Source organism: Pseudohaliea rubra DSM 19751 (assembly GCF_000764025.1).
GTDB classification, from domain to species: Bacteria; Pseudomonadota; Gammaproteobacteria; order Pseudomonadales; family Halieaceae; genus Pseudohaliea; species Pseudohaliea rubra.
On record NZ_KN234749.1, the window covers coordinates 1 to 115,343 of the forward strand.

Below are 115,343 nucleotides of genomic sequence, written 5' to 3' on the forward strand. Positions count from 1 at the left end.
CCTCGCAGACGGCTGCCGGTGGGGCGTGCTGCGGCTCGCCCACGGAAAGAGCGATGGGCCGCCTGTCCGCCGGGGGCGCGAGCTCTGCAAACAGCTCGCGCAGGCGCTCAAAAGGATAGGGCTGGAGCCGCTCGAGGTCCGGGTTCATGCCGCCTGCTGTCCGTCCAGCTCGCGGCAGATGGCCTCCTGGATATCCCGGCAGCGCGCCGGGTCCGTGAGCGGACGCTGCGCATCGTCGGTGATGAAGAACACATCCTCGACCCGCTCGCCAAGGGTCTGGATCTTTGCGGCCTGCAGTACGACACCGTAGCGGACGAAGACTTCGCCGATGCGGGCGAGCAGCCCCGGCCGGTCCGGGGACATGACTTCGAGGATCGTGACTCCCTTGGTCTCGTCGGTAGTCATGGAGGTCTCCGTGGGCAGGCTGAAGGAGCGCATCTGCCGGGGCATGTGCCGCTGCACGATGGCTACGCCCCGTGCTTCGTCGGCGAGGGCCCGGCTGAGGTGTTCGCCAATGTGCTTGAGGCGGCCTGCCTCTTCATCGAGGGGCGCGCCGCTCGAGTCCAGCACGTAGAAAGTGTCGAGGCTCATACCGTCGCTGCCGTTGTAGACCCGGGCATCGTGGATGCTCAGGTCGAGCTGCTCAAGCTCGGCGCAGATGCGCGGGAAAGTGCCCTTGTCGCTGCGCGCGTAAATAAAAAGCTGCGTGGTGTTGGCAACGCTCGACTCCACCGTATTGCGCACCAGCACCAGCGGTTGTTCGCGATCGTGGTGTCCGGCAATCGCCTCCGTATGCCAGGCGATATCCTCGGCGCGCTCGCGCAGGAAGTAGTCCTCGCCGCGCTCGGACCACAGGGCGGCGAGCTCGTCCTCGGTGAAGCCGCGGTATTCCAGCAGCTCCATCGCGGCCCGGCGCGTTTCCTCAATCCATTCCCCTTTTTCCACGGGGTTCTCAAGGCCGCGGCGCAGCGCGCGCTTGGCCTCGGCGTAAAGCTGGCGCAGCAGGCTGCCGCGCCAGGCGTTCCAGAGTGTCGGGTTGGTGCCGGTGATATCGGCGACGGTAAGCGTGAACAGGTAGTCGAGGCGCTCCTGGCTGCCCACATGGCGGGCGAACTGCTGGATCACATCCGGATCGGAAATGTCCTTGCGCTGGGACACGGCAGACATGAGCAGGTGATTGCGCACCAGCCAGCTCACCAGCTCCGTATCCCGTCGGCTGAGGCCATGATCGCGGCAGAAGACCTCGGCATCGACGGCGCCGAGCTCCGAGTGATCGCCACCGCGGCCCTTGCCGATGTCGTGGTAGAGGCCGGCGATGTACAGCAGTTCGATCTTCGGCAGGCGGCGCGCCACGCGACCGGTCACCGGGAAGCGCTCGTCGCTCTCCGGGCGCAGGAAGCGGCGCATGTTCTCCACCACCTGCAGCGTATGTGCATCGACCGTGTAGGTGTGAAACAGGTCGTGCTGCATCTGCCCGACGACGCGGCCGAAGGCCGGCAGGTACTTGCCGAGAATGCCGTAGCGGGCCATGCGCCGCAGCTGCCGCGTCATGCGGTGCGGGCTGCGCAGGATGGCGAGGAACCGGGCCCGGTTGGCCGGGTCGGCGCGGAAGTCATCGTCGACCAGATGCCGGTGCTCGCGGATGAGACGGATCGTCGGCGCGGCGATACCCTTGATAGCGGGGTGGCTGCCGGCCAGCAGGAACACCTCGAGGAGGGCGCCCGGGCGCTCGCTGAACAGGGCCGGGCGGCGGGCGGCGATATAGCCGTTGCGGATCTCGAAGTTATCGTCGATAACCTCGACCTCGTCCTCGCTGGCGGTGCGCAGGATGGCCTGATCGAAGGTCTGAAGGACCAGTTCGTTGAGCTGCGCGATGGCCAGGGCCCAGCGGTAGTACACCTGCATGAACTTCTCCACGGCGAGTTTTTCATCATCCGTGAAGCCCCACTGGCGCGCCAGGGCGCGCTGGTGGTCGAAGAGCAGACGGTCTTCCTCGCGGCCGGCCAGCGTGTGCAGGGCATAGCGGACCTGCCAGAGGAACTCGCGGCCGCGGAGCAGGATCTGCGCCTCCTCTTCCGTAAGCAGGCCGTTCTCGGCCAGCTCCTCGACACTGCTCCAGCCGAAGTGGCGCCGCGCCAGCCAGCCAATGAGCTGAAGATCGCGCAGACCGCCGGGGGAACTCTTTACGTTGGGCTCGAGGTTGTATTCCGTATCGGCAAATTTCTCGTGCCTCGACGCCTGCTCCGCGTGCTTTGCTTCGAGGAAGGCCCGGGCGCTCCACATGTGAGCGGTGCCGGTGCGCTCGCGGAGTTCCGCCAGCAAGGCATCCTCCCCGGCGATCAGCCTTGCCTCGAGCAGGTTGGTAAGGATAGTGATGTCTTCACCGGCCCGCCGGGTGCATTCGGCGACGCTGCGGACGCTGTGCCCGAGGGACAGGCCGAGGTCCCAGAGCAGCGTCACAAAACGCTCGACGGCCACCTCCGGCACGGTGGCATCGTCGTCGTGGAGCACCAGCAGGTCGATGTCGGAGTGCGGGTGCAGCTCGCCGCGGCCGTAGCCGCCCACGGCCACCAGGGCAAGGGGTGCCGGGCCCCAGTCGACCCGGGACCAGAGCTCCCGAAGGAGTCCGTCGATGGCCCGGGCCCGGCCGTGGATCAGTTCCCCGGCGGGCTCTCCTGCGCTGAAGGCTGCGTCCAGGGCGGCGTTGCTCTCTGCCAGGGTGCTGCGTCCGGCCGCCACGAGCCCCGCTTCTTCGGCGCGGCTGCGAAAGTGTTCGGTGTTGAACAGCTGAAGGGGTAGTGCTGCCATGGGTGCTTAGAAGGGCTCTTCGCTGCGACGGGTAAGGACCTCGACGCCGTCCCCGGTCACCGCAAGGGTGTGCTCCCACTGGGCCGAGAGGCGGCCATCGCGCGTGGTGACGGTCCAGCCGTCCTTCTGGTTGAGCCGCGTGTGCCGGCGGCCGGCATTGACCATGGGCTCGATGGTGAAGGTCATACCCGGCTCCAGCACCAGGCCCTCGCCACGGCGGCCGTAGTGCAGCACCTGCGGGTCTTCGTGGAAGACGCGGCCAATGCCGTGGCCGCAGTACTCGCGGACCACCGAGTAGTGATTGCCTTCGGCGTGTTCCTGGATGATCGCGCCGATGTCGCCGAGGCTGGTGCCCGGGCGAACGATGTCGATGGCGCGATAGAGGCACTCCTGGGTGATCCGCACCAGGCGCTCGGCGTGGGCCGGTACTTCGCCGACCCCGACCATAATGCTGGTGTCCCCGTGGTAGCCATCCTTTATAACGGTGACGTCGATATTCACGATGTCGCCTTTTTTCAATTTCTTGCCGTCGCTGGGGATGCCATGGCAGACCACATCGTTCACGGAGGTGCAGATGGACCGGGGAAAGCCATGGTAATTCAGCGGCGCCGGGATCGCGTCCTGCGTGCCGGTGATATAGTCGTGGCAGATGCGGTCAAGCTCTCCGGTGGTCACGCCGGGTATGACCTGTGGCCGGATCATTTCGAGGACCTCTGCTGCGAGGCGGCCCGCCACACGCATCTTTTCCAACTCTTCTGCTGACTTGATTGAGACTGCCATGGGTCATCCGTTGCAAGGTGGTGTGCCCCCCGCCGGCGGCCGGGGATTATTGTCAGCCGGTTAGTGTAACGCATGGGCCTGGCACCCGGTAACGACGGCGAGGCCCCCGGCGGCCCGGGTCTGTCCCCGGGCGTGGGCTTTTCTTCCCGGGGGCGCTGTGCTATAAAGCGCGCGCCGCGGAGGTCCGCGGTAAATACGCACACATGCCGCAACCCGCACCAGGGTGCCGTCGCGAACGGTTTGGTGCCGGGGGCCTGTGGAGGACCCAACCCAAGAAAAGGTAACTATCATGTCCCAGGTAAGCATGCGCGACCTGCTGCAAGCTGGTGCGCACTTCGGTCACCAGACCCGTTTCTGGAACCCGAAGATGGATCAGTACATCTTCGGCGCCCGCAACAAGATCCACATCATCAACCTCGAGCACACCGTGCCGGCTCTCAATGAGGCGCTCGGGCTGGTCAAGAACATGGCCGGCAACAAGAACAAGATTCTTTTCGTCGGTACTAAGCGCGCCGCCGGCAAGATTATCAAGGAACAGGCGCAGCGCGCCGGCATGCCCTACGTCAGCCACCGCTGGCTGGGTGGCATGCTCACCAACTACAAGACGATCCGCGCCTCCATCAAGCGTCTGCGTGAGCTTGAGGCCCAGCAGACTGACGGTACCTTCGACAAGCTGACCAAGAAGGAAGCCCTCATGCGCGCCCGGGATATGGAGAAGCTCGAGCGCAGCATCGGCGGCATCAAGGATATGGGCGGCCTGCCGGACGCGCTGTTTGTGGTCGACGTGGACCACGAGCGCATCGCGATCACCGAGGCGAACAAGCTCGGGATCCCGGTTATCGGCATCGTCGATACCAACAGCGACCCGGACGGCGTCGATTACGTGATCCCCGGCAACGACGACGCGATCCGCGCCATCAAGCTCTACGTGGCAACCTTCGCCGATGCCTGCATCGCCGGTCGCGTGGAATCCGGTGAGGCCGTGGCGGCCGCAGACGAGTTCGTGGAAGAGGCGCCTGCCGAAGCCGCGGACGACGCCGGCGCCGCGGAAACCGAGGCTGCCGACGCCAGCTGAGCTTTCCCGCGGCTGCACGCCGCACGGAACAGGGCACGGGCCCGCCGGCAATGCCGGGCGGGCCTTCATCGTTTTGATAGAGGTTTGACCGGCCCGGAAGCGTCGGGTCGATACCGCAGGAGGTACTGCAATGTCTGCAGCATTGGTGAAGGAACTTCGGGAACGGACCGGACTCGGTCTGCTGGAATGCAAACGAGCTCTCGCCGCCGCCGATGGTGACATCGAGAAGGCGATCGAGGAGCTGCGCAAGTCCAGCGGCATGAAAGCCGCTAAAAAGGCTGGCCGCACGGCCGCGGACGGCGTGGTTGCCGCCCGCGTTGCCGAGGACGGCAGCTACGGCGTCCTGGTGGAAGTGAACAGCGAAACCGACTTCGTCGCCCGCGACGGCAGCTTTCTGGGCTTTGTCGACAGCGTTCTGGAGAAGGCCTTCAGTGAGCGCCAGGACGATGTTGCCGCGCTCATGGCCGGCGAGCTTGAGCAGGCCCGGGAAGGGCTGGTGCAGAAGATCGGCGAGAACATCAGCGTGCGCCGCGTGGCTGTGCTGGAAGCCAGCGACGGTGTCGTCGGCTCCTACGTCCACGGCAACAACCGCATTGCGGTGCTGGTTCAGCTCCAGGGTGGCGACCAGGACCTGGCGCGGGACGTGGCGATGCACGTGGCGGCCGTCAATCCGCCGGTAGTGTCCCCGGACGATATGCCGCAGGAGCTGGTCGAGAAGGAGAAAGAAATCTATACGGCGCAGGCCCTTGAGTCCGGCAAGCCGGCGGAGATCGTCGAGAAAATGATCGGCGGGCGCATCAAGAAGTTCCTCGCGGAGAACAGCCTGATCGAGCAGCCCTTCGTCAAGGACCCGGACATGAAGGTCGGCAAGCTTGTTGCCGCAGCCGGTGCCTCGGTGGCGGGTTTCAGCCGTTTCGAGGTCGGCGAGGGCATCGAGAAGGAGACCGTCGACTTCGCCGCCGAGGTCGCCGCGCAGCTGGGTGGCTGAGGTCGCTTCAGCAGACCAAAACGGGGCCTTAGCCCCGTTTTTTTTGGACTACGCACTTTTCAGGGCGATTTCTGATTTCCGGGGCGAGTGTTTGAGGATGCCCCCCGGTCTTGCCCGGCCGGGACGCTCCTTCGTTATTCGCTCGTTGCAGTTTCCCGGTGCGGCTGCGGGAGGGTACCCCCAGTCGCTCCACGATTCGTGGAGCGACTGGGGGCACCTTCCAACCTCCTTCCCGGGAATCCGCGACGAGCTGTTTTTTTCGACGCGAGGGGTTGCCCGGCCCCGCGATAGTCGTAAAACAACCCAGAGCGCTGCCGCCGGGCCGGGTTGTCGGGTAAGATAGCGGCAGTTCCGAGGGAGGTGCGAGAGCGAGTGACAGCGAGCGGCGAAAAGAAGTACAAGCGGATACTCCTGAAGCTCAGCGGGGAGGCCCTGTCGGGCCGGGAGAAGTTTGGCATCGATCCCAAGGTGCTGGACCTCATGGCCCTCGAGATCGGTCAGTTGGTGGGTATCGGCGTGCAGGTCGGGCTGGTGGTCGGCGGCGGCAACCTGTTCCGCGGCGCGGCACTGCAGGCCGCAGGGCTCGACCGGGTCACCGGGGACCACATGGGCATGCTGGCCACGGTCATGAACGCCCTGGCAATGCGCGACGCCCTCGAGCGGTCCAACATCGCCACGCAGGTGCTGTCCTCCATCCCCATGTCCGGGGTTGTAGATCACTACGACCGGCGCAAGGCAATGCGTGCGCTGTCCAATGGCGACGTCGTCATCTTCTGCGCCGGCACCGGCAATCCGCTCTTCACGACCGACTCGTCCGCCTGCCTGCGCGGTATCGAGGTAGAGGCAGACCTGGTGCTCAAGGCCACCAAGGTGGACGGCGTCTATTCCGCCGACCCCATGAAAGAGCCGGACGCGGAGCGTTACGAGCGGCTGAGCTATGACGAAGTCCTCGACAAGAAACTTGAGGTGATGGACCTCACCGCCATCTGCCTCTGCCGGGACCACAACATGCCCGTGCGTGTATTCATGATGGAAAAAGCCGGCGCGCTGCTTAATATCGTTCGCGGCGGCCGCGATGGTACGCTCATCGAGTGATCAACAGGGAGTAACAGCGTGATCGACGACATCAAGCGCGAGGCCGAAGAGCGCATGAAGAACAGCCTCGACGCCCTCGGTACCCACTTCAACAAGATCCGCACCGGGCGGGCGCATCCGAGCATCCTCGACGGTCTCAAGGTGCCCTATTACGGCGCCGATACGCCCCTGAACCAGGTGGCGAACGTCAATGTTGAGGACGCCCGTACCCTGAGCCTCACGGTCTGGGACCGGTCCATGATCCCGGAGGTCGAGCGCGCGATCATGAAGTCCGACCTCGGGCTCAATCCGGCTACGGCCGGCGAGGTCATCCGCATTCCCATGCCGCCGCTGACCGAAGAGACGCGCAAGGGCTATATCAAGCAGGCCCGGAGCGAGGCTGAGTCGGCGCGCGTCTCCGTCCGCAATGCCCGCCGGGATGCCATGGGCATGCTCAAGGATCTGCTCAAGGAAAAAGAAATCAGCGAAGACGACGAGCGCCGCGGCCAGGACGCGGTGCAGAAACTCACGGACGGCTACGTTGCCCGGGTAGATTCGATGCTCGCGGACAAGGAAGCCGACCTGATGGAAATCTGACGACTCGCGATGACCGCGCCGAGCGGCAAACCTCCGGCAGTTGTGCCGCGCCATGTGGCCATCATCATGGACGGCAATAATCGCTGGGCCAAGCGCCGTGGGCTGCCCGGTCCCGCCGGGCACCGGGCCGGGGTGGAGGCCGTGCGCAGCATCATGCGGTCCTGCCGAGATAACGGGGTGGAGGTGCTCACGCTTTTCGCCTTCAGCAGTGAGAACTGGGGCCGCCCCCGGCATGAGGTACGAGCCCTGCTCGCGCTACTTTCCCGTTACCTGCGCACCGAGGTGAAGCAGCTGCGGGAGGACGGGGTGCGCCTGCGCTTCATCGGCGAGCGGACCCGCTTCAGTGTGCGCCTGCAGCGGCTCATGGAGCACGCCGAGCGCAGCACCGCTGCCAATCGGGAGGCGACGGTGGTTATCGCCGTCGATTACGGCGGTCAGTGGGATATCGCCCGCGCCGCGCGGCGTCTGGCGGAGCGTGCGGTCAGCGGCGAGCTCGATCCGGCAGCCATTGACCGGTCCGCCCTGGCGGCGGAGCTCAGCCTGGCCGAACTGCCGCTGCCGGATCTCTGTATCCGTACCGGTGGCGATGCGCGGATCAGCAATTTTCTGCTCTGGCATTTTGCCTACAGTGAACTCTACTTTACCCCGACGCTATGGCCCGACTTCGGCGAACTGGAATTCGCCCGCGCCCTGGCCGACTACTCCCGGCGCGAGCGGCGTTTCGGCCAGCGCGAACCCGATGGTCTCGTCGCCAGCGGCGACCTCGATGCTTAAGCAGCGGGTTATTACGGCCCTCGCCATGGCGGGGTTGTTTCTTGCGGGTATTTTTTTCCTCCCCGTGGCGGCCCTGGCGGCTGCCTTTGCCCTGGTGGTGGCGGCCGGCGCCTGGGAATGGGCGCCGTTGTCGGGTTTTCGCGGTGCGGCACGGCAGGCGCTCTTCGCTCTGCTGGTGCTCGCGGGCTGTGCCGGGGTCTGGTTTCTGCTCCCCCTGGGCGAGACGCCGCGGCGGGCGGATGTGCAGCCGGTGCTCGGTCTTGCCTGCCTCTGGTGGTGCTTTGCGCTGCTCTGGGTGCGCGCTTTTCCCGGTAGCGCCGTGATCTGGAATTCCCGTCCCATGCGCGGCCTTATGGGTCTGTTCGTCCTGGTGCCTGCCTGGGTTGCGGCGGTCTACCTGCTGACCCTGCCCCTGGGGGGAGCGCTCATGGTGGCGTTGGTGCTGCTCGTCGCTGCCTCCGATATCGGCGCCTACTTCACCGGCAAGCGCTTTGGCCGCCATCGGCTGGCGCCGGCCGTCAGTCCCGCCAAGACCTGGGAGGGCTTCTGGGGGGGTGTTGCCTGTAGCGTCGCGGTAGCGGCCCTGCTCTGGATGTTCCTGCCGGTACGGCTGGATCATCTTGGCCTGGCGGCGGTGGTTGCTGTGGCCCTGGTCACGGCGCTGACCTCTGTCCTCGGGGATCTCACCGTGAGCATGGTCAAGCGGGAGAGCGGTGTGAAGGACTCCAGCTCTCTGCTGCCGGGCCACGGCGGCCTGCTCGATCGCCTCGACAGCCTCTGCGGCGCGGCGCCCACCTTCACCCTTGGTCTACTGCTCGCGGGGTACTGATGATGACACCGACCGGAAAGCAACAGGTCACGGTCCTCGGTTCCACCGGATCCATCGGCGTCAACACGCTGGATGTGCTTGCCCGGCACCCGGAGCGTTTTGCCGTCCACGCGCTCACGGCGCAGCGCTCCGTCGCCGCGCTCCGGGACCAGTGCCTGGCCCATGCTCCGCGCTACGCGGTCATGACCGACGAGGGGGCGGCGGAGGAGCTGGCCAGGGAGCTTACCCGCGCCGGCTCGGCTACGACGGTGCTCGGTGGGGCGGCTGCGCTTGATGAGGTCGCCGCGGACCCGGCCGTAGCGGTCGTGATGGCGTCGATTGTCGGTGCCGCCGGGCTTCCCGCCACCCTGGCGGCGGCCCGCGCCGGCAAGCGCGTGCTGCTGGCCAACAAGGAAGCGCTGGTCATGGCCGGAGCCCTGTTCATGTCCGCTGTGCGTGATGCCGGTGCGCTGCTTTTGCCCATCGACAGTGAGCACAACGCTATTTTCCAGTGCCTGCCTGTGGATGCCAGCGCCCGCCCCGGGCTTGCCGGTGTCGAGCGGATTCTGCTGACGGCCTCCGGGGGCCCCTTCCGGACGTGGGACACGGCGCGCATCGCCGCTGCAACGCCGGATCAGGCCTGTGCACATCCCAACTGGTCCATGGGCCGCAAAATCTCCGTGGATTCCGCGACGCTCATGAACAAGGGTCTGGAGCTGGCCGAGGCCTGCTGGCTCTTCGGCGTCGGGCCGGAGCGGGTGACCATCGTGGTCCACCCGCAGAGCGTCATTCATTCCCTGGTGCAGTATCGGGATGGCTCGGTGCTGGCCCAGCTGGGCAATCCGGACATGCGCACGCCCATCGCCTACGGCCTTGGCTGGCCCGAGCGCCTCGCCGCCGGCGTCATGCCCCTGGATCTCTTCGAAACGGCGCGCCTGGATTTTGAGGCCCCGGACGAGGAGCGGTTCCCCTGCCTGCGTATCGCCCGGGAGGCGATCGCTGCCGGCGGCACCACCATGGCCGCCTGCAATGCTGCCAATGAGGTGGCTGTGGCCGGCTTCCTCGATGGTGCCATCGGATTCATGGATATCCCCGCGGTCATCGAGAACACCCTTGCGCGCGTGAAGCGCGTTGAACCCGAGAGCCTCGCTGTTGTCGAAGCTGCGGACGACGAGGCCCGGCTGGTGGCCGCGGAGCTGCTGCGCTCCCGCGGCAGCAGACCGCTCGCACAATCGGAGCCCTGATGGACCTGCTGCAGACCATTTTCATTACCCTCGCAACGCTGGCGATTCTCGTCGCCGTGCACGAGTATGGCCATTTCTGGGTTGCCCGCCGCTGCGGCGTGAAGGTGCTGCGCTTCTCCATCGGCTTCGGCAGACCGCTGGCCCGCTGGCACGACCGGCTGGGTACGGAGTACACCCTTGCGGCGATTCCCCTCGGCGGCTATGTCAAGATGCTCGACGAGCGCGAGGGTGAGGTCCCTACGGCGGAGCTGGGCGGGGCCTTCAACCGCAAGCCGGTGCTGCAGCGCATCGCTGTGGTGGCTGCCGGCCCCCTGGCCAACTTCCTGCTCGCTATCGTCGCCTACTGGGGTCTGTTCCTCGCCGGCGAGAGCGGCTACGCGCCGCTCATCGACAAGGTTGAGGCCGGCTCCGTGGCGGACCTCGCCGGCCTCGAGCCGGGGCAGGAGGTTGTCGCTGTGGACGGGCGCGAGACGCCGACCTGGCAGGCGCTGAGCTTCCGCCTCCTCGAGCGTATCGGTGACACCGGCGAAATCCGCTTCACGGCGCGCTACCCGGACTCCGACATCCGCTACGAATCCAGCGCCCGCCTCGACGCCTGGCTCGCCGGCGAGGAGGAGCCGGACCTCCTCGGGGGCATCGGTCTCAAGCTCTTCACACCGCCGGTCGAACCGCGGGCTGACGAGATCGTGCCCGGCGGCGCTGCGGAGCGCGCGGGCCTTGCCGTCGGCGACCTCGTGCTCAGCGCCGACGGTCGACCCATGCCCTTGTGGGAAGACTGGGTCGCCTTCGTGCGTGAGCGCCCGGGGCAGGCCATTGACCTGCGGGTGCGCCGAGAGAACGGCAGTGAGTTCGAGGCGCGCATCGTTCCCGAGCCCGCGACCAGCGAGGCCGGGGAGCCTATCGGCCGTATCGGCATGGCCGTGGCGGTACCGCCGATGCCCGAACACCTGCGCCGGGACTTTGAGCGTGGCCCCGTAGAGGCGCTGGGCGCGGGAATCCGGCGCACCGGTGAACTGATCTCCTTTACCCTGGAGTCTGTGCGCAAGATGCTCCAGGGGCTCATCTCGCCGAAGAACTTGAGCGGCCCGATCACCATTGCTAAAGTGGCGTCCACCTCAGCCAAGTCCGGCCTTGAATCCTACATCGGTTTTCTTGCCCTGCTCAGCGTGAGCCTGGGTGTGCTCAATCTTTTGCCGATTCCTGTGCTGGATGGCGGTCATCTGCTTTATTACGCGGTAGAATTGGTGGTTGGACGGCCAGTGCCGGAGCGCATCCAGGCGGTGGGTTACCAGGTCGGCCTTTTTCTGGTGATCAGCCTGATGATGCTGGCACTGTATAACGATTTTGCGCGCCTCTAGCTGGAGGGCGCCGGCGCCTGAGGGCGGCCGGTGCAGCGGGCGTGCTGTGTTGATGTTGGGAACGCATTGAAAACGCGACCGTTGACTTGCCGCACCTTGATCCTTGCCCTCTGGCTGCTGGCCCCGCTGGCCTGGGCGCAGGGCTTTGTAATCTCCGACATTCGTGTCGAGGGCCTGCAGCGTATCTCTGCGGGCAGCGTCTTCGCGGCCATGCCTATCGGCGTCGGCGATATTGCCGACACGGCGAGTATCCGGACCGCGGCACGCAATCTGTTTGCTACCGGCAACTTCGACGATATCCGCATTGGCCGCGATGGCAACGTGCTCGTGGTCGTACTCGCGGAGCGGCCGAGCATCAGCGAGATCAATATCGACGGCAACAAGGCTATCGAGACCGAAGCGCTCCTTGGTGGCCTCAAGAGCGCGGGCCTCGCCGTCGGGCAGGTGTTCCAGCGTTCCACCCTGGAGGGCATGCAGCTCGAGCTACAGCGGCAGTATGTGCAGCAGGGCCGCTACGACGCCAACATCGAGACCGAGGTGCTGCCGGAGCCGCGCAACCGGGTTTCTGTGAACATCGAAGTGGACGAAGGCACTGTGGCCTCCATCAAGCACGTCAATGTCGTCGGCAACGCCGTGTTCAGCGATGAGGAGCTGAAGGACATCTTCGCGCTCAAGGAAACCGGCTGGCTGTCTTTCTTCACCAATGACGACAAGTACTCCCGCGAAAAGCTTACCGGCGACCTGGAGGCGCTGAACTCCTACTACCTGGATCGCGGCTACCTTCAGTTCAACATCGACTCCACGCAGGTCTCTGTCTCCCCGAGCAAGGAAGAGGTGTTCATCACTGCGAACGTTACCGAGGGCGAGAAATTCGCTGTCGATTCCGTGGGCCTTTCCGGTGACCTCGTGCTCGATGAAAGCGACCTGCAGCGCTTCATTCTGATTACCGAAGGGCAGACCTACTCCCAGCAGCTGGTCACGGCTACGGAGGAGTACATCACCCGCCGCCTCGGCAATGAGGGCTACAACTTCGCCAAGGTGACCGGCATTCCCGAGATCAACGAAGAAGAGAATACCGTTGGCCTGAAGTTTTTCATCGACCCGGGCAAGCGTACCTACGTGCGCCGGATCAGCTTCAAGGGCAATATGCGTACCGCCGACGATGTGCTGCGCCGGGAGATGCGGCAGATGGAAAGTGCGCCGGCTTCCGCTGCCGCCATCGAGCAGTCCCGTATCCGCCTCCAGCGTCTGGGGTTCTTCAGTGAGGCCACCGTGGAAACGCCGGAGGTGCCCGGTCACGACGACCTTATCGACGTCGAGTTCGAGGTCGAAGAGCAATCCTCCGGCAGCATTGGCGCCAGCCTCGGTTTTGCGCAGGATGCCGGCCTTATCCTCGGCGTGAACCTGCAGCAGAACAACTTCCTCGGCAGCGGCAAGCGCGTTGGCATCGGTATCAATTCCTCGCGCTTCCAGGATCTCTATAATTTCAGCTACACCAATCCCTATTTCACCGAGGACGGGGTGAGCCGCGGTTTCAATGTCTTTTATCGCTCCACGGACCTCAACGAGGTGAACGTGGCCAGCTATACCACCGATACGCTCGGCGCCAGCCTCAACTTCGGCTATCCGATCAAGGAGACCGAGCGTCTCGGCTTCAGCTTCGGTATCGAGAACACGGAGATCACCGCCGGGCGCTTTGCAGTGCAGGAAATCCGCTCCAGTCCGAGGCTCATTGCCGGCATTGAGGATTTTTACGAGAGCACCCGCCAGCCCGACGGCAGCTACCTGGCGCCGGAGGTGCTCCGCCCGGTGAGTGAACTCCCGGAAAGTGCGCTTACCATTCCCTCCGAGCCCGGCTTTCTTGACGAGAACGGCGATGAGTTCCTGAACTGGACCGTTACCAGCAGCTGGACCCAGTCCACGCTCAACCGTGGTCAGCTCGCCACGCGGGGCGCCTCCCAGTCCGTGGCCCTGGAAGTGTCCATGCCGCTGTCGGACCTCGAGTTCTTCAAGCTCACCTATCGCGGTGAGATCTACTTCCCCATCATCAACGACTGGGTGCTGCACTTCCGCACGGAGCTGGGCTACGGCGACGGCTACGGCGACACCACGGATCTGCCGTTCTACGAGCACTTCTTCGCCGGCGGCTTCGGCTCTGTCCGCGGCTATCAGGTCAACACGCTGGGCCCGCGGAGTACGCCGCCGGTCATCTATGACGTCAGCCAGCCGGCCACCGGTATCGACGGCGACGGCAACGCCTCCGAGGTCGGTGGCCCTGACCGCGATCAGTTCGGCTACGTCCTTGACCCGGCGACAGACAAACTTACCTTCCAGGAAGTGCAGAATTTCCGGCGCCCGCCGCCCTTTGGCGGCAATGCGCTGGTTGAGGGCTCTGCGGAACTCCTGTTTCCGCTGCCCTTCATCAAGGACCGCAGGAGCCTGCGTTCGGCGTTCTTCTTCGATATCGGCAACGTCTTCGACACCAAGTGCGGGGGCGAGCAGCTCAACTGCTTCGATATCGATCCCGATGAGCTCCGTTATTCGGCAGGTATCGGCGTGACCTGGATTTCCGGCTTCGGCCCCATGACCTTCAGCCTTGCCAAGCCGCTGAATGCCTCCGATATTGATCGTGAGGAGGTGTTTCAGTTCACCCTTGGCCGCGGCTTCTGACCATCAACCGCAACCCACCCACTGTAGATAAGGGGAGAGTATCGTGAACAGACTCGCCAGTATGACCTTTGCGCTCGCCGCGCTTACCCTGCCGGCGCTTGCCGCCGCCCAGGGTAAAATCGCCGTCGTCAACTTGCAGCAGGCGATCCTGCAGTCGGATCGCGCCCAGCAGGAGCTCGAGACGGTGCGCAACCAGGATGACTACAAGGCTGACAAGAAGGAGTTCGACCAGCTCAAGAAAGAGCTCGATGAGCTGGTGCAGGATTTCCAGAAGGACGCCGCCGTGATGAGCCCGGAGCAGCAGCTGGCCGCCCGCAAGAAGCTCGCTTCCAAGCAGTCCGATCTCGAGCATGTGGCCGGCAAGCTGCAGTCCGCAGAGCAGGAGACCGGCCAGGCGCTGCTGCAGGAGCTGTCGCCCACGGTGCAGGAGGTGCTGCGTGAGCTGATCCAGAATGAAGGCATCGGTCTTCTGCTGCAGCGTGATTCCGTCATTCATGCGGACCCGGGCTACAGCATCACCGCCAAGGTGACTGATAAGCTGAACCAGCTCAACGCCCAGTGAGGGCTCGCGCCCCGGTGCGGCGGCGCGGACACAAGAACAAAGGAGCAAGGCCATGCTGATGGACATCGATGGTATCCGCGAGCACCTGCCGCACCGCTATCCCTTCCTGCTCGTCGACCGCGTCGTCGAGCTGGTGCCCGGTGAGTCCATCGTTGCCTACAAGAACCTCAGCATCAATGAGGAGTTCTTTCAGGGGCATTTTCCCGGCAAGGCCGTCTTCCCCGGTGTCTTGATCCTCGAGGCCATGGCCCAGGCCGCCGGCATCCTCGGTTTCAAGTCCCAGGACAAGACGCCGGCCGATGGCTCGATTTACTATTTCGTCGGTGCCGACGATCTGCGCTTCAAGCGTCCCTGCGTGCCCGGCGATCAAGTGTACCTCCATGCGAAGATTCTCGGTGATCGCCGCGGGATCTGGAAGTTTGCCGTGCGCGCGGAGGTGGGCGGGGAGCTCTGTGCTTCCGCGACCATCCTCTGCGCCGATCGCAAGGCCTGAGGCGCCTTCGGCGCCGGTGCCTGAGTTCCCCGCCAGCCAGCCCGTGGCGCTGCCGCAGAGCGCTGCGCCGGTGGCCGGGGTGGATGAGGTCGGCCGCGGGCCCCTCGCCGGTGACGTTGTGGCGGCTGCCGTCATTCTTGACCCGGCGCGGCCCATCGATGGGCTGGCAGACTCCAAGCGTCTCTCCCCTGGCCGTCGCGAGCAGCTGGCCGGTGCGATCCTCGAACGCGCTCTGGCCTGGGCCGTCGGTCGTGCGAGCGTTGAGGAAATCGATCGCCTGAATATTCTGCAAGCCTCGCTGCTGGCCATGGTGCGCGCCGTTGATGCCCTGGGCACCACCCCGGGCCACGTGCTCGTGGACGGCAACCGTCTGCCGCACTGGCCCTACCGTGCCGAGGCCGTGGTCGGCGGCGATGGCCTGCACGCGGAGATCGCCGCCGCCTCCATCCTGGCCAAGGTGACCCGCGATCGGGAGCTCGCTGCCCTGGCCGATCGCTACCCGGGCTACGGCTTCGATCGCCACAAGGGGTATCCTACCCGGGAGCACCTCGACGCCCTGGCGCGGCTGGGGCCGTCGCCGGTGCACCGGCGAAGCTTCGGCCCGGTGCGTCGGCTGCTAGGGTCCGAAACGGCCTAGCTGCCCGCGCGGCCGGACCCGACCCGGGCGCTACATCAAAGGAGGCAAGCGCGAACTATGAGCGATTTCGTCCACCTTCGGCTCCATAGCGAGTACTCGCTGGTCGACGGCCTGGTCCGGGTCAAGCCGCTGGTGAAGCGGGTAGCGGAGCTTGGCATGGGCGCCGTGGCCCTCACGGACCTGTGCAACTTCTTCGGTCTGGTGAAGTTCAGCAAGGCGGCCTTCGCTGCCGGGGTCAAGCCCATCTTCGGCGCCGACCTCCTGGTCGTCGACCGGGAGGATCAGGATGACACCTCCACCCTGACGCTGCTGGTGATGGACGCCATCGGTTACCGCAACCTTACCGAGCTCATTTCCCGGGCCTATACCCGGGGCCAGCGCCTGGGTGTGCCGCGGGTGACCCGCGCATGGCTGGACCAGTACAGCGAGGGCCTTATCGCCCTGTCGGCCGGCGCGGCGGGCGATGTGGGTCGGGCGCTGGTAGCGGGGCGGCGGCAGCAGGCAGCGGAGCGCCTCGCCGAGTGGATGAACCGCTACCCGGGGCGCTTCTACCTCGAGGTGCACCGGACAGGACGCGAGGGCGATGAAGATCACCTCCACGGGGCGGTGGCCCTGGCGGGCGAGGCCGGCTGCCCGGTGGTCGCCAGCAACGACGTGCGTTTTCTCAGCGCGGAGGAGTTCGAGGCCCACGAGGCGCGTGTCTGTATCGGCGAGGGCCGGACCCTGGATGACAAGCGCCGGGTTCGGCGCTATCGCGCGCAGCAGTACCTGCGCTCGCCGGCGGAAATGGCGGAGCTGTTTTCGGACCTCCCGGAGGCCCTGGAAAATACCGTGGCCATTGCCCAGCGCTGCAACTTCGTCATCGAACTGGGCAAGCCCTGCCTGCCGGACTACCCCGTGCCTGAGGGGCTGAGCATGGATGCCTTTTTCCGCCACCTGTCCTTCGAGGGTCTGGCCATGCGCCTGGCGAAGCTCGGCCTTGCCGGTAACCGCGAGGCCGAGGCGCGCTATCGGCAGCGCCTGGAGCACGAGCTGGACACGATCATTCAGATGGGCTTTCCAGGCTACTTTCTTATTGTCATGGACTTCATTCGCTGGGCCAAGGAGCAGGGTATCCCCGTCGGTCCCGGGCGGGGCTCCGGTGCCGGGTCGCTGGTGGCCTATGCGCTGGAAATCACGGATCTGGACCCCCTGGCCTACGATCTGCTCTTCGAGCGTTTCCTCAACCCCGAGCGGGTATCCATGCCGGACTTCGATGTCGACTTCTGCATGGAGCGCCGCGACGAGGTGATCGACTACGTGGCCCGGCAGTACGGCCGCGAGGCGGTGTCGCAGATCATCACCTTCGGCACCATGGCCGCCAAGGCGGTGGTTCGCGATGTCGCCCGGGTGCAGGGCAAGTCCTACGGCCTGGCCGACAAGCTGTCGAAGATGATTCCCTTCGAGGTGGGCATGACCCTCGAGAAAGCTCTGGAGCAGGAAGAGAGTCTGCGCGACTTCCTTGCCGAAGACGGGGAGGCGCAGGAGATCTGGGACATGGCCGAGCAGCTCGAGGGTGTCACCCGCAATGCCGGCAAGCACGCCGGCGGGGTGGTGATCGCGCCGTCGAAGATCACGGATTTCTCGCCTCTCTACTGCGACGAGGACGGCGGTAGCCTGGTTACCCAATACGACAAGGGCGACGTTGAGGACGCGGGGCTGGTCAAGTTCGACTTCCTGGGCCTGCGTACCCTGACCATCATCGACTGGGCGGTGCACATCATCAATGCCGAGCGGGAAAAGACCGGTGAGCCACCGCTCGACATCGACATGCTGTCCCTCGACGACCGCGCTACCTTCGACCTGCTCAAGTCGGCAGAGACCACCGCCGTCTTTCAGCTGGAGTCCCGGGGCATGAAGGAACTGATCGCGCGGCTGCAGCCGGACTGCTTCGAGGACATCATTGCCCTCGTGGCCCTGTTCCGTCCGGGGCCCCTGCAGTCGGGGATGGTGGACAACTTTATCAACCGCAAGCACGGCCGCGAGGCCATCGCCTACCCGGACCCGCACTACCAGCACGAGCTGCTCAAGCCGATCCTCGAGCCCACCTACGGCATTATCCTTTACCAGGAGCAGGTGATGCAGATTGCCCAGGCGCTGGCGGGCTACACCCTCGGCGGTGCCGACCTGCTGCGCCGCGCCATGGGCAAGAAAAAGCCTGAGGAGATGGCGAAGCAGCGCACCGTGTTCGCCGAGGGTGCCGCGCAGCAGGGCGTTGACGCGGAGCTGGCCACGCATATCTTCGACCTGGTGGAGAAGTTCGCGGGTTACGGCTTTAACAAGTCGCACTCCGCAGCCTACGCGCTGGTCTCCTACCAGACCGCCTGGCTGAAGACTCACCATCCGGCGTCCTTCATGGCCGCGGTGATGAGCTCGGAGCTGACGAACACGGACAAGATCGTGGTGCTTATCGAAGAGGCCCGGCGCATGGGCCTCACCGTAAAGCTGCCGGACGTGAACGAGGGCAGCTATGCGTTCACGGTGAATGGCGATGGACACATTGTCTACGGCCTCGGCGCCATCAAGGGCCTGGGCGAGGGGCCCATCGAGAATCTCCTCTCGGCGCGCCGGGAGGACGGCGACTTCAGCGATCTCTTAGATTTCTGCGACCGTACTGACCCCCGGCGGGTAAACCGTCGTGCCATCGAGGCCCTGGTGCGCGCCGGGGCCTTTGACAGTCTTGGTGTCGACCGCTGGATTCTCACGAGTGCCATCGACGACGCACTGCGTGCCGCCGAGCAGAACGCCGCCAACCTGGAGGCGGGCATGGCGGACCTGTTCGGCGCTGCGGTAGTCACCGCTGCGGCGGCAGGCGGCGACTGCTATGCCGATCACCGCCGCGTGCGCCCCTGGTCCGACCGGGAGCGGCTGGCCGGCGAGAAGGAGACGCTGGGCCTCTACGTCACCGGTCATCCCATCGACGAATATGAAGGTGAGGTAAGACGTATGGCGCCGAGCCGGATTGCCGATCTGCGTCCTGATGGCAGCGCGGTGCAGCGGGTGGCGGGGCTGGTCATCGCCCTGCGCACCACGAAGACGGCCCGGGGCACCATGGCCATCGCTACGGTGGACGATCGCAGCGCGCGCATTGAGATGACCGTCTATGCAGAGTCCTTCCTCGAGTGCCGGGACGTGCTAGTGAAGGATGCCATTATCGTCGCCGAGGGTCGCGTGGCCCAGGACGATTACAGTGGCGGTCTCGTCCTGCGTGCGCAGGCCGTGCACAGCCTGGATCAGGAGCGGCAGCGGCTGGCCCGGCAGCTGACCATCGAGGTGGCCGGGGAGGCCGTGGACGAGGCCTTTACGGAGTTCCTCGCCCGGGCCCTCGGCGCCGCCCCCGGCGCCTGCCCGGTGCGCCTGATCTACTGCGAGGGGGGGGTGCGCGCCCCGGTGCGCCTCGGGGAGCGCTGGCAGGTGAACCCGACGGAAGAGCTTCTGCAGGCGTTGCGCGACCGCATCGGCGGCGCTAACGTAACCCTGGCCTACAGCGGAGACCATTGATCATGGCGGAACAGGACGACACGGCCATCGAGGCCGCGGTGCTGCGGCGACTCCTCGCACACCTCGACGAGCGCAAGGATGTGCAGAATATCGACCTCATGAACCTCGCCGGCTTCTGCCGCAACTGCCTGTCGAAATGGTATGTGGCGGCCGCGGAGGAAAACGGCGTCGAACTCAGCTACGAGGCTGCGCGCGAACGCGTCTACGGCATGCCCTATGAGGATTGGAAAGCGGCCTATCAGGCGCCGGCCACGGCGGAGCAGCAGGCCGCCTTCGACGCCCGGAACAGGCATTGACGCGGCCGCGGTTGCGGCTTTCGGGGAAAACACTGTAAGAAGGAAAAGCCCATGATCACGAAGACGCTTCGACGCCTGAGCCTGGTGTTCGCCACCGTCCTCGTCCTCGCCGCCGGCACGCAGGCGGCCGATAAGCCGAATATCCTTGTCATCTGGGGTGACGACATCGGCATTACCAACATCAGCGCCTACGGTGACGGCATCATGGGTTATGAGACGCCGAACATCGATCGTATTGCCGACGAGGGCATTCGCTTCCTTGATTACTACGGGGATCAGAGCTGTACCGCGGGGCGTTCGAGCTTCATTACCGGTCAGTCACCCCTGCGCACCGGGCTCTCCAAGGTCGGTATGCCCGGCGCGGCTCTGGGTATCCAGAATCGGGACATCACCCTTGCCGAGGTGCTCAAGGAGCACGGCTACGCCACGGGGCAGTTCGGCAAGAACCACCTCGGGGACCGGGACGAGTTCCTGCCGACGGCGCACGGCTTCGATGAGTTTTTCGGCAACCTCTATCACCTGAACGCTGAGGAAGAGCCGGAGGATGAGGATTACCCCGAGGATCCGCGTTTCAAGGAGCTGTTCGGGCCGCGCGGCGTCATTCGCTCCTATGCCGATGGTCGCGTGGAGGACACGGGGCCCCTGACCCGAAGGCGCATGGAGACGGCGGACGAGGAATTCGTCGCCGCGGCGAAAGACTTCATCGGCCGGCAGGTGAAAGCGGACAAGCCTTTCTTCACCTGGGTCAACACCACCGGCATGCACTTCCGCACGCACCGGGCCGACAAGCACAAGGGCAAATCCGGCCAGGGTTTCTATAACGATGTGATGGTCGCTCACGATGAGCTGGTCGGTGATCTTCTCCACCAGCTCGCGGAGCTGGACATTGCCGAGAACACCATCGTCTTCTACTCCACCGACAACGGCGTGCATTACAACACCTGGCCGGATGCCGGGATCACCCCTTTTCGCAGCGAGAAGAACTCGAACTGGGAAGGGGCCTACCGGGTGCCCGCCATGGTGCGCTGGCCGGGGAAAATTGCACCGGGGCAGGTCTCCACGGCGATCATGTCGCACCTGGACTGGATGCCCACGCTTGCGGCGGCGGCCGGCGACCCGCAGCTGAAAGCGAAGTTGCTGGCAGGCACGACCGTGGGCAACAAGGAGTCGCGGTTGCACCTCGATGGCTACAATTTCCTCCCCTACCTGACGGGCGAGGCCGAGGACGGGCCCCGGAAGGAGTTCATCTACCTGAACGATCTTGGTGCGCCGGTGGCTGTGCGCGTGGGCGACTGGAAACTGGTGTACGCCGAAAACCGGGCAAAGACCATGGCCCTTTGGGCCGAGCCCTTCGTGACCCTGCGTCTGCCCAAGCTGTTCCACCTGCGCCGGGATCCGTACGAGCGGGCCGACCACAACTCCAACACCTACTGGGACTGGTACGTGGACAAGGCCGCGCAGATGTACCGCGGTGGTTTTACCATGACCCAGTTTCTCATGACCTTCCGGGAATATCCGCCGAGCCAGAAGCCCGATTCCTGGTCCATCGACAAGATGACCGATATGTTCCTGCCGGAGTGAGCGTTGCCGGGCCCACAACGGCGGGCCCGGTTCCGTTACTCAGGCCTTCCTGCACCCTTTCTTCTGGTTCATCGTAGCTTTCCCGGGGGCAGCCTTACCTGGCCGGGGCGCTGCTCGAGAGTCATGCATCGCCGTATTCCGGGCCCGCTGCGGGAGGGTGCCCCCAGTCGCTCCACGCTATTCGCTTGGTGGGGGCATCCTCCCGCAGCTGGCCTTGACCTTCGTCTTCGTCAGCCGTCCCGGGTCGATGATGACGACGGGAGGGCGCCGATGCGAGGCAGTTTCCCCGACAAGGGGCTGCGAAGTTACCGTCCGTCAGACCAGCGCAGGCTGGCTCCCGGCGATAAAGCAGGCCCCTGCGGCGGATAACTCGCCGCACCCCGGGAGCTATGCTGCTGGTCATGCCCCGATTATTTCATAATGAAATATAATATCATCACGTTGAAATAATTGCGGCGTCACAAGGCCGCGCTGGTGCACAGGCTGCCGGCCAGGCGCCGGGCCCTTGCAGCCCCTGCGTCTTCGTGCGGCCCCGGGGTGCGCTGGCACGTATCATGCATTGAGCCGCAGTACAGTTAAGAAATCTGAGAGTAGACCATGGCAAAACCCCTCGCCGGCGTGCGCATTCTGGACCTTACCCACATGCTTTCCGGTCCTTACGGCGCCATGATTCTCGCCGACCTCGGTGCCGAGACCATCAAGGTCGAACCGCTCCAGGGCGAGGGGACCCGCAAACTCCTGGCGACGGACCCGGCCAATTCCCTGGAGGGCCAGGGCGCCTACTTCATCACGCTTAACCGCAACAAACAGAGCGTCGCCCTGGATCTCAAGAGCGAAGAGGGCCTGCAGGTTTTCTATGACCTTGTGAAAGAGGCCGACGTGGTCATCGAGAACTTCAGCGCCGGCGTCGCCGACAAGTTGAAGATCAGCTACCCGCATCTGCGCGAGCACAACCGCGGCATCATCACCTGCTCTATCAGCGGCTTCGGGTCCGCGGGCCCCAATTTCCAGCGTCCGGCCTTCGACCAGGTGGTGCAGGCCCTCGGTGGCGGGATGTCCATCACAGGCACTGACGCCGAGCATCCGACCCGTGCGGGCATTCCCATCGGCGATCTCGGCGGCGGCATGTTCGGGGTGATGGGTATTCTCTCCGCACTTTATGAGCGCGAGCGCAGTGGCGAGGGCCAGCACGTCGATATCTCCATGCTCGACTGTCAGATCTCCATGCTCAACTACATGGCCACGATGTACTTCCTCTCGGGCCAGGAGCCGACACCTATCGGCAACGCCCATTTTGTGCACGTGCCCTACAACAGTTACCGCACCGCCGACGGTCACATCATCATCGCCGTGATTTTCGACAGCTTCTGGGACAACCTGCTGGAGGTAGTGGATTTCGAGCCCTTCCGCGACGAGAAGTACAAGACGCAGCCTGCGCGACTGGCAGACAAGGATTTCATCGACGGCAAGCTCAACGAGATCCTCGCCACCAACACCTCCGACTACTGGCTCAAGCTGCTCCAGGAAAAGCGTATCCCCTGCGCCAGGGTCAACCGCTTTGGCGAAGCCCTGGCCGATGAGCAGGTAATGTCCCGGAACATGGTGGTGGAACTCGAGCATCCGAGCGGCGCGAAAACCCGCGGCCCGGGCAACCCCATCAAGCTCTCCCGCACCAGTGACGAGAGCTTCTCGCCGGCGCCGCTCCTCGGCCAGCACACGGAAACAGTGCTGACCGGCGTTCTCGGCTACAGCGCCGAGCAGGTTGCGGAGCTGCGCGAGGGAGGCAAGATCGCATGAGCGCAGAGACCATTCGCATCAACGAGGTTGGACTGCGCGATGGTTTGCAGAGCCAGCCCAGGCACCTGACCCTCGACGAGCGCGAGACCATGGCGCGCTCGCTCCTCGCAACGGGTATCCGTCACTTCGAAGTCGGCAGCTTCGTGTCCCCGAAGGCGGTACCGCAAATGGCCGGCACCGATGAGCTGGTGGCGCGGCTGGCGCCGCCGCCCGGTGTCAGCTTCAGCGCGTTGGTGCCGAACATGAAAGGCTACGAACTGGCGCGGGCGGCCGGCGTTGAAACAGTCGCGGTGGTGATCTCGGCCACCGACACCATGAATCGCAAGAACATCAACATGGGCCTCGACGAGACCCTGGCCGTGGCCGAGGCGGTGATCCGCCGGGGCCGGGAGGAGGGCGCTCGGGTTCAGGCCTACCTGGCCGTGGCCTGGGAGTGCCCCTTCGAGGGGCCGACGCCGGCGGCGGTGGTGCGTGATCAGGCGCGCCAGCTTGCGGCCTACGGCGCCGACGAGATCGTCATCGCCGATACCATCGGCGCGGCCAATCCGGCGGCGGTGCGCGCGCTCATGAGCGACCTGGTTGCGGAACACGGCGCCGAGCGCCTTGCCTGCCACTTTCACGATACGCGTGCGCTCGGTCTGGCCAACGTCTACGCCGCTGTTGAGAGCGGCATTCGCAGCTTTGACAGCTCCATCGGTGGTCTCGGCGGTTGCCCCTTTGCGCCGGGGGCCAAGGGCAATGTGGCCACCGAGGATGTCGTCATGCTCTGCGAAGCCATGGGCTTCGTTACGGGCGTCGACATGCCTGCGCTGCTCGCGGCGGTGGCTACCGTCAGCGACCTGATCGGCGCGCCCCAGGGCGGGCGCGCTCACTACTGGCTCAGCAACAACGCGGCCTAGCGGCCCGGGAACGCAGGCCCTGGTGGGTCTGCGCCAGAGAGGAGAAAAGAATGGCATACAGACTCGGCGTCGACGTCGGCGGCACCTTTACCGACTTCCTCCTTATGAACGAGGAGACCGGCGAGACCCATACCGCGAAAGTGCCGTCCACGCCGGAGGATTCTTCCGTCGGTGTGCTCAATGGGGTGGCGCGGGTCTGCGAAGAATCGGGGATCGACCCCAGCGCTATCAAGCTGGTCATGCACGGTACCACGGTCGCTACCAACGCCGTGCTCACGGGCAAGGGTGCCCGGGTGGGCCTGGTCACCACCGCCGGCTTTGAAGATACGCTGCAGGTGGCACGTTCCTACTGCCCGGGCGGCCTCGGTGGCTGGGTCAGCTATAACAAGAGCCCGTTACTGGCACCACTGGAGCTGACCATCGGCGCCAGCGAGCGCATCGGGGCTGATGGCGCCATCGTCACGCCCTTGGATGAAGACAAGCTGCGTGCCGACCTCGCGACGCTCCATGCCACCGGTGAGGTTGAAGCCCTCACCATCTGCTTCGTCAATGCGTATATCAACCACGCCCACGAAGCCCGCGCCCGGGAGATCGCCCGGGAGCTTTTCGGCGACACACCCATATCGATCTCCAGCGAGGTGGTGCCGGAAATGCAGGAGTACGAGCGCACGGAGACGACGGTGGTGAACTCCTACGTGCGTCCCGAGGTGTCCCGCTACGTGAACAACCTGCAGAACGCCCTGGAGGAGCGCCTCGGCAGTGATACGCAGCTGTCGATCCTGCGTTCCGACGGCGGCCTGGCCTCGGCCCGGGCCGCCGCCGCTTCGCCGGTGAACCTGCTCATGTCCGGCCCCGCCGGCGGCGTTGCCGGCGCCATTTATTTTTGCAGCCGCGCCGGCTACGACGACATTCTCACCTTTGATATGGGCGGTACCTCTACGGACGTGGCCCTCATCCAGGCTTCCAAGGCCCGGGTTCGCCGCGAGACCTACGTCGGCGACGTGAACGTGCGTGCGCCTTCGGTGGATGTGCGCACCGTCGGCGCCGGCGGCGGTTCCATCGCCTTTGTGCCCGAGCTGACCAAGGCGCTGCGCGTTGGCCCTGAATCGGCCGGTGCGGTACCGGGGCCTGCCTGCTACATGAAGGGTGGCACGGAGCCCACGGTCTGCGATGCCAACGTGGTGCTTGGTTATCTGCCCTCGGATGTGCAGCTCGGCGGCAAGATGGAAATCAACTACGACGCCTCCGTCGCCGCGGTCCAGAAGGTCGCTGACGGCATCGGCATCAGCCTGATGGAGGCCGCCGAAGGCATCATCAAGATCGTCAACGAGTCCATGTTCGGCGCCCTGCGCCTGGTTTCCGTGGAACAGGGCTACGATCCGCGGGACTTTGCCCTGGTCGGCTTCGGCGGTGCCGGCCCGCTGCACGCCAACGCACTCGGCATCCTCACCAACGCCTGGCCGGTGATCGTGCCGCCGGGGCCGGGCGTGCTCTGCGCCTACGGCGATGCCACCACCCAGGTGCAGGACGAGGCGGCGCGCACCTATCTGCTCATGGCGGAGGACCTCACTGACGACAAGCTGCTGGCTGACCTCAAGGAGCTGCAGGAACGAGCCGGCCAGGCCCTGGTCGCCGACGGCATCCCCGCCGAGCAGCATGAGGTGACCTTCCAGGCAGATCTGCGCTACATGGGCCAGGCCTTCCAGATTACCGTGGACTTCACCGAGGCGGAGCTGCGCGAAAAGGGCGTGGCCCTGCTTACCGATGCCTTCGACGAAGAGCACGAGCAGCTGTTCACCTTCAAGCTCGGTGACGGTCACGAGGTTCTCATGATCCGGGCGGTGGCCAAGGCGGCGACCCGTGCCGTGCTCACCCGCGAGGGCGGCGATACCAGCGCTTCTCTCGACGACTGCGTGATCCACGAGAGCCGCTTCTACTTCGAGGGTGCGTGGCACGACATCCGCCTTTACGACCGGAGCAGGCTGCACGAAGGGCTGAGGGTCCCCGGGCCTGCGATCGTTACGGAAATGGATTCCACCACGGTGGTGCTGCCCGGCTATGAGGCCGGCGTTGATGCCATCGGCAATCTGCTGATCAACCCGGCAGCCTGAGGAGGATAGCGAGATGCCTGCAAGAATTATCCAGGAAAACAGTGCGCCGCTGAACACCGTCGACGTCGACGGCGTGACCGTCGATCTGATCGAAAATGCCCTCAGGAACGCCCGGGAGGAAATGGACGCGGTCCTCTTCCGCACGGCCATGTCTCCGGGCATCCGGGAGCAGGGCGACTGCTTCCCGATGATCGCCAATCGCGACGGCAAGATGGTCGTGGGCCAGTTCGGCTCCTTTATCGGCCCGTTCCTGTCGGCCTATGATGCGGATATCGAGGAAGGGGACATCATCCTCACCAACGACCCCTACATGTGTAACGGCGCGGTGTCCCACCTGCCGGACTGGGTCGTGCTCGTGCCCGTATTCAAGGATGGCCGTCATATCGCCTGGAGTGCCATGTTCGGCCACATGTCCGACAACGGCGGCATGGTGCCGGGGTCGATCCCGATCAAGGCGACGACCATCTACCAGGAAGGCATCCGCATCCCGCCGACCAAGCTGTACAAGAAGGGTGTACTGCAGGAGGACATCCTCGAACTCATTCTGCACAACGTGCGCATGCCGCAGTGGAACCGTTTCGATCTCAATGCGCTCGTCGCCGCCTGCAAGACCGCGGCCCGGCGCTGCGTGGAGATCGCCGAGCGCTTTGGCGACGATGTGCTCGCCACCACCATGGATGTCATGCTCCAGCGCAACTACGACGCCATGAAACACATCATCGAGAACTTCGTACCGGAAGAGCCGCGGGAGTTCGAGGACTACCTCTGCGACGACGGCATGGGCATGGGTCCCTACCGCATCAAGTGCCGGCTCTGGCGCGAGGGCAGCAAAGCGATCTTCGACTTCGCGGGGACGGACCCGCAGGCCCAGAGCTCGGTCAACTTCTTCCTCAACGAGGACATGTTCAAGATGTTCTTCGGTTCCTTCACGATTAACGTGGTGGACCCGCAGATGGTGTTCAACGACGGTTTCTATGATCTCGTTGACGTGCGCATCCCCGAGGGCACGCTGCTCAAGCCGAAGTACCCGGCGGCGCTCTCCGGCCGTACGCACGCCCTGGGCCGCATCTTCGATCTGCTCGGGGCGCTTCTCGGCATGGGTGCACCGGAGCAGATGCTCAACGCCGCTGGCTTCTCCGACTCGCCGCACCTGTTCTACTCCGGGTACCGCGATAACGGCGAGTGGTTCCAGCTCTTCCAGATCGGTTTCGGCGGCATCCCCGGCCGCCCCGTGGGCGACGGCCCTGACGGCCACAGCCTGTGGCCGGGCTTCACCAATGTACCGAACGAGTTCATTGAGTCCTACTTTCCGCTGCGCATCGAGACCTATGCCACGATCCCGGATTCCGGCGGCGCCGGCCTGCACCGCGGCGGCAATGGCCTGACCGTGGCCTATCGCTTCCTCGCTGACGGTGAGATCGGCATCCACGACGACCGCTGGCTTACCTACCCCTGGGGTGTGCTGGGTGGTGAGCCGGGGCTGCGCTCCACCAAGCGCCTGGAGCGTGTCGACGGTAGCGAGGAGTGGCTCGGCGCCAAGGCCGAGGGTATCAAGGTGAAGAAGGGCGACCTGCTCCACTTCAACACCTGGGGTGGCGGTGGCTGGGGGGATCCTTTCGAGCGTGCTCCGGAACTGGTGCGCCAGGATGTTGCCCGTCGCCTTGTCACCCGGGAGGGTGCGCGTCGCTACGGCGTCGTTATCGCCGCCGACGGCAGCGTGGACGCGGACGCGACGGAGAACCTGCGAGAGCAGCTGCGCGCCGAGCGCGGCGAGGTGCCGCTGTTCAACCGCGGCGGTTCCATTGAGGAGCTCAAGGCCCGCTGCCTCGAGGAGACACACCTCGAGCCCCCGGTGGACCCCAGCTTCCAGGGCGCGGCCTGAGGCCGGGGCCATGGCAGATCTCGAGCGCAAGAGCGCGGAGCTGGGTGAACGCCCGGCACTCCTGCTCGTGGACATGATCAATGCCTTCACGGATCCCGCGAGCCCCCTCGGCAGCGATGCCGATGCCGTGGTCGCGGCGAATGCGCGGTTGCTGGCGGCTTTTCGGGAGCGCGGCCTGCCGGTGTTCTACACCACGGTGGTCTATCGCAGCGACGACCAGGCCACGGTCTTCCGCCGGCGCCTGCCGGCCCTGGAAGTGCTCAAGCCCTGCAGCGATGCCGTGCGGGTCGACAAGCGGCTGGCGCCCCGCGCCGGGGAGGGGCTCATTGAAAAATGCCATGCGAGCAGCTTCTTCGGTACCGATCTCGCAAAGCGCCTCCAGGCCGCGGCTGTCGACAGCCTCGTGGTGACCGGTCTCACCACCAGCGGCTGTGTGCGCGCCACGGTGGTCGACGGCCTGCAGCACGACTACCCGGTGTTCGTGCCCGCCGATGCCGTCGGTGACCGCAACGCCGAGGCGCATGCGGCCAACCTCCACGACATGCACGCCAAGTATGCTGATGTGGTCGATTCGCTGACGGTGATCGCGGCCCTGCCGCCCCGGGAGGCCGCGGGATGATCGGTCGCGTCCGCATCCTGGTGGTCGGCTATCGCAAATTCAGCGAGCTGATCAACGTGCTCCTTCCGGAGTTCGAGCAGGATGCGGAAGTGACCATCGTCGAGTCCATCGCGAGCGGCAACACCGATTACTCCGACCTCGTTGAAAAGCACCGGCCGGACGTGATCATCAGCGCGGGGGCCAACGCGGCTTACTTGCGCAGCACGCTCGCGGTGCCCGTGCTGTCGCAGCCGGTCACCGATACGGACGTGCTGGAGGCGCTGGCCAAGGCGCGGAAGTTGTCACGGCGCGTGCACATCTTTACCTATGCGGATAAATCCGGCCCCAGTCATCGGTTTCTGGCCAGCCTGCCGGAGCTTTGCGACCTCGAGCTTTGCCACCACAGCTATAGCACGGCCGACGAGGCCAATGAGAGCTTGCTGCTGGCCATCGCCGACGAGGACCCCAAGGTTATTGTGGGGCCGAGCTATACCTGCGGCCTGGCGGAGCAGCGCGGCATTCCCGCCATTATCATGTATAGCCGTGATTCGGCCCGGGAAATGCTGCGCCGGGCCATCGACGCGGGGCGTTCCGCGCAGTCCGCCCGGGCCGTAGCGCGTGGCGATCGGCCGCAGCGTTTCATTGTGCATTCCTCGCGCATGGAACGTGTCGCCGCCCTTGCCAGAACTTATGCCCGGGGTCGGGCCTCGGTATTGCTCGAAGGGGAGAGCGGTACCGGCAAGGAGCATATTGCGCGCGAGATCCATCGTCTCAGTGACTATGCGGACGGACCACTCGTGGCCGTGAACTGCTCTAGCATCCCCCATGAGCTCTTCGAGAGTGAACTGTTCGGTTATGTCGAGGGTGCCTTCACCAGTTCCCGCCGCGGCGGGCGCATCGGTCTTATGGAGCAGGCCAACGGCGGCGCACTGTTCCTGGACGAGATCGGTGAAATGCCGCCCCAGCAGCAGATCAAGCTGCTCCGCGCCCTGCAGGAGCGCCGTATCCGTCCCGTGGGCGGCAACCGGGAAATTGATGTCGACTTCAAGCTCATTGCTGCGACCAACCGGGATCTGCAGGATGCTGTCGATCAGGGCGAGTTCCGCGATGACCTTTTCTACCGGCTGAATGTCTTCAATCTCCGCCTGCCGCCGCTGCGTCAGCGCAAGGAGGAGGTGCCGGCCATTGCCCGCCACTACGTCGCGCACTACGCGGCGGAATATGACGTCGCTGTGCCGGTGGACGCCGTGCTCGACCTGGTCGAGCCACTTTTTGATGCCTACCACTGGCCGGGCAATATCCGGGAGCTGCAAAACTTCACGGAACGGCTGGTGGTAAATTGCGGTAAAGCGGCGCATGTTTCCCTGAGCCGCAATGAAGTGCTGGACATTCTTCCCGAGCTTACGCGCCAGGATCAGGGCTATGCGTCCGGCGCGCTCAAGGATCTGGAGGCCTCGGCCATCGTGCGCGCCATGGAGAAGTTCGGCGGAGACCGTCAGCAGGTTGCCGCCTACCTGGGAATCAGCCCGACGACGCTGTGGCGCCGGCTGAAGAAGCTCGAAGTCAGTGAAACGAAGCGACTCGCCTGAGGTTCCCCGGGTGTGTCGCCGGTAGCAAGGTTTGAAAGTAAAAAAGGGGCAGGAGAAAGACGATGAAAGCAAAACACAAACACTTGGAGGCAGGCAGCACTGGCCGTTACTTCCCGTTAGCGACAACAAGAGGAAAACTACTGATGAGCATTCCAGGAGTGAACGAGCGGCGGCCGGCGAGCAAGCCACGCCTTCTAACCGCGGCAATCTGCGCGATGGCATCCTCTTCCGGGGCGTTGTTGCTACCGGCGGCGGCTCACGCACAGCTCGAGGAGATTGTGGTGACCGCGCGGGCCCGTACCGAGTCTCTGCAGGATGTTCCCAGCACCGTGACGGCCTTCTCCACCGGCCAGATCGAAGACATGGGCATCGAGCGGGCTGAGGACTTCATCTCGCAGACGCCCGGTGTAAGCATGGTCAACTCGGTGGAAATCGGCGACTCGTCGCTGTCCATCCGCGGCATGAACGGCGCCCGTGACGCCGAGACTAACTTCGCGCTGATCATCGATGGCATCCTCCATGTGAACACCTACGCGTTCAACCGCGAGTATGCCGACCTCGAACAGATTGAGATCCTGAAGGGCCCCCAGGGTGCGCTCTACGGCCGCTCAGCCGCGGCCGGTGCGGTTATTATGTCTACCAAGCGGCCATCGCAGGAGGTGGAAGGCAAGGTGCGGGTCAGCTTTGCCGAGGACAATACCTACACCGGCCTTGCGACCGTCTCAGGACCTCTCAGCGACACGGTCGCCGGTCGCTTGCAGGCGGATTTCCGCAGCAGCGACGGGTTCTACAGCAATAGCTTCCTGAACGATGACGTTGTCGATGCCGCAGAAAACTACGCAGTGGCGGGTCGCCTTGTGTTTGATCCGAGCGACACGCTGTCCTTTGATACCAAGCTGCGCTACAGCAAGGCAGAGGCATCAGCTATTGCGTTCAATGCAGGGTTTGCGATCCCTTCCTTCCAGGCCTTCGGTACGCCCGGGTCGGAAGCCTTTTACCAGGATGTGAACGATCACGATTTCGTGTTTGCGGGCAACGTCGAGCCGATCAGTGAGCAGGAAGTAATCGAGTTCTCCATCAAGATGGATAAGCAGCTGGACTGGGGCGGTACGCTGACTGCCTGGGGTGCCTACAGCGATAGTGAGGATACCTTCATCGCCGACGGGACCTCCGGCGCTTTCGGCTTCTATGCCGGCACTGATTCCTGCATCAATTCTCTCGCCAACCTGGCGCCGTCCTACACGCCCGCTGTGCCTGGTGGCGTGACGCCCCTGCCGGCGCCGACCTTCATCTTCGGCTCCGGCCCTGGCGAGTCGGTGCTGCCGCCCTACAGCCCCACCACCTGTGACGGCTACCAGTGGCAGGAGCGGATCCAGGAAGATTTCAGCTTCCAGGTTCAGCTGACTTCGGCGGAAGATCAGCAGCTGCGCTGGCAGGCCGGGGCCTATTACCTGAACATCGAGCGCCGGCAGGCGGTCGCCCAGGCGCGCGATCCGGGAGCAGAGTGGCCTGCGCGCTCCCAGCTGCCGGAGGCAATTTTCACGCCGCTGACCGATGCCATTGTCGATGACACCTTTGATACTGAAGTGTTCGCGGTATTCGGTTCCGTCAGCTATGACATCACGGATAGGCTGGAGCTGTCCCTGGCCGCCCGCTATGACCGGGAGGAGCGCGAGGTCTCCAACAACGTACCGTCCCCGGCCGACGGCAATCTGACCAGCTTCATTGATTTCTGCGGTGGTAACTGCACCCTGAACGGTGAACCGCTCGCCGGCTCGCCGCTGAACCCCGGTTTCGTCAACTTTGACGATTTCACCGTATCGCCGACCCTGCCGGACCGCAGTGAAACCTTCGACCAGGTCCAGCCCAAGATCAGCCTGCGCTGGGACGCCACCGATGCGACGACCATTTACGGCAGCTGGGGTGTGGGCTTCAAGGCCGGCGGCTTCCTCAACCAGGGTTCGACGGAGACCATTCAGTTCTATCTCGTCGATAACGGCGGGGCGGTAAATGCGCCTCCGGGCCTGTTCCGCGAGGAAACCTCCAGCGCCTTTGAAGTGGGCTTCCGCTCGGACCTCTTCGATAACACGCTGCGACTCAACGGTGCGGTGTTCTACACCGAGGTCGATGACATGCAGTTCTTCGAGTTCTTTGTCGGACCCTTCGGTCTGCTGAGGACCGCATCGAACATCGACGAGGTGACGCTGCAGGGCTTTGAGCTCAGCGCTGCCTGGGCTATGACCGACAACCTGCGCCTTGACCTGGGCTACTCCATGGTGGACGGCGAGATTGACGAGAACGCCCTGCGCCCCTACACCAAAGGGAATGAGGTGCCTAACAACCCTGAGTTCACGGCCAATGCGGCGCTGCAGTACAACCAGCCGATCGGTGAGTTCGAGCTGTTCGGGCGCCTTGAGTACTCCTACCAGGGCGATACGTACTACCACACAGTGCAGGACGATATCGTGCCGGCAACGCTCTTCGGCGGCCCGCCCGCCAACTACGACGTCACGCGGGTCGACGGCTATGGCCTGACCAACCTGCGTCTCGGCGTGCGCACCAACCAGTGGAGCGTGACGGCCTTTGCGAGCAACCTCTTCGAAGAAGAGTTTATCCGCGAGGTCATCCTGGCGCCGGAGTTCGGTGGTGGTTTCATCAGCCCCGGAACGCTGCGGCGCGTGGGCGTGGAGCTTCAGTACAACTTCTGAGCCTGCGGTCCTGAGCAAGGCCGGCCCGGGTGAACCGGGCCGGCCTTTTTTTTCCTCGTAGCTTGCCGGGTTGAAAGCGGCGTCGGCTAAAGGCTTATCGTGGTGCCTCCGTCGACCGCAAGCACCTGGCCGGTCAGATAGCGGGCCTTGTCAGACAGGAGAAAAACGGCGACGTCGGCGATATCTGCGGGGTCACCCACGCGGCCCAGGGGCACCGTGCCTGCGAACGCCTCGAGGCCTGCCTCTCCCAGGGAGTTCACAGGATCCAGGGTCTGCGCACTGCGGATAACGCCCGGAGCGATCCCGTTGACACGCACTTGAAAGGGCGCCAGTTCGAGTGCCGCTGCACGCACCAGCCCCGCCACGCCGCCTTTGCTTGAGGCATAGGGGATGTGCTCGGACCAGCCAAGGAGGGAGCCGACAATGGAGGACAGGCAGACTACCGCGCCCTTCTGCTCGCGCTTCATGCCCGGCGCCGCAGCCCTGAGCACGCGCATCATTCCCTTGAGGTTCACGTCGAGCGTTTCGTCCCATTGCTCGTCGGTCAGCGTTGCCAGGGGCAGGGTCCTGGCAATCCCTGCGTTCAGTACCAGCGCGGAGAGCGCTCCGTAGTCTGCCTCCAGCGCTGCCACCAGGTCGTTGGTAGCGGCGGAGTCGCTGACATCGAGATAGTGGTACTCGGCATCGCCACCATTGCCCCGGATGGCTGCCGCGCAGTCTTCACCCTCGTCGCGGAGCACATCGGTGACAATCACCCGGTAGCCCGCCTCCGCTAGCGCCTCGGCAGAGGCCTTGCCCAGTCCGATGCCTGCACCCGTTACCAGAGCCGTTCTTCTTTCCATGTTTTTGTCCTGTCTTGCCTTGAAGGATTGCCACGGAGCCGCGGCACCTACCGGTGATGATTCGCTACCCGGTGAACGCTAGAGAAATGCATCACCGCCATTGGGGCTCAGACACTGGCCGCGGAAGTGGGCCGCCGCGTCGCTGGCCAGAAACAGGTAGGCACCGACGATATCGTCAACCTCGGCCAGGCGACCGGCGGGTATGCTCCCGCGGATGGCAGAGATCACCTCGTCAGGCACATCCGCCAGCATCGGCGTCATGGTGGCCCCCGGCGCAACGCAGTTCGCCGTGACCTCGCGGTCCCCGATCTCGAGCGCCAGGCTGCGGGTGAAAGAGAGAATCGCGCCCTTTGCGGCCGTGTAGTGCGCGAAGCCCGGCGCGCCGATGTAGGCGAGCTGGGAAGCGGTGTTGATGATGCGCCCGCTGTTTTGCGCATAGAACAGCGGCAGCGCCTTCCGCGTGCAGAGGAAGGTGCCAAGCAGGTGTACATCCATCACCCGCTGGAAATGCTCGACCGTGAGCGCTTCAATCGGTGCGCTGTGGGCAATCCCCGCGTTGTTGACCAGGATATCCAGGCGCTCTTCCCGCTGCGCGATCTGCGCGAACATGGCATCGACCTGGTCTTCTCTGGAGACATCGGCCTCGACGCAGCTGGCACTACCGCCGGTTTCCTCGATCCCGGCGACGACCGCTGCGGCGTCGTCGTAGCACGACGGCCCCGGGTAATTGACGAAAACCCGGGCGCCAGAGGCCGCAAAGGCCCGCGCGACTTCGGCACCGATACCGGAGGTTGCGCCCGTAACCAGAGCGACCTGTCCTGTCAGGTCAACGGATAAACTGCCCATATGAAATCCTTGTCGTCGGGAGATTCAAACGTGTGGTAAAAGCTTTTGCAGTCCGCGCTCAGACTGCAGTGATAAGCTGCATATACAGGTTTTACGTTGCGACAGCCCTGGGTTATAGTCAAGCAGTTGTTCGCTTTAACCGCTTCAGCGCAAGTGAGGAGTTTCCCGATGCCCGCGGCCTACAAAGAACAAATGCGACACAGCGCTCTCCCCGAGACTACCCACGATGAACTGGCACGACAGCATTTCGTGCGCTCTTTCAAGGAGCACCTGGTGCATCAGGTGCACCCCGGTCTCGCGACGGCCTACGAGAAGCGGGCAAAGCCGAGCTTTGAAGCTACGCATCAGCGCGCGCCGGAAACGATCCAGGAGGTCGCTTCGGTGATGAAGCAGGACAGTCATTACCAGGTGTGGAGTTCCCTGCTGCGAACCAGCCAGGAGATGATGTGGTCGTCGGCGCAGCTCCCCGTCGAGCGGTCCCTGTCGTCCTTGATCGCCAGGGCGCGCAAGCGTTGCTCCACCGGGTCACTGACGCTGGATCCTAAGCTACCGATCCCGGCCTACCACACCGCGGTCGATATTCACTGCCAGCCCGGTGGCTACCACACCGAGTACACGGCGGATGACGTTGCCCAGGGTGCGATCTACGATCGGGCCGTCTACCTCTACGCGATGGGGCAGATGGGCGAGAACAACGCTGACATGGGCGACAGCACCATCAATTGGCTGAAGGCCAACTATCCGGATTTCTCGCCGGCGAAAATCCTGGATATGGGCTGCTCCGTCGGGCACAGCACGCTGCCTTATGCCAGCAGTTTTCCCGCAGCGGAGGTGCATGCAATAGACGTTGCTGCACCGATGTTGCGCTACGCGCACGCCCGGGCAGCAGCGATGGGCTTTCCTGTTCACTTCTCTCAGCAGAATGCAGAGGCGACAAGCTACGAGGACAATAGCTTCGACCTGGTGGTGTCCCACATTCTGCTGCACGAAACTTCCTCGGCGGCGATCAAGAACATCATTGCCGAATGCCACCGGGTGCTGAAGCCCGGGGGCCTGATGCTCCATGTCGAGACGCCCCCCTACGAGGGCATGTCCCCCTTTGATACCTTCCTTTTTGACTGGGACAGCGAGAACAACAACGAGCCCTTCTGGCGTAAGAGTCACCAGCTGGATCTCGACGGCCTCGCCCGCGATGCGGGTTTTGATAACCCCGTGATCAAGGTGATGGCACCCAGCGCCTTCCAGGAAACGCAGCGGTCCATGACGTTCCAGGGTGGTGACTTCGGCGGCGGTGGCGTCTGGTTCATCTACGGATGCCAGAAGTGAGCAGCGCCGAGCCGAAGCTCAAGCGCCGGGCCAAGGGAAAGAGGCCGTTTTACTTCTCCGACCCCGATATTGACAGGTTGCTGTCCATGCTTATGGCCCTGGCCGGTGAGCTCTCGGTAACCCGTGACCGGTTGGACACCCTGGAGCGTGTCGCCCAGGCAAAGGGTCTTCTCTCCCAGGCTGATATCGAAGCCTTTGAGCTGGATGAGCAGGCCTTGAGCGACCGCGCCGCGAGACACCAGGTCCTCTTCAAGGAAGTTACGCGCATTATTTCTGCGGAGCTTGAGGGGCTGGATGACAGCGATGCCACCGAATACGCCGAGGTCGTTGCACAGGTCGAGCGGGACGACTGATTTCGCGTTGCGCCTCTTGCCAACCCCTTACCAGCAGAACAGCGGAGCTCGTGCGTCACAGGAAGGTATTCCCGCCCGCGCCGAGTTCCGCGAGTTTCTGTTCGCTGGCTTCAACCCCCTGAAGGAGTCCATCGATGAAGTTCGGGATTTTTCTGCCCAACGGAAGTAACGGTTACATTCCCTCGGCCGGTAGTCCGGTCTATGAGCCCACCTTCGAGCACAACCTTGCCATTTCCCGGGAAGCAGAGCGGCAGGGCCTTGATTTCGTGCTGTCGATGATGAAGTTCCGGGGCTTCGGTGGCGATACCGGCTACTGGGACAGCTGCCTTGAGTCGTTCACGCTGATGGCGGCGCTGGCGGCGGCAACGGATAAGGTCGGCCTCTTTCCGTCCATTTCAATTCTGAGTCAGCACCCTGCCGTCGTGGCGCGGATGATTGCCACCATCGACGACATCTCCGGCGGTCGCTGCGGCCTGAACATCGTGACCGGCTGGAACAAGCCCGAGTACAGCCAGATGGGTATGTGGCCTGGGGATGACTATTACGGGCGGCGCTATGAATATGCCGACGAGTACGTCACTGTCCTCAAGGGGCTCTGGCAGGGCGGCGGCTTCACTCATCACGGGGAGTTTTTCCAGCTCGACGATTGCATCGTCAATCCGACGCCGCGGGACGCCATACCGCTGGTCAGCGCGGGTCAGTCTGACGCCGGCAGAGCTTTTGTGGCCAAGCATGCAGACCATCAGTTTGTGCTGACGGACAAGTCCAGCCTTGCCGCCAGCGTCAAGGACGTGCGGGAAAAGGCAAAAGCCTACGATCGGACCGTGGGGATTTACGCGCTGTTTCACATGATCATCGGCGATAGCGATGCCCAGGCCCAGGAGCAGGTCGATCAGATCGTCGAGCAGGCCGACCGCGGTGCCATTGCCAACATCATCGGCAGCGCGACCCTCGACACCAACAAGGGGGGCACCAGTGATACGCTCAAAGCGGCCCTGGAAAAGAGCGTGGAAGAAGGCAACATGGCTTTTATGGGTATCCCCGTGATTCACGGCAGCGAAGAGACCGTGGCCAGAAAGATCGAGGCTATTGCCGCGGAAACCGATGTCGATGGCTTGCTTTTCAGCTGGCCGGACTTCGTCGATGGCTGCAGCCGTTTCGGGCAGAAGATCAAGCCGCTATTACGTCTTTAAGCCTTTCCCGGCAGCATTATGTTGATGCCCCGGGGTTGAGCCTTAGCTGGAGACTGTTTCATGAGTGACGAGCCGATTGTCTTTATCAATGGTGAATACCTGCCCCTTTCCGCGGCGCGGGTGTCTCCCGTTGACCAGGGGTTTCTGCTGGGTGACGGTGTCTTTGACGTCGTCTCGGCCTGGAAGGGCAGAATCTTCAAGCTGGAGGCGCACCTCGACCGCTTCTTCGATTCAATCCAGGCGGCCCGCCTCAATCATGCCATGGACCGCGATGCCTGGAAGGAAGCCATCATTGAGACCACGCGCCGCAACAGGCTCGCAGACGCGTCAATCCGCTTTATTGTGACCCGAGGCGAGCCCGATGGTGTGGTCGCGGACCCGAGGGTCTTTTCACCAACCTGTATCGTATGGGCCGCGCCTTATGTTTTTCTGGCCGATGAAGAGAAGCGGCGCGGCGGTATCCGACTCATGATCAGCGCTACGCGAGGCTTCCCCGCCGACACCCTGGACCCTCGCTACAAGTGCCTTGACCGGCTCCACTCGCAGCTCATTCGCCTGGAAGCCCTTGAGGCCGGTTACGATGACGCCCTGTGGCTCGATCATTCCGGGCATGTCTCTGAGTCCGCCGCGAGCAACCTGTTCATCGTCAAGAAGGGCGTCCTGTACACGCCCGCCGCCGGAATTCTCCGGGGCATTACCCGCGATACGGTGCTGGAGCTCGCTTCGGAACTTGCCATTCCCTGGCAGGAGCGCAAGCTCAGTGCCTTTGATGTCTATGTGGCGGACGAGGTTTTCACCTGCAGCACTGCCGGTGGAGTCCTCCCGGTAAGGGAAGTCGCGGGGCGGACAATTCAGGGTGCAACGCCGGGCCCGATCACCCGGGCCCTTGATAGCGCCTACTGGGAAATGCGCGAAGCGGGCCGCTACGGTACGGTCCTGTAGCCGGGGGAGGAGGGCACGGTCGAGGTTGCGTGGCAGGGGCGCTCAGCAGGTCTTTGCCAGGCGATCCAGGGCGTAGGAAAAGGCATCCATCGCAACGTCGATTTCGCTCTCGCTTATCGTGAAAGGCGGCGCGCATTTGATGGTATTCGGCACGAAGCCACCGAGGAATACACCCTTTTCAGCGCAGGCACCTGACACTATAGCGTTGGGGTACTGGCTCAGGTCGCCGCTGAAGTTGGTGTAGCGGTCCGCTTCCACGAGGGGTCTGCCATCGCTGCCGACAAGATCGACGGCGTAGTAGAGCCCCGCGCCGGCGATACGGCCGATGACAGTGTGTTTCCTTGCCAGGGCCTCCAGGCGGTCGCGGAGGTAGGCGCCGCGGGCATGTACCGTCGCCAGGATGTCGTTATCCAGCATATAGCTGAGCGTGCCGACGATGCTGGCGCAGACTAGCGGGTGTCCATCCCAGGTGCTGCCGCTCCACCACCGTGCCCCTTCGAGGAAGGCGCCGATAGCCTCGTTGACGACCATGCCCCCGGAGGGAAGGGACGATCCGTTGATGCCCTTGCCGACAATCATGATGTCGGGCTCCACGCCCTCGGTCAGCTGGTACCCGAACCACTTGCCCAGCCTGCCGGCACCGCAAAGCACCTCATCGTCGATCCACAGGATGCCGTAGCGGCGCAGGAGATCGAAGAGGCCGCGATAGTAGTCCGCGTGTGGCATGAGGCCCGCGGCCCCGAACATTGGCTCGGTAATGATTGCCGCGATGTTTTCCGGGCCGCAGGCTCGGATCAGTTGTTCCGTGGCGACCAGGGAAGGTAACTCGCCCTCGGCCGGGAAGTCCGTGGGTTCTGGCGGCGGAATGGGAATGTAGCCAGGCGCCGGCACCCCCGGTATATCCCGCACCTCGGAGAAACCCTGCTGCCCCTGCAGTGTCAAATTACCGCGGTAGCCACGCAGGAAAGTCGATCCGCTGGCCATCCCGTGAAAGGAGTGGGCCTGGGTCATGATCAGCGGTTTTCCGGTGAACAGCCGAGCGGCCTGTACGGCGTTCTCCACGGCCTCGGTGCCGGAGGTGAGAAAGCGTACCCGGGAGGCCCAGGACGCCGGCGCTCCCAGGATGTCTTCTACGAGGAGCTTTGCAGCGCGGGCCCGGTACTCGTTCGCCATGCCGAAGAACACATGACCGTAGCGCTCCATGGCTTCCTTGATCGCGTCATGGGGTGCTGCGTGCCGGTGCCCCAGGGAGTCCGACACCAGCTGGCTCTGGAAATCCAGCAGGCGAGCACCACTGCTCAGGGTGATGTAATTGCCGTCTACGCGCTCGACGCCGGTGAAACTGTGCTCTGCCGCCGCCATGGTGTTGTGCAGGTAGTAGCGGCGATCCCAGTTTTCGATGGCATCCCAATCGGGGGCCTTGTGTTCCTCAGCCATGAAACCTCCAGCGACGGATCCGTCGCGGTCCAGCGTATCATGGATGTTAACGTCCCTGGGGCCTCGGGCACTGTTAACGCAGCGTAGACGGATGCGGGGGCGAACCCCCACCAAGCGAATATCGTTAAGCGCCTGATCGCTTTGGCTTCGTCGGATGTATGGCGAGTATCATCACCGCCGGCCTAGCTCTCCTTCTGCAAGGCTTGATAGGCAGAAAGGACGTGGGCATGCATAAGCGCTCGCGCGAGATCCCCATCGCCGCAGCGCAGAGCGAATACAAGCTGACGGTGGTCCTGGTTGCTGCGATGAAGTTCTTCCCGATCATAGGCTGCCGCAGCGATAAACAGGATTCGCTGTTCAATAAGGCGCTCCAGCGTGGAGGATAGATGTTGGCTGTCAGCCATACTCCGGATGTGTTCGTGGAAGCGTGCATTAGCGGAGACAAATAAATCCAGATCAAGCGAGGGCTGTGCGTTTACGGCCTCATCAATATCCGAGCAGCAGGCCAACAGGATGTTAATGTCCGCTTCGGTGCAACGCGAAGCGGCGCGATAGGCTGCGTAGCCTTCGAGTAGCGCGCCAATATCGAAAAGACTTTGCTGCTCATCTTCAGACCAGCGCGCAACAAACACGCCACGGTTGGGCGCGAACTCCACCAGCCGTTCACTCGCCAGACGGCGAAGTGCGTCGCGAACCGGGGTGCGGCTGACACCACATTCCGCAGCCAGCTGTCGCTCTTTGAGATGTTCACCTTGCGCAAGTTCGCCCTGCAGGATACGCGCACGGATTTTCTGATAGGCGATCTCTGTCGCGCTCTTGCCCTGATGTGCTGTGTGCATGCGATCTTCGGAATTCCGGGAAGTCAGCTTCTGGCCGACAATAGTACGGGACGCGCTGCTGCCGGACCAATGTGCTTCTGAGACGATTTTCCCGTGGAGCTATCGTTCCTCAAGCTCGATGAAGCCGAGCTGCAAGGCAGGTAAACCGGGCAGCGATATCCAGAGACCGTCGTTTTCTTCCGTGTAGGGCATGCGCCTGGCTTCGAGATAGCGTCGATAGCGTTCTAGATCACTGCTTGCCAGAAGCAACCGGTCAACTACCGTGGGTTTGCTGTCTCCTTCGTCGCCCCCCGCCCGCCGGTGCGGAATCAGCGGCGGGGCCTGCCTGTCGACGCCTGCGGCTTTGGCCCAGTTCCCGAACTGCTCCCGGGAAACCAACGGTTCGTCGCAGGACGCAATAACTTCGATAGCGGAGTGAGCCGTCCAGGCAGCTGTGCGGCCCGCGGGATGCAACACAAGTTCCGGCGTTAACTGCTCTACCCAACATGTCAGTGCACTGAGCTCTGGTGCGCCCACGATCGGAAACCAGCGAAAATTCGCGGTTGCCCCACCCCCATGGGCAACGGTGCGACTGGCTTCAAAAAGCTCGCCAAGTTCTAGACCTTGTTTGGAAAGCGCTGCATGGGCGGTTGGGGCGTTACTGCACGTTAAGGCAACGATACGTGTTCCCGGCCCAAAACGCTCGAGGTATGGAACGAGGTGGTTGTCACTTCTGCCTGGGTCGGGCGCAGAAATCTCGATATAAAAGTTAGCCAGCACGATGTGGGCACTGTGCTGACCGAGACTTACGCTTTCGCCATCCCGCATTCCGCAGAGTGGCACCGGCCGGGAAACCCTGAAACCAAGAGCGTTAAAGGCATCAACGAGGGGTTTAAGCTCGCGGGCGACAATGCCTACGTGGTCCACTGAAGGCATCATCGCTTGGGGTTTCGGTGCCGGCGCGTGCGGGGGCATGGCAGGTGGTCTAATAGTTGGGAGGACGGTCATAGGCGGCGGCATACTGCATGAGATCGGCCGGTAGCTGTGGCCGATACTCAGGCTCCCAGGTGAACGGTTTCTTTTCGTCGTCGAAGTGGTTGACCAACGGTCCCCCGATAGTACGCACGAACAAATGGTAACCCGTATCTGTCCCTGCGGGACCATGGTACACATCCTCACGCCACCACGCGTAACCGCCGGGTCCCATACGTCCGCAGTCGCCCCAGACGTACTCGCCTTCAAGGCAGTACAGCTCCTCGACCATCGGGTGCGTCCATTGTGGCTTCGCCATACCCGGCGGTACGCGGTGAGGTGGCGAGCAGTAAAGGAAGGATACCTCGCCGGTTTCGGGGTCCTCACGCAGGGGCTTGATCGCCACGCCGGGCGCTAGCTGCGGGTCAACGAGACCCGCATCCCACTCCATGGAAAGCGGATCGACGAAACGCACCAGGCGATCCTCCCTGAAGCCCCTTTGTGCCGGACCTGTATGGAGGGTCGGGTGTCCGTGGTACATGGCGAGGAGGACGGCGCCGTGAGGGCTACTCGCCCGCTCGCGCGGGAAACCGGCAGGCAGGAAGGCATAGCTGTGCTTGCTGTATTCTTGTCCGCTCACTGTGAAGCTGCCGTCAAGGACGAGGAACTCTTCATCGCAGCCAAGGTGCTCGAGGGCCGTCGCTTCCCAGCCTGCAGGGAATCGCACTATGCAAGTTGCTGCGCCATTTTTATCATCAATACTCAGTTGCTTAACATCGACATCGTCCCGTCCATTACCGTGGAGGCCTTTCCTCCAGGGTAGATGTTGGGCCTGGATGAACATGATGTGCGGTCTGGCCATAATGGGTTTACTCCTTTGGGTCTCTGCATCGGTTATCCTGCTCTACCGCTGATCGCTATTGCGCGTCCCTTCGTGGAAGCGGCATCGCGTCTGCGCGCTCCTGCCTTTCGACGAGGCCTGCGAAGCCTCGGAGGCAAAGCAGCAAGGCGCAAAGCGACAGCGACCCTCCCAGGGCTCCCACTGTTGCCATGGCGTGATGCAGGCGGTCATCGCTTTGATAAACGAAGTCGGTAAACAGTGCGACGGCGGTACCTCCAAAGCCAATCCCGGTGAGATTGACCACGAAAAGGTAGAGGGCAGAAAGCTGTGCGCGCATGTTCGGGGGCGAGATCAGTTGAATCGCCAAAGCGGCCGGGCCGAAAGGAAAACTCGCAAAAAACAGCAAGGGACAGAACATCAGTAGCGTCAGCGGGTAGGAAACAAGTGGTGTAAGCGCGGCGACAGGCAGCAGCACCACCGCGCCCGCGAGACTTGCCCGTAACGGCGCGTCGCGATAGCCACGGCGTGTGAGGAAGTCGCTCAAGAGTCCGCCGGCGATGATACCGCTGCCTCCGAATATGACGGCGATGATGCCGAGAGCTCTACCCGCTTCGGCCCGAGGTACATTGTGGATACGGATAAGATACTCCGGTGCCCAGCTCATAATCGCGTTAAATAGGAGCGTCATCATCGCGAAGCCGGAAAAATGGAACACGAACACCTTCCAATGGCTACCGAAGTACTGGAGGGCCATAGCGAATGATGCCCGCCCCAGGTCGCGGTGCCGGGAGGGGCGGGCAGGCTCACGGAGCGTCATCACGAGAAGCGAAAGCAACAACCCCGGAAGACCAATGCTCAGAAAAACCGCCTGCCAGGGGCGCAGCGTGCCGAGCACCGGCAGCAACAGGCCGCCGCGCAGCTCAAAGAAGGCGAGCAGTTCCGCACCGAGGATAAATGAGAGACCGATACCGATGAAAACCCCGGACGCATAGACACCAAAAGCGCGGCCGAGTCGCTCCCGGGGGAACATATCGGTCAGCATCGAGTAGGCCGCCGGCGATAGGGCAGCCTCCCCGACGCCAACACCGACGCGGGCGAGGAACAGCGTAGGGAAGGTCCGGGTCAAACCGCAAAGCGCCGTAGCCAGGCTCCACACGGAGATACCGACGGCAATCAGATTGCGGCGATTGCCACGGTCGGCGAGCCATGCGATCGGGACGCCCAGTGCGGTGTAGAGCACGGCAAAGGCGAGACCCTGGAGCAGGCTGAACTGTGTGTCGGAGATGCCGAGATCCGCTCGGATGGGGCCGACCATGAGAGACAGGATCTGGCGGTCGATGTATGAGAACGTGTAGGCGACCGTGAGTAGCCCGACCGCATACCAGCGCATGGCATCCTCTCGCTTAGCGATCATGCCTCAGCGCCTTGGCACACGGTGCCGGCACACAGGTGCGAGGAACTCACGGCGGCCCCCTCAGAAGCTGCGCTGGAAGTTCAGCCCCCAGCTGCGACCCGCAGCGGGGTATCCCAGGGCGCTGCCTATGCCGAGCGGATCACGGTCCGCATCGGAGGTGGAAGTGAAGCGTACCCCCGTGTGGAAATAGTCCTCATCGGTCAGGTTGCGGCCAGCAAGCGTGATTTCCCAGAGACCGTTAGCACTTGCCCATGACAGACTTGCGTCGACCAGACCGATGCTGGCTTGGGCCACTTCGTTTTCGTTGAACTGCGAAAAGTAGACGCGCGACTGATACATGTAGCGACCGCTGAGAATCAGCGAGCTTCCATCGCCAAGCTGGTGCAGATAGTTGGCATGAAGTGTCGCCTTCATTTCCGGCGCGTTTGGCATCCGGTTGCCGGAGAGATCGAGCACACGGGGTGTGCCATCCGGATTATTGCCAAGCCTGTCCGAGAATTCGTCGTACTCTGCGTCCAGAAGCGAAAAGGCCAGGCCGACCTCGAGAGCCGGCACCGGCTGCGCGATCAGCTCGCCCTCCATGCCATAGATCGTGGCCTCCGCTGCATTAGTCGTGAGCGTGAGATTGTTGATAAAGGTTGAAACCTGAAGGTCCTGGTAGTCGTAGTGGAACGCGCTGGCGTTGATCCGGAGCCTGTTGTCGAACCAGTCCGACTTGATGCCCGCTTCCCAGGCGGAGAGCTCCTCCGGATCGTAACTCGGATTCGCATCAAGGCTGTTGAAGCCGCCAGACTTGAAGCCTTCGGACCAGCTAAGGTAGAGGAGAAGATCAGCCGTCGCCCGATACTCGAAACCGACCTTGGGCGTTGTATCGGACCAGCTTTCCTTGTCGTCGCGATTGCTGAATACCAGCGGATCCATCGACGAGTTTAATCCTTCCAGATCAAAGACTGCGCCGACCGAACTTGTGTCCTCCTTGGTCTCCTTGCTGTACCGAAGCCCCAGGCTCAGATCGAGACGCTCCGTAATACCGTAGGTCACTTCGGAGAATAGTGCGGAAGCTTCTGTTTCGTTGGTGCTGGGTATAACAAAAGACCCGCGCGATCCGGGCGAGCTGGCAAAGAGTGGACGTCCACCGGCGCGGACGAGCCCTAGTGCCTGTTCCTTGTCCTCTTTGAGGTAGAAGGCACCCACCAGAGCACGGAACCGACCTCCGTCATCAAAGGCCAGGCGAAGCTCGTGGGATTGCTGATCTGTATCGTAGGCATACTGAGTGCGGGTAATATCGATCTCGGTCCCGTCAGTATTGAAGAGGAATTCTCCGTTGAAGTCGCGGTAGCCGCTCACGCCGCTGATAGTCCATGCGTCGTTGAGCTCCCATTCCAGCTCTGCGGTGAGTCCGCTCGTTTCCCACTCGTTGAAAGACTGTAGATCGTTACGAATATTCCCGAAGCTCGGCGGCGGGGCGGCTCCTAGGACCTCGGCAGCGCCCAGGTTGTCGCGCGGCCGGACGGACGTATTGCCGTCCTCGGATTGGGTGCCGTCCGCGATGAGGGTCAGCCGAACCCGGTCGTTAGGTTTGAAAAGGACGCTACCGCGTACCTGCTGAATATCGTTATCGTCCACATCCACGCCGGCTACAGGGTTGATATTCTCCGTGTAACCATCATCCTGCATGTGTCGTGCAGCGATGCGAACGCTGAACTGATCGCTAATCGGGCCACCGGCCGCAGCGCTCAGCTCGCGCCGGTCCCAACTGCCTATGCCCCCGCGCACATATCCCTCCCAGCTGTCACCTGGGCGCCGTGAAAGGATATTGATAGCCCCCGCTGTCGTATTGCGCCCGTACAGCGTTCCCTGGGGTCCCCGCAGCACCTCGACGCGCTCTATGTCGAGAAACTGGTTGAGCGCAAGCTGCGTGCGCCCCTGATATACGCCGTCCATGTGGACGCCCACGGAGGGATCAGCGGCAATGCCGAAGATATTTGTGCCAACGCCCCGTAAGTAGATCTGTGCCTCTCCGGCCGCTTCGCTGTAGGCCATGCTCGGCGTTTGGGCGGTGATCGATTCGATCGTGTCCTGATTGTAGCGGGCGAGAGACTCGCCATCGATTGCCGTGATCGACACAGCGATATCCTGCGCTGATGCCTCGCGCTTCGTTGCTGTGACCACGGTTTCCTCAAGGGCGCCCGGCAGGTCCTGAGCGCCTGCCAGGGTTGAGAGCCCGAGGCCCACGATTCCTGCTGCAGTGTAAGTGACACCCTTCTGATCTCTAAGCATTCTGCTCCCCTCCCGCCCTCGCGTGGCGACACATAAACCTTTGTCACCTTAATGGTATACCAAAATTGCCTTTTATCAACAAAAATACCCCTTATATTTCTTTAATGATCTATTTCGGTATACCGTCACTGGTGTGGGTAACCCATAAAACCTTTGAAAACGGTATTCGTGAAATGATGAAGCTGAGGCTGTGGGGCTCGGCGCGTGCTGTCGAGGGCGTTAATTGGAAGGCGGCATGTTTCATAGCCTGGTGGACAAGTCGGCGCATCGGGAGGCTATGAGAGCGTTTTAGTCCGTAGGACTCACCCCGATAATTTACGGCGAACTAGAAAAAAGGCCCCGGCGACTGGGTCGCCGGGGCCTCTTCTCTGCTCCCGTGAGCGCCGTCGCTGTCAGACGAGGGGGTTGGCACCGCTCATGTAGATATAGACTTCCTGGAACTTGTCTCCGCGGATACGCCAGAAGTTCGTGTTCTCCAGCAGGATCGTGTTGCCGTCGTGGTCCTTCAGCTCCGCCGTGAAGCTGGCGGCGATGCGGCCGTTCTTCTCATCGATCGTGCAGGTGAAGTCGCGGTGGATGATAGTCTCGTAGCTCTCCATGAAGTCCACGAACATCCGCTTGATACCTTCCCGGCCGACATGCGTGGTAAAGGCCGTTTGCACGGTGATCATGGCGTTATCGTGGAAGCAGTCGAGCACCGCATCGAGATTCTTGGCATCGACATTGGCGAAGTACTTGTTGAGCGCGAGGTCTACGAGTTCGTCCCGGCCCAGGGTGGTTTGATATTGCATGGCAGAATTCCTTTGAGTCGGTCGGAGGTTACTTGAGGAGGTTTTCGCCACTCATGTAGACGTAGACGCGAGTGAACTTGCCGTCCTTCAGGTAGAAGCGGTTGCAGTTCTCGTAGCGCAGTTCCTCGTCGGCGCCCTTGGGGGTGACCTCGACCGAGAACTGTGAGCAGATCGCTTCATTGCCCGTGTCGGCCGTATGCACGAAGTTGCCGTGCCAGATGCGGCTGTGCGCATCAAAGAGGCCCTCAAACATCGCTCGGATGCCCTGGTCCCTGCCTTCATGCACTGTCATGGAGGTGACTTCGGTCAGTACCGCGTCCTCGTGGAAGCAATCGAGCACCTGCTCGAGGTTGTAATTGTCGACGCCGTCAAAGTAGCGCTTGGTGACGATGTCGATGTAGTACTCGTAGGGATGTGCACTCATGGGTTAGCTCCGTTGTAACGTTGTCCGGGTTCAGCCGTTGCCGCGGGCGAGGACGCCGGCGTCGTTGGGCATCTCCGGGCTGGCGAAGGCAGTCTTGCTGTGGGTGAGGCCGAGCTTCAGGTACATCTTGCACAGTTCGAAGGAGACCTGGCCGGGGTTCACGACGGGCACCGGCAGAACGCTGGCGAGGTGGGCGTGCGATTGATGCATCGTCGTCGAGCCAAGAACGATGACATCGGCGCCGTCTTCCTCGATGGCTTTCCGGGATTCCTCTTCCAGGGCCTTGAAGACGACTTCCTCCTTGCCCTCAAGGAGTTCCGCGAGGTCAGGCCGCGTGTTGATGGAGCGCAGGGAGGCGCAGCGTGCTTCCAGCTTGTACTCGCCAATGGTCTTCCGGTAGAAGTGGAACCATTGCGGCCACATGGTCACAACGGAGAACTTGTGACCGAGCATGCAGGCCGTGTGCAGCGATGCCTGGCCTGGCCCCACCACCGGGATAGAGAGGCGCGAGCGCAACGCATACATGCCGGAATCGCTTACCGTATCGATGCAGATGGCGTCGAAGCCCTCTTCTTCGGCCCTGATGCCGGCCTCGAAGACGCTCATGTCCATGAGCAGGGCATCGTAGTAGCTGTCGCCGAGCGCTGCCCCCCAGGTGACGGCCTCAAAGGCGACTTCAAAGCCTTCGCCGACCATCTCCGGGGGAATCTGCTCGGCCCGGTTCTGCACACCGGCCTCGTCCATCGGTATAGGGACAATAATCTTGATTCTTTTTGTCATGGTTCTCTCCCTGTTGTCGTGACTGCCTTCGAGGTTGCGCACCGTTCTCGCCGATGCTTCCGTACGAAACGTACTACGCAAGAAAAGTGCCAGTTTTCTCAGGGCAACGCTGCACGTGGTGGTGCGCGATCGTGATGCCCCGGCCGCCGCCCGGCTGTTGCGTTCTGAAAAATGGTTTCAGCTTGAAAACCCGTTTTCAATCTTTACTGTCATAGTCCCAGCCCCGGTCGGCGGCTTCCCCGGCGAATTCGTTGAGCGCCGGTGCCTGCGTTCGAACCCTGCCCGGCTCGCGCTGGAACTTGAGTGGCGTGCCGGGGAGTTCGACGCCCCTGTCGTCCTCGAAGAGCATGCCGCGAGCCCGCGCGTGCGGATGATCGAAGGCCTCAGCCATGTCCAGCACCGGCGCCCAACTCACCTCAACATCGGCCAGGAACGCGCACCATTCCTCAAAGGATTTGCCGGCGAAGATGGTTCGCAGCTCGCTGATCAGCCGCTGCTGTCCCGGACCCGGGTCCTCCCGGGCCAGCTCCAGGAGTTCGCCGCGGCCGAGGGCAGACAGCAGCGCCTCGGCGAATTTCAGCTCCCGTCCGGTCAGGGCGATATGGCGGCCGTCAGCGGTCTCGTAGAGATTGTAGAACGCCGAACCGCCGATGGAGCGGTGCGTGCGCGTGGTCGGTGCGGTGCGGTCGTGAAAAACCGGGCCGGACAGATGGGCCGTCCAGGCCATGAGCGCGTCGTACATGTTGGCGTCGATGATGTCACCGACGCCCGTGGTCTCGCGTCGGTACAGGGCCATCAGGATGGCGCTAAGACCGGTGAGGGCCGAGGCCATATCTGCCGACGGCATGCCGGGCACTACGGGTACACCGTCTCCATTGTCGTTAAGGGCGAGGAAGCCGGTGTAGGCCTGCGCGCCCATATCGTGGCTGGCCTTCACCGAAAGCGGTCCGGCCTGACCGAAGGCCGAGAGAGAGCAGTAAATGAGTCGCGGGTTCAGGGCGCAGAGGGTTTCAGCATCAACCCCCAGCTTCCTGACGACCCCGGCGCGAAATCCCTCGATGAAGATGTCTGCTTCTTTTGCCAGCTCAAGGAGCGTCGCGCGATCGACGTCGGTCTTGAGATCAAGCTCCAGGCTGCGCTTACCGCGATGTGTGTTGCGATACCAGATCGACTCGCCGCTTTCGTCGAAGGGGCCGAAGCTGCGGCTTGGCTCGCCGCCCGGGGGCTCGACGCGGATCACCTGCGCACCGTGGTCGACCATGAGCTGGGTGATCACTGGTCCCGGCAGGAACATGCTGAGATCCAGGACCTTCACGCCATCGAGTTTCATCAATGCTGACTCCTGTTTCGTTCGCCTGCACTGTCCGTCCGGGCCTCAGGTTTTGGCCTTGTGGCCCTGGCGAAGGCTGTCGCCGTGCTCATCAAGTGCCGGCGCCGCACGCTGCGCCGGGCGCTGGCCGTTGATCTTCAGAGGGTTTGCAAAGAAGCGCAGTTCCCGGCCGGAGGGGTGAGAAACAGGCTTGATCATCTCTGCCTCGGCGAGGAAGGGATTGTCCACCGCCTCGTCGAGTGGTCGCACCGGCGCCGCTGGAATCTTGCCCTTGAGGATTTCCATCCACTCGCTGGAGGTCCGGGTGCCAAGCGCCTCGTCGAGGATGGTACCCAGTGTCGACCGGTGCTGCTGTCTCGCCGCCATCGTTGCAAAGCGTGGATCCTCGGCCAGCTCGCCGCGCTCAATCAGCTGTACCAGAAGTTCCCAGAAATTCTGGTTCATGCAGCACAGATAGATCCAGCCGTCAGCTGTCCTGTACAGCTGTACCGGCGTGGAGGAGGGGTGCGCGGCCCGCGGCATCCGTGGGGTGACGATACCCTCGTTGAGGTACCAGGTGCCCTGATAGGCGAGCTGGTGTACGGCGGTATCGAAAAGCGATGCGTCGATATCCATGCCGGTGCCGCTGCGGCTGGCCGAGTGGATGGCGCTCATGACGCCGAAGGCCAGCATCATGCCGGTCATGTAGTCGATCATCGACAGGCCGATACGCGTGGGCTCCGCCTCGGGGTCACCGGTCAGCGCCATGATGCCGGCCTCGGCCTGCATGAGAAAATCGTAGCCCGGCCAGTCTGCCCGGGAACTGTCGCGGCCGTAGGCCGAGATGTGGCCGCAGACAATGGCCGGATTGATGGCCTGCAGCGATGCGTAGTCGATCCCGAGCTTTGCCGGCAGGCTGCCGCGCAGGTTGTTGATGACTGCATCGCAGTCAACGACCAGACTCTCGAAGAGGGCCCGGTCATCCGGGTCTTTGAGGTTCAGGACGAGGCTTTTCTTGTTCAGGTTGAAGCACTGGTAGTAGAGGCTGTCGCCTTCCCCCAGTGTCTGTGGCCCGGTCTGCCGTGCGTAGTCGCCGGCGGCGCTTTCGACCTTGATGACCTCGGCACCGAAATCAGCGAGAAACATCGTGGCGTAAGGCGCGGCACCGAACTGTTCAAAGCTGATGATGCGCAGGCCTTCGAGGGGTTTGATGGCCGTCATGGGGAGTCCTCTTGCGGCGACGTGACCAGATCCTGCAAATCAGTCTGGCCTAAAAGATACGATAAATCTACACCATAGATCGTACTAATTGTCCCGTGCGTACACCGCGGGCCGTTCCGTCAGCGCCAGGCCCTCCTCGATGGCCTGCGCCGCGCGCAGCAGCCGGGCCTCTTCACCCCAGGGGGCGGCCAGCAAGGCGCCCATGGGCAGTCCGTCCCGGTCCAACCCCATGGGTACGGAGACCGATGGCATGCCGCTGGCCCCGAGATCGTAGGTGAAGCGCGACACGAGCCTGGTGGTTTCCACCATATCGTCCGCATCGCGCCAGAGCGGTGCCGTCACTGGCGTTGTGGGCAGGAGCAGCAGGTCGATGCCGCTGTCGAACACGCTTCTGAGCCATTGTTTCAGTGCGAGCAGTGCGCGGATGCTGGCCGCGTACTCCGTGCCGGTCACCTGCTGGCCAAGCGCGATGCGACGGCGTACCTCTGCGCCGATGGCCGCGCGGTGGCCGGCATCCGCCATGAGTGGCCCTCGCGCTTCGGCGACATCCGCGAGGATGAAACGGAAGGCGTGGTGTTCGGACAGGGCATTGTTGTCAGTGGGCTGGACGTCGGCCAGGCGGGCGCCCGCTTTTTCCAGCAGGCGCCCCACCTCTGCCAGGGCGCTCTCGATATCCGGTGCCAGAGCCTCGGCAAAAAAGCCGCGCAACACACCGACAGAGAAGCCGGCGATGCCGTGGTGCAGTGTCGACAGCGTCGATGGCCCGGCGGCGATGGACAGCGGGTCGGCGGCGTCGTAGCCCTGAATGATGTCGTAGACCCAGCAGGCCTCGGCGACGGTGGCCGCCAGCGGCCCGATGGTGTCGCTGATGGTGCTCACCGCGAGGCAGCCGGTGTTCGGTACCCGTCCCACGGTCGGTCGGAGGCCGACGACACCACACAGGGCCGCGGGAATACGTACCGATCCGCCCGTGTCTGTGCCGAGCGCGACACGCACCATGCCACTGGCCACGGCGGCGGCAGAGCCACTGCTGGAGCCGCCGGTGATCCGGTCCGTTGCCCAGGGGTTCAGGCAGTTGCCGAAGTGCTCATTCTCTCCGGTGGCACCGAAGCAGAATTCCGTGAGGTTGGCCTTGCCCACAATGGCGGCATTCTGCGCCTGCAGCCGCGCGACCACCGTAGCCGTCCCCGCCGCGGGGCCGGCCTGTGCGTAGAGCCGGGACCCGCAGGTCGTCGGCAGGCCGCGGACATCCATGCAGTCCTTCACGAGCACCGGCACCGGGTTGGCGCCGGGGTCGGCGGCCGGCACCAGTTGATCGCTGATGACTGCGTTTACCTCGGTGTTCAGCTGCTTGATCGCTGCCTGGGCTGCGGCAACGGCCTGCGGCCGCCTCGGGTAGCTGTGTGTCATCGGGCGTCTCCTTCGTGCCGTAGCCGCTTCAGGGTGCGCCTCCGAGAAGGAAGCGGTGATTCAGGACGAAGTCCCGGGAGCGGTAGATGCTTTGTGATATGAGGTAGATGGCGCCGTTTGCATCGAAGTAGCGCCGGATGACTTCCAGTACCGGTGCCTCGGGCACGTCGCGCAGTTCCTCCGCCTGCTTGACCGCGAGCCGGGTGGCGCGGATGTCCTGGGACACGGCATGGGGCTCGAGGCCGTGTTCCTTTTCCAGCCACTGGTAAACGGGGCTTCGCCCCAGCACCTCGGCTTCCGGCAGGGTGGCGCGTTCCGTGTCGATATAGACGGCCACCAGGGCCAGGGGTTCGCCGTCTTCCTCAAAGCGAACGCCGCGCATGAATTGCCACTGGCGGGCCTCGTCGCAACCGAGGCGTCGGGCGAGCTTGCCGTCGGTGCGGACGATGTCCCGATGGCCCCAGGCCATGAAGGTGGCCGAGGCGTAATTGAGCAGGTCTTCCCGCGAAGAGACCCCGGACTGGAAAATCGCAAGGGGCAGTCGCCGCAGTACCGTCGACCCTGAGCCGCGGCGGCGCCGCACGAGGCCGTCGGCCTCGAGCCGGGCCATAGCCTCGCGGAGTGCGTAGCGACTGGCGCCGAGTTCTGCGCAGAGGGCCTTTTCCGTTGGCAGGAGCTTGCCCACGCCGTAGTGGCCTTCGGCAATCCTTGCTCTGAGTGCCTGGTAAAGCATCTGCGGCGTCGAAGGCTTGGGCTGCTTTGATGACAACGATGTTCTCTCCATTATCACGGGGCAACTGCCACCCCGCCAGGGGGCAGAGGGGTTATATCATACCTATTGGCAAATAGATTCGAATTTATATTGACAGTGAAAATGCCGCCTGCCTACTCTAGATGCTCTTCCGATCATCATGCCGCAGCCGGTGGGGGTGTGTAATGGCTTTTAGTGTTGGAGTCGATGTCGGTGGTACCTTCACCGACGTCTTCGTGCTTGACGATGCCGGTGGGCAGCCCTTGATGGCCAAGGTGCCCTCCACGCCGGAGGACCCGTCCATTGCCGTGATCAACGGCATCGACAAGGTCTGCTCAGAGCATGCTATTGACCCCACGGAGATCCGCGCTGTCATGCACGGCACCACCGTGGCGACCAATGCCGTGCTCACCGGCAACGGCGCCCGGGTGGGCCTCATTGTCACCGACGGGTACCGCCAGATTCTGCACCTCGCGCGGGGCTTCGTGCCCGGGGCACTTTCGGGCTGGATCAACTTCGTCAAGGGTCGCCCCATGGCGGAATTGCGCGACACCGTTGAGGTCTCGGGCCGCATCGGCGCCGATGGCGCCGAGGTGCGCCCCCTGGACGAGGCGCAGGTTCGCGCTGCGGTGGAAAAGCTGCGGACGAAAGACATTCAGTCCGTGACCATCTGCCTCATGAACAGCTACGTCAACAGCGCCCACGAGGAGGCCGTCGAAGCCATCGTCCGGGAGCTGATGCCCGGCGTGGCGATTTCTGTATCATCGCGCACGCTCCCGGAAGTGCAGGAATACGAGCGCGCCATCACCAGCGTGGCCAATGCCTTCGTGAAGCCGGTGGTGTCGCGCTACCTGACCAACCTCAAGGCCGGTCTCGAGGATCGCACCGGCTCCCTGAGCCTGTCGATTCTGCGCTCCGATGGCGGCCTCGCCGCCGCGCAGACCGCCGCTGAGTATCCCGTAAACCTGCTTATGTCGGGCCCTGCCGGTGGTGTTGCGGGGGCAATCTGGGTGGCCCGGCAGTCGGGCTTCGAGAACATCATTACCTTTGACATGGGAGGCACCTCCACGGATGTGTGCCTGGTCGAAGGCGGGGAGGCGCAGGTTCGCCGGGAAACAGTGGTTCACGATGTGATCGTGCGCGCCTCGTCGGTAGATGTGCGCACCGTCGGTGCCGGCGGTGGCTCCATCGCCTATGTGCCGGAGCTGACCAAGGCGTTGCGGGTGGGCCCCGAATCCGCCGGCGCTGTTCCGGGCCCTGCCGCCTACGACAAGGGCGGCGAGAACCCTACGGTGACCGATGCCAATGTTGTCCTCGGCTACCTGCCTTCCGATGCCCGCCTTGGCGGTGACATGAAGATCCGCAAGGATCTTGCGGCCAAGGCACTCGAAAAAGTCAGCGAGCCCCTGGGCATGACCCTCGCGGAGGCCGCCGAGGGTGTGATCCGTATCGTCAACGAAAACATGTTCGGCGCCCTGCGCCTGGTCTCGGTGGAGCAGGGCTACGATCCGCGCAACTTCTCGCTCATGGCCTTTGGCGGCGCAGGTCCCCTTCACGCCAACGCCCTCGGTCGTCTGCTCGGCGCCTGGCCGGTTATTGTTCCGCGGGGGCCGGGTGTGCTCTGTGCCGCCGGTGATGCCACCACGAACCTTCGCGACGAGGCCGCGCGCTCCCTGATCAAGCTGGCGGACGAGACCACCCAGGAAGAGCTCGTGGATGCCTTCGCAGAGCTGGAGCAACGCGCCCGTGCCTCCCTGGATGCGGACGGTGTCGCCCGCGATCGGCAGGAGGTGCGCTACCAGGTTGACCTGCGCTACGCGGGGCAGTCGGCAGACATCAGTGTCACCATGAGCCCCGAGGACTTCCTGGCGGAAGGCCTGGCGCCGGCGACGGGTCGCTTCGACGAGCTTCACGAGCAGATGTTCAACTTCCGCCTGTCCAAGGCCAAGGAAATCGTCAACCTACGGGTGATCGTCCTCGGTCCCGGCGCGGAAGCTGTAGAGCTTCACGTCGATGAGGGCGATGGCGATGCTTCCCGGGCGGCGGTGGCAGCCACGAAGATCTATTCCGATGGCGAGACCCACGACGGCACGATCTATGACCGTTCGAAGCTTCTGGCTGGCGATCGTATTGATGGTCCGGCGATTATCACGGAAGTTGACTCGACCACCCTCGTCCTCCCCGGCAGTCACGCCATGGTGGACTCGGTAGGCAACCTATTGATCAGAGATAACTCCTGAGCGGGAGGAGGCAGCGTAATGGCGACGGTAATTGAAACTAGCACCACGCCCTGGGAAACGGTGGAGGTCGATGCGGTAACGCTCGATGTTATCGAGAACGCCATCCAGAACGCCCGGGTGCAGATGGACGCGATCCTTTTCCGGACGGCGATCTCGACGATCATCCGTGAGCAGCGCGATGGTTTCCCGGTGCTCACGGATCGGGACGGGCAGATGCTGGCGGGGCAGTTCGGCTCGCCGGTGGATGGCTTCATCGACAACTACGACGGCGATGTGCAGGAGGGCGACGTTCTTCTGACCAACGACCCCTATGCCTGCGACGGGGCTATCAGTCACCTCAACGACTGGTTGGTCTGCACGCCGGTGTATTACCACGGCCGGCTCCTCGGCTGGGCCGCGATGTTCGGCCACATGAGTGATATTTCCGGCTCCACCGCAGCCTCTATGCCGGTCACCTCTACAGACATCCTGCAGGAGGGTATCGTCATCCCGCCGGTTAAGGTGGTATCCAAGGGTGAACTGCAGCAGGACATCGTGCGCCTGGCCGTGCGCAACTCGCGCACGCCGGACTGGAACGAGGCGGACTTCTACGCCATTCTCTCGGCCTGCCGCACCGGCGCCGCCCGTCTCGTGGAGATGGCAGATCGCTTCGGCCCCGACGTGCTTGTGTCGGCGCAGAAGCAGCTTCTTGCCCGCAACCGCGAGGCCATGCGGGAGCTCATCGTCTCCACCATGCCCGAAGAGAAGGTTGTATTCGAAGACTGGATCTGCGACGACGCGCTTGGCCATGGCCCCTACAAAATGGGCTGCGAGATGTGGCGCGAGGGCGATAAGCTGGTCTTCGATTTTTCCCGCACGGATCCGCAGTCCGCAGGATGCATCAACTTCCTGCTCAACGACCGTATGTTCAAGATGTTCTGCGGTCAGTTCATGGTCAACGTCTTCGACCCGCAGATCGTGCTGAACGACGGCTATATCGATCTTATCGATGTGCGCATTCCGAAGGGCACACTGCTGAACCCGGTGGCGCCGGCGGCGCTCAATGGTCGCACGCATGCGCTGGGCCGGATCTTCGACATCATCAGCGGTCTGTTCGGCACGGCTAACTCGGATTTCCTCGTCGCCGCGGGTTTCTCCGACAGTCCGCACCTGATGTTCTCGGGCTTCAATCAGCGTGACGACTGGTTCCTCATGTTCCAGATCGGCTTCGGCGGCATTCCCGGCAAGCCGGGCGGCGACGGCCCCGACGGCCACTCGCTGTGGCCGAAGATGCGCAACGTGCCGAATGAATACACGGAGGCCTACTTCCCCATTCGGGTCGAGCGCTTCGAGTCTATCCCGGACACGGGAGGCCCGGGGCTGCATCGTGGCGGCAACGGCGTGAGGACAGAGTATGCCTTCCTCGTAGAGGGCAAGATCTCCATCCACGACGACCGCTGGTTCACCTATCCCTGGGGCGTCAAGGGCGGCTTGCCCGGTACGCGCAGTCGCAAGACGCTGCGGCGCGCCGACGGCAGCACCGAGAACCTGCCTTCCAAGGTTGACGACGTGCCGGTCGCGCCCGGCGATCTGCTTGTGTTTGAGACCTGGGGTGGCGGCGGCTGGGGGGATCCCCTGGAGCGGCCCTACGACAGCATCGCCTACGACCTCGAGGCAGGCCTTGTTACCGCCGAAGGTGCGCGCCGTTATGGCGTTGTCGCCGGCGTGGACCTGGCTATCGACGAGACCGCGAGCGATGCCCTACGGGCGACCATGCGCAACGCGCGGGGCGACGTCGAGGCCTTCGACTTCGGCGGAACGCTGGACGAACTGCGTGCGGCCTGCCTCGAGGAAACCGGCTTCGAGCCGCCGGCGCCGCCGGTGCAGGCGCCGATTGCCGCTGCCTGGCTGCGCAAGCAGCGCCGGGAGGCCGAGGCTCGAGACGGCAGCGCACGCGCGGCGGGTTGACCATGGGCGAGGGGCAATCCGCGGTGTCGCGCGATGCCTTCGCTGAGGCGAGCTACGGAGCCCGCGCCCTTGGTTTCGGCCGGCGCCCGGCGATCCTTGTGGTCGATTTTCAGCGGGCTTTCACGGACAGCGCCTTTCCCATGGGCCGATCCGCTCACGTCCAGCGCGCCGTCGATGAGACCGCCGCGCTGCTCGCCTTCGCCCGGCCTCTGGGTATTCCCGTGGCCACCTGCGCCGTCGGCTGGTGCAGCGAGAAGGATATGGGCCGCTGGAAAGTGGATGCCGTCTATGACGGGCTTTTTTACGGCCAGCCCGGCATGGAGCTGGACCCGCGCATCGCGGGCGCCGGCGATTTTCATTTCACCAAGGGCGCACCGTCCATGTTCTTCGGCACGCCCCTGGTTACCTTCCTGACCCGCGAAGCCGTCGATACGGTCCTGGTGACCGGCTGTACGACCAGCGGCTGCGTGCGCGCAACGGTTAATGATGCCTTTTCCTACGGCTACCGGGTGATCGTGCCGGAGGCGTGCTGCGGCGATCAGGACCAGGAGGCGCACGAGGCCAACCTGCGGGATGTGGGGCGTCGTTACGCGGATGTCATGACCGTCGCTGACACCCGCGCCGCGCTCGCCGCCCTCGAAACGCGCCAACCCGAAACGCGCTAAGGAGACCATCGCGATGGCAACGCTTGAACGTCCTGACGGGGCGAGCATTCACTACGAGGTGGTGGGCGAGGGTGAACCCGTGCTCTGCCTGGGCGGCTGGGGCACGTTCTGCCACGGCGAGCTGCGCGGGCTGCCCTTCGGTCTGGTGGATCGCTACCAGGTCATCATCATGGACTATCGGGGCCTGGCGTCATCGACGGACAACCCGGCCACGCCGGCGACCATGGAACTTTACGCCGGTGACGCGCTGGCGGTGCTCGATGCCCTCGGGCTTCAGCGGGTGCACCTGCTGGGGATGGTCGGCATCGGCGCCTGCATCTGCCAGCAGATGGCCATTGAGCGGCCCGCGCTGGCCCGATCCCTGGTGAACACGGGCGCCTGGGGCAGCGTGGACGCGCTCCTGCGCGAACATCTGCAGCTGTTCCTCGATATCCACGAGAAGATGGGCTGGGCGGATTTCCAGCGCTTCGCCTGCGCTCTTTCCTTCGAGCCGGACTTCTATGATGCCAATATCCATCGGCTCCTTGGCGAGGACGGTCCCTGGAAGGAGCTGCGCGGCAAGCTCGCCACGCACCGACGTTTCATCGAGGCGAGCCTGGCCCACGATGCGCTGGCGGACCTCAAAGCGGTAGACGCCCCGGCCCTGATCCTCCACGCGGAAATGGACGTGGTCACCGGGCCGCGACTGACCCGGCCCATTGAAGAGGCCCTGCCGAACGCAACGGGAATCACCTTCCCCGAGGCCGCGCACGTGCTCGCCGGCAAGGCCCTGCGCCAGCGCTTCTCCGAAGCCCTCCTGGGGTTCCTCGATGCCCACTGAGAGCGCCGCCCTGCAGCTCGCTTTCCGGACCCTGCTGTTCGTGCCCGGCAATCGCATGGACCGCGTCGCCAAGGCGCACGACAGTGCTGCCGACGTGGTCTGCATCGATCTCGAGGACGCGGTACCCGCCGCGGACAAGGACGCAGCGCGGGAGGCTGTGCTGGCTTTCCTGGCGAGCGCCGCCACCGGGCGGACTGCGGTCCGTATCAACGGGTTGCGCACGCGCGCGGGTCTGCGTGACCTCCTGGCCCTTGCCGGTGCGCCGCGCTGCCCGTCCCTCCTGCTTGTGCCCATGGTCGAGAGCGCGGCCGAGCTGGCGATCGTCGACGCGGTGCTTGGCGACGCAGTGGTATCGGTCGTTCCCCTTGTCGAAACCGTCGAGGGGCTCGAGGCGGTGCGTGCCATCGGCAGCGCGCCGCGCGTCGACAATGTGATGTTCGGCGGCGGCGACCTGTCGTCGCAGCTCGGCGTCGACCTTGCGTGGGAGCCGCTCCTGCAGGCCCGCAGCCAGTTCGTGCTCGGCTGTGTGGCCGCGCGGGTCCGTGCGATCGATGTGCCCTACATTCACATCAAGGACGAGGCGGGACTGCGCGAGGAGACGGCGAGAGCCAGGGCGCTCGGTTTCGCCGCAAAAGCGGTCATACACCCGGCCCAGCTGGCACCGGTCCAGGAGGCTTTCCAGCCCACGGCCGCGGAACTCGCGCGGGCCCGGGCGGCGGTCGAGGCCTACCGGCAGGCGGGCGGCAGGGCGATCATGCATGACGGTGTGATGCTCGATGAGCCGATCGTCCGGCGCTATGAATCCTTACTTTCACTGGATAATGAGGCAGACCATGCGTAAAGGAGTCATCGAGGTAGCCGAGGGACGCTACCGGGAAACTTTCGGCCGCTATCTGGAAGATTTCACCGTGGGCGATGTGTACGAGCATCGTCCCGGGCGGACAATTACTGATACAGACAATGTCTGGTTCACCCTGCTGACGATGAATACGCACCCGGCGCACTTCGATTATGAGTACGCCAAGAAGACGGAGTTCGGCAAGCCGTTGGTCTGCTCGCCCTTTACCGTCGCGCTACTTGTCGGCATGAGTGTCTCCGACATCAGCCAGAAGGCCGTTGCCAACCTCGGCTGGGGAGATATCAAGCTGCCCCATCCACTGTTTCCCGGTGACACGCTCTATGCGGAGTCGGAAGTGCTGGCCAAGCGCGAATCCAAGAAGCGCCCGCAGCAGGGGATCGTGACGATTCAGACCACGGGCCGGAACCAGGACGGCGTCGTTGTGTGCACCTTCGAGCGCAGCGTCCTGGTCTGGAAGCAGGGTTTCGGCAACGCCGACGATTGATCAACAGCGGCGCTGCGAAGCGCCTTGGAAAGGCTTGAAAGGAGAGAGCAATGACTGCAGCAGAGCGGCCGCCACGGCAGATTGATCCTGAGGAAGAGCGCGCCCTGATCGACGGCATCGAGCGCTGGGTCGAGCGGGAGGTGGCTCCGGTCGCCATGAAGTACGATCACGCCGACGAGTGGCCCGCCGATCTCGTTGAGCAGATGAAGGAGATGGGCCTCTTCGGTGCCACTATCAGCCCGGAATACGGCGGCCTGGGACTCCCTGCCCGCACCTACGCCGAGCTGGTGACGCGCATTTCCTCTTACTGGATGGCGATCACCGGGATCTTCAACTCCCACCTTATGATGGCTGCGGCAGTGGAGCGCTTCGGTACCGACGAACAGAAGGCGCACTGGCTGCCCCGCTTTGCCACCGGCGAGGTGCGCGGTGGCCTGGCCCTGACCGAGCCCAATGCGGGGACGGACCTGCAGGCCATTCGCTCCACGGCTGTGCGGGACGGCGATGATTACGTTATCAACGGGACCAAGACCTGGATTACCAATGGCATCCAGGGCAGCTGTGTGGCGCTGCTCGTCAAAACGGATCCGGCGGCCGAGCCGCGCTACCGGGGCATGAGCCTGTTCATCGCGCCCAAGGGCGAGGGCTTCACGGTCGGCAAGAAGCTGAAGAAGCTTGGCTACAATGCGATCGACAGCGCAGAGCTGATCTTCGAGGACTACCGGCTGCCGGCGGCGAACCTTATCGGTGGTGAGGAAGGCAAGGGTTTCTTCCAGGCCACCGGCGGCCTGGAACTCGGGCGTATCAATGTCGCCGCCCGGGGCGTGGGCCTGGCTGAAGGTTCGTTACGCCTCGCGACGGCCTATGCGCAGACCCGCGAAACCATGGGCAAGCCGATCTGCGAGCACCAGGCGATCCAGCTCAAGCTGGGAGAAATGGCAACCCGTGCCCGGGCGGCCAGGCTGCTGACCCTCGACGCGGCGGATGCCTATGACCGCGGTCACCGCTGCGACATGGAGGCCGGCATGGCGAAGTATTTTGCCTCGGAGGCCGCCGTGCGCAATTCCGAGGAGGCTATGCGTGTGCACGGCGGTTACGCCTACTCAAAGGAATACGAGATCGAACGCTTCTACCGGGACTCGCTGCTCATGTGCATTGGCGAAGGGACCAACGAGATGCAGCGCATCATCATCGCCAAGCAGTGGGTGAAGCAGCACCCCGTCTAGAGCACTGCACATCTTCAGGCGCCGGGGCCGCTACAGGGGCCCCGGCCGCCCGAAAAGATAGCCTTGCATCAAGTCGATGCCGAGCCCGGCCAGGGCCGCCCGCTCTGACTCCTCCTCGACGCCCTCGGCAATAATGCAACTGCCGGTTTCGTTGGCGAAGGTGATCAGGGCCGCGGCCAGGGCGCGGAGGTTGTAGTCTGCGTCGACCCGGCGGGTCAGGGACCGGTCCAGTTTGATGTAGTCCGGCTGCAGCTTCAGAATGTGCCGGAAGCTTGCGTAGCCGGCGCCGGCATCGTCCACGGCAACGCGCATGCCTCGCTCGCGGAGTGGCGCCAGGGCCTCGGCGATTGCGCTGTACTCCTGGATGCTGCTGTGCTCCGTGACCTCCAGCACCAGCCGTTCCAGCGGTGCGTCTGCCAGCGCCGCTTCAACGCTGCCATCGAGGACACAGAGCGGAGAACTGTTGAGGGACAGGTAGGCGTCGTCCGGCAGATCTCCAAGCCGGGCGAGGGCGGCGCGGAGGGTACAGTCTTCCAGAGCTTCCGCGAGGCCTACGGTGGCCGCTTCGGCGAACACGATATCGGGGGCGTGCCCCAGCGACGCGGGGAAGCGTGTCAGCGCCTCAAAGCCGGCTATGCGGCCTGCGCGCAGGTCATGAATTGGCTGAAAGACGGTGCGGAAGTTGCCTGTATCGATAACGGTCTGCAGCGTCTGCCGGTGAGCCTTCCGGTCCAGGTTGTCCGCCTCCCGGCGTTCGAGAAATTGCCCGAGGAAATCTGCGAACAAACGCATGGTATTCAGATCGCGCTTGTTCAAGGTTGGGTCGGCGCGGCGGCTAAAGCAGCAGAAGGTGCCGAACACCCGCCCTTCCGCGGGAAAGCGTATCGGCACGCTGATGTGAGCGCCGACTGGCAGCGCAGTGGTTGCCTCGAGAGAGCGGGCTTCGGCATTGGCATTGGCGTCAGGGATCAGTTCCGGCAGGCGGCCGTCGACCACCCGCTGGCAGAAACTTTCCTGCAGCGGACCTGAGTCGCCCGCCTCAATGGGCGTAAAACCCGGAGCGCAATCGACGGCGCGAAAGAACCGCTGGTCGTCGATGAACTCACCCACGAAAGCAACCTCCATATTGAGGATGCGGCGTATGGTGCTGAGCGCATCCTCCAGGATGACGCTCGTGGGAATGGCTCGCGGGAAGTCGTCGGGTAGCGGGAGGTTCATGCGTCGCCGGAGTCTGCTTTCAGGCGCACCACCTTGCGCGATGACGCCTGCCAAGTTGCCAGTCTCTGATTCTAACGGACTGTTCCGGTGGTACAACCTGCGGAGGTTGTCTGCGTCCCGCTGCGTAAGTCCCGGACGCTGACGACAGCGTCGAGCGGCTGCTAGACTCTACTTCTACTTTTCGAGCTCGGGGCTATGCATGGCGGGGTGGTTCACCGGGGTAATGGCGCGGGTGCTGGACGGAGGTCTGCCACGCTTTATCTTCCTTGGGGCCATCGTTGCGGGCGTGCTCGCCCTCGAGTTCACCCCCCGGGAGGAAGAGCCGCAGATCGTCGTGCCAATGATCGACGTGCTGGTGGAGGCGCCGGGGCTCAGCGCCGCCCAGACTGAGCGGCAGGTCACCATCCCCCTCGAGAAGCTGCTCAACCAGCTCCCCGGCGTCGAGCACCTCTATGCCAGCTCCGGCGAGGGAGAGGCGGTGGTCACGCTGCGCTTTCACGTGGGCGAGGACCGCGAGAAAGCCATCCTCAATACCTATAACAAGCTCTACGCCAATGAGGATCAGCTACCGCCGGTGGTGAGCAACTGGCAGCTGAAGCCCGTGGAAGTGGACGATGTACCGATCCTCGTCGTCGGCCTGTGGAGCGATGACCCGCAGCGCTACAGCGACTACGAGCTGCGCCGGGTGGCGGAGGAGTTCACGACGGCGCTGCAGGCCATCCCCGACACCAGCGAGGTGAAGGTCGTCGGCGGCCGGCCGCGGACGGCACAGGTGCTGCTGGAGCCGGAGGCGCTGGCGGCGCGTCGGACCACCGGCGCCGATGTAGTCGACGCCCTGGCGGTCTCCAGTGTGCTGATCCGCGCCGGCACCTGGACGGTCGGCGATCGGGCGATCCGCCTGGAGGGCGGCGATGTACTGCGCGAGCCCACGGAGCTCGACCAGCTGGTGGTCAACATGATCGACGGCGCACCGGTGACGCTCGGCGAGGTGGCGCGGATCGTGGATGGTCCCGCGGAACCGGAGAGCTACAGCTGGCTGATGCCGGCGCAGCACGCCGGGGACGGTTATCCGCTGGTGGTGCTGTCCGTTGCCAAGCAGCGTGGCGCCAACGCGGTTGCCGTGGCTGAGGAGACGCTGGCGGTACTCGAGCAGGTGCGTGGCGAGATCCTGCCGCCGGCGCTCAAGCTCACGGTGCTGCGCAATTACGGCGAGACCGCCGACGCCAAGGTCAATGATCTCGTTGTTTCCCTTGCCTTTGCCATTTTCACCGTAGTGGTTTTTATCGGCGTCTTTCTCGGCTGGCGTCCGGCGCTCGTCGTCGGCCTCGCCGTCCCCGTGTGCTACGGCATCACCCTCGCTCTGGACTATGCTCTCGGCTACACCATCAACCGGGTAACGCTGTTCGCGCTGATCCTATCCCTGGGCCTGCTCGTCGACGATCCGATCACCGGCGTCGACAATATCGCGCGCTTTCTCGCCCGCGGCGGTCGTCCGGCGGACCGGATCATCGCCGCCATGGCCGAGATCCGAACGCCGCTGATCATGTCGACGGTCACGATCATCCTCGCTTTCCTGCCCCTGGCCTTCATCACCGGCATGATGGGGCCGTACATGGCGCCCATGGCCTTCAACGTACCGGTGAGCGTGATCAGCAGCACGCTGGTGGCCTTCCTGGTCACGCCCTGGGTGGCGAGCCGCCTGCTCCGTCCCGGTGAGGGGGCCCTGGCCGAGGGCGCCGAGGGCAGCGATCTCTATCGCCGTGCCGTTGCCCCCTTCCTGGTTAACCGGCGCCGTGCCCGGAGCATGCTCCTGGTGGTTGCGGTGCTGTTCTTCATCGCGGCGCTGCTGCCGGCCCTGCGCCTGGTGCCGCTGAAGCTCCTGCCCTTCGACAACAAGAACGAAGTGCAGGTGCTTATCGACATGCCGGAGGGCACGAGCCTCGAGCGCACCGCGGCGCTTACCCGCACCCTGGCGCAGGCGGTGGCGAGGGTGCCGGAGGTGGCTGACATTGCCGCTTTTGTCGGCGAGCCCTCGCCCATGGATTTCAACGGCATGGTGCGGCGCTATTACCAGCGCCATGGACCGCACCTGGGCGAGCTGCGCCTGGTGCTTGTGGACAAGCTGGACCGGGAGCATCAGTCCCACGCCGTGGTCCTCCGACTGCGGGAGTTGCTGGCGCCCTATAGCCGTGACGGCGCTGTCGTGCGGGTCGTGGAAGTGCCCCCGGGCCCGCCGGTGCTGAGCACCCTGGTCGCCGAGATCTACGCCGAGCCGCTCGTGCCCTACAGCGCGCAGGAGGCCGCTGCGGAGGCGCTCATGGCCCGCCTCGAGCGCGAGCCCCATGTGGTCGAGGTGGACTCGAGCTTCGAAGCCCCCTGGCCCCGGCTGCGCTTTGTTACCGACAAGCAGAAGGCCGCCCTTTCCGGTGTGGCTACCGCTGACGTGGCCGACATCCTGGTGATGGCCAACGCAGGGCTCGTTGCCGGTTACCTGCAGCAGCCCGATGAGTTGCGCCCGCTTCCCGTGGAACTGCGCCTCCCCGTGGCGCAGCGCGCCTCGCGCGCGGACCTTGAGCGGCTGACGGTGCGCGGCCGGCCGGGAGTGGCGAAGACCAGCACGGCGCAGGGGCTGGACCTTGCACCCCAGCCCCTGGTTCCCCTCGGTGAACTCGGCAGCTTTGAGGAGGGCAGCGCGGATTCGACGCTCCACCGCAAGGACCTGAAACGCGTGGTCTACGTCACGGCGGAGCTTAACGGCCGTACGCCGGCGGAGGTGGTCGCCGATGTTGCCGCCGACTTCCGCGAGGACCCGGCCGAGGCCGCCGGCCCCGATGATGCCCGCCATGACCGCTGGGCATCGCGGACCTACTTCAACAGCGGTGCCGGTGACACCTGGACGCTGCCCGCTGGCACCTCGGCGAGCTGGACCGGCGAGGGGGAACTCAGCATCACCCTCGATGTGTTCCGCGACATGGGCCTGGGCTACCTGTTTGCACTGCTGGCGATCTTCATGGTGCTGCGGCTGCAAACCCGCTCCACGGCCCTGTCGCTGATCATCATGGCGGCGATACCCCTCACGATTATTGGCATCATGCCCGGCTTCTGGGCCATGAACGGCTTCGGCGAGCGCGTGGTCGCCGGCGCCCCGGACCCGGTGCTGTTCACGGCCACGGCGATGATCGGCATGATCGCGCTGGCGGGCATCGTGGTGCGCAACTCGCTGATTCTGGTCGAGTTTGTGACCGACGCCCGGCAGGGCGGCGCGAGCGTGCGCGAGGCGGTGCTCAGTGCCGGGGCCGTGCGTATGCGGCCGGTGCTGCTCACGGCAGGCACAACCATGCTCGGCAATCTGGTCATCACTCTCGATCCTGTCTTCAATGGTCTGGCGCTTGCGATCATTTTCGGCATCGTGGCCTCGACGCTGTTTTCGCTGCTGGTGGTGCCGGTGGTCTACTGGCTTGTGTTTGAACCGCCGGCCCCTGCGCCGGAGGAAGGAGAACCGTCATGACAAGCGTGCTGCGCAAGCTGCTTCTTCCCCTCGGGGCATTGCTCGGGCTGCTACTGCTCATCTACTGGCTTGCCGGTGGCTTCCGCGCGCAGGTGGAGCCGGGGCTCGAGGAGGCAGTGCCCGCCTCGGCCGCCAACGCCGTGCCGGTGCAGGCTCTGCGGGAACCTGCTTTCGAGGCGGTGCCGGCCTCGGTGGAAGCGCGGGAGACCACCGTCGTGGCATCGCGGTTACTGGCGCGGATCACGGCCCTTGCCGTGCGCTCAGGGGATTACGTAGAGGCCGGCGACCTGCTTGTCAGCCTCGAGCAGGCCGATCTCGAGGCCCGCGCAAGGCAGGCGCAGGAAACGGTACGCAGCGTCTCCGCGCGCCTCAAGGAAACGCGGCAGAACCTCGCCCGTGCCGAGGAACTGCACGAGCGAAACCTCATCGCCGATGCGGATCTCGATGCGGCGCGGGCCAACGCCTCGAGCCTGCAGGCGCAGCTGGCCGGGGCGCGCCAGGCCGTGGAGGAGGCGGAGGCGGCGCTGAGTTACTCGCGCATCACTTCGCCGATCGCCGGGCGCATCGTCGACCGTTTTGCCGAACCCGGCGACACGGTGCAGCCCGGGCAGAAGATTCTCTCCCTTTACAATCCCTTCTCGCTGCGGGTGGAGGCCCGGGTGCGCGAAGGGCTCGCTCTGGCCCTGGTTCCAGGGAGGGAGCTTGCGGTGACGGTGCCCGCCATGGAGCACGCCTTCACCGCGCAGGTTGAGGAGCTTGTGCCGGCCGCGGACCCGGGCTCCCGCACCTTCGAGGTCAAGGCCAGCCTGGCGGCTCAGAACGGGCTCCTCCCGGGGATGTATGCACGGCTCCTGGTGCCCGCGGGCGAGCGGGAGGTGCTGCTGCTGCCGGCGGACCGGGTCCGTGAGGTGGGCCAGCTCGACGTACTCTGGATTGCCGGAGAGGGCGGGCCGGAGCGGCGCTTCGTGCGTCTCGGCCCGCCGCGTGATGACGGGCAGGTGGAGGTGCTCGCCGGCGTTGCCGCCGGAGAACTGGTGCTGCCCCCGCCGCGTTAGCCGGGTGGCGCTAGGCGGGTTCGGGCGCCTCGGCGCGGTAGCTGTCGATGGCCGGACAGGCGCAAAAGAGATTGCGGTCGCCGTAGACGTTGTCCACGCGCCCGACCGGCGCCCAGTATTTATCGTTGCGCAGGCTGTCCACCGGGTAGGCGGCCTGGCTTCGGGGGTAGGGGTGCGGCCACTGCTCTGCTGTCACCTCCGCCAGCGTGTGCGGCGCCTTGACCAGCGGGTTGTCGTTCGCCGGCAGCCGGCCTTCCTCAACGGCGCGGATCTCCTCGCGGATTGTGATCATCGCATCGCAGAAGCGATCCACCTCGGCGAGGGATTCGGACTCCGTCGGCTCCACCATCAGCGTGCCCGCCACCGGGAAGGACATGGTCGGCGCATGGAAGCCGTAGTCGATGAGCCGCTTGGCCACGTCCTCCTCGCCGATGCCGCTCGCCTCCTTGAGGGGGCGCAGGTCGATGATGCACTCGTGCGCTACGCGTCCGTTGCGCCCGGTGTAGAGGATCGGGAAATGCGGCGCCAGTCGGTGGGCGATGTAGTTCGCCGACAGGATGGCCACCTCGCTGGCCCGGGTGAGGCCCCGGGCGCCCATGAGCGCGATGTAGGTCCAGGAGATCGGCAGGATCGAGGCGCTGCCGTAGGGCGTAGCGGACACCACGTCGTTGTCGTTTGCGAGCCCGGGCACCGGCATTACCGGGTGGGAGGGCAGGAAAGGCTCGAGGTGCGCGCCGACCCCGATCGGCCCCATACCCGGGCCGCCGCCGCCGTGCGGGATGCAGAACGTCTTGTGCAGATTCAGGTGCGAGACGTCGGCGCCGAACTCGCCGGGCGCAGCGATGCCGATGAGGGCGTTCAGATTGGCGCCGTCTACATAGACCTGGCCGCCATGGGCGTGGATCAGCTCGCAGAGTTCGACGATCGATTCCTCGAACACGCCGTGGGTCGACGGGTAAGTGACCATGATCGCAGCCAGCTTCTCGCTGTGTGCCTCTACCTTGGCCTTGAGATCGCCCATGGCCACATTGCCCTCGCCGTCGCAATCGACGATAACGATGCGCATCCCGGCCAGGGCAGCGCTCGCGGGGTTGGTGCCGTGGGCCGATGCCGGAATGAGACAGATATCCCGGTGCCCCGCGCCGCGGGCCTGGTGGTAGCGGCGGATAGCGAGCAGGCCTGCATACTCGCCCTGGGAGCCGGCGTTCGGCTGCAGGGAGATCGCATCGTAGCCGGTGCATTCCCGGAGCATGTGTGACAGCTCGTCGAGGAGCTGGCGGTAGCCTGCGGTCTGGGAGGCCGGCGCGAAGGGATGAATGCGCGCGAATTCCGGCCAGGTCACTGGCAGCATTTCGCTGGTGGCATTCAGCTTCATGGTACAGCTGCCAAGGGGAATCATGGCCCGGTTCAGGGCGATATCCCTGCCTTCGAGCCGGTGCAGGTAGCGGAGCATTTCCGTTTCGGACTGGAAGCTGTTGAACAGCGGGTGCAGCAGGTAGTCGACGGGGCGCGCAAGGGCTGCGGGCAGGCCGCTGGCTACCGCCGGATCGTCAGCGAGCGTCTCCCGGTCGCCGAAGACGGCGAGGAGGTCGGCCACATCCGCCAGAGTCGTGGTCTCATCCAGAGCGATGCCGAGACGGTCATCACCGACGGGGCGGAGGTTCATGCCGGCGCTCTCTGCAGCGGCCAGCAGTTCTGCCTGCTGCTGACCGACGTGCACGGTGACCGTATCGAACCAGTGCGCGTTAGCCAGGGTGAAGCCCGCGGCCTGCAGCCGCGCGGCGACGAGGTTGGTGAGCCGATGGACCCGCTCGGCGATGCGGCGCAGGCCGTACGGCCCGTGGTACATGGCGTAGAAGGCGGCCATGATGGCGAGCAGCGCCTGCGCCGTGCAGATGTTGCTCGTCGCCTTCTCCCGGCGGATGTGCTGCTCCCGCGTCTGCATGGCCATGCGCAGGGCCTGCTGGCCGTACCGGTCCACCGAGACGCCGATGATGCGCCCGGGTGTGGAGCGCTTGTAGCTGTCGCGGGTGGCAAAGAACGCGGCGTGCGGGCCACCAAAGCCCATGGGAATGCCAAAACGCTGACTGCTGCCGACCACCACGTCGGCGCCGGCCTTGCCCGGGGGGCTGAGCATGAGCAGGGCGAGCAGGTCTGCGGCGACGCAGACCAGGGTCCCGCAGCTGTGGGCGGCCTCGATCACCGGTGCCAGGTCGCGCACCTCGCCATGGGTTCCCGGGTACTGCAGGAGCAGGCCGAACGCGTCGCCGCTGGCGAGCGGGTCTTCGGCCTCGGTCACAACGATCTCGATGTCGAGGGGCTCGGCGCGGGTGCGCAGCACCGCCAGCGTCTGCGGGTGGCAGTCCGCAGCGACCAGGAAGCGATTGCTGCGATTCTTCTTGTTGACGCGCTGCAGCAGGGTCATGGCCTCGGCGGCAGCGGTAGCCTCGTCGAGGAGGGAAGCGTTCGCCAGATCCATGCCCGTGAGGTCCATCACCAGCTGCTGGTAGGCGAGGAGTGCTTCCAGACGGCCCTGGGAGATTTCCGGCTGATAGGGTGTATAGGCGGTGTACCAGCCCGGGTTCTCCAGCACGTTGCGCTGGATCACCGCCGGCGTGTGGGTGTCGTGGTACCCCATGCCCAGATAGGAGCGCAGCACGCGGTTGCGGCCGGCCAGCTCGCGCAGCCGGGCGAGCACCGCTTCTTCCGTGTCCGGCTCCGCGAGCGCCATGGGTTCCCGGCGGCGGATGCTGCCGGGCACCGTGGCGTCGATGAGCGCCGCCAGGCTGTCGTAGCCGATGGCCCGGGCCATCTCGGCCTGCTCTGCTTCCGTGGGCCCGATGTGCCGGCGGAGGAAGGCGTCGCGGTCTTCGAGGATGGCCAGAGGCGTGTCGTTCATGGAGGCTCCCGGGGTCGGCGAGGGGGGGACCGGCAGGCCCCGAAAAAGGGCGGAATGGTAGCAGCAGCCCCCGTAGCCGACAACGCGGGCTGCTTCGGCCCCGGGGCAAAACCCACAGAAAATATAGTAATTGCGAATCGTTATCAGTAGTATATGTGTTAACCGAGCTGTACGCCGTTCCGGCGATAAAAACAGACGACTACTGAGGGAATTCAATCGTGAAGCGATCCAAGCTGGCCACTGCCCTTGCTGCCGCGCTCGCACTGCAAGGCAGTGCGGGGCTGCGCGCCTTTGAGCTCGAGGAGGTCACCATCGTGGGGTCCCGGGAGGTGGTGCGCGAGCTGCCTGGGACCGGCAATCTTGTCGACAACGAGCAAGTGCGCATCGAGTTTGCCAACGATATCAACCAGCTCCTCAAGACCGTGCCGGGGCTCTACATCCGCGAGGAAGACGGCTACGGGCTGCGACCGAACATCGGTATTCGCGGCGCCACCTCAGAGCGGGCGTCCAAGGTGACGCTTATGGAGGATGGTGTGATGATCGCCCCGGCGCCTTACTCCAACCCAGCGGCCTATTACTTCCCCACAGCCTTGCGCATGCACAGCATCGAGGTGATCAAGGGCGCACCGCTGCTGCGTTATGGTCCGCAAACCACCGGTGGCGTGATCAACATGGTTACCACCCCCATTCCCGAGGAGCTCGGCGGCAACGTCAACCTGCGCTACGGCCAGAACAATGAGGCGGACCTGCTGGCCAACGTCGGTGATCGCAGCGGCGCCTTCGGCTTCCTCCTGGAGACCGCGCAGCGGCGCAGCGACGGGTTCAAGGAGATCGACGGCGGAGGTCGCGACGCCGGTTACGAGATTCAGGACTACCTGGCCAAGGTGGGCTGGGAAGGCGAGCGGCAGAGCCTCCTGCTCAAGGCGCAGTACTCCGAAGAGCTCTCCGACGAGACCTACCTCGGGCTCACCGATGCGAACTTCGCCGCCGATGAGAACCGTCGCTACGGCATCTCCGCCATCGACGAGATGGACAACGAGCACACCGGCCTGAGCGCCACCTACCGTCTCGCCATCGCCGAGGGCCTGGACCTGACGGCTATTGCCTACCGCAACGAGTTCAAGCGCAACTGGTTCAAGCTGGGTGGAGGTGGCGGCCTTGTAAACGCCGCCAATAGCGGTGACGCCGCGGCACAGGGCATCCTCGACGGGACTGTGGACGCCACAGGCCTGCCCTACAAGAACAATGCCCGGGAATACATCTCCGAAGGCATCGACCTCAATCTGGACATTGTCGTGGGTGCGCATGAGCTGGCCCTCGGCGGCCGCGTTCACGACGACGACATGCAGCGCTACCAGCCGGTGGACCTCTACGATCAGATCAACGGCGAGCTGGTCTACCGCAGCACGGTCCTCCCGACCGGCGGTGATAACCGCTATGAGAAAGCGGAGGCGCTGACTCTCTGGGCCGTAGATCGCTGGCAGGTCTCCGAGGCCTTCACGGTGAACCTGGCCCTGCGCTACGAGAATGTCGAATCCCGTCGGGAACAGTTCGCCGACCCGGAGCGGGTCGAGCCGCCGAGCGTGCGCAGCAATGAAACGGACGAATGGCTGCCGGGTGCATCTTTCACTTACGATATCGGCACTCACTGGCAGGTGCTGGCTGGGGTACACCGCGGTTTCTCACCCCTGGGCGGTGGCGCCGTAGCCAGCGAAGAGCCGGAAACCAGCGTTAATTACGAGGCCGGTTTCCGCTATAGCGGCGGCGTCTTCATTGAAGCCGTGGCTTTTTACAGTGACTTTGAGAACAAGAGCGAGAACTGCTCTAACGCGGATCCGTGCAGCAATGGCGCCACCGCCGGCTCCTTTGTGACCGGTGAGGCGGAGATCTCCGGTCTCGAATTTCAGCTTGGTGGTAACTTCGACCTCGCGGGCCTGACGGTGCCCGTGGATGTGATGTACACCTATACGCAAGCGAAGAGCACTGGTGACAACACCGCCAGCGGGGTGCTCGATGGGGACCGCCTCGCTTCGATCCCGGAAAACGTCTTCAGCCTCCGCGCGGGCCTGGAATCACCCGTGGGCTGGGACAACTACGCGGTGATCAAGTACATCGACGAGATGTGCGTGGATATCGGCTGCAACCGCGCTGCGAACGCCTTCGCCACCACCGAGGACCTGTGGGTTGTCGACGTCATCAGCCGCTATGCGCTCAGTGATGACGCGGTCGTGTTCCTCAAGATGGAGAACCTTCTCGACGATCAGGCCATCGTCTCTCGGCAGCCGGACGGCGCCCGCCCCAACAAGCCGCGCACGGCGTCTATTGGGGTGCAGTGGGCTTTCTGAGAACTCGATAGCTTGCATGGGGTTGAAGGACTTGCTTTCATGGCGGCTCAAGCATGGTGTCGTGTACATAGCAAGACAGCCCTTACCTTGGCAGGAGTGATTGGAATGACAAGAGTTTTCCCGAAGGTCCCCTGCGGCAGCGTAACTGCGATTATGACTCTGGCAGTCCCCTCGGCGTTTGCCGGAGCACCTGGGGGTGGCGCCATCGTGACCTACGCACCCGGCGCAAGCGCGGTTCCCGCGCTGGTGGCCCTTGCGGGCCTCCTCGCGCTTGTTGCCTACCGCCTTCGCGGCGAGGGTGCGCTCCGGGGGAACCGCTTTCTCGGCTTTGCGCTGGTTGTTGCCGTTGTAGCGACGGGTGCCAGCGGGGCGAAGCTGGTACACGCTGTGAATTTCGGCGATGCGCCCCGTGTGGCACTGAAAAGTGCGTCCGGCGGCACGGTGAATGTCGGTTCCGGCACCAGCTGTGTTTATAACCCGAACCAGGGTGAGCTGGCGATCACGGCGATCACGCCGAGTGGCGGTGCCGTTATTGACAGCCTTGGAAGCAGCAAGGACGGTACCTGTCCGGAGACCGTCATTGATAACGGCGGCGCGAACGCTGGCGAGGCGCCAGTATGCAGTGCGTCTCCTTCGACCGTGCTGGGGCCCCAGAAAGCCTGTTCGGTGACGACGCTGCTCATTTAGGTAGAGCCGGGTTGAGCGGCGGTGGAGTCACGCCGAACACGAGGTCATCACAGCTGAACTGCCAGTAGTGGCGGGTTCGTAGCACCAGCCGATCGATGTCACGATAGTCCGCGGCGAGCCAGCTAGGGCCCAGGAAGCTCAGGGTCAGCTCGTCGCGATAGACCGGCTCTCCCCCTCGCCAGCCCTCTACTTCAAGTATCTCTCCTTCCGCCTGAGGCCATGCCACGGCGAAGTAGCCCCCCTCGAAATCGAAGCGTTCTCCCGGCGCAAGCCCGGTAATGGTCACGGGGTAACCGGAGCTGTTATAGCCCACGGTGCGTCCGCTGGTTAGGACATTGACGTAGCCCGGGCCCCGATAGTGCTGGTTGTCGATGGCCAGCAGGTAATCCCACCCGAGGCCTGCGTAGCCCATGGGCAGCTTCTCGATGATCGCCCGGTCGAGGACCTCGAAGTCGACCCACCGCGGCTCGCGTCCGGTGGTGCCCGGTTCCCGCGCGCCGGCAGCAAGCTGCACCGGTGCGTCCTTGACGGTGAAGCGGCGCAAAGCCTGCTTTGCATCCGCTCGCCGGATCGTCCAGGCGCCGGGCGAGAGCGTGAGTTCGAAGCGGCCGCTGGCGTCCGTCGTGGCTTTCACAGCCGTGCCATCGCTTGCGCTTGCCACGAGCGGCGTGTCCGGCAGGGCTGGGAATGAACCGGTTGCGGTCAACTCGGGTGCTAGGCCTACTACCGCCGGTGGGGTATCGGTCACCATGCCGGCTGGCGTACCGCCCAGGGGCCGGAAGCTCGCCTGCTGCTCGCCGTTGGTCGTGGTGATGGTCCAGCCGGGCGGTACCTGCACGGTCCAGCGGTAGGAAGCTCCGGGCTCAGTGATATCTTCACCGGTTCCCCCCGCCTGCACCGTGAAATTCGTGTAGCCGTTGATATTGCTGCGCCGCGTGCGGTAGCTGCCGTCGGGCCGTTCCAGGGCGACGGCGACGCTGGCCATGGGCAGGTCCCCGCTATCAAGGATGCCGTCGCGGTTCCGATCGCGAAAAATGAAGACAGACACCTTTCCTGTGGCCGGCGCTGAGTCCGGCCAGTCGCGCTGCGGATACCAGTCGACGCTTTCGGGCTCGACCGGCACTGAGGCCGGTGGGGGCTGCTCCCCGGAAAAGCTGACCCAGAGCAATGCGGCGGAGGCGGCCAGCAGAGCCAGGGCGAAGAGATTTCTCAGCATGGCGCGTGCTCGCCGTAAGAGATGGCAGTGACACAGTAGCGCCTGTGGCCTCCCGGCGCTTCCACGACCACCTCGTCATCGACCCGGCGGCCGAGGAGGGCGCGGGCCATCGGGGCGTCGATGGAGATCTCGCAGCGGGCGAGGTCGAACTCGTCGGGGCCGACAATGCGCCAAATGCGCTCCTCACCATCCTCGTCCTCGAGGCCCACCCATGCGCCGAAGTAGATTTTCTCGGGGTCTGCCGGCGGCTGGTCGACGACGGTGACTTCCTCAAGGCGCTTGTTCAGGAAGCGCACCCGACTGTCGATCTCCCGGAGCCGGCGCTTGCCGTAGATGTAGTCGCCATTCTCCGAGCGGTCGCCGTTCTTCGCGGCCTCGTGCACCGCCAGGGTCACCTGGGGCCGCTCGTCCTTCCACAGGCGCGCAAGCTCCGCACGCAGGGCGGCCTCGCCGGCGGGCGTGATCAGCGGGGTGCCGCGGCGGCGTGGCGGTCGATAGCGGGCCATGGACGCCCATGCTAGCAGTTGCCGGGGCGGCGGGGGAGCCGGGGCTGGACGGCGGCGCGGCGCATTGCTAGAAAGATGGCTGATCACACGGAAGAAACAAGCCATGGACCGGACCCTGTGCAGCGCATTGCTCGCGGCTTTCCTGCTGGCCGCGCCGGGTGCGGCCGACGCCGGCTGCGACGACCTCGGCGGCGAGGCTGTGCAGGGCGGCCTGCTCTGGGGCCGGGTGCCTCCGGGGAGCAGGGTCACCCTGGACGGCGATGCGCTGCCGGTACTGCCCGATGGTTGGTTCCTCGCCGGTTTCGGCCGCGATGCCGCGGCGACGGCGTCGCTCGTGGTCAGCGGTCCCGCGCCCTGCGAGAGGATGCTGTCGGTCTCCACGCGGGACTATCGCATCCAGCGGGTGGAGGGCGTGCCCCAGCGCACCGTGACGCCGCCGCCCGGGCAGCTGGAGCGGATCCGGCGCGAGCGCGAGCTGGTGGTTGCGGCCAAGGCCCGGCGGCTCGAGGAGCCTGAGTGGCTGAAGCAGGTGGTCGGTGCCTTTCGCTGGCCGGCCACCGGCCCTATCTCCGGGGTGTATGGCAGTCAGCGCGTCTACAACGGTACCCCCGGCAACCCCCATTACGGTGTGGACGTGGCGGCCCCGACCGGGACGCCGGTGCATGCCCCGGCCGATGGCCTCGTGACCCTGGCCGAGCCGGACCTGTTCTACTCCGGCGGCACAATTATCCTGGATCATGGCTATGGCCTGTCCTCGTCCTTTCTCCACCTCAGCGAGGTCGGCGTCGCCGTGGGCGACCGGATCCCGCAGGGCGGGGTGATCGGGGCCGTGGGGGCCAGCGGTCGGGCCACGGGCCCGCACCTGGACTGGCGCATGAGTTTTCTGGGCCGGCGCGTCGACCCGCAACGCCTGGTCCCGCCCATGCCCAAGCCCTGAAAAAGTCCGTATAATGCGCAGCTTCAGTCAGCGTTTGCCGGAGGCCTGGATAACTGTGCTCGACAAGAAGCTGCTCAGCATTCTCGTCTGCCCCGTGAGCAAGGCGCCGCTGACCTACGATGAGGAAAACGAGGAGCTGGTGTGCCGCGCCAGCGGTCTCGCCTACCCGGTGCGTGACGGCATCCCTGTCATGCTGGAGAGCGAGGCCCGTCTGCTCACCGCTGATGAGAAACTGGGCCAGCCATGAGCGACACGATCTTCGGCAAGATTGTTGCCGGCGAGGTTCCCGCGGAGTTCATCTACGAAGACGAGCACTGCGTGGCCATCCACGACATCAGTCCGCAGGCGCCGGTGCACGTGCTGGTCATCCCGCGCAAGGCGATCCCGAAGCTCGCCGATGCTGCGGAAGAGGACGGTGAGCTCCTCGGCCAGTTGATGCTTGCCGCGGGCAGGGTTGCGCGCCAGCTCGGTGTGGACGATGCCTTCCGCCTCATCGTCAACAATGGAGAGGGTGCCGGGCAGACCGTTTTCCATCTCCACCTGCACATCATCGCGGGGCGCAGCTTTGCCGAGGGCCGGATGGTCGGCTGAGCGCGCTGCCGCCTGCACCGAGAGCACCTATGAAAACCGGAGAGATTCGCGAGGCCTTCCTGGCCTTTTTCGAAGAGCACGGGCACACCCGTGTGCCCAGCAGTTCGCTGGTGCCTGCCAACGACCCGACGCTGCTGTTCACCAACGCCGGGATGAACCAGTTCAAGGACACCTTCCTCGGTTCAGACCCGCGCCCCTATAGCCGGGCAACGTCCAGCCAGCGCTGCGTGCGCGCCGGTGGCAAGCACAATGACCTTGAGAACGTCGGCTACACCGCGCGGCACCACACTTTTTTCGAGATGCTGGGCAACTTCAGCTTCGGTGACTACTTCAAGCGCGAGGCCATCCAGTTTGCCTGGACCTTCCTGACCGAGAGCCTCGGTCTGCCGCCGGAGCGGCTCTGGGTGACGGTGCACATTTCCGATGACGAGGCGGCGAAGATCTGGACCGACGAGATCGGTTTCCCCGCCGAGCGCCTGTCCCGTCTCGATGAGGACAACTTCTGGCAGATGGGCGATACGGGGCCTTGCGGTCCCTGCTCGGAGGTCTTCTACGATCACGGGCCCGAGGTTCCCGGCGGCCCGCCCGGCAGCGAAGACGACGACCTGGACCGCTACATCGAGATCTGGAACCTGGTGTTCATGCAGTACAACCGGGATGCCTCGGGGGAGATGACGCCGCTGCCCAAGCCCTCCGTGGATACGGGCATGGGCCTCGAGCGCATCGCTGCCGTGCTCCAGGGCGTGCACAGCAACTACGAGATCGATCTTTTTCAGGCGCTTATCGACGCCGCTGCGGAACTCATCGGCGTGGAGGATCGCGCCGCCTCCTCGCTGCGCGTTATCGCCGACCACATCCGCTCCTGCGCTTTTCTGGTTGTCGACGGCGTGCTGCCCGGCAACGAGGGCCGGGGCTATGTGCTGCGGCGCATCCTGCGCCGGGCCATCCGCCACGGCAACAAGCTGGGGGCCACGGCGCCTTTCTTCCACCGCTTGGTCGCGCCGCTGGTGCTGCAGATGGGTGAGGCGTACCCGGAGCTGGCGAACAAGCAGTCAGCCATCGAGCGTGCGCTCCTGGCCGAGGAAGAGCAGTTTGCCAAGACCCTGGATCACGGCATGGTCATTCTTGAGGACGCTCTGGCCGATCTTGAAGCTACAGAGATCCCCGGGGAGGTCGTGTTCAAGCTTTACGACACCTACGGTTTCCCCACGGACCTTACCAACGACATCGCCCGGGAGCGCGGCCTTTCCCTGGACCTCGACGGCTATGAGCGGGCCATGGCGGCGCAGCGCGAGCGCTCGAAAGAGGGCGGCAGCTTCAAGGTTGACTACAACGCCACCCTCAAACTCGAGGGCGAGACGACTTTTACGGGGTACGTGAGCCTCACCGGCGAGGGCCGCGTGCGCTTGCTGCTGCGTGAGGGTGAGAGCGTGAGCGCCCTCGGCACCGACGAGAGCGGCGTGCTGGTGCTTGATGCAACCCCTTTCTACGCCGAGTCCGGCGGTCAGGTGGGCGATACGGGCTATCTGGCGGGGGAGGGTGTGCGCCTGGAGGTGACCGATACGACCAAGGCCGGGAGCCATCACCTGCATCACGTGCGGGTCCTTGAGGGCGAGGTGCGCGAGGGCAGCGACCTCGTCGCCACGGTCGACCGGGCCGTGCGCCAGCGCACGCGTCTTAATCACTCTGCCACCCACCTCCTGCACGCGGCCCTGCGCCAGGTGCTGGGCGATCACGTCACCCAGAAGGGCTCGCTGGTGGACTCGGAGCGGCTGCGTTTCGATTTCTCTCACGGTCAGCCGGTGACGGCGTCGGAACTGGCGACGATCAGTGCCCTGGTCAATGGTCAGGTTCGCGCGAACACGCCAGTGCTGACCCGCCACATGACCATGGACGATGCGATGGCCGCCGGCGCCATGGCCCTCTTCGGCGAAAAGTACGGCGATGAGGTGCGCGTCCTCAGCATGGGCGCCGATGACTTCTCCGTGGAGCTGTGCGGCGGTACCCACGTGGACCGCACCGGCGATATCGGTCTGTTCCGCATCGTCGGCGAGGGGGGCGTCGCGGCCGGGGTGCGCCGCCTCGAGGCCGTGACCGGCGAGGGGGCCCTGGCCGCCGTGGCGGCCGTCGATGCCACCGTCGCCGAGGCCTGCGATGTGCTCAAGGCCACGCCCGCGAACCTTGCCGAGCGCGCCGCCGCCGTGCGCGCGGAGGCCCGGGAGCTTGAGAGGACCGTCAGCCGGCTGAAGCAGAAGCTGGCCAGCGCTGCCGGCGGTGATCTCACCAGCAATGCCGTCGAGGTCGACGGCGTCAAGGTCCTCGCTGCCAGCGTCGATGGCGCCGACGCGCAGTCGCTGCGCGACACCCTGGACCAGTGCAAAAACAAACTCGGTTCTGCAGTGATCCTGCTCGCGGCCGTGAATGACGGCAAGATCGCCCTTGCCGCAGGCGTGACCCCGGACCTCACGGCACGGGTAAAGGCCGGCGACCTGATGCGTGAATTCGCTGGCCGTCTCGGTGGCAAGGGCGGCGGACGCCCGGACATGGCCCAGGGCGGCGGCAGCGACATCGATGCCCTCGATGCCACTCTAAAGGATGTGCCGGTCTGGGTCGGGGAGCGCGTCGCGACGTCATGAGCCTGATCGTCCAGAAGTTTGGCGGGACCTCCGTCGGCACGATTGAGCGCATCGGACAGGTCGCCGACAAGGTCGCCCGCTTCCGCGCCGAGGGCCACGACGTGGTGGTCGTGGTCTCCGCCATGAGCGGCGAGACCAACCGCCTCCTCGGGCTCGCCCACGAGATCCTGGACGAGCCGGTCCCCCGGGAGCTTGATGCGCTATTGGCCACCGGCGAGCAGGTCACCACCGCCCTTCTCGCCATGGCGCTGCACAAGCGCGGCCTGTCGGCCCGCTCCTACGCCGGTCATCAGGTGCGCATCCTCACGGACGATGCCCATACGAAGGCCCGCATCCGCGAAATCGATGACGCGCGCCTGCACGCGGACCTCGCCGCGGGCCGCGTGGTCGTTGTCGCCGGTTTCCAGGGCGTGGACGAACAGGGCAATATCACCACTCTGGGCCGTGGCGGTTCAGACACGACAGCCGTGGCGCTCGCGGCGGCCCTGAAAGCCGATGAGTGCCAGATCTATACCGATGTCGATGGCGTGTACACCACGGACCCGCGGGTCGTGGACGGCGCCCGGCGCCTGGACCGCATCACCTTTGAGGAAATGCTGGAAATGGCCAGTATGGGCTCCAAGGTACTGCAGATCCGCGCCGTGGAGTTCGCCGGCAAGTACCAGGTGCCCCTGCGCGTGCTGCACAGCTTCCAGGACGGCCCGGGCACACTGATTACCCTTGAGGAGGAACACCAGATGGAGACGCCCACCATTGCGGGCATCGCCTTCAATCGCGACGAGGCCAAGCTGACGATCCTCGGTGTGCCCGACATGCCGGGAGTGGCGCACCGCATCCTCGGGCCCATTGGCGATGCCAACATTGAGGTGGATGTCATCGTCCAGAATGTAGCGGACGATAACACCACAGATTTTACTTTCACCGTCGGCCGCGGCGATCTCGCGCGCGCCGAGGCTATTCTTAAGGAGATCGCCGACGAACTGGGGGCCCGGGAAGTGCGCAGTGACAGCCGCATCGCCAAGGTCTCGGTGGTTGGCGTTGGTATGCGTTCCCACGCCGGTGTGGCAAGCCAGATGTTCGCGGCGCTGGCCGGGGTGGGCATCAATATCCAGATGATCACCACCTCGGAGATCAAGATCTCCGTGATCATCGAGGAGAAGTTTCTCGAGCTCGCCGTGCGTGCGCTGCATTCCTCTTTCGGCCTGGATGGAGAGCCTCGCGAGGAGGGCGCTGCCTGAGCGTCGGGGGATTGCCCCTTGGCCTTTCCCCCTAAACCAGCTAAAACGTACAAGGAAGACGAGCGACGCGGCGCCTGCCGCGCGGTGTTCAGGGACGACACGAGGCGAAAGCCATGCTCATACTGACACGCAAGGTCAACGAGTCGCTGATTGTCGGCGACGACATCACCATCACGGTGCTCGGCGTCAAGGGTAACCAGGTACGCCTCGGGGTTAATGCGCCGCGGGACGTTGCGGTACACCGGGAGGAAATCTACCAGCGCATCAGCGATGAGCCGCCGGCAGAGCAGGAGGGTGAAAGCTGAGCTTCACTTTGCGTTTTTACGCGGGCGGGTGCTATCATCGCGCCCCCGCGGAGGGGTAAAACCCCGCGTCTGCGGAGAGGTGGCCGAGTGGCTGAAGGCGCTCCCCTGCTAAGGGAGTATGGGGTTTATAGCTCCATCGAGGGTTCGAATCCCTCTCTCTCCGCCATTTCAAGAAGTTTTCGCTGTAAATTCAATAACTTACGAAACGGCAGGCGCCGCAGTGTGCCGCTTGTGAACCACTTTTTTACAGGTGCCCGGCTAGGTCCCGCCGCGGGTCAGCATGGCCAGGGTTGTGGATAGTCCAGCGCGCCGCCGGACTCTCGCCCCTGCCAGATAGGCACCAGCGCCACCCGGCGAGACTATTGATAAACAACACCCTCCCTCCCGGCAGCCGGTCATACATAGCCAGGACTGGCGCAGCCCGCCACTCGTTGCGCCGGGCGGCGTGCTAGAACCTAGTAGGGGGCATCATTTGCGAAAACCCTATAACCTATTGATATTCATAAGGTTACGCTTAAAAAACTCAGAATGAAGTAGCGAGAAAGCCCGTCCATATTCCGCTTGGCAGGCTCGAAAATCTCAGTCGAGCGCGTCAGATGGTGCGCATCTTCATTTAAAGCTAACCTTGAGCATGTGCCCTCACGGACACGCTAGAGGTGGCTGCACGATATGCAATTCATTAAATTTACCGTCCTTGTCCTGGGGCTTGCGCTGTTAGCCGGGTGCGCTACGTCTACTTCAGGCCACAAGAATCCCGACTACATGAATTTCTTGGCCGACAAGTTAGCTGTCGTCATTGTGACCTCGGACCAAGAGAGAGGTATGACTATCGAGCAAGAGGTGCTCCAGGAGTTGCGGGCGCGCGGTATCAAAGCCAAGGGGTTCACTGAATATGTCCCCTTCAACAATGTCCAGCAGATATCAGGTAAGGTAATTTCGGCAGGCTACCAATATGCACTTGTGGCGGGCACTCAAAGCAGTCTGAGCGCTGTATTTAGTGGCACCAGTCGTACGGTCGGGGCCATACAGCCAACTCTTGGCGGCGCTCGATACTCTGCCGTGACCACGGCTGACCGCACCTATGTTAGCGACACCGATGTTTTCGCTTACATCCTAACAGCAGACGCACAAACAACCGTTTGGCAAGGCGAGGGCTCGCGTAGAAGTCGCGGTCCCGTAGCAGTCTTTGACCGAGACCCAGATTCAGATGTGCTTGACCGCCTCATTGCGGAGATGGAATCTGACGGCGTAATTCCAGTAAAGTAGGTTGGAATTTCGCTACTGGCTTCACTGTCGGCTACGCAAGAATCCTCTAGCGGTGGCCACCGCGGCCAGTGTTTCCTCCCGGGTGTAGCCCGCCCGGTAGACTTGTCCAGCATTTCCCGCTCGGCATCCGTGGGCGCGCCGTCCGCGCCTAGGGCCAGGCCGGTGGAGGCGGTAATGGCGCAGCGCCCACGCATTTGAAAATTCCCAAGTACACATTGGAATATGAGTTCCTGCCTATGGACGCGCACTCGGCTACTATCTGATGACACACCAATCCACAGGGTGATGCGATGCTCTACCTTGCGCTGGCAGTAATCGTTGTTTTGCAGGTCTACATGTTTTTCAGCCTGCGGAAGACTGAGCGCGCAATAATCGAGGTAAGAGTCAGCCAGAAAGTGACCGTAAAGGGCCTTGATTGGATTGATGGCGGCCTTGCCAGCTCGCTAGAAAACTATCGCGGATACGGCGAATAGTTAGTGGCAGCATGTCTGCATACTCCGCCAGTACTTCGCGTACTTGCTCGATAAGCGCCCGGGTCGCGGCCCGCGGCCGGTAGCTGTCTATAAACCCTCGCCGCCGGTTCATAGCTTTCCCTCCCGTAGTTGTGTGTTGGCATGCCGGATACCGGCGTTTGCTTTGCGGTGCGGCTGCGGCTCAGCGTCTGCAGCAGCGCGCCAGGCGTCCACGTAGCGCCATAGCACGGCGGCGCGCTTGGCCTGGCCTATGGGTAGGTGCTGCTCGATAAACGGCGGGTCGTCGCGTAGCGGCTCCACGCCCTGCGCCCGCAGCCATTCGGCGGTGCAGGCGGGTGCGTTTTCTGTCTCCGCATTGCTTTGTTTAGGCGTTGCGCACGTTACAGGCGTTGCGCCCAGTGTTTGCGCGGCCTCTGGCGTAACGTCTGCCGTTGCGGTGGCGTTACAGGCGTTGCGCGCCCGGCTTATGGCTTCCTCCAGGCTCATACAGTCACCTCCAGCCGCGCCGGGTCCACGGTGTACAGCTTGCGGGTGCCCTCGGCGGTGCGGTGTGCTTTGGCTTTCTCCTGGCTCCCGCAGTCCACCAGTGCGCCGGCGTCTAGCAGGTGCTGTAGCGCATGCTTCAGGTCATGGCCCGCGACGGCCTCGCGCATGGCGGGGCTGTTGAACAGGTACAGGCGGTGCCCGCCGGTATCGCGCCACCAGCCGGCCCGGTCGCGCACGTCCTCGCGGTCGCCGTCGATATTTGAGAAACGCGCCCCGCCGTGGCGGTCAATGAACTCCGCAACGCCCTGCAGTACTTGCCGGCGCTCGCTGGGTCCGTGCCCGCGGTGGTCCCGCCATACCGCAAACAGGTCCATAGCTGCGGCGATAGCCTCGCCGGTCTCCCAGCCGGTAATGCCGTACTCGGTCGCCAGCTCGCCGGCTATGGCGATAATGGCCAGTCGCTGCGCCGCGCGCTTGTGCTGCCCGGTATCGGCGGCGAAACCCTCGGCGCCGATTAGCTCCTCCACCAGGCTTGGTAGGTCCCGGTTATCGAATGCCAGCCGCTGCAGAAACGCCCGGCCGGCGGTGCCGTAGTGCTTGGCCCCGGCGGTTTTCAGCCGGTCCGATAGCCCGGCGGCGGTCAGCCCGTGCAGGGTGTCCCACGCGCCGTATTCACGGCTTGCCGGTATATCCAGCAGGCGGACAGACTGCCCGGCTTTTGCCCGGCGTCCGCCTTCGAGCATGGCGGCTTCTATGCTGCGCTCGCCGGTGCTCAGGACAGAACAACGCCAGCGCTTTACCGGCCGGGTGGCTCCGCTGCGGCTCGCTCGCTGTTTGCCGGTGCCGTTGCCCAGTGCGTAGACAATGGCGCCCACTTCGCGCGGGTCCGCCTCTGAAATTTCGTCCAGCGCTAACAGACTGTCATTGAACAGCGCCGCGGCGCCTTCCAGTCCGTTAGCGGTGGCTCGCCAGCTCCGGCGGTAGGTAGGCGCGCCCCACACACTGACGGCGGCGGCTAGCACGCTGGTTTTACCGGTGGAACTGTCGCCTAGCAGGTGCAGCCCGCCGGACTCCGCATTACAGCGGTGCAGGACAGGCCCGGCGAACGCCGCGGACAGCGCCACCAGTAGCAGCGGGTTGCCGGGTGCCAGTGCGGCCAGGTTGTCGCGCCACTCCTCCAGCGTCCCGGCCGTGGCGTACTCGGCGCTGCCGTGCTCCAAGGACTGGAAAACCACGGTATTGGCCCGCGGCCCTATGGCTTCATCCGGTAGCACGAACGTATCCCCATGCCAGCCGGTGCCGGTCGCGCACTCCAGATACTGGCGCGGCGGCTTTGCCTGCAGATAGATGGGCAGTTGCTGCCGTGCCTTCGGGTCTATCAGCAGGCCCTGCCGCAGCAGCTCTCGCCGCATTTCTTCGCCGCTGCCGGCTAGCAGCTCCATGGGCATGGCCCACTGTCGCCAGCCGCCCCGGGTCGGATTGAACCGAAGCAGGCGGCCGTACTCGCTGCCGTTGGCGTCATGGGTGACGGCCTCGACGTACAGCGGCGAGCATATCCAGGTGTCTACGGGTACGGGGGTGGGGTCATTCTTGCCGGCTTTCTCCAGCCCGCAGTACCAGACGCCCGGCCGGTAGGTTTTGCCGCCGTGCTCGGTCGGCTTCTCCAGCACCACATAGCGCGGCCGGTCCTCGACGCCCGGGAATGGCGGCTCTGTAACGTCTGTAACGTCTGCCGTAACGTCTGCCGTTGCGCTGCAGCCCGCGCCATTACTGGCTGCAACGGCTGTAACGTCTGTAACGGCTGTTTTAATGGTGCCCGGGTCAATTTCAGGCGCGGCCACCTTCGGCAATATGTCTGTTTTCATGCTGGCACCCTCCCGCATAGTGCTGTGTCTGCGAAGTCGGTACAGGTGCAGCCCTCCAGGTTGCAGACGGTTGGCCAGGTCAGCCCGGCGCCTACTTTTCGCGCGGCCTCGGCGCCGTAGCGCATGCCCGGGTTGCCCTCGGTCCGGTGGTCATTGTCAGCAGCCACCACCAGCGCAGCGGCCGGGTAGTGCCGGCTCAGTGCCTCGGCAACGGGTAGCAGGTTGTTTGCGCTCATGGCGCATGCCACGGGTACCTGCATGGCATGCCCGATACTGGCGCCGGTGGCGAAGCCCTCGCAGACGTATAGCGGCTGCCCGTCCCGCACGGTGCCCAGCAGACAGAACAGCCCGCGAACACGTCCACCAGGTAAAAAGCGCTTACGGCCGGCGGCGTCTATCCGCTGCAGGTTGTGCAGGGTGCCGTGAACGTCCACCAGCGGCACTAGTAGCAGCCCGGCGGACTCACGCACGCCCACGGCGGGTAGTTGTTTTGCCTGCAGGTACGGGTGCGCCACGGTGGCGGGTGCTGCGGCGTCCCAGTTTGCCCGCGCACGCTCTGCGGCTCTTTGCTGTGCCTGCGCCCGCTCGCGCTCGCGTTGCGCCCTGGCGGCCTTTGCAGCCGCTGCCATGCGCTGGCGGTCCTCAGTGCTCAGCGGCCGGCGGTCCGCGGTCCAGGTCAGGCTAGAACCCTCGCGCCAGTCACCAGCCGCGCCGGCGGGTCTACCGTCCAGGTGCAGAACACACCAGCAGCGCAAATTGCCGCGGCGGCCGTCCGGGTGGTCGAAGCGCTGCAGCTTGCCGGGTGTCAGGTCGCGCGGTGCGTTGCCGAACTCGGCTTGTAGCCAGTCCGTGAACTCTCGCAGCGGGTCGGTATAATGGGTGTGCTCCCTGCGGGTGGTGGCGCCCAGCCCGGCGCCCTCCCGCCTCACGCTGCCACCTCCGGCGCTTTGCCTTTCACTTGCTCGATAACACTAGCCCGCCAGTAGTTGCGGCCGCGCATTGTTACCGGCTCGGGTAACAGTCCCTCACGGCGCCAGCGCCATAGGGTGGTGCGGGTAATACCGCCCAGCTCCTGGCATACCTGGCTGGCTGATAGCAGCGGGTCCGCTGCGGGTCGGGTGGGTTTTGTCGCCATGCTCTGCGCCTCCTGTGTTGCGCTTGGGTGCATGGCGATAATTGCCGCTAAGAACGGCGGCGGGAATGAAGTTGGGCGGCCTGGCTCAGTTGGGCGCCAGTTGTCCGGCGGAGGCCTAGTTGTTGTCCTCGATATGCCGGCTCAGCCACTTGCTTAGCGCGTCACTGTAGACGGTGACTAGCGGCTGTTTGCCGTTGCCCGGGTAGGTGAATGAACGCGCAGTGACGGTGAAGCCCGGCGGCGGTTCCTTGCGCCATGCCGCCAGAACGTCAGCCGCGGTCGGTCGCGGTGCGCCCTCGGCATGCAAGCGCTGCAGTAGGCGGTATGCCTCCAGCCCGTAACCCTGCGGCCGTTTTGGCTCGATAGGAAGCCATGTGCGCGGCTGATTAGGCTGTGCCTCAGGCTCGGCCGGTTCCTCGCCAGACCAGGCAAGCAGCATGGCAGGAATTTTATAGTTGTTCGCAATAGCCCACTCAATCCAGTGGCGTGGTGCTTGCCTGATAGTCAGTGCCTCGGCTTCGCCTAATCCCGGTGTGGTGAAGTCGTCTAGCAGTTGCTGTTTCATTCGTACGATCTGGTTGCGCCTCGCTGCATGGTGGTTGTTCTCGATAATCACCAGCAGCCAATCTCTCGGCGACTCTGGGTTGTATCCATTCAGAAGTGCCAGTGCTGCGCCCAGGGTCCAGGTTTTGCGCTGCAGCATCTGCCCATAGTCGACCACAAGTAGGTCGGCCGCCTGTTCTAGCGACAGCCCTTTGCCAGGCTTACTCACTGGCGCTACCAGTCACGTATGCCGCCCAGTCGGTCATTAGTTGGCGGCGTTTCTGTAGCAGGGTCCCGCGCTGGTAGGCGGCTTCGGCTTTATCCTTCAGCCGGTGCGCTAGTGCATGCTCGATAACCTCGCGCGGGTGCGCGGTGGTCTCGCCGGCCCATGTTTTCAGCGTTGAACGGAAACCGTGCGTTGTGGCGTGCTCGCCGTAGCCCATGCGTTTTAGCAGGCTCAGCATAGAGTTGTCGCTCAGCTTCTCGCCGGCGCGCTTGCCCTTCGGTTGCGTGAATATGAACGGCCTGGCTTTCGGCTGCGCCTCGATAACTGCCAGCGCTTCGGCGGTCAGCGGCACGCGGTGCTCCTTGCCGGCTTTCATTCTCTCGCCGGGTATAACCCACGTCTCGCCCTGTATCTCCTCCCACTGCGCGCCCAGTACCTCGCCAGTGCGGCAGCCGGTCAGAATGGCGAACCGTAGCGCGGCAGCCCCGGCGCCGGTGCGGGTCTCCAGCTCGCGCCAGAATGCGGGCGCCTCGGCATAGGGCAGGCCCCGGTGGTGCTCCACATTTCTCACTTTCGCCAGCGGTGGTAACTCGGCGTCCAGGTTGCCGCGCCATGCCGCCGGGTTGTCGCCGGTGCGCAGTCCTCGCGCTTTGGCCAGGTCTAGCACCTTCTCGATACGGCCCCGGACCCGGCCGGCGGTCTCCGGCTTGTCTGTCCATATCGGCCGCAGCACCTCTACCACGTGGTCCCGGGTAATATCCGCTACCGGCATTTCGCCCAGTACCGGCCCGGCGTAGGTCTCCAGCGTATTGGCCCATTGGTCCGCATGCTTGGCGTTGCGCCAGCCAGGCTTTAGGGACTCGATAAGCTCGGCGGCTAGCACGTTGAACGTGGCGGCCTGCTTTGCCTCCGCGGCTGCCTGCGCGGCCCTGGCGGCGTCCTTTTCGGCCTGCGGGTCAATGCCCCGGCGCACCAGCTTGCGCGCTCTGTCGCGCTCCCTGCGCGCCTCAGATAGGGACACCAGCGGATAGCCACCTAAGCCCATGCTCCGGCGCCGGTTGAATAGCTGATACCTGAAAACCCACGAACGGGCGCCGCCGGGTGCTACCTTGAGCATTAGCCCGCCGCCGTCCTGTAGTCGGTACTCGCGGCCGGTGGCGGTCGCGCCCTCTATGTCCTCGGTCCGTAGCTTGCCGGCCATGCTCTGCGCCCTTGTGAACCACTTACGGGTACCACTTGTGTACCAGCAAATTATAGACGGTCTGCAACATTGCGCAACGCATGAAAACAGCGTATCGTTAAAATTCAATGACTTATCGTGTTGCTTGGCGTTTCTTATATATACATTCTGCTACTAGGTTCGGCGGACTCTCTCTCCGCCATCTACCGGCGGTCTGTACCGGAGACATCCTTTGGCTCTACCCCATGGCTCTACCCCATTAACGGGGGATGACCGGTTCTCACTAAACCCGATTGATAATGCCATCCCATCCACAATGGGCATGACCAAGGCCAGGCACTTTTAAGATACAGTAAATGTATTATAAGATACATCTTCTGTATTGCTGACTGTGTGGTTCACTGAGAGGCCAGCCATGCTGGAATCACTCGTGGGTTCGACCAACGCGGAGCGCGTCCTTCTGTTTCTGGCGGCGCGCGAACAGGGCTATGCACGAGAGATAGCACAGACCTTCGGCGTGGCGCCCAGCCAGGTGCAGCGCGTACTTGATCGCATGGAGCGCGACGGCATGCTGGTCTCGAACGAAGTCGGACGCACCCGGGTATATGAGTTTAATCCTCGCTTTCCCTTCCGCGACCAGGTCGCTGCGCTGTTTCGCGATGTGCTGGCGCGTTACCCGGAAAGCCTGCAGGAGAAGCTGACGCGGAACCGCCGCCGACCACGTCGTAAAGGCAAGCCCTTGTGAATATCGCTGGCCTTGGTGTCAAGGAACTGGCGGCTCTCGTGTGCACAACCCTGGAACACCGCGGCATCGATGTGGTGTTGACGGGTGGCTCGTGCGTGTCAATCTGGACGCATAACGCCTATGCGTCGCTAGACTCGACTTTATAGCGCTCGGGCTGCATAGCAACCGGCAGATCGGCGAGGCATTGCGTAAAATTGGTTATTTCCCTCAACAGGCAAACGGCAGATATTTTCAGCACCCTGACACGGCTCTCAGAAATGGACCCCAGAATTTGGACAGCTCGATAAGTGCATTCCCGGGTTATGCCGCCAACATGACGGCGGATTCGTAGTACACGCTGTCCGGTGTCCGCCGGTCAAGCGCCTGATGCCGCCGCTCGCCATTGTAGAAGGCGAAGTAGCGACCCAGTGAGCGGCGCGCCGTCGCGATGTCGTCATAGGCGCGCAGATACACCTCCTCGTATTTCACGCTGCGCCACAGGCGCTCCACGAACACGTTGTCGAGCCAGCGGCCCTTACTATCCATACTGATGCGAACGCCTTCGCGCTTGAGAACGCCGGTGAAGTCGTCGCTGGTAAACTGGCTCCCCTGATCGGTGTTGAAAATCTCAGGAGCTCCATGATGGGCGATCGCCTCCTCCAGCGCCTCGACGCAGAAGCTGGCATCCAGCGTGTTCGACACCCGCCAGGACAGCACCCGCCGCGAGTACCAGTCTATAACCGCGACCAGGTACACAAAGCCCCGGGCCATCGGAATGTATGTTACATCGGTCGCCCAAACCTGGTTGGGACGATCGATCACGAGATCGCGCAGCAGGTACGGGTAAACCTTGTGCGCCTGGTTGGCCAGGCTCAGGTTGCGCTTCGGGTACCGCGCTGCCAGGTCCATGGTGCGCATCAACCGGCGGATGCGCTTACGGTTCACGACGTGACCGCGGTCCTCGAGCCAGTCTCGTATCCGGCGGCTGCCGTAATACGAGTGCTTGAGATGACAGCGGTCGATGAGCGCCATCAGCTCCAGCTCTTCGTCAGAAACCGGCTCGGGAACGTGGTAGAACGTGGAGCGAGGTAGATCCAGCAACTCGCACTGGCGAGTCACCGGCAGCGGATCCTTCCGGTCTACCATTTCTTTCCTCTGGGCCCGTGAATCCTTTCGAGCCCTCGCTCTAAAAAATCGTTTTCCATCGTCAGCCTCCCGATCTTGGCGTGGAGCTGTTCGACGGTTTCTTCGGAGGCCTCCGCTTTCTGTGCGCCTTTGCCGAACACATCCGGCGCACCGCTAAGCAGCTGCTTCTTCCAGTCAGTGATCTGGTTGGCATGCACGTCATACTTCTTGACCAGCTCTGCCATCGTCATATCGCCTTGGCAGGCCGCCAGGGCGACCTTGGCCTTAAATTCCGGCGAATGGGTTCGTCTCTTGCGTCTCACGGCTTCTCTCCAGAGCGTCGCGCTCATCTTGAGGGAAGCACCTATCGTCGTCCAATAGCTGTCCGGTCATTGGGGTCCACTTCTCAGCACCCGAAAGGCAATAATGACAGGAAAGGTACTGCCGTCTTTACGTCGATGGACGGTACGAAACCTTGCGCTCCCCTGTTTGCATTTCGGCGGTGCGCCGGCGCATCTCGTCTTCGTCGAACTCCGCCTGAATCGCGGGCGAGCGAAGCGCACGAAGCTCCTCTTCGCTGTAGCCCAGCTGCCTACAGGCGGCACGGTTGACCTCGAGGAAGCGAAAATCCTCAGCATCAATAACAGCCACCGCGTCATCGGTCATCGAGACCAATGCGCCAAAGACGCGCTGCCGCCAGTCAGCGTCCGAACGCTGCCGACGCTTGGTGAGATAGCCGTTCAACCGCGCAGCGACGATAGCCAGGAACTGACGGCCGGCCTCGTCGAGGGCCGCCGCAGCGCCGCCTTCACCCGCTACCACGGTCAGAGCCCCCACCGACTCTTCGTTGTCCTGCAGCGCTTTCCGGTAATACTCCTGCGGGGTGTGAGAAAGTTCGCTGAAGTCGGCAATCGTCTCGCCGGCGTACTAGATCCGGACCTTGACACCCAGAGCGCGCGCCCAGCCGTCCTGCAGGGTCGCCACCACATCGTGAAATAACTCTCGAGGCGGCAGACGCTCGTCCTCAGTCATGCGCACCACGCGGTGCAGGCTTGACTGTTCGGCCACGCGCCGAAGAAGTTCCACCTTCGTACGGCGCAGCACCCGCGTGCGAAAATAGTAGGCAAGTACCAACGCGACAAGGACAACCGCGACGAGCACTACTGCACCGCTAAGCAGAGGATTGGCCTGCACCGCCGCGGCAAGCAGCGCGGTATCCTCGGAGCGGGCATGGTTGGCACTGCCGAACATGCAGAATGCGGAAAAGCCGTAGAACCTGCACAGTCTGGACGTTAACGATCGCAGCGCCAGATCCCTCCCCCTGCACACACCGATCTCTCAGCCTAGGCAGCTTCGCTGCATTGGGCAATAGTAAATAAAAACGCCCCGACCATGGCTGATCGGGGCGCTGGGATTAAAGCCTGGCGATGACCTACTCTCACATGGGGAGACCCCACACTACCATCGGCGATGCATCGTTTCACTGCTGAGTTCGGGATGGGTTCAGGTGGTTCCAATGCTCTATGGTCGCCAGGCAAACTGGCTGGGATGACCGTTGGTCTTACTCGCACCGGCGATGCCGGCCACCCCAAGAAGGCGGTAGATCAAGCTGAGCCTCCGGACCGGTCCCGAGGCGCCCTTCCGTCTCCAGAAGAACTGACTTCAGTGCTTACACACCATGACTCGCCACAACACCCGGGAGCCTCGCTGGCTTCGTGGGGGGCCGCTCTCGCAGCCACCACCCAGCGCAAACAACCTGGATTATATGGTCAAGCCTCACGGGCAATTAGTACTGGTTAGCTCAACGCCTTACAACGCTTCCACACCCAGCCTATCAACGTCCTAGTCTTGGACGGCCCTTCAGGACCCTCAAGGGGTCAGGGAGAACTCATCTTGGGAGAGGCTTCCCGCTTAGATGCTTTCAGCGGTTATCCCGTCCGAACGTAGCTACCCGGCAATGCCACTGGCGTGACAACCGGAACACCAGGGGTTCGTCCACTCCGGTCCTCTCGTACTAGGAGCAGCTTCCCTCAATTCTCCAACGCCCACGGCAGATAGGGACCGAACTGTCTCACGACGTTCTAAACCCAGCTCGCGTACCACTTTAAATGGCGAACAGCCATACCCTTGGGACCGGCTTCAGCCCCAGGATGTGATGAGCCGACATCGAGGTGCCAAACACCGCCGTCGATGTGAACTCTTGGGCGGTATCAGCCTGTTATCCCCGGAGTACCTTTTATCCGTTGAGCGACGGCCCTTCCATTCAGAACCGCCGGATCACTAAGACCTAGTTTCCTACCTGCTCGACTTGTCAGTCTCGCAGTCAAGCGCGCTTGTGCCTTTACACTAACCTCACGATTTCCGACCGTGATTAGCGCACCTTCGTGCTCCTCCGTTACGCTTTGGGAGGAGACCGCCCCAGTCAAACTACCCACCACACACTGTCCCCGGCCCGGATAACGGGCCTGGGTTAGAACCTCAACATTACCAGGCTGGTATTTCAAGGGCGGCTCCACGATGGCTAGCGCCACCGCTTCAAAGCCTCCCAGCTATCCTACACAAGTAAGGTCAAAGTCCCGTGTGAAGCTGTAGTAAAGGTTCACGGGGTCTTTCCGTCTAGCCGCGGGTACACTGCATCTTAACAGCGATTTCAATTTCACTGAGTCTCGGGTGGAGACAGTGTGGCCATCGTTACGCCATTCGTGCAGGTCGGAACTTACCCGACAAGGAATTTCGCTACCTTAGGACCGTTATAGTTACGGCCGCCGTTTACCGGGGCTTCAATCAAGAGCTTCTCCGAAGATAACCCCATCATTTAACCTTCCGGCACCGGGCAGGCGTCACACCCTATACGTCCTCTTTCGAGTTTGCAGAGTGCTATGTTTTTAATAAACAGTCGCAGCCACCTGGTCACTTCGACCAGCCTCAGCTCAGGGAGCAAGTCCCATCACCAAAGCCGGCGTACCTTCTCCCGAAGTTACGGTACCATTTTGCCTAGTTCCTTCACCCGAGTTCTCTCAAGCGCCTTGGTATTCTCTACCTGATCACCTGTGTCGGTTTACAGTACGGTTCCTTCATGGCTGAAGCTTAGAGGCTTTTCCTGGAAGTCTGGCATCAACCACTTCGCTCGCGGGTCTCCCCTTGAACTCGTCATCAGCTCTCGGCCTCAGAATCCCGGATTTGCCTAAGATTCCAGCCTACTGCCTTAAACGCGGACAACCAACGCCGCGCTGGCCTAGCCTACTCCGTCCCCCCATCGCACCATGAAAAAGTACGGGAATGTTAACCCGTTTCCCATCGACTACGGCTTTCGCCCTCGCCTTAGGGGCCGACTCACCCTGTCCCGATTAACGTTGGACAGGAAACCTTGATCTTCCGGCGGGGAGGTTTTTCACCCCCCTTATCGTTACTCATGTCAGCATTCGCACTTCTGATACCTCCAGCAGACCTCCCGATCTACCTTCAACGGCTTACAGAACGCTCCTCTACCGTAAATGAACTCCAAAGAATCCACCTACCCGCAGCTTCGGTTACCGGTTTAGCCCCGTTACATCTTCCGCGCAGGCCGACTCGACTAGTGAGCTATTACGCTTTCTTTAAAGGATGGCTGCTTCTAAGCCAACCTCCTAGCTGTCTGAGCCTTCCCACATCGTTTCCCACTTAACCGGTATTGGGGACCTTAGCTGGCGGTCTGGGTTGTTGCCCTCTCGACGACGGACGTTAGCACCCGCCGTCTGTCTGCCGTGCTGCCACTCCTGGGTATTCGGAGTTTGCATGGGGTTGGTAAGTCGGGATGACCCCCTAGCCCAAACAGTGCTCTACCCCCCAGGGTGATACACAACGCTCTACCTAAATAGATTTCGAGGAGAACCAGCTATCTCCGGGCTTGATTAGCCTTTCACTCCGATCCACAGCTCATCCCCTAACTTTTCAACGTTAGTGGGTTCGGCCCTCCAGTTAGTGTTACCCAACCTTCAGCCTGGCCATGGATAGATCGCCCGGTTTCGGGTCTATTGCCTGCAACTATACGCCCTATTAAGACTCGGTTTCCCTACGGCTCCCCTAAACGGTTAACCTTGCTACAGACAATAAGTCGCTGACCCATTATACAAAAGGTACGCAGTCACCCGATCTTCAAGCCCCCTCTGCCTTGTTTAAGGGGTTGGTCATCGCTACGCGATGACAACCGCTCAACTCAGCTCGGACGGCCTCTTCTCACCACCGAAGCGGCTTGAAGATCGGGCTCCCACTGCTTGTACGCACACGGTTTCAGGATCTATTTCACTCCCCTCGCCGGGGTTCTTTTCGCCTTTCCCTCACGGTACTGGTTCACTATCGGTCAGTCAGGAGTATTTAGCCTTGGAGGATGGTCCCCCCATCTTCAGTCAAGATATCACGTGTCCCGACCTACTTGTCGCAAGCTCAGTACCACAGCGCAGTTTTCGCGTACGGGGCTATCACCCTCTATCGCCGGACTTTCCAGACCGTTCCGCTAACCGCACTGCTATCACTTGCAGGCTCTTCCCCGTTCGCTCGCCGCTACTGAGGGAATCTCAATTGATTTCCTTTCCTCCGGGTACTTAGATGTTTCAGTTCCCCGGGTTCGCCTCCATAGCCTATGTATTCAGCTAGGGATACCCAGCTTACACTGGGTGGGTTTCCCCATTCGGACATCGTCGGATCAAAGCTTGTTTGCCAGCTCCCCGACGCTTATCGCAGGCTACAACGTCCTTCATCGCCTCTGACTGCCAAGGCATCCACCGTATGCGCTTAGTCGCTTGACCATATAACCGAGGTTATCTGTCTACGACTCGCCACCGACCCCCTTTGCAAAGATCGGCAGCCACACACCTTCAAGGCCAAAGCCTCTCCAGTGTCGCCGGATGTTGTGACGCTTGAGTCACAGTATGTACAACTCGTTTTCCAGGCAGCGGGGAATTGAAACCCGCTACCAGGAACTTTGTTCTCAGGACCTGTCTTCCTACTCCAACCACACAGCAGCACCGTGTGATCAAAGTACGAAGCTTCAGTCCAGAGACTCAGCTTGATCTACCTTGTTAAAGAACAGTCCGGTTGCCAAAACCAGGAGCCAGAACACCCTCCCATCGGGATGCGCTCTCGCTGCTGACTTCGGTGATGCCATATAAAGATGGTGGAGCTACGCGGGATCGAGGGTCCGGCCTACCGGCCGCGGACGTCCGCGGTTCACCACCGCGTCCTCTACCAGCAATTCACCACTTCGTCCCACTAGCAAGTAGTGGTGGAGCTACGCGGGATCGAACCGCGGACCTCCTGAATGCAAATCAGGCGCTCTCCCAGCTGAGCTATAGCCCCACAGTCTTACCCGCTACCGCAGCTTCCGCGCCTGCCCTGTGCACCAAAACGTTTCTGGGCGAGGCGCCGTCTTGCGCCGTGTGCAATCAGCACACAAGCGAGGCGGCAACGAAGTCCAGGGGCGTTTTGGTAGGCCTGGGCAGACTTGAACTGCCGACCTCACCCTTATCAGGGGTGCGCTCTAACCAACTGAGCTACAGGCCTGTTTTGACTTGTCTGCTGCCCGTCTGGCGGCGTTATTTTTTTCGCTCGATCGGTCACGTGCTATCTGCACGCTCCCTCTCTCACTCAAAAAATGCCTTGCCAGCCGACCAGCATCCTGCGTCAAAACCCTCCGATTGACGGAGAGCCTACAGCCGCAAGCTCGGATTCTCGTGGCATCAAACCGTTTCAGACGAAAACAGATGTGTGAGCACTTATCAGGTGGCGCTCTTCGTTTAAGGAGGTGATCCAGCCCCAGGTTCCCCTAGGGCTACCTTGTTACGACTTCACCCCAGTCATGAATCACTCCGTGGTGATCGTCCCCCCGAAGGTTAGACTAACCACTTCTGGAGCAACCCACTCCCATGGTGTGACGGGCGGTGTGTACAAGGCCCGGGAACGTATTCACCGCGACATTCTGATTCGCGATTACTAGCGATTCCGACTTCACGGAGTCGAGTTGCAGACTCCGATCCGGACTACGAAACGTTTTGTGGGATTCGCTCACCCTCGCGGGGTTGCTGCCCTCTGTGCGTTCCATTGTAGCACGTGTGTAGCCCAGGCCGTAAGGGCCATGATGACTTGACGTCGTCCCCACCTTCCTCCGGTTTGTCACCGGCAGTCTCCTTTGAGTTCCCACCATTACGTGCTGGCAACAAAGGACAAGGGTTGCGCTCGTTACGGGACTTAACCCAACATCTCACGACACGAGCTGACGACAGCCATGCAGCACCTGTCACTTGATTCCCGAAGGCACTCCCGCATCTCTGCAGGATTCCAAGGATGTCAAGGCCTGGTAAGGTTCTTCGCGTTGCATCGAATTAAACCACATGCTCCACCGCTTGTGCGGGCCCCCGTCAATTCATTTGAGTTTTAACCTTGCGGCCGTACTCCCCAGGCGGTCTACTTATCGCGTTAACTGCGCCACCAAGGACTCAAGTTCCCCAACGGCTAGTAGACATCGTTTACGGCGTGGACTACCAGGGTATCTAATCCTGTTTGCTCCCCACGCTTTCGCACCTCAGCGTCAGTGTCGAGCCAGGAGGCCGCCTTCGCCACCGGTATTCCTCCACATATCTACGCATTTCACCGCTACACGTGGAATTCTACCTCCCTCTCTCGCACTCCAGTCGGCCAGTATCGGGTGCAATTCCCAGGTTGAGCCCGGGGCTTTCACATCCGACTTAACAAACCGCCTACGCGCGCTTTACGCCCAGTAATTCCGATTAACGCTTGCACCCTCCGTATTACCGCGGCTGCTGGCACGGAGTTAGCCGGTGCTTCTTCTCAAGGTAATGTCACGGCTTGCCGCTATTAACGACAAACTTTTCTTCCCAAGTGAAAGTGCTTTACAACCCGAAGGCCTTCTTCACACACGCGGCATGGCTGCGTCAGGGTTTCCCCCATTGCGCAATATTCCCCACTGCTGCCTCCCGTAGGAGTCCGGGCCGTGTCTCAGTCCCGGTGTGGCTGATCATCCTCTCAGACCAGCTATGGATCGTCGCCTTGGTAGGCCTTTACCCCACCAACTAGCTAATCCAACGCAGGCTCATCCAATAGCGCGAGGTCCGAAGATCCCCCGCTTTCCCCCTCAGGGCGTATGCGGTATTAGCTCGAGTTTCCCCGAGTTGTCCCCCACTACCAGGTAGATTCCTACGCGTTACTCACCCGTCCGCCGCTCTACTCAACCCGAAGGCCTTTCGCGCTCGACTTGCATGTGTTAGGCCTGCCGCCAGCGTTCAATCTGAGCCATGATCAAACTCTTCAGTTCAATCTTTAACCTCCACCCATTAAGAGCAGGAGGGTGGGTTTTCGCAGTTACCCGCGCTCACCCACAAATCTCGGCTCAGACACTCGAAATCAATGATTCATAAATGAATCGATGAGTCACTTGTGTCTGATAACTGTTACCCCCGAAGGGGCTAAGCAACCAGCCCAACAAGTGCCCACACATCTGTCTTCATCTGACTGTTAAGCAACTCGCCGCGGCGCCGGGCCGGGCGGTCCCGGCCAAGACCATGTCTCGACCGGGAGGCGTATTATACAGTTGGAAGCTTACCTGGCAAGCGATGATCCCATCTTTTTTTGTTCCGGCCCAGCCCCCCCTCAGGGCGCCTCGAACAAGTGGTATTTCTTCTTGCCCAGGCGCACCAGGTAAAAGCGCCCGTGAAGCGCCCGGGCGGCCGCGAAGCAGCCGGCGGGGTCAGCATTGTCTTCCCAGGAGAGGGGCTGCCCGTTAACCAGCACAGCGCCGCTGCCCAGCGCATCCTTTACCTGTTTGCCGGACTTCGCCATCCCGGCCTCCACCAGCGCCTGGGTCAGGCTGCCGGGGAGGGTCGCCCGGTCGAGAGCGCTTGCCGGCAGGCCATCGAGACGAAGCTGGGCAAAGTCCTCCGCCGACAGCATTGCCAGGTCACCCTCGAACAGGCAGCGCGTAATGCGCTCGGCCGCTGCCAGTCCCTCATCGCCGTGGACCAGCCGGGTCACCTCCCGGGCGAGGACGCCCTGGGCTTCCGGGCGACCCTGACGCCCGGCGTCGGCGCGCTCGAGGGCCTCGATCTCGGCAACGTCGAGAAAGGTAAAGAAACGGAGAAAACGGTAGACGTCGGCGTCGGCAGCACCCAGCCAGAATTGATAGAAGGCGTAGGGCGACGTCCGCGCCGGGTCGAGCCAGATGGTGCCGCTTTCAGTCTTGCCGAACTTGGTGCCGTCGGCCTTGGTGATGAGCGGCAGCGTGAGACCGAAGACCTGCTTGCCATGGAGGCGCCTGGCGAGATCGATGCCCGCGGTGATATTGCCCCACTGGTCCGAGCCGCCGAGCTGCAGGGTACAGTCATGGCGACCCGCAAGCTCGGCGAAGTCCAGGGCCTGGAGGATCATGTAGCTGAACTCGGTGTAACTGATGCCGGCACCCTCACGCTCGATGCGCTGGCGCACAGACTCCTTCTGCACCATGGCATTCACGGAAAAGTGCTTGCCAATGTCCCGAAGGAAGGTCAGGACATCCATGCCCTGGGTCCAGTCGAGGTTGTTCACCACCAGCGCTGAGTGCGGGCCGGCGTCGAAGTCGATAAACCGCGAGACCTGGTCGCGGATCCGGTCCACCCACCCGGCAATGACCTCGGGCGTATTCAGCTGGCGTTCCTGCGCCTTGAAGCTGGGGTCGCCGATGAGTCCTGTGGCACCGCCCACGAGAGCGATAGGCCGGTGGCCGGCGCGCTGGAAGCGCTGCAGGGTGAGCAGCGGCACCAGGGAGCCGATGTGCAGGCTGTCCGCCGTCGGATCAAAACCGCAATAAAGGGTGCGCATACCGCCGTCGAGCCAGCCCGGGAGCGCCTCCTCCCCGGCCAGCTGGAACAGGAGCCCGCGCGCGCGCAGGTCGGCGATCAATGCACTACTCATGACCCCTCACTGAAAAATGTCTGCTCACTGGAAGATGTCTGCTCACTGAAACGGCAATCCGGACGGGATGACGGCAGTGGATAACAAGAGGGCGCAAGATACCCCATCGACGATGGATTGCAACTGACCGACGAGCCCGGCATCCTGCGTTATACTCCGTGAGCATTATGGGCGGACTCAAGCCGATGCAGCTGAAAAAACCAGCCCGTGGCGCCACGCCGCTGGCCGCAAGATCCCGCGTTTCGCACCGCCATCTGCTGGCCGTGGCGGCGCTGACCATGGCTGTCGCTATCGTTGCGCTGGTGGCGCCGGGCGGCGATGTGGAAGCGAACCGGCCCCTGGATGCGGAGCTGCCGGACCCGGCGGAAGCGGCCGTGGAGGTCGCCGAGCGCGACCGCGACGCGGCGGGCGGGCCGGCGCCGACCCGGGAAGCCGCGGAAGTCGCTGCCGGCCCTGCTGCTGTCGATACCGGCCCCGAGACCGGGGAAACGACGCCAGCCTGGCGCGAGCTCATCGTACAGTCGGGCGACAACCTGTCCCTGCTCTTCAAACGCGCCGGCTACGGCGACCGGGATGTCTACCGCATTGTGCACACGGCGCCGCAGGGCAAGGCCCTGGAGCGCATCTATCCGGGCCAGACCATCGGCTTCCTCGCCGACGAGGACGGCGCCCTTGCCGCCGTGCGCCATGTGATCAATCCGCTGCAGAGTGTTGTCTACCGCCGCATGGACGGTGGCTACTCGAGCGAGCGCCTCGACCGGGAGCCCGAGGTGCGCCTTGCCTGGGCCTCCGGCGAGATCGACAGCTCCCTTTTCCTCGCCGGGCGCGACGCGGGCCTGTCCAGCAATCTCGTTATGGAGCTGGCCAACCTCTTCGGTGGCGTCATCGATTTTGTGCTCGACCCGCGCAAGGGCGACACCATGCACGTGCTCTATGAGGAGCTCTACCTCGACGGCGACAAGTTCGGCGACGGCAATATCGTGGCCGCATCCTTCACCAACAAGGGCGAGACCTTCAATGCCTTTCGCTATACCGACAGCGCGGGCCAGGCAAGTTACTACAACGAGACCGGCGTGAGCATGCGCAAGGCGTTCCTCATGGCACCGGTGGACTTCACGCGCATCAGCTCCAACTTCAACCTGAAGCGCCTGCACCCCATCTACAAGACCACCCGCCCGCACCGCGGTACCGACTATGCGGCCCCCCGCGGCACCCCGGTGTTTGCCTCCGGGGACGGCCGGGTAATCGAGGCCGGCTACACCCGAGCCAACGGCAACTACGTCTTCGTCCAGCACGGCGAGCGCTACATCACCAAGTACCTGCACCTGAACAAGCGCAAGGTCCGCGAGGGCCAGCGCGTAGTGCAGAGCCAGGTGATCGGCACCGTCGGCTCCACCGGCGCCGCAACCGGGCCTCACCTCCACTATGAATTCCTCGTCGACGGTGTACACCGCAACCCGCGGACCATCCACAAGCTGCTGCCCAAGGCCAAGGCCCTCGCCGCGGCGGAGATGCCCGCCTTCCGCAGCGCCATCGCCGGCGTCAGCGAGCAGCTCGCCCAGCGCCGGACGGAGACCCGCCTTGCCAGCGCCGGCGCTGTGAGCACCGGCAACGCCGCACCCTGATTCTCCGTGGCCCCGGCTTACTACCTGGGGCTTATGTCCGGCACCAGCATCGACGGCGTCGATGCCGCGCTGCTCGCCTTCCACGGTGACCGCTTTGAGGTGCTCGATACCCTGGGCCGGGCGCACCCGCCCGCGCTGAGGGAGGCCCTCGCAACCCTGTGCACGCCCGGTAACGATGGCCTGGACGCCGTCGGCCCCGTGGATCGCGCAGTAGCGCTGGCGTTTGCGGAGGCCGCGCTGGCCCTCCTCGAACGGCACCGGATCGCCCCGGCACAGGTCGCTGCCATCGGCTCCCACGGGCAGACCGTCCGCCACCGTCCGGGGGGTGAGGCACCCTTCACCCTGCAGTTGGGTGACCCGAACCTCATCGCCGAGCGCACCGCCATTACCACGGTTGCGGATTTCCGCCGCCGGGACATGGCCGCGGGGGGCGAGGGCGCGCCGCTGGCGCCGGCCTTCCATCGCGCCGCCTTCGCGGCGCCGGAGCGCCGACGGGCCATTGTCAACATCGGGGGTATTGCCAACGCCACGCTCCTCGACGGAGCAACGCTCGTCGCCGGCTTCGACACAGGACCAGGCAACACCCTGCTCGACAGCTGGGCCCGGCGTCACCGGGGCGCGGCCTACGACGCAGGGGGCGCCTGGGGCGCCGAGGGCTCGGTGCTGCCCGCCCTCCTCGAAGGCGCGCTGGCAGACCCCTTCTTTCAGCGCGACGGCCCGCGCAGCACCGGCCGGGAGTACTTCAGCGAGACCTGGCTGGACAGCTTGCTGGTGGGGGTGCCGGGTGCCGACCCGCGCGACGTCCAGGCCACCCTCGCGGCACTCACCGCCACAGGAATCACCCGAGGCCTTGCGCGCGCGGGCTTCCAGGCCGAGGAGGTCTATGTCTGTGGTGGCGGCGCGCACAACGACGACCTCATGCGGCGATTGCACCGGGCCCTGGCGCCGGCGTCACTCGCAACCACGCAGGCTCTGGGGCTGGATCCGGACTGGGTGGAAGCCGCGGCCTTCGCCTGGCTGGCGCGGGAGACTCTCGCCGGCAGGCCGGGCAATGCACCGGTGGTTACCGGGGCCGTCGGGCCGCGGGTGCTCGGTGGTATCTATCCGGCGGGCACCGGCGGTCGCTGGACAGCCTCAGATGGAGAATGAGGCCCCGCAGCCGCAGGTGGTCGAGGCATTGGGGTTATTGACGATAAAGCGTGACCCCTCGAGACCTTCGGCGTAGTCAACTTCAGAGCCGGCAAGGTAGGGAAAGCTCATCGGGTCCACGAGCACGGTGACCCCGTCGACCTGAATCGCGGTATCGTCCTCGGCGGCTTCTTCATCGAAGGCAAAGCCGTACTGGAAGCCCGAGCAGCCGCCGCCGGTAATGAACACCCGCAGCTTCAGCGCCGCGTTCTCTTCTTCTGAGACCAGCTCCCGCACCTTGCGCACGGCTCCAGGCGACAAAGAGATGCTGTTCGGGTCAAAGGCTGTGGCAACGGTCATTGGCGGTTTACGCCCCGGGGTTGTCGATGGTTTAACGCAGTATGCGAAGCCCTAGCATTCCAGTCAAGTATTACCCGCGCTCAGGGCAGCAGCCCCGGGTGAGCCAGGCCATTGGTTTCCGGCAGCCCGAGCATGATGTTCATGCACTGGATCGCCTGGCCCGAGGCGCCCTTCACCAGGTTATCCTCCGTGGCCATGACCACCGCCGTCTCCCGCCCCTGGGGCACCGCCACCGCGAGCTGGCAGCGGTTGGCGCCGCGCACCGTGCGCGTCTGCGGGTGCTGGCCCGCCGGCAGCACGTCGACGAACGGCTCGTCGGCATAGTAGTCCTCGAAAACCGGCTGCAGGTCCAGCCCGGGGGTCTTCAGACGGGCGAAGCAGGTCGCGTGGATGCCGCGGATCATCGGCAGCAGGTGCGGCACGAAGGTCACGCCCACAGGCCCGCCGGCGAGGTCGCCGAGGGACTGCTCGATCTCCGGCTGGTGCCGGTGGCCGGCCGCGCCGTAGGCTTTGAAGTTATCGCTCGCCTCCGTGAGGATGTTGTCGAGCTTTGCCTGGCGGCCGGCGCCGCTCACGCCGGAAGCGGCGCTGGCGATCAGCTGGTCCCGGTCGACAAGGTCACCGGCGAGGAGCGGCGCAAAGGCGAGCTGGATGGCCGTGGGGTAGCAGCCCGGGCAGGCAACGAGGCGCGCCCCCGCGATCGCCTCGCGGTGGAACTCGGGCAGACCGTACACCGCCTCGGCCAGTCGCTCCGGGCAGGCGTGGGTCTCGCCGTACCACCGGGACCAGATCCCGGCATCGCGCAGGCGGAAGTCGGCGGAAAGGTCAATGACCCGCGCGCCGGCGTCGAGGAGCGCCGGCACGCTGTGCATGGCGACATTGTGCGGAGTGGCGAAGAACACCACATCGCAGGCGGCGAGCGCGGCTGCAGCCGGCTCCGTAAAGACAAGATCGCAGCTGCCGCGCAGGTTCGGGAACAGGTCGTCCACCCGGCGACCGACTTCCCCCCGGGACGTGATGGCGACGACCTCGGCGCCGGGGTGCGCCGCGAGCAGCCGCAGCAGCTCCACGCCCGTGTACCCTGTGCCCCCGACGATGCCGACCCTGATCATTGTGCCTCCCGCGCGCCCGGTTGAAGCCCCGCCGCCGCGGGCGGCAGGCAAACTGCTATCATCGCACTTTTCACTGGTATCGGTCAGCGCCTTCGCCCAAGGAACCCGCCATGCTCTGGTTGCGTGCCCTGCACATCATCTTCGTCGTCTGCTGGTTCGCCGGCCTTTTTTATCTGCCGCGGATCTTCGTCTACTTCGCCGCCAGCGAGGACAGCGCGACCCGGGCGCAGCTGGCGGTGATGTCCCGTCGCCTGTACCGCTTCGTCACGCCCTTCATGGTGCTGACGGTAGTCTTCGGCGTGTGGATGATCGGCCTCGCCCCGGACTACTACCTGAGCGCTACCTGGCTCTGGCTCAAGCTCGCCGGCGTAACCTTCCTTGTCGTCTACCACTTTCAATGCGGTCGCTACGTCAAGGCCATCAACGCCGACTCGGACCGCCACAGCCATGTGTTCTACCGCTTCTTCAACGAGGTGCCGGTGCTGTTCCTCTTCGCCATTGTGTTCCTGGTGGTGCTGAAGCCCTTTTGATGCAGTCCCCTTGACCTGGCCCCTGCACCCGGTGCGGGGTTGTTGACGGGGAGGGCGAAGGCCCATAATTCCGCAACTCCCGGCTTCGAAGGAAGCCCGTCATTCCCCGCAGTGAGGACAGCATGGTCACATCGCAAGCCCTATTCGAGCGCGCCAACGCACACATTCCCGGCGGCGTGAATTCACCGGTACGGGCCTTCAAGGCCGTCGGCGGCACCCCGGTATTCATCGACCGGGCCGACGGCGCCTACCTCTTCGATACCGACGGCAACCGCTACATCGACTACGTGCTGTCCTGGGGGCCGATGATTATGGGCCACAACCACCCGGAAGTGCGTGAAGCCGTGGTCCGCCAGGCTGAAAAGGGCCTATCCTTCGGCGCGCCGACGGAGCTTGAGACGCAGCTCGCCGACCGCATCTGCGACATCATGCCGAACATGGACATGGTGCGCATGGTCAACTCGGGCACCGAAGCCACCATGAGCGCCATTCGTCTCGCCCGTGGCTACACAAACCGGGACAAGATCGTGAAGTTCGAGGGCTGCTACCACGGCCACTCGGACTCCCTGCTCATCAAGGCCGGTTCCGGCGCCCTGACCCTGGGCGTGCCGAGCTCCCCGGGGGTGCCCGCCTGCCTCGCCGAGCACACCATCACCCTCACCTACAACGACACCGAGGGCCTGCGCCAGTGCTTTGCCGAGCACGGCGACAAGATCGCCTGCCTCATCGTCGAGCCGGTTACCGGCAACATGAACTGCGTGCTGCCCAAACCCGAGTTCCTCACCGCCATGCGCGAGGTGTGCAACGAGAGCGGCGCGGTATTCATCCTCGACGAGGTGATGACCGGCTTCCGCTTCGGCCCCCACGGTGCCCAGGGCCACTATGGCATCGAGGCGGACATCACCACCCTCGGCAAGATCCTCGGCGGCGGCATGCCCGTGGGCGCCTTCGGTGGCAAGCGCAGGATCATGGAGCACATCGCGCCCCTCGGGCCCGTCTATCAGGCAGGGACGCTGTCCGGTAACCCCATCGCCATGGCGGCGGGGCTGGCGACCATGGACATCATCACCCGGCCGGGCTTCTATCAGCCGATTTTCGACCGCACCGCGCGCCTCTGCCACGGCCTCGAGGCCGCTGCCGACAGCGCCGGCGTGCCCTTCACCACCAACCACGCGGGCACCATGTTTGGCGGTTTCTTCACCGACGCGCCAAAGGTAGAGAACTACGCCGACGTGATGGCCTGCGATACGAAGACCTTCGGTCGTTTCTTCCACCGCATGCTGGAGCACGGCGTATACCTGGCCCCGGCCTCCTACGAGGCGGGCTTCATGTCTGCCGCGCACACGGACGAAGACATCGACAAGACCATTGAGGCCGCCAATATTGTGTTTCACATGATCGCGGCGGGGAGTTCCGGCGCATGAGTTTCAGCAGCCGCGGGCCCTACCCCACAACCCGCCTGCGCCGCCTCCGGGCCAGCAGCTTCGCCCGCGCGCTGGTGCGGGAAAACGGCCTGACCCCGGCGGACTTCATCCTCCCGGTGTTCGTTCTCGAAGGCAGCGGCGAGCGCGAGGCGGTGCCCTCCATGCCCGGCGTCGAGCGCCTCTCCGTGGACCTGCTGGTCGAGCTCGCAAAGGAGGCCCATGGCCTCGGCATCCCCGCCATCGCGCTCTTCCCCGTGGTGCCCGGGTCGCGCAAGAGCCTGGAGGCGGAGGAGGCGTACAGCGCCGACGGCCTCGCCCAGCGCGCCACGCGCGCCCTGAAGGACGCCGTGCCGGAGCTCGGGGTAATGACCGATGTTGCCCTGGACCCCTTCACCACCCACGGCCAGGACGGGATCATCGACGAGCACGGCTATGTGCTGAACGACATCACTAAAGCGGTCCTCGTGAAGCAGGCCCTATCCCACGCCGAGGCCGGTGCCGACGTGGTGGCCCCCTCCGACATGATGGACGGGCGCATCGGCGCCATTCGCGAGCTGCTCGAGCGCGAGGGACACGTGAATACGCTGATCATGTCCTACGCGGCCAAGTACGCCTCGAGCTACTACGGCCCCTTCCGCGACGCCGTGGGCTCCGCCGGCAACATCAAGGGCGGCAACAAGTTCAGTTACCAGATGGACCCGGCAAACAGCGACGAAGCCCTGCACGAGTGCGCCCTGGACCTCGCCGAGGGCGCCGACATGATCATGGTCAAGCCTGGCATGCCCTACCTGGACATCATCCGTCGGGTAAAGGATGAGCTCAAGGCGCCGACCTTTGCCTACCAGGTGAGCGGCGAGTTCGCCATGCACAAGGCCGCCTTTGCCAACGGCTGGCTGCAGGAAGAGGCGGTGATGCTCGAGTCGCTGCTGGCTTTCAAGCGCGCCGGCTGCGACGGTATCCTCACCTACTTCGCCCTGGACGCGGCCCGGGCGCTTCAGTCCTAGCGGTCCCGCCGGTGCGTCTCGCCGCCCTGCTCCTTGCCACTGCCGCCCTCCTCCCTCTCCCGGGGCGCGCCGAGTGCGGCTGCCTCTGGAAGGGCAGCTTTGCCGACGTGCAGGGACAGGCAGACCTGGTGGTCGCCGGCACCGTCACCCAGCGCAAGGGCAACTCCATCGATATTGCCATCGCGCGCACGCTGCGCGGCGAGGGCTGGCGGGAGCAGTTGCGGGTCTGGCTGCAGACCGGGGACTACTGCCGCCCGCCGGCGGAGGACTTCCCCGAGGGGAGCCGATGGGTCCTGGCCCTTGAGCGCATCGATGCCGTGCCCAAGGACGGTTTCAACGCCGCCACGCCGAACCAGAGCTACGGCCGCAAGGGCGACTATATCCTCTCGAGCTGCGGCGGCTACTGGCTGCGCTGGACCGGCGACGCTGTCACCGGCAACCTCGTCGATGCACCGCGCTGGGCCCGGGAACCGGAGATGACCCCGGTGCTGCTGGATGTGCTCGAGGCCTATGTCGCCGGCCGCATCGACCAGGCGCGGCTAAAGGAGGCGAGCCGGGAGGACCCGGCGCTGCGCGAGCTCATGCTCAACACCCGGCAGTTTCTCCTCCATGGGGACGCGGCGGAGCCGCAGTAAGCGCGCGACCCGCGCCCCTTGGTGCGCACTACCGGCTTTCGCCGCTTGATGCCTGCACTGACGCCCAGGTTGAGACAGAAAACGGCACGAGGTAGGTCAGGAACACCCGCGCACCTTCGCCGAGACCGGGTGCCCCGGGGAACAGGGTATCGCTCTGGTTGATCAGCGTGAGTACGGAACCGACCACGAGGCTGACCTTGAGGCTGCGTTTTACAATCCGGGGGTTAGCAGCGCTGCGCCAGCCGCCGGTCTGTGTTCCTGCTTTTGAAGTCCGTGAATGCCGCATGCCGCAGTTCCTCCTGAGCACCGAGCCCGGCGCCGGCAGGTTCAGACGCGCTCAAGCAACAGGGCCACGCCCTGACCCACACCTACGCACATGCAGCACAGCGCATAGCGTTCACCGCGGACTCCGAGCTCCAACGCCGCGGTCAGCGCGAGCCGGGCGCCGCTCATGCCCAGGGGATGGCCGAGGGCAATGGCCCCGCCATTCGGGTTGACTCGCTCGTCTTCATCCTCGAGACCAAGCTCCCTGAGCACCGCCAACGCCTGGCTCGCAAAGGCCTCGTTCAGCTCGATAACGCCGATATCCGCCAGGGAGACCCGGCACTTTTGCAGCAGGGCCTGCACCGCCGGCGCCGGGCCGATGCCCATGATGCGAGGGGGCACCCCGACCGCGCAGGCGCCCACGATGCGAGCCAGCGGCTCCAGCGCATGCACGCGCACCGCCTCTTCAGAGGCCATGAGCAGCGCGGCGGCGCCATCATTGACCCCCGAGGCATTACCCGCCGTCACCGTGCCTGACTCGCACACAATGGGCCGAAGGGCAGCGAGCCGCTCGAGGGTCGTCCCCGCGCGGGGGTGCTCGTCAACAGCCACTTCGACAGGAGCTCCCCTGCCTCCGGGGACCCGCACGGGCACAAGCTCCCTCGCCAGACGGTTCGTCGCGATGGCCCGCGCCGTACGCTGCTGCGATCGCAAGGCAAAGGCATCCTGGTCTTCCCGGCTGATCGCGAATTCCCTGGCGACGTGCTCGGCCGTCTCGGGCATCGAATCCGTACCGTAGAGGGCCTTCATCTGCGCATTAACGAAGCGCCAGCCGATGGTCGTGTCGAAGAGTTCCGCCTGGCGGGAAAACGCGGCCTCGGCCTTGGGCATGACCAGCGGCGCCCGCGACATAGACTCTACTCCCCCCGCGATAACGACGTCACTGTCACCGGCACGCAGCTGGCGGCTGGCCGCCGCCACCGCATCGAGGCCCGAAGCACAAAGTCGATTCACCGTGACACCCGGCACCGCGACGGGCAAACCCGCCAGCAAGGCGGCCATGCGCGCCACGTTCCGGTTATCCTCGCCGGCCTGGTTGGCGCAGCCGAGAATGACATCGTCGATGACCGACGGATCAAGAGGGCCACAGCGCTCGAGCAGGGCGCGCAGCGCCACCGCTGCAAGATCGTCCGCCCGTACTGCCGCCAGCGCCCCGCCGTAGCGCCCGATGGGCGTGCGGACGCCGCCGCAGACAAAGGCCTCCCTCATAGCGCGACGTCGTACGCGGCGTCGGTGCTAGCGGCCACCTCGTCGAGGGTGACACCGGGCATCAGGGCAGTGAGACAAAGACGCCCGTCGAGAAAGCGGAACACCGCGAGGTCGGTGATCACCACATCGACAGAGCCCGGAGACGTCAGGGGCAGATCGACCGCCTTTACGAGCTTCGGCCGGCCCTCGCGGTCGGTATGCGACATTGTGATGATGAGCTTTCGTGCGCCCTTTGCCAGATCCATTGCTCCGCCAACACCGAGCAGTGGTTTGCCGGGAACGGCCCAGTTGGCGAGGTTCGCCGCGTTATCGACCTGCAGCCCTCCCATGATTGCCACATCGACGTGCCCGCCCCGAATCATGCCGAAGGAATCGCTGGAGTCGAAGTAGCTGGCCCCCGGCAGCGCCGTGACAGGCACCTTGCCCGCATTGACCGGGTAGTCGAAGGCCCCGCCCGACGCGGGCTCCGGACCAACGCCCAGCATGCCGTTCTCGCTGTGCAGGACCAGCTGATGCTCCGGGGTAATAAGGTCCGCCACCAGCGTGGGGATGCCGACACCGAGATTGACAACGTCGCCGGGCTGGAGCTCGGCCAGCGCCATGCGCGCCATAGTCATGCGCGCCTCGCTGACCACCTTGCCGCTGCCGGCAACATCGGCGGACGTTCCCAAGCTCTCGAGGCTGAGTGGGTTTTGCACCAGATAGTCGACGAAACAGCCCGGCGTATGTATCTGATCAGGGTCCAGGGACCCGGTCGGAACGATATGCTCGACCTCCGCAACAACCACCTTTGCGGCGCTGGCGATAGCGGGGTTGAAGTTACGCTCGGTCATCCGGTACTGCAGATTTCCGGCCTCATCGGCGTGCCAGGCGCGGATGAAGGCCACATCAGCCTTGAGGCTCTTCTGAAACACCTGCTCCACCCCATCAAGTACTTTTACCGGGCGGGACCCCGCAAGCGGTGTGCCGGCTGCCGTCGGGGTATAGAACCCCCCGATACCGGCCCCGCCTGCGCGAATAGCTTCAGCGAGGGTGCCCTGGGGCAGCAGTTCCACCTCGAGATCGCCGGCCTGCGCAGCGGCCACCGCTTCGCGGTTGCTGGTAAGAAAGGAGCCGATAACCCGGTCGAGCTGGCCGTTCCGCAGCAGGCGCCCGCCACCGAGGCCGACTTCGCCAACGTTATTCCCGATATAAGTAATACCGCGAACGCCGGTTCGCTCGGCCAGGGCATGAACAAGGCTCACGGGGTTGCCCGTCATGCCGAAGCCGCCGACCATGAGGATGGCCCCGGGTTCGACGAGCTCGGCGGCTTGCTGAGCCGTGATGCATGGTTTCGGTTTCATGGACATTCAGCTCGCAAGCGTGGAAAGCGGCACCGGGGCCAGGCCCTGCCAGGCATTCTGGAGCATTGCCCTTATTTGCGCGTGCGTGACCGGCGCCGGATTGTTGATGGGGGTTTCGGTAGCCACGGCGGCTGCGCGGTCGAGGTCCTCCTCGCGGATACCGATCGCCGAGAGCGCCGTCGGGGCGCCGACCCGCCTGGCCAGTTCGAACAGCCCCTGGGCGGCATCGGCAACGCCAAGCGCCTCGGCAATACGCTGCGTGCCCTCTGCGGCGGCCTCCGCGTTGTACGCTACTGAATGCGGGAGAAGAATCGTGTGCGTCTCGGCATGGGGTGTATTGAAGGTCCCGCCAAAGGTATGACAGAGCCGGTGATGCAGCCCCGTGACGCCCGTACCCAGCGCACCGCCGGCGAGGCAGGCCCCGTAGAGGGCCTCCGAGCGCGCAGCGAGGTCGTCAGGCGCTTCTATGATCCGCGGTAGGGACCGGGCAAGCGCCCGGATGGCGTCCAGCGCCATGCTCGCAACGATCGGGTTGAGTGCATTGGACGCGACATTGACGACGGCCTGAGCCATGGCATTGAGCCCGCTTGGTCCTGCCAGCCCGGCGGGCAGCGTGAGCGTGAGCGCCGGGTCGTAGATCACGAGGTTCGGCACGACCCGCTCATCCCTGCCCGTCACCTTGCGCCCGGCCTCGGTGATGCCCCAGACATTGGTCATCTCCGACCCAGCGTAGGTGGTCGGAATGGCAACGTTCGGCAGGCCGGCCTTCAGCGCAAGGGCCTTGCCGAGACCCGTCGTCGACCCGCCACCGATGGAAACCGTGCAGTCCGCACCGAGGCGCTCGGCCTCTTTCAACGCGTCGGCTGCGGTCTCGGCCGGTACGTGCATCACAGCCTTGTCGTAAAGCCCTGCTGCCCGCTCTCCGAGCAACTCAACGACCGCTGTGCCATCCGCCGTCTGGTGCGGGGTCGCGAGGACCAGCGCGCTCGACAGCTTCAGCTTGTCGAGCTCCTCGGGAAGCCTCGCCAGTGCGCCGACGCCGAACACGATGTTCCACGGCAGTGCACGATAGGAAAAGTCGAGCATGTCACTTCCTCCCATGCGACCCACCGGCTCTGGAGGCCGGGGGCACTGAATTCTATTGCGGTCAGCTAAAGCCTCTAAGGTCCTGTCCGGCCAAACAGGATCGTGCCCTAGAAGCTGTAGCCGACGCTCACCCCGTAGGTCCGGACCGTTGTGTTATTAACCATGCACGTCAGATTGCCGTGGTGGTAACCCGCGTTTCCGGGTTGAGCCAGGTTCGCGGTGTCACTGGTGCGAAGCCCGACACAGAAGTGTTCATCCAGAAGGTTATTGGCGAACAGGCCGACCTTGAACTGCTCGGCATCGCCGAAGCGATAGACGAGACTGGTGTTCACGAGCGTGTAGCCATCCACTGTCAACGCCTGCTCGACCGGTTGCGTGGCGCTCGTCAGCGTTTCCGTCGCCTGTTCGTCCGTATAGCTGATGTTGGCCATCAGGGTGAGTACGCCGCTACCCACGCTGAAGTCCTGGGTGGCCAGCGCAGTCACAGACCACTCGGGAGAGCCCGCAAGGGGTGCACCCTCAATGAACTCGCTGTCGCTCGCATCCGTGACCTCGGTTTCCAGGTAGGACACCCCTAGCTGGGCAAAGAACCCAGTCTCGTTTGCGAACTTGAGATTGGCGTCGAAACCATAGCTCTCGGACTCTGGCGCGTTATCCAGCGTCGGAATGCCGCGGAAGGTAATGAACTGCTGCAGGTTTTCGTAGCTGTAGTAGAACAGCGCTGCATCGAGCTGCAGGCGATTGTCGAGATAGGTGCCCTTGAAGCCGACTTCCCAGGCATCCAGGGACTCGGGCTCGAGGCGGGCGTCCTCGAGACCCTGCTCCACATTGCCGACCGGGACCAGCGCATAGGCCGCGCGGATATCCAGCGCAGCGCCCTTGAAGCCGCGGGCAAAGCTGGCATAGAGCATGGAATCGTCAGCGAGCTGGTAGTCCAGCTTGACGGTGAAGCCCACATCGTCGTTCTCAAGCTTCTGCGACAGCTGCCGGGCGAGTTCGAAACCGTTCGCATCGAAAGCGGGCGTGCCCGGATTCTGCTCCGCCACCAGCGCGTTCACCTGTGCGGCATGAAGGGGTGTCGTGTCCGCAATACCAACCACCCGGGGCCGGGACGGCAGGTAATCACCTTCGATGGTTTCGTCGGACCAGCGCGTACCTACGGTCAGCGTCAGGGCCTCAGTCAGGTCGTACTCCCCCTGCGCATAAACCCCGACGTTCTCCCGGGTGTGATCAAGCTGAACATTGGGGAGTATGGCCCAGCCGCCGATGAGGTTGCTGCGTAAACCGGTGTAGGACTGTGACTCCTCGTCGAGGTAATAGATGCCGCCGATCCAGCGAAAATCGCCGTCACTCAGAGAGACAAGGCGCAGCTCCTGCTGAAAGGTGTCGCGGTCGTCCTGCTGCAGGTTGATCATCTGCCCAAGCTGGGCACCGTCCAGATCGTTGGTATTGGTGAACTGCAGGTTGTCGAAGGCCGTGATCGACGTGAAGCTCGCCCAGGAGAACTCATGGTTCAGCTTGAAGAACGCACCGTAGGTCTCGAGGTCTTCCCCCCCGACGTCCATGGCAACGTCCTCCCAGTCGGCGAAGGACGGATCCACCCCCGGCTGGCCCGGGCCCTGTCCACCGGCCGCCGGCGGCGGCACGGTGATACACGGAGTGTTATCGTCAAAGTCCTGCACTGAACCGGGATTAAAGCCGGCACACACCGCGCCGGAACCATCAGGGGAGCGGGTGCCGAGAACCTTGTACACGGAGCCGTTGTTCTCGCTCTGGCCGTAGTGCACGTTGAGCAGCGCGTCGGTCGCATCGCCGAGGCGCCAGAGCACCTGGGCCCGCAGGGCCTGGGTATCGTCGTCGCCGTATTCCTTGCCGTCATACTGGGACTCAAAGGCCCCGTCCGACTGATTCCAGACGCCGGCCAGGCGCATCGCAGCGTTGGCGCCGAGGTCAAAGCCGACCGCGCCTTCGAGGTTGACGAGTCCATAGTTGCCAAGCCGGGCGTCCAGGCTGCCCTGGCTGCCTGCCCCGATCTCCGGCCGGTTGCTGAAATAGGAGACCGCGCCGCCCGTGGTGTTGAGCCCGAACAGCGTATTCTGCGGGCCCTTCAGGACCTCCACGCGGTTCATGTCGAAGAGAGACGTCCTCGCGTGAAAGCCGCTGGTCAGGGTGATCTCATCGAAGTACTGGCCGACCGCGGGTGCCGCCGTGAGATGGATATCATTGGTCCCGACGCCCCTCAGGAAGTAATTGATGTTGGAACCGCTCTGCTGGCGCATGGACAGACCTGGCGTGAACACCACGAGATCGCTGGCATTGGTGATACCCAGCTCGCGCATGCTCTCGCCGGTGAACGCGGTGACGGCGATCGGCACATCCTGGAGCGATTCGCTGCGCTTCTGCGCTGTGACAATGACCTCCTCGAGCTGGGCCGCGACGGGGAGAACCTGCATGGACAGTGCTGCGGCAGCAACAGCACCAACGAAAGACGCACCTTTGAGCACGCGAACCTCCTGCTGAACTATTATTATCTAGTCAGGTGTTTGGGGTGTTTTGGGTGTTGAGGGCTAACCTTCTACCCAGCCTATGATTTTCATTACCTCGTCCTTGTTGGCTTCAATCTGGGGGGACATCATGACCTGAGTGCCCAAGGTCTCGTAGGGCTCGTTGCAGAGGAACGAGGGGTCATGGGACACCGTCGCCTCGAAAAGAGCGCCCGAGGGCGTGCGAACGTAGATGGAGTCGAAATACCCCCGATCCTTGATGTCTGAAAAGTCCGTATAGCCCAGGCCCTCCACGAAGAACTTGATCTTTTTCTGCGTCTCGGCGTCCGGACAGTTGTAGGCCATGTGGTGAATCGCGCCCTGGCCCACGTACCAGCTGCCCTGCTTCAGAGCGGGCTCGACAACGAAATCCGTGTAGGTGCCCGTGCCCCCCGCGCCCATCTCGTAGCGCTCGCGATTGCCGTCCCTGGCCACCTTCCGACAGCCCCAGGCCTCGACCATGAACTCTTCCATCATGTCCATGGACCAGGTGGAAACGCCGCAGGAGTGCGTGCCCCGGATCATGTTCTCCGGGGGCACGGGGCCGGCGCTGTAAGGCTTGCGGTCGTCATCCTCGATGCCGACCATGGCGTGACGAATGTTGTGCGGCGAGCGGAATTCCAGGCGCGTTTCTCCGAAGAACTCGCACTCGGTGACGTCAACGTCGTGGGACTCGAGGCGATCCTTCCAGTAGGCGAGCGAGGAGACCGGCACGGAGAGGTCCACATGACGGACCTGGCCGGCACCCTCCACGGCCTTCACGCCCGTGTGCGCCAGCGGAAACGTGGTCAGCAGCGTTCCTTCCTCGCCGATATCGTTGCCGTAGTAGAAGTGGTAGACCGGCATGGCGCCGTCATAGAAAAGCGTGCGCTTGACGCATTTCAAGCCCAGCACCTTGGTATGCCAGTCGAAGTCTTCCTGTGGATCCATCACGCCGATGGTGACGTGATGGTGATGATTCATGGCGATGCTGGGGCTTACGGGTTTCTCGATGGCCATCGTCTACTCCCTGATGCTGCGACGGATGTTGGCCGGTACTATTGGGTTAGTGCCGAATCGACACAACATCGCGGGGCGAATATGCTGATTGCACAATCTGCATATGCTAATCTGATTTCCGTAATTTATGATCAGCGCGGCTTTGCACAGAGGATGGCCCTCATGCCGAACGGCGACCTGGACTTCAAGGTGCTCGTAGTCTTTCAGACCCTCATGGAAACGCGGCAGGTGAGTACCGCCGCGGACCGTCTGAACATCGGTCAGTCCAACGTCAGCCGTGCTCTCGCCAAGCTGCGACAGCATTTCGAGGACCCCCTGTTCGTGCGCACGCGGCGCGGTATGGAACCGACGCCCCGCGCGGTGCAGCTGGCGAAATCAGTAGAGGAAATGCTGCACATCTATGAAAAATCCCTCACCGGCTACGGCAAGTTCGACCCCGGTACCTCCCACCGGATCTTCCACATCGCCGGGTCCGAGGTCGCGCACGTGCTCGGCCTGTCGCGCATCACCCGAACGCTGCTGGAGCAGGCGCCCTCGGTGCAGCTGCACGCCGTTCCTCTGGGCGTTAACGCCCTCGCCAAGCATCTCGAGACGGATGTCGACCTCGCCCTGGGCCCCTTCCCCAAGCTCTATGCAGGCATTCACGAGCGTAACCTGTTCACGGAGGATTACTCGTGCTTCGTGCGTCAGGGGCATCCGGACATCGGTGACTCCCTAACGCTCGAGCAGTTCGAGCAGGCGCAGCACATCGTGGTGAACGCGCGGCGCCTGGGGCACATTCATGAGCAGATCCAGAGCGAGCTACTGAAGGCGATCCCCGCCCACAAGCAGCGGCTCGTGACCTACAACTTCGTTACCGCGGCGCTGCTCGCGGAATCCACCGATTGCATTGTCACGCTGCCCACGGGCACGGCAAAGTGGCTGGGACGGGGGGCTCTTCGCGCCCTCGCCCCGCCCATCGACCTGCCCACCTTCGAGGTCAAGCTGTACTGGCATGAGCGTTTTCACCACGACCCGGCCCATGTCTGGCTGCGCGGTGTGATCCACGGCGCCCTGACCGGCGCAGAGCTCCAGGAGGGCAGCCCACGCCGCTGAGCCCCGACGCCTGTGCCCCTGCGCTGCGCTTGCCGACACGCAGCGTGGTGAGGCGCGGAGCTCAAAATCCGCAAAGCAACGCTCATTACTCGCCTACTATCCCAAATACGCATCGCGTTTATGCACCTCCTGCCATTGCCCACGAGGATTGCGGCACAGCAAGCTATCGCAGTCTGTAGCGCCTGTATGAGGGAGTGACACTGCATGAACAAGGAACGCGACGACATCGAGCGCCTGACGGCGGCGTTCAATGCTGAATTGACGGACGAGAAGCGCAATCACGTCGTGGGTGCCAGTGGCGACGACCGGCCACGCTTCGAGCTGTACCACGCGGGGTTTTCCGTGTGCTCGCAGAAGGTGCGAGCGGTATTGGCCGAGAAGAAAATCCCCTACCTGTCCCACGAACTGTCCATCCTGAACAGCCGCGGGATCTACTCGGACAAACTGACCCCGGCCGAGAATTACTCGCCGAACTACGTTCACCTGCGGCTCCTCGGCGGCAGGGCGCGCGGCCTCGATCTGGCCAGTGGTTACAGTGGCCGCTCAGCGGTTGAGACCGAGGGTTTCGACGCCTGCGTCGTGCCGACCCTCGTGGACCACGCCCGGGGCCAGGTCATCGTCGACTCGAAGGTCATCTGCGAGTATCTCGACGCGGAGGGGACACCGAGGCTCATCCCGGAAGACCCGGCACTGAAACAGGCAGTTCTCGAGCAACTCGCTATCGTCGACGTGACACCGCAACCGGCCCTGCTCTACGGTGCTCAT

General features: G+C 63.8%; 93 protein-coding genes, 3 tRNA genes, 3 rRNA genes and 1 pseudogene (1 of these 100 running past the window's edge). 55 read left to right on the forward strand and 45 right to left on the reverse strand.

Translation table 11 applies throughout. The annotated features are described in order from the left end of the window. The 3 genes and pseudogenes from HRUBRA_RS15095 to map all read right to left on the reverse strand — a co-directional run. Nucleotides 1-148: pseudogene (locus HRUBRA_RS15095) on the reverse strand (succinyldiaminopimelate transaminase); the annotation flags it as partial. Further along, nucleotides 145-2,808 (reverse strand): [protein-PII] uridylyltransferase, encoded by a 2,664-nt coding sequence (gene glnD / locus HRUBRA_RS03105; protein ID WP_035514482.1) that lies wholly within the window; start codon nt 2,806-2,808, stop codon nt 145-147. The pseudogene HRUBRA_RS15095 and the gene glnD, both read right to left, overlap by 4 nt. 6 nt (nt 2,809-2,814) lie before the next feature. Continuing rightward, nucleotides 2,815-3,588, reverse strand: a complete 774-nt coding sequence (map, locus tag HRUBRA_RS03110) for a type I methionyl aminopeptidase (RefSeq protein WP_035514484.1) — start codon at nt 3,586-3,588, stop codon at nt 2,815-2,817. Nucleotides 3,589-3,877: 289 nt separating this feature from the next. Here map and rpsB point away from each other — a divergent pair, with 289 nt between their 5' ends. From rpsB to HRUBRA_RS03220, 22 genes are all read left to right on the forward strand, one after another. Further along, nucleotides 3,878-4,663, forward strand: coding sequence for a 30S ribosomal protein S2 (gene rpsB, locus HRUBRA_RS03115; protein WP_035514485.1), 786 nt, complete (start codon nt 3,878-3,880; stop codon nt 4,661-4,663). A 130-nt stretch (nt 4,664-4,793) separates the two neighbouring features. After that, a complete protein-coding gene (tsf, locus tag HRUBRA_RS03120; RefSeq protein WP_035514487.1) occupies nt 4,794-5,651 on the forward strand; it encodes a translation elongation factor Ts in 858 nt (285 codons plus the stop codon). 372 nt (nt 5,652-6,023) lie between these two features. Then, entirely contained in the window at nt 6,024-6,746 is a 723-nt protein-coding gene (gene pyrH, locus HRUBRA_RS03125; protein WP_035514489.1) for a UMP kinase, read from the forward strand. A gap of 18 nt (nt 6,747-6,764) precedes the next feature. Then, nucleotides 6,765-7,322, forward strand: coding sequence for a ribosome recycling factor (frr, locus tag HRUBRA_RS03130; protein ID WP_035514491.1), 558 nt, complete (start codon nt 6,765-6,767; stop codon nt 7,320-7,322). Nucleotides 7,323-7,331: 9 nt separating this feature from the next. Next, entirely contained in the window at nt 7,332-8,096 is a 765-nt protein-coding gene (uppS, locus tag HRUBRA_RS03135; protein WP_084592417.1) for a polyprenyl diphosphate synthase, read from the forward strand. After that, complete coding sequence (locus HRUBRA_RS03140) at nt 8,089-8,925, forward strand: phosphatidate cytidylyltransferase (protein ID WP_035514493.1); 837 nt, start codon at nt 8,089-8,091, stop codon at nt 8,923-8,925. The genes uppS and HRUBRA_RS03140 overlap by 8 nt, the downstream gene beginning before the upstream one ends. Nucleotides 8,926-8,927: 2 nt before the next feature. After that, entirely contained in the window at nt 8,928-10,148 is a 1,221-nt protein-coding gene (gene ispC / locus HRUBRA_RS03145) for a 1-deoxy-D-xylulose-5-phosphate reductoisomerase (protein ID WP_052094325.1), read from the forward strand. Beyond that, the gene (gene rseP, locus HRUBRA_RS03150; protein WP_035514497.1) at nt 10,148-11,506 is read left to right on the forward strand and encodes an RIP metalloprotease RseP; all 1,359 of its coding nucleotides are present in this window, start codon (nt 10,148-10,150) and stop codon (nt 11,504-11,506) included. Before ispC ends, rseP begins: the two co-directional genes overlap by 1 nt. Nucleotides 11,507-11,602: 96 nt before the next feature. Further along, nucleotides 11,603-14,176 (forward strand): outer membrane protein assembly factor BamA, encoded by a 2,574-nt coding sequence (gene bamA, locus HRUBRA_RS03155; protein WP_236629769.1) that lies wholly within the window; start codon nt 11,603-11,605, stop codon nt 14,174-14,176. Nucleotides 14,177-14,219: 43 nt separating this feature from the next. Next, nucleotides 14,220-14,738 (forward strand): OmpH/Skp family outer membrane protein, encoded by a 519-nt coding sequence (locus HRUBRA_RS03160; protein WP_236629770.1) that lies wholly within the window; start codon nt 14,220-14,222, stop codon nt 14,736-14,738. Between the two features lie 55 nt (nt 14,739-14,793). Continuing rightward, the gene (gene fabZ / locus HRUBRA_RS03165) at nt 14,794-15,231 is read left to right on the forward strand and encodes a 3-hydroxyacyl-ACP dehydratase FabZ (protein WP_201771521.1); all 438 of its coding nucleotides are present in this window, start codon (nt 14,794-14,796) and stop codon (nt 15,229-15,231) included. Between the two features lie 16 nt (nt 15,232-15,247). Beyond that, entirely contained in the window at nt 15,248-15,868 is a 621-nt protein-coding gene (gene rnhB / locus HRUBRA_RS03170; RefSeq protein ID WP_236629771.1) for a ribonuclease HII, read from the forward strand. A gap of 57 nt (nt 15,869-15,925) precedes the next feature. Beyond that, complete coding sequence (gene dnaE / locus HRUBRA_RS03175; RefSeq protein WP_035514501.1) at nt 15,926-19,408, forward strand: DNA polymerase III subunit alpha; 3,483 nt, start codon at nt 15,926-15,928, stop codon at nt 19,406-19,408. Between the two features lie 2 nt (nt 19,409-19,410). Then, nucleotides 19,411-19,704: a DUF1244 domain-containing protein gene (locus tag HRUBRA_RS03180; RefSeq protein ID WP_035514502.1), complete on the forward strand. Its 294-nt coding sequence runs from the start codon at nt 19,411-19,413 to the stop codon at nt 19,702-19,704. A 51-nt stretch (nt 19,705-19,755) separates the two neighbouring features. After that, entirely contained in the window at nt 19,756-21,285 is a 1,530-nt protein-coding gene (locus HRUBRA_RS03185) for an arylsulfatase (protein ID WP_035514503.1), read from the forward strand. Nucleotides 21,286-21,882: 597 nt separating this feature from the next. Further along, the gene (locus tag HRUBRA_RS03190; protein WP_035514505.1) at nt 21,883-23,082 is read left to right on the forward strand and encodes a CaiB/BaiF CoA transferase family protein; all 1,200 of its coding nucleotides are present in this window, start codon (nt 21,883-21,885) and stop codon (nt 23,080-23,082) included. Continuing rightward, complete coding sequence (locus HRUBRA_RS03195; RefSeq protein WP_035514507.1) at nt 23,079-23,981, forward strand: hydroxymethylglutaryl-CoA lyase; 903 nt, start codon at nt 23,079-23,081, stop codon at nt 23,979-23,981. Before HRUBRA_RS03190 ends, HRUBRA_RS03195 begins: the two co-directional genes overlap by 4 nt. Nucleotides 23,982-24,031: 50 nt before the next feature. Next, nucleotides 24,032-26,092, forward strand: coding sequence for a hydantoinase/oxoprolinase family protein (locus HRUBRA_RS03200; protein WP_035514508.1), 2,061 nt, complete (start codon nt 24,032-24,034; stop codon nt 26,090-26,092). Nucleotides 26,093-26,105: 13 nt separating this feature from the next. After that, complete coding sequence (locus HRUBRA_RS03205; protein ID WP_035514510.1) at nt 26,106-27,974, forward strand: hydantoinase B/oxoprolinase family protein; 1,869 nt, start codon at nt 26,106-26,108, stop codon at nt 27,972-27,974. A gap of 10 nt (nt 27,975-27,984) precedes the next feature. After that, nucleotides 27,985-28,593, forward strand: coding sequence for an isochorismatase family protein (locus HRUBRA_RS03210; RefSeq protein WP_035514511.1), 609 nt, complete (start codon nt 27,985-27,987; stop codon nt 28,591-28,593). Next, nucleotides 28,590-30,161, forward strand: coding sequence for a sigma 54-interacting transcriptional regulator (locus HRUBRA_RS03215; RefSeq protein WP_052094327.1), 1,572 nt, complete (start codon nt 28,590-28,592; stop codon nt 30,159-30,161). Before HRUBRA_RS03210 ends, HRUBRA_RS03215 begins: the two co-directional genes overlap by 4 nt. 143 nt (nt 30,162-30,304) lie before the next feature. Further along, nucleotides 30,305-32,869: a TonB-dependent receptor gene (locus HRUBRA_RS03220; RefSeq protein WP_161787589.1), complete on the forward strand. Its 2,565-nt coding sequence runs from the start codon at nt 30,305-30,307 to the stop codon at nt 32,867-32,869. Between the two features lie 86 nt (nt 32,870-32,955). Here the strand turns inward: HRUBRA_RS03220 and HRUBRA_RS03225 are convergent, their stop codons facing one another. After that, on the reverse strand, nt 32,956-33,711 hold the full coding sequence (locus HRUBRA_RS03225) for an SDR family NAD(P)-dependent oxidoreductase (protein ID WP_035514513.1): 756 nt from the start codon (nt 33,709-33,711) through the stop codon (nt 32,956-32,958). Between the two features lie 78 nt (nt 33,712-33,789). Beyond that, the gene (locus tag HRUBRA_RS03230) at nt 33,790-34,557 is read right to left on the reverse strand and encodes an SDR family NAD(P)-dependent oxidoreductase (protein ID WP_035514514.1); all 768 of its coding nucleotides are present in this window, start codon (nt 34,555-34,557) and stop codon (nt 33,790-33,792) included. Nucleotides 34,558-34,725: 168 nt separating this feature from the next. Between HRUBRA_RS03230 and HRUBRA_RS03235 the strand changes: the two genes are divergently transcribed. From HRUBRA_RS03235 to HRUBRA_RS03250, 4 genes are all read left to right on the forward strand, one after another. Next, entirely contained in the window at nt 34,726-35,883 is a 1,158-nt protein-coding gene (locus tag HRUBRA_RS03235; protein WP_035514515.1) for a class I SAM-dependent methyltransferase, read from the forward strand. Beyond that, nucleotides 35,880-36,236, forward strand: coding sequence for a hypothetical protein (locus HRUBRA_RS03240; RefSeq protein WP_035514517.1), 357 nt, complete (start codon nt 35,880-35,882; stop codon nt 36,234-36,236). Before HRUBRA_RS03235 ends, HRUBRA_RS03240 begins: the two co-directional genes overlap by 4 nt. Nucleotides 36,237-36,370: 134 nt before the next feature. Next, on the forward strand, nt 36,371-37,429 hold the full coding sequence (locus HRUBRA_RS03245; RefSeq protein WP_035514519.1) for an LLM class flavin-dependent oxidoreductase: 1,059 nt from the start codon (nt 36,371-36,373) through the stop codon (nt 37,427-37,429). A gap of 60 nt (nt 37,430-37,489) precedes the next feature. Next, nucleotides 37,490-38,371: an aminotransferase class IV gene (locus tag HRUBRA_RS03250; protein ID WP_035514521.1), complete on the forward strand. Its 882-nt coding sequence runs from the start codon at nt 37,490-37,492 to the stop codon at nt 38,369-38,371. Nucleotides 38,372-38,413: 42 nt separating this feature from the next. Here HRUBRA_RS03250 and HRUBRA_RS03255 read toward each other — a convergent pair whose 3' ends face one another. The 13 genes from HRUBRA_RS03255 to HRUBRA_RS03325 all read right to left on the reverse strand — a co-directional run bounded on the left by HRUBRA_RS03255 (nt 38,414) and on the right by HRUBRA_RS03325 (nt 52,837). Then, nucleotides 38,414-39,808 (reverse strand): class-III pyridoxal-phosphate-dependent aminotransferase, encoded by a 1,395-nt coding sequence (locus HRUBRA_RS03255; RefSeq protein WP_035514523.1) that lies wholly within the window; start codon nt 39,806-39,808, stop codon nt 38,414-38,416. 182 nt (nt 39,809-39,990) lie between these two features. Next, complete coding sequence (locus HRUBRA_RS03260; RefSeq protein WP_035514525.1) at nt 39,991-40,647, reverse strand: GntR family transcriptional regulator; 657 nt, start codon at nt 40,645-40,647, stop codon at nt 39,991-39,993. Between the two features lie 99 nt (nt 40,648-40,746). Then, a complete protein-coding gene (locus HRUBRA_RS14840) occupies nt 40,747-41,553 on the reverse strand; it encodes a VOC family protein (protein WP_161787590.1) in 807 nt (268 codons plus the stop codon). A 58-nt stretch (nt 41,554-41,611) separates the two neighbouring features. Then, nucleotides 41,612-42,460, reverse strand: coding sequence for a cupin domain-containing protein (locus tag HRUBRA_RS14590; protein WP_052094330.1), 849 nt, complete (start codon nt 42,458-42,460; stop codon nt 41,612-41,614). Nucleotides 42,461-42,515: 55 nt separating this feature from the next. After that, nucleotides 42,516-43,853 carry a spinster family MFS transporter gene (locus HRUBRA_RS03285; RefSeq protein ID WP_035514537.1) on the reverse strand — a complete coding sequence of 446 codons (1,338 nt, stop codon included), beginning with the start codon at nt 43,851-43,853 and terminating at the stop codon, nt 42,516-42,518. A gap of 60 nt (nt 43,854-43,913) precedes the next feature. Further along, on the reverse strand, nt 43,914-46,088 hold the full coding sequence (locus HRUBRA_RS03290; RefSeq protein WP_035514539.1) for a TonB-dependent receptor: 2,175 nt from the start codon (nt 46,086-46,088) through the stop codon (nt 43,914-43,916). 437 nt (nt 46,089-46,525) lie between these two features. Then, complete coding sequence (locus tag HRUBRA_RS03295; RefSeq protein ID WP_035514540.1) at nt 46,526-46,924, reverse strand: nuclear transport factor 2 family protein; 399 nt, start codon at nt 46,922-46,924, stop codon at nt 46,526-46,528. Between the two features lie 28 nt (nt 46,925-46,952). After that, the gene (locus HRUBRA_RS03300) at nt 46,953-47,348 is read right to left on the reverse strand and encodes a nuclear transport factor 2 family protein (RefSeq protein ID WP_035514541.1); all 396 of its coding nucleotides are present in this window, start codon (nt 47,346-47,348) and stop codon (nt 46,953-46,955) included. A gap of 30 nt (nt 47,349-47,378) precedes the next feature. Then, complete coding sequence (locus HRUBRA_RS03305) at nt 47,379-48,128, reverse strand: aspartate/glutamate racemase family protein (RefSeq protein ID WP_035514542.1); 750 nt, start codon at nt 48,126-48,128, stop codon at nt 47,379-47,381. Nucleotides 48,129-48,324: 196 nt separating this feature from the next. Then, nucleotides 48,325-49,458 carry a CaiB/BaiF CoA transferase family protein gene (locus HRUBRA_RS03310; RefSeq protein ID WP_035514543.1) on the reverse strand — a complete coding sequence of 378 codons (1,134 nt, stop codon included), beginning with the start codon at nt 49,456-49,458 and terminating at the stop codon, nt 48,325-48,327. A 45-nt stretch (nt 49,459-49,503) separates the two neighbouring features. Next, nucleotides 49,504-50,658, reverse strand: coding sequence for a CaiB/BaiF CoA transferase family protein (locus tag HRUBRA_RS03315; protein ID WP_035514544.1), 1,155 nt, complete (start codon nt 50,656-50,658; stop codon nt 49,504-49,506). Between the two features lie 84 nt (nt 50,659-50,742). Further along, complete coding sequence (locus tag HRUBRA_RS03320) at nt 50,743-52,068, reverse strand: amidase (protein WP_035514545.1); 1,326 nt, start codon at nt 52,066-52,068, stop codon at nt 50,743-50,745. Between the two features lie 28 nt (nt 52,069-52,096). Next, nucleotides 52,097-52,837: a GntR family transcriptional regulator gene (locus HRUBRA_RS03325; RefSeq protein WP_161787591.1), complete on the reverse strand. Its 741-nt coding sequence runs from the start codon at nt 52,835-52,837 to the stop codon at nt 52,097-52,099. A 167-nt stretch (nt 52,838-53,004) separates the two neighbouring features. On the opposite strand from HRUBRA_RS03325, the gene HRUBRA_RS03330 reads away from it, so the two are divergent. Genes HRUBRA_RS03330 through HRUBRA_RS03360 form a run of 7 tightly spaced genes read left to right on the forward strand, consistent with a single transcriptional unit; the run spans nt 53,005 to nt 61,060 of the window. Then, nucleotides 53,005-55,059 (forward strand): hydantoinase/oxoprolinase family protein, encoded by a 2,055-nt coding sequence (locus HRUBRA_RS03330; protein ID WP_035514549.1) that lies wholly within the window; start codon nt 53,005-53,007, stop codon nt 55,057-55,059. Nucleotides 55,060-55,077: 18 nt separating this feature from the next. Then, nucleotides 55,078-57,006, forward strand: coding sequence for a hydantoinase B/oxoprolinase family protein (locus tag HRUBRA_RS03335; protein WP_035514551.1), 1,929 nt, complete (start codon nt 55,078-55,080; stop codon nt 57,004-57,006). A 2-nt stretch (nt 57,007-57,008) separates the two neighbouring features. Next, entirely contained in the window at nt 57,009-57,671 is a 663-nt protein-coding gene (locus HRUBRA_RS03340; protein ID WP_035514552.1) for an isochorismatase family protein, read from the forward strand. Between the two features lie 13 nt (nt 57,672-57,684). Next, on the forward strand, nt 57,685-58,491 hold the full coding sequence (locus tag HRUBRA_RS03345) for an alpha/beta fold hydrolase (protein WP_035514554.1): 807 nt from the start codon (nt 57,685-57,687) through the stop codon (nt 58,489-58,491). Next, on the forward strand, nt 58,481-59,332 hold the full coding sequence (locus HRUBRA_RS03350; RefSeq protein WP_052094331.1) for an HpcH/HpaI aldolase/citrate lyase family protein: 852 nt from the start codon (nt 58,481-58,483) through the stop codon (nt 59,330-59,332). Before HRUBRA_RS03345 ends, HRUBRA_RS03350 begins: the two co-directional genes overlap by 11 nt. After that, a complete protein-coding gene (locus tag HRUBRA_RS03355) occupies nt 59,325-59,834 on the forward strand; it encodes a MaoC family dehydratase (RefSeq protein WP_035514555.1) in 510 nt (169 codons plus the stop codon). The genes HRUBRA_RS03350 and HRUBRA_RS03355 overlap by 8 nt, the downstream gene beginning before the upstream one ends. A gap of 50 nt (nt 59,835-59,884) precedes the next feature. After that, nucleotides 59,885-61,060, forward strand: coding sequence for an acyl-CoA dehydrogenase family protein (locus HRUBRA_RS03360; protein ID WP_035514557.1), 1,176 nt, complete (start codon nt 59,885-59,887; stop codon nt 61,058-61,060). Nucleotides 61,061-61,090: 30 nt separating this feature from the next. Here HRUBRA_RS03360 and HRUBRA_RS03365 read toward each other — a convergent pair whose 3' ends face one another. Continuing rightward, nucleotides 61,091-62,278 (reverse strand): sensor domain-containing phosphodiesterase, encoded by a 1,188-nt coding sequence (locus tag HRUBRA_RS03365; RefSeq protein WP_052094332.1) that lies wholly within the window; start codon nt 62,276-62,278, stop codon nt 61,091-61,093. A gap of 199 nt (nt 62,279-62,477) precedes the next feature. Between HRUBRA_RS03365 and HRUBRA_RS03370 the strand changes: the two genes are divergently transcribed. Further along, nucleotides 62,478-65,786 (forward strand): efflux RND transporter permease subunit, encoded by a 3,309-nt coding sequence (locus HRUBRA_RS03370; RefSeq protein ID WP_035514559.1) that lies wholly within the window; start codon nt 62,478-62,480, stop codon nt 65,784-65,786. After that, nucleotides 65,783-66,841, forward strand: coding sequence for an efflux RND transporter periplasmic adaptor subunit (locus HRUBRA_RS03375; RefSeq protein WP_035514560.1), 1,059 nt, complete (start codon nt 65,783-65,785; stop codon nt 66,839-66,841). The genes HRUBRA_RS03370 and HRUBRA_RS03375 overlap by 4 nt, the downstream gene beginning before the upstream one ends. Nucleotides 66,842-66,851: 10 nt before the next feature. Here HRUBRA_RS03375 and gcvP read toward each other — a convergent pair whose 3' ends face one another. Next, nucleotides 66,852-69,740, reverse strand: coding sequence for an aminomethyl-transferring glycine dehydrogenase (gene gcvP, locus HRUBRA_RS03380; protein WP_035514562.1), 2,889 nt, complete (start codon nt 69,738-69,740; stop codon nt 66,852-66,854). A gap of 218 nt (nt 69,741-69,958) precedes the next feature. On the opposite strand from gcvP, the gene HRUBRA_RS03385 reads away from it, so the two are divergent. Then, nucleotides 69,959-72,085, forward strand: coding sequence for a TonB-dependent receptor family protein (locus HRUBRA_RS03385; protein ID WP_035514564.1), 2,127 nt, complete (start codon nt 69,959-69,961; stop codon nt 72,083-72,085). A 105-nt stretch (nt 72,086-72,190) separates the two neighbouring features. Further along, nucleotides 72,191-72,772, forward strand: coding sequence for a midcut-by-XrtH protein (locus HRUBRA_RS03390; protein ID WP_268870530.1), 582 nt, complete (start codon nt 72,191-72,193; stop codon nt 72,770-72,772). Here the strand turns inward: HRUBRA_RS03390 and HRUBRA_RS03395 are convergent. After that, nucleotides 72,765-73,988: a hypothetical protein gene (locus HRUBRA_RS03395; RefSeq protein WP_035514568.1), complete on the reverse strand. Its 1,224-nt coding sequence runs from the start codon at nt 73,986-73,988 to the stop codon at nt 72,765-72,767. The genes HRUBRA_RS03390 and HRUBRA_RS03395 overlap by 8 nt on opposite strands. After that, nucleotides 73,982-74,494 (reverse strand): transcription elongation factor GreB, encoded by a 513-nt coding sequence (greB, locus tag HRUBRA_RS03400; RefSeq protein ID WP_035514570.1) that lies wholly within the window; start codon nt 74,492-74,494, stop codon nt 73,982-73,984. The genes HRUBRA_RS03395 and greB overlap by 7 nt, the downstream gene beginning before the upstream one ends. A gap of 103 nt (nt 74,495-74,597) precedes the next feature. Here greB and HRUBRA_RS03405 point away from each other — a divergent pair, with 103 nt between their 5' ends. The 9 genes from HRUBRA_RS03405 (at nt 74,598) to HRUBRA_RS03445 (ending at nt 81,940) form a co-directional block, all read left to right on the forward strand. Then, complete coding sequence (locus HRUBRA_RS03405; protein WP_052094333.1) at nt 74,598-75,431, forward strand: M23 family metallopeptidase; 834 nt, start codon at nt 74,598-74,600, stop codon at nt 75,429-75,431. 55 nt (nt 75,432-75,486) lie between these two features. After that, complete coding sequence (locus tag HRUBRA_RS03410; RefSeq protein WP_035514626.1) at nt 75,487-75,678, forward strand: Trm112 family protein; 192 nt, start codon at nt 75,487-75,489, stop codon at nt 75,676-75,678. Then, nucleotides 75,675-76,022 carry a histidine triad nucleotide-binding protein gene (locus HRUBRA_RS03415; RefSeq protein ID WP_035514572.1) on the forward strand — a complete coding sequence of 116 codons (348 nt, stop codon included), beginning with the start codon at nt 75,675-75,677 and terminating at the stop codon, nt 76,020-76,022. The genes HRUBRA_RS03410 and HRUBRA_RS03415 overlap by 4 nt, the downstream gene beginning before the upstream one ends. A 29-nt stretch (nt 76,023-76,051) precedes the next feature. Next, nucleotides 76,052-78,658, forward strand: coding sequence for an alanine--tRNA ligase (gene alaS / locus HRUBRA_RS03420; RefSeq protein ID WP_035514574.1), 2,607 nt, complete (start codon nt 76,052-76,054; stop codon nt 78,656-78,658). Further along, nucleotides 78,655-79,896, forward strand: coding sequence for an aspartate kinase (locus HRUBRA_RS03425; protein WP_035514575.1), 1,242 nt, complete (start codon nt 78,655-78,657; stop codon nt 79,894-79,896). The genes alaS and HRUBRA_RS03425 overlap by 4 nt, the downstream gene beginning before the upstream one ends. A gap of 113 nt (nt 79,897-80,009) precedes the next feature. Further along, entirely contained in the window at nt 80,010-80,201 is a 192-nt protein-coding gene (csrA, locus tag HRUBRA_RS03430; protein ID WP_035514577.1) for a carbon storage regulator CsrA, read from the forward strand. Nucleotides 80,202-80,274: 73 nt separating this feature from the next. Next, a tRNA-Ser gene (locus tag HRUBRA_RS03435) sits at nt 80,275-80,367 on the forward strand. A gap of 503 nt (nt 80,368-80,870) precedes the next feature. Then, a complete protein-coding gene (locus HRUBRA_RS03440) occupies nt 80,871-81,467 on the forward strand; it encodes a hypothetical protein (RefSeq protein ID WP_035514579.1) in 597 nt (198 codons plus the stop codon). A 290-nt stretch (nt 81,468-81,757) separates the two neighbouring features. Next, the gene (locus tag HRUBRA_RS03445; protein ID WP_035514580.1) at nt 81,758-81,940 is read left to right on the forward strand and encodes a hypothetical protein; all 183 of its coding nucleotides are present in this window, start codon (nt 81,758-81,760) and stop codon (nt 81,938-81,940) included. A gap of 108 nt (nt 81,941-82,048) precedes the next feature. Here the strand turns inward: HRUBRA_RS03445 and HRUBRA_RS15100 are convergent, their stop codons facing one another. The 6 genes from HRUBRA_RS15100 to HRUBRA_RS03465 form a co-directional block, all read right to left on the reverse strand. Beyond that, nucleotides 82,049-82,426 carry a hypothetical protein gene (locus tag HRUBRA_RS15100; RefSeq protein ID WP_144244365.1) on the reverse strand — a complete coding sequence of 126 codons (378 nt, stop codon included), beginning with the start codon at nt 82,424-82,426 and terminating at the stop codon, nt 82,049-82,051. Then, nucleotides 82,423-84,291, reverse strand: coding sequence for a DUF927 domain-containing protein (locus tag HRUBRA_RS03450; protein WP_084592423.1), 1,869 nt, complete (start codon nt 84,289-84,291; stop codon nt 82,423-82,425). Before HRUBRA_RS03450 ends, HRUBRA_RS15100 begins: the two co-directional genes overlap by 4 nt. After that, complete coding sequence (locus HRUBRA_RS03455) at nt 84,288-85,220, reverse strand: toprim domain-containing protein (protein WP_052094334.1); 933 nt, start codon at nt 85,218-85,220, stop codon at nt 84,288-84,290. The genes HRUBRA_RS03450 and HRUBRA_RS03455 overlap by 4 nt, the downstream gene beginning before the upstream one ends. Beyond that, nucleotides 85,217-85,426: a helix-turn-helix transcriptional regulator gene (locus tag HRUBRA_RS15105; RefSeq protein WP_144244367.1), complete on the reverse strand. Its 210-nt coding sequence runs from the start codon at nt 85,424-85,426 to the stop codon at nt 85,217-85,219. The genes HRUBRA_RS03455 and HRUBRA_RS15105 overlap by 4 nt, the downstream gene beginning before the upstream one ends. A gap of 115 nt (nt 85,427-85,541) precedes the next feature. Then, nucleotides 85,542-86,198, reverse strand: coding sequence for a hypothetical protein (locus HRUBRA_RS15110; protein WP_144244368.1), 657 nt, complete (start codon nt 86,196-86,198; stop codon nt 85,542-85,544). Then, a complete protein-coding gene (locus HRUBRA_RS03465; RefSeq protein ID WP_035514582.1) occupies nt 86,191-87,396 on the reverse strand; it encodes a tyrosine-type recombinase/integrase in 1,206 nt (401 codons plus the stop codon). The genes HRUBRA_RS15110 and HRUBRA_RS03465 overlap by 8 nt, the downstream gene beginning before the upstream one ends. 394 nt (nt 87,397-87,790) lie before the next feature. Between HRUBRA_RS03465 and HRUBRA_RS03470 the strand changes: the two genes are divergently transcribed. After that, the gene (locus tag HRUBRA_RS03470; RefSeq protein ID WP_035514583.1) at nt 87,791-88,120 is read left to right on the forward strand and encodes a winged helix-turn-helix domain-containing protein; all 330 of its coding nucleotides are present in this window, start codon (nt 87,791-87,793) and stop codon (nt 88,118-88,120) included. Between the two features lie 300 nt (nt 88,121-88,420). Here the strand turns inward: HRUBRA_RS03470 and HRUBRA_RS03475 are convergent. The 9 genes from HRUBRA_RS03475 to tyrS form a co-directional block, all read right to left on the reverse strand. Further along, nucleotides 88,421-89,574 (reverse strand): IS3 family transposase gene (locus HRUBRA_RS03475; RefSeq protein ID WP_236629773.1). Its coding sequence is split into 2 segments (ribosomal slippage): nt 88,421-89,280 and nt 89,280-89,574, totalling 1,155 coding nucleotides; the frame shifts between segments, so codons are not numbered across the junction. 100 nt (nt 89,575-89,674) lie between these two features. Then, the gene (locus HRUBRA_RS03485) at nt 89,675-90,046 is read right to left on the reverse strand and encodes a PAS domain S-box protein (RefSeq protein WP_144244370.1); all 372 of its coding nucleotides are present in this window, start codon (nt 90,044-90,046) and stop codon (nt 89,675-89,677) included. 105 nt (nt 90,047-90,151) lie between these two features. After that, on the reverse strand, nt 90,152-90,475 hold the full coding sequence (locus HRUBRA_RS03490; protein ID WP_035514587.1) for a hypothetical protein: 324 nt from the start codon (nt 90,473-90,475) through the stop codon (nt 90,152-90,154). 168 nt (nt 90,476-90,643) lie between these two features. Then, nucleotides 90,644-90,759 (reverse strand): 5S ribosomal RNA (gene rrf / locus HRUBRA_RS03495). Nucleotides 90,760-90,989: 230 nt separating this feature from the next. Then, nucleotides 90,990-94,008 (reverse strand): 23S ribosomal RNA (locus tag HRUBRA_RS03500). Between the two features lie 474 nt (nt 94,009-94,482). Further along, nucleotides 94,483-94,558 (reverse strand) — tRNA-Ala (locus tag HRUBRA_RS03505). A 127-nt stretch (nt 94,559-94,685) separates the two neighbouring features. After that, nucleotides 94,686-94,762: transfer RNA gene (locus tag HRUBRA_RS03510), tRNA-Ile, on the reverse strand. 234 nt (nt 94,763-94,996) lie between these two features. Next, a 16S ribosomal RNA gene (locus HRUBRA_RS03515) occupies nt 94,997-96,530 on the reverse strand. The 16S, 23S and 5S rRNA genes sit together here with 2 tRNA genes alongside, the layout of an rRNA operon. Before the next feature lie 335 nt (nt 96,531-96,865). After that, nucleotides 96,866-98,161 carry a tyrosine--tRNA ligase gene (gene tyrS, locus HRUBRA_RS03520; RefSeq protein ID WP_035514588.1) on the reverse strand — a complete coding sequence of 432 codons (1,296 nt, stop codon included), beginning with the start codon at nt 98,159-98,161 and terminating at the stop codon, nt 96,866-96,868. Nucleotides 98,162-98,346: 185 nt separating this feature from the next. On the opposite strand from tyrS, the gene HRUBRA_RS03525 reads away from it, so the two are divergent. Both HRUBRA_RS03525 and HRUBRA_RS03530 read left to right on the forward strand, forming a co-directional pair. Continuing rightward, nucleotides 98,347-99,786 carry a peptidoglycan DD-metalloendopeptidase family protein gene (locus HRUBRA_RS03525; RefSeq protein WP_084592428.1) on the forward strand — a complete coding sequence of 480 codons (1,440 nt, stop codon included), beginning with the start codon at nt 98,347-98,349 and terminating at the stop codon, nt 99,784-99,786. 6 nt (nt 99,787-99,792) lie between these two features. Continuing rightward, the gene (locus HRUBRA_RS03530; RefSeq protein WP_201771518.1) at nt 99,793-100,935 is read left to right on the forward strand and encodes an anhydro-N-acetylmuramic acid kinase; all 1,143 of its coding nucleotides are present in this window, start codon (nt 99,793-99,795) and stop codon (nt 100,933-100,935) included. Here HRUBRA_RS03530 and erpA read toward each other — a convergent pair. Together erpA and argC are read right to left on the reverse strand one after the other, a co-directional pair. Then, complete coding sequence (erpA, locus tag HRUBRA_RS03535) at nt 100,921-101,274, reverse strand: iron-sulfur cluster insertion protein ErpA (RefSeq protein WP_035514589.1); 354 nt, start codon at nt 101,272-101,274, stop codon at nt 100,921-100,923. The two genes, HRUBRA_RS03530 and erpA, sit on opposite strands and share 15 nt — an antisense overlap. Before the next feature lie 80 nt (nt 101,275-101,354). After that, nucleotides 101,355-102,386, reverse strand: coding sequence for an N-acetyl-gamma-glutamyl-phosphate reductase (gene argC, locus HRUBRA_RS03540; protein WP_035514591.1), 1,032 nt, complete (start codon nt 102,384-102,386; stop codon nt 101,355-101,357). 110 nt (nt 102,387-102,496) lie between these two features. On the opposite strand from argC, the gene HRUBRA_RS03545 reads away from it, so the two are divergent. The 4 genes from HRUBRA_RS03545 (at nt 102,497) to HRUBRA_RS03560 (ending at nt 105,979) form a co-directional block, all read left to right on the forward strand. Beyond that, the gene (locus HRUBRA_RS03545; RefSeq protein ID WP_035514592.1) at nt 102,497-102,916 is read left to right on the forward strand and encodes a CopD family protein; all 420 of its coding nucleotides are present in this window, start codon (nt 102,497-102,499) and stop codon (nt 102,914-102,916) included. Nucleotides 102,917-103,038: 122 nt separating this feature from the next. After that, nucleotides 103,039-104,340, forward strand: coding sequence for a glutamate-1-semialdehyde 2,1-aminomutase (gene hemL, locus HRUBRA_RS03550; protein ID WP_035514594.1), 1,302 nt, complete (start codon nt 103,039-103,041; stop codon nt 104,338-104,340). Beyond that, nucleotides 104,337-105,344, forward strand: a complete 1,008-nt coding sequence (gene hemB / locus HRUBRA_RS03555; RefSeq protein WP_035514596.1) for a porphobilinogen synthase — start codon at nt 104,337-104,339, stop codon at nt 105,342-105,344. The genes hemL and hemB overlap by 4 nt, the downstream gene beginning before the upstream one ends. A gap of 11 nt (nt 105,345-105,355) precedes the next feature. Next, complete coding sequence (locus tag HRUBRA_RS03560) at nt 105,356-105,979, forward strand: hypothetical protein (protein ID WP_035514598.1); 624 nt, start codon at nt 105,356-105,358, stop codon at nt 105,977-105,979. A 28-nt stretch (nt 105,980-106,007) separates the two neighbouring features. Here the strand turns inward: HRUBRA_RS03560 and nrtS are convergent, their stop codons facing one another. From nrtS to HRUBRA_RS03595, 6 genes are all read right to left on the reverse strand, one after another. After that, a complete protein-coding gene (nrtS, locus tag HRUBRA_RS03565) occupies nt 106,008-106,265 on the reverse strand; it encodes a nitrate/nitrite transporter NrtS (protein WP_035514600.1) in 258 nt (85 codons plus the stop codon). Nucleotides 106,266-106,306: 41 nt separating this feature from the next. Continuing rightward, nucleotides 106,307-107,512 (reverse strand): 3-oxoadipyl-CoA thiolase, encoded by a 1,206-nt coding sequence (gene pcaF, locus HRUBRA_RS03570; RefSeq protein WP_035514602.1) that lies wholly within the window; start codon nt 107,510-107,512, stop codon nt 106,307-106,309. Next, nucleotides 107,509-108,855: a 3-oxoacid CoA-transferase gene (locus tag HRUBRA_RS14845; protein ID WP_084592429.1), complete on the reverse strand. Its 1,347-nt coding sequence runs from the start codon at nt 108,853-108,855 to the stop codon at nt 107,509-107,511. The genes pcaF and HRUBRA_RS14845 overlap by 4 nt, the downstream gene beginning before the upstream one ends. Nucleotides 108,856-108,861: 6 nt before the next feature. Beyond that, nucleotides 108,862-109,941 (reverse strand): maleylacetate reductase, encoded by a 1,080-nt coding sequence (locus HRUBRA_RS03585; protein ID WP_035514604.1) that lies wholly within the window; start codon nt 109,939-109,941, stop codon nt 108,862-108,864. A gap of 107 nt (nt 109,942-110,048) precedes the next feature. Further along, a complete protein-coding gene (locus tag HRUBRA_RS03590) occupies nt 110,049-112,445 on the reverse strand; it encodes a TonB-dependent receptor (protein ID WP_201771519.1) in 2,397 nt (798 codons plus the stop codon). A 63-nt stretch (nt 112,446-112,508) separates the two neighbouring features. After that, complete coding sequence (locus HRUBRA_RS03595; RefSeq protein ID WP_052094335.1) at nt 112,509-113,483, reverse strand: VOC family protein; 975 nt, start codon at nt 113,481-113,483, stop codon at nt 112,509-112,511. Between the two features lie 162 nt (nt 113,484-113,645). Between HRUBRA_RS03595 and HRUBRA_RS03600 the strand changes: the two genes are divergently transcribed. Together HRUBRA_RS03600 and HRUBRA_RS03605 are read left to right on the forward strand one after the other, a co-directional pair. Continuing rightward, nucleotides 113,646-114,578, forward strand: coding sequence for a LysR family transcriptional regulator (locus HRUBRA_RS03600; protein ID WP_052094336.1), 933 nt, complete (start codon nt 113,646-113,648; stop codon nt 114,576-114,578). 204 nt (nt 114,579-114,782) lie between these two features. Then, on the forward strand, nt 114,783-115,343 hold the 5' portion of the coding sequence (locus HRUBRA_RS03605; RefSeq protein WP_052094337.1) for a glutathione S-transferase family protein. 489 nt of this gene lie beyond the right edge of the window; only the first 561 of its 1,050 coding nucleotides appear in the window; its start codon is at nt 114,783-114,785; the stop codon falls past the right edge of the window.

What these genes read in the sequence shown, in the direction of transcription:
- HRUBRA_RS03470 (WP_035514583.1), top strand. Translation starts at nt 87,791, where the DNA reads ATGCTGGAATCACTCGTGGGTTCGACCAACGCGGAGCGCGTCCTTCTG.
- uppS (WP_084592417.1), top strand. Translation starts at nt 7,332, where the DNA reads ATGACCGCGCCGAGCGGCAAACCTCCGGCAGTTGTGCCGCGCCATGTG.
- HRUBRA_RS03295 (WP_035514540.1), bottom strand. Translation starts at nt 46,924, where the DNA reads ATGCAATATCAAACCACCCTGGGCCGGGACGAACTCGTAGACCTCGCG.
- greB (WP_035514570.1), bottom strand. Translation starts at nt 74,494, where the DNA reads ATGGCCCGCTATCGACCGCCACGCCGCCGCGGCACCCCGCTGATCACG.
- HRUBRA_RS03225 (WP_035514513.1), bottom strand. Translation starts at nt 33,711, where the DNA reads ATGGAAAGAAGAACGGCTCTGGTAACGGGTGCAGGCATCGGACTGGGC.
- HRUBRA_RS03335 (WP_035514551.1), top strand. Translation starts at nt 55,078, where the DNA reads ATGGCGACGGTAATTGAAACTAGCACCACGCCCTGGGAAACGGTGGAG.
- nrtS (WP_035514600.1), bottom strand. Translation starts at nt 106,265, where the DNA reads ATGCGGCATTCACGGACTTCAAAAGCAGGAACACAGACCGGCGGCTGG.
- HRUBRA_RS03305 (WP_035514542.1), bottom strand. Translation starts at nt 48,128, where the DNA reads ATGACAAAAAGAATCAAGATTATTGTCCCTATACCGATGGACGAGGCC.
- tsf (WP_035514487.1), top strand. Translation starts at nt 4,794, where the DNA reads ATGTCTGCAGCATTGGTGAAGGAACTTCGGGAACGGACCGGACTCGGT.
- HRUBRA_RS03195 (WP_035514507.1), top strand. Translation starts at nt 23,079, where the DNA reads ATGAGCGCAGAGACCATTCGCATCAACGAGGTTGGACTGCGCGATGGT.
- HRUBRA_RS03255 (WP_035514523.1), bottom strand. Translation starts at nt 39,808, where the DNA reads ATGGCTGAGGAACACAAGGCCCCCGATTGGGATGCCATCGAAAACTGG.
- HRUBRA_RS03365 (WP_052094332.1), bottom strand. Translation starts at nt 62,278, where the DNA reads ATGAACCTCCCGCTACCCGACGACTTCCCGCGAGCCATTCCCACGAGC.
- HRUBRA_RS03375 (WP_035514560.1), top strand. Translation starts at nt 65,783, where the DNA reads ATGACAAGCGTGCTGCGCAAGCTGCTTCTTCCCCTCGGGGCATTGCTC.
- tyrS (WP_035514588.1), bottom strand. Translation starts at nt 98,161, where the DNA reads ATGAGTAGTGCATTGATCGCCGACCTGCGCGCGCGCGGGCTCCTGTTC.
- HRUBRA_RS15105 (WP_144244367.1), bottom strand. Translation starts at nt 85,426, where the DNA reads ATGGCGACAAAACCCACCCGACCCGCAGCGGACCCGCTGCTATCAGCC.
- gcvP (WP_035514562.1), bottom strand. Translation starts at nt 69,740, where the DNA reads ATGAACGACACGCCTCTGGCCATCCTCGAAGACCGCGACGCCTTCCTC.
- HRUBRA_RS03250 (WP_035514521.1), top strand. Translation starts at nt 37,490, where the DNA reads ATGAGTGACGAGCCGATTGTCTTTATCAATGGTGAATACCTGCCCCTT.
- HRUBRA_RS03395 (WP_035514568.1), bottom strand. Translation starts at nt 73,988, where the DNA reads ATGCTGAGAAATCTCTTCGCCCTGGCTCTGCTGGCCGCCTCCGCCGCA.
- HRUBRA_RS03490 (WP_035514587.1), bottom strand. Translation starts at nt 90,475, where the DNA reads ATGTTCGGCAGTGCCAACCATGCCCGCTCCGAGGATACCGCGCTGCTT.
- HRUBRA_RS03465 (WP_035514582.1), bottom strand. Translation starts at nt 87,396, where the DNA reads ATGGCCGGCAAGCTACGGACCGAGGACATAGAGGGCGCGACCGCCACC.
- rseP (WP_035514497.1), top strand. Translation starts at nt 10,148, where the DNA reads ATGGACCTGCTGCAGACCATTTTCATTACCCTCGCAACGCTGGCGATT.
- rpsB (WP_035514485.1), top strand. Translation starts at nt 3,878, where the DNA reads ATGTCCCAGGTAAGCATGCGCGACCTGCTGCAAGCTGGTGCGCACTTC.
- HRUBRA_RS14845 (WP_084592429.1), bottom strand. Translation starts at nt 108,855, where the DNA reads ATGAAACCGAAACCATGCATCACGGCTCAGCAAGCCGCCGAGCTCGTC.
- HRUBRA_RS03350 (WP_052094331.1), top strand. Translation starts at nt 58,481, where the DNA reads ATGCCCACTGAGAGCGCCGCCCTGCAGCTCGCTTTCCGGACCCTGCTG.
- HRUBRA_RS03180 (WP_035514502.1), top strand. Translation starts at nt 19,411, where the DNA reads ATGGCGGAACAGGACGACACGGCCATCGAGGCCGCGGTGCTGCGGCGA.
- HRUBRA_RS03140 (WP_035514493.1), top strand. Translation starts at nt 8,089, where the DNA reads ATGCTTAAGCAGCGGGTTATTACGGCCCTCGCCATGGCGGGGTTGTTT.
- HRUBRA_RS03200 (WP_035514508.1), top strand. Translation starts at nt 24,032, where the DNA reads ATGGCATACAGACTCGGCGTCGACGTCGGCGGCACCTTTACCGACTTC.
- HRUBRA_RS03235 (WP_035514515.1), top strand. Translation starts at nt 34,726, where the DNA reads ATGCCCGCGGCCTACAAAGAACAAATGCGACACAGCGCTCTCCCCGAG.
- HRUBRA_RS03185 (WP_035514503.1), top strand. Translation starts at nt 19,756, where the DNA reads ATGATCACGAAGACGCTTCGACGCCTGAGCCTGGTGTTCGCCACCGTC.
- alaS (WP_035514574.1), top strand. Translation starts at nt 76,052, where the DNA reads ATGAAAACCGGAGAGATTCGCGAGGCCTTCCTGGCCTTTTTCGAAGAG.
- HRUBRA_RS03525 (WP_084592428.1), top strand. Translation starts at nt 98,347, where the DNA reads ATGCAGCTGAAAAAACCAGCCCGTGGCGCCACGCCGCTGGCCGCAAGA.
- HRUBRA_RS03425 (WP_035514575.1), top strand. Translation starts at nt 78,655, where the DNA reads ATGAGCCTGATCGTCCAGAAGTTTGGCGGGACCTCCGTCGGCACGATT.
- erpA (WP_035514589.1), bottom strand. Translation starts at nt 101,274, where the DNA reads ATGACCGTTGCCACAGCCTTTGACCCGAACAGCATCTCTTTGTCGCCT.
- HRUBRA_RS03310 (WP_035514543.1), bottom strand. Translation starts at nt 49,458, where the DNA reads ATGAAACTCGATGGCGTGAAGGTCCTGGATCTCAGCATGTTCCTGCCG.
- HRUBRA_RS03440 (WP_035514579.1), top strand. Translation starts at nt 80,871, where the DNA reads ATGCAATTCATTAAATTTACCGTCCTTGTCCTGGGGCTTGCGCTGTTA.
- HRUBRA_RS03340 (WP_035514552.1), top strand. Translation starts at nt 57,009, where the DNA reads ATGGGCGAGGGGCAATCCGCGGTGTCGCGCGATGCCTTCGCTGAGGCG.
- argC (WP_035514591.1), bottom strand. Translation starts at nt 102,386, where the DNA reads ATGATCAGGGTCGGCATCGTCGGGGGCACAGGGTACACGGGCGTGGAG.
- HRUBRA_RS03585 (WP_035514604.1), bottom strand. Translation starts at nt 109,941, where the DNA reads ATGCTCGACTTTTCCTATCGTGCACTGCCGTGGAACATCGTGTTCGGC.
- HRUBRA_RS03320 (WP_035514545.1), bottom strand. Translation starts at nt 52,068, where the DNA reads ATGACACACAGCTACCCGAGGCGGCCGCAGGCCGTTGCCGCAGCCCAG.
- HRUBRA_RS03285 (WP_035514537.1), bottom strand. Translation starts at nt 43,853, where the DNA reads ATGATCGCTAAGCGAGAGGATGCCATGCGCTGGTATGCGGTCGGGCTA.
- HRUBRA_RS03390 (WP_268870530.1), top strand. Translation starts at nt 72,191, where the DNA reads ATGACAAGAGTTTTCCCGAAGGTCCCCTGCGGCAGCGTAACTGCGATT.
- HRUBRA_RS03190 (WP_035514505.1), top strand. Translation starts at nt 21,883, where the DNA reads ATGGCAAAACCCCTCGCCGGCGTGCGCATTCTGGACCTTACCCACATG.
- HRUBRA_RS03370 (WP_035514559.1), top strand. Translation starts at nt 62,478, where the DNA reads ATGGCGGGGTGGTTCACCGGGGTAATGGCGCGGGTGCTGGACGGAGGT.
- ispC (WP_052094325.1), top strand. Translation starts at nt 8,928, where the DNA reads ATGACACCGACCGGAAAGCAACAGGTCACGGTCCTCGGTTCCACCGGA.
- HRUBRA_RS03355 (WP_035514555.1), top strand. Translation starts at nt 59,325, where the DNA reads ATGCGTAAAGGAGTCATCGAGGTAGCCGAGGGACGCTACCGGGAAACT.
- glnD (WP_035514482.1), bottom strand. Translation starts at nt 2,808, where the DNA reads ATGGCAGCACTACCCCTTCAGCTGTTCAACACCGAACACTTTCGCAGC.
- HRUBRA_RS03360 (WP_035514557.1), top strand. Translation starts at nt 59,885, where the DNA reads ATGACTGCAGCAGAGCGGCCGCCACGGCAGATTGATCCTGAGGAAGAG.
- HRUBRA_RS03210 (WP_035514511.1), top strand. Translation starts at nt 27,985, where the DNA reads ATGGCAGATCTCGAGCGCAAGAGCGCGGAGCTGGGTGAACGCCCGGCA.
- HRUBRA_RS14590 (WP_052094330.1), bottom strand. Translation starts at nt 42,460, where the DNA reads ATGGCCAGACCGCACATCATGTTCATCCAGGCCCAACATCTACCCTGG.
- HRUBRA_RS03205 (WP_035514510.1), top strand. Translation starts at nt 26,106, where the DNA reads ATGCCTGCAAGAATTATCCAGGAAAACAGTGCGCCGCTGAACACCGTC.
- HRUBRA_RS03545 (WP_035514592.1), top strand. Translation starts at nt 102,497, where the DNA reads ATGCTCTGGTTGCGTGCCCTGCACATCATCTTCGTCGTCTGCTGGTTC.
- HRUBRA_RS03595 (WP_052094335.1), bottom strand. Translation starts at nt 113,483, where the DNA reads ATGGCCATCGAGAAACCCGTAAGCCCCAGCATCGCCATGAATCATCAC.
- HRUBRA_RS03315 (WP_035514544.1), bottom strand. Translation starts at nt 50,658, where the DNA reads ATGACGGCCATCAAACCCCTCGAAGGCCTGCGCATCATCAGCTTTGAA.
- HRUBRA_RS03300 (WP_035514541.1), bottom strand. Translation starts at nt 47,348, where the DNA reads ATGAGTGCACATCCCTACGAGTACTACATCGACATCGTCACCAAGCGC.
- HRUBRA_RS03230 (WP_035514514.1), bottom strand. Translation starts at nt 34,557, where the DNA reads ATGGGCAGTTTATCCGTTGACCTGACAGGACAGGTCGCTCTGGTTACG.
- HRUBRA_RS03260 (WP_035514525.1), bottom strand. Translation starts at nt 40,647, where the DNA reads ATGCACACAGCACATCAGGGCAAGAGCGCGACAGAGATCGCCTATCAG.
- pcaF (WP_035514602.1), bottom strand. Translation starts at nt 107,512, where the DNA reads ATGAGGGAGGCCTTTGTCTGCGGCGGCGTCCGCACGCCCATCGGGCGC.
- HRUBRA_RS03330 (WP_035514549.1), top strand. Translation starts at nt 53,005, where the DNA reads ATGGCTTTTAGTGTTGGAGTCGATGTCGGTGGTACCTTCACCGACGTC.
- HRUBRA_RS03215 (WP_052094327.1), top strand. Translation starts at nt 28,590, where the DNA reads ATGATCGGTCGCGTCCGCATCCTGGTGGTCGGCTATCGCAAATTCAGC.
- hemB (WP_035514596.1), top strand. Translation starts at nt 104,337, where the DNA reads ATGAGTTTCAGCAGCCGCGGGCCCTACCCCACAACCCGCCTGCGCCGC.
- csrA (WP_035514577.1), top strand. Translation starts at nt 80,010, where the DNA reads ATGCTCATACTGACACGCAAGGTCAACGAGTCGCTGATTGTCGGCGAC.
- hemL (WP_035514594.1), top strand. Translation starts at nt 103,039, where the DNA reads ATGGTCACATCGCAAGCCCTATTCGAGCGCGCCAACGCACACATTCCC.
- HRUBRA_RS03450 (WP_084592423.1), bottom strand. Translation starts at nt 84,291, where the DNA reads ATGAAAACAGACATATTGCCGAAGGTGGCCGCGCCTGAAATTGACCCG.
- dnaE (WP_035514501.1), top strand. Translation starts at nt 15,926, where the DNA reads ATGAGCGATTTCGTCCACCTTCGGCTCCATAGCGAGTACTCGCTGGTC.
- HRUBRA_RS03415 (WP_035514572.1), top strand. Translation starts at nt 75,675, where the DNA reads ATGAGCGACACGATCTTCGGCAAGATTGTTGCCGGCGAGGTTCCCGCG.
- HRUBRA_RS03345 (WP_035514554.1), top strand. Translation starts at nt 57,685, where the DNA reads ATGGCAACGCTTGAACGTCCTGACGGGGCGAGCATTCACTACGAGGTG.
- map (WP_035514484.1), bottom strand. Translation starts at nt 3,588, where the DNA reads ATGGCAGTCTCAATCAAGTCAGCAGAAGAGTTGGAAAAGATGCGTGTG.
- HRUBRA_RS03445 (WP_035514580.1), top strand. Translation starts at nt 81,758, where the DNA reads ATGCTCTACCTTGCGCTGGCAGTAATCGTTGTTTTGCAGGTCTACATG.
- HRUBRA_RS03405 (WP_052094333.1), top strand. Translation starts at nt 74,598, where the DNA reads ATGGACCGGACCCTGTGCAGCGCATTGCTCGCGGCTTTCCTGCTGGCC.
- HRUBRA_RS03245 (WP_035514519.1), top strand. Translation starts at nt 36,371, where the DNA reads ATGAAGTTCGGGATTTTTCTGCCCAACGGAAGTAACGGTTACATTCCC.
- HRUBRA_RS03600 (WP_052094336.1), top strand. Translation starts at nt 113,646, where the DNA reads ATGCCGAACGGCGACCTGGACTTCAAGGTGCTCGTAGTCTTTCAGACC.
- HRUBRA_RS15100 (WP_144244365.1), bottom strand. Translation starts at nt 82,426, where the DNA reads ATGAGCCTGGAGGAAGCCATAAGCCGGGCGCGCAACGCCTGTAACGCC.
- HRUBRA_RS03220 (WP_161787589.1), top strand. Translation starts at nt 30,305, where the DNA reads ATGAGCATTCCAGGAGTGAACGAGCGGCGGCCGGCGAGCAAGCCACGC.